Annotated in this window: 73 protein-coding genes and 2 pseudogenes (2 of these 75 running past the window's edge); 74 read left to right on the plus strand and 1 reads right to left on the minus strand. The window is 32.0% G+C overall.

Annotated features, from left to right (window positions below; genetic code table 11):
• The 60 genes and pseudogenes from rhaT to MKD41_RS01530 form a co-directional block, all read left to right on the plus strand.
• Positions 1-870: the 3' portion of an L-rhamnose/proton symporter RhaT gene (gene rhaT, locus MKD41_RS01230; protein ID WP_240243632.1), read on the plus strand. The gene continues 183 nt to the left of window position 1, outside the view; the window shows 870 of its 1,053 coding nt (coding positions 184-1,053); its start codon lies off the left edge, out of view; its stop codon occupies positions 868-870.
• Positions 871-1,059: 189 nt separating this feature from the next.
• Positions 1,060-2,703 carry a GH39 family glycosyl hydrolase gene (locus MKD41_RS01235; protein WP_240243633.1) on the plus strand — a complete coding sequence of 548 codons (1,644 nt, stop codon included), beginning with the start codon at positions 1,060-1,062 and terminating at the stop codon, positions 2,701-2,703.
• Between the two features lie 19 nt (positions 2,704-2,722).
• The gene (locus MKD41_RS01240) at positions 2,723-5,599 is read left to right on the plus strand and encodes an alpha-L-rhamnosidase (protein ID WP_240243634.1); all 2,877 of its coding nucleotides are present in this window, start codon (positions 2,723-2,725) and stop codon (positions 5,597-5,599) included.
• A gap of 4 nt (positions 5,600-5,603) precedes the next feature.
• Positions 5,604-7,013: a cellulase family glycosylhydrolase gene (locus MKD41_RS01245; RefSeq protein WP_240243635.1), complete on the plus strand. Its 1,410-nt coding sequence runs from the start codon at positions 5,604-5,606 to the stop codon at positions 7,011-7,013.
• 14 nt (positions 7,014-7,027) lie between these two features.
• Positions 7,028-9,202, plus strand: coding sequence for a beta-xylosidase (locus tag MKD41_RS01250; protein ID WP_240243636.1), 2,175 nt, complete (start codon positions 7,028-7,030; stop codon positions 9,200-9,202).
• A 32-nt stretch (positions 9,203-9,234) separates the two neighbouring features.
• Complete coding sequence (locus MKD41_RS01255) at positions 9,235-11,010, plus strand: sulfatase family protein (RefSeq protein WP_240243637.1); 1,776 nt, start codon at positions 9,235-9,237, stop codon at positions 11,008-11,010.
• A 211-nt stretch (positions 11,011-11,221) separates the two neighbouring features.
• On the plus strand, positions 11,222-12,412 hold the full coding sequence (locus MKD41_RS01260) for a hypothetical protein (protein ID WP_240243638.1): 1,191 nt from the start codon (positions 11,222-11,224) through the stop codon (positions 12,410-12,412).
• Positions 12,413-12,457: 45 nt separating this feature from the next.
• The gene (locus MKD41_RS01265; RefSeq protein ID WP_240243639.1) at positions 12,458-13,312 is read left to right on the plus strand and encodes a hypothetical protein; all 855 of its coding nucleotides are present in this window, start codon (positions 12,458-12,460) and stop codon (positions 13,310-13,312) included.
• 161 nt (positions 13,313-13,473) lie between these two features.
• The gene (gene rhaM / locus MKD41_RS01270; RefSeq protein WP_240243640.1) at positions 13,474-13,788 is read left to right on the plus strand and encodes an L-rhamnose mutarotase; all 315 of its coding nucleotides are present in this window, start codon (positions 13,474-13,476) and stop codon (positions 13,786-13,788) included.
• A 144-nt stretch (positions 13,789-13,932) separates the two neighbouring features.
• Positions 13,933-15,852: a hypothetical protein gene (locus tag MKD41_RS01275; protein WP_240243641.1), complete on the plus strand. Its 1,920-nt coding sequence runs from the start codon at positions 13,933-13,935 to the stop codon at positions 15,850-15,852.
• Between the two features lie 35 nt (positions 15,853-15,887).
• Positions 15,888-18,671, plus strand: coding sequence for an alpha-L-rhamnosidase (locus tag MKD41_RS01280; protein ID WP_240243642.1), 2,784 nt, complete (start codon positions 15,888-15,890; stop codon positions 18,669-18,671).
• 4 nt (positions 18,672-18,675) lie between these two features.
• A complete protein-coding gene (locus tag MKD41_RS01285; RefSeq protein ID WP_240243643.1) occupies positions 18,676-21,450 on the plus strand; it encodes an alpha-L-rhamnosidase in 2,775 nt (924 codons plus the stop codon).
• Positions 21,451-21,454: 4 nt separating this feature from the next.
• A complete protein-coding gene (locus MKD41_RS01290; protein WP_240243644.1) occupies positions 21,455-22,423 on the plus strand; it encodes a family 43 glycosylhydrolase in 969 nt (322 codons plus the stop codon).
• Positions 22,424-22,442: 19 nt separating this feature from the next.
• Positions 22,443-23,930: a sulfatase family protein gene (locus tag MKD41_RS01295; protein WP_240243645.1), complete on the plus strand. Its 1,488-nt coding sequence runs from the start codon at positions 22,443-22,445 to the stop codon at positions 23,928-23,930.
• 21 nt (positions 23,931-23,951) lie between these two features.
• The gene (locus MKD41_RS01300) at positions 23,952-25,394 is read left to right on the plus strand and encodes a sulfatase (protein WP_240243646.1); all 1,443 of its coding nucleotides are present in this window, start codon (positions 23,952-23,954) and stop codon (positions 25,392-25,394) included.
• Between the two features lie 135 nt (positions 25,395-25,529).
• A pseudogene (locus MKD41_RS01305) lies at positions 25,530-27,017 on the plus strand (sulfatase).
• A 298-nt stretch (positions 27,018-27,315) separates the two neighbouring features.
• Positions 27,316-30,453 carry a SusC/RagA family TonB-linked outer membrane protein gene (locus tag MKD41_RS01315; RefSeq protein ID WP_240243647.1) on the plus strand — a complete coding sequence of 1,046 codons (3,138 nt, stop codon included), beginning with the start codon at positions 27,316-27,318 and terminating at the stop codon, positions 30,451-30,453.
• 10 nt (positions 30,454-30,463) lie between these two features.
• Complete coding sequence (locus tag MKD41_RS01320) at positions 30,464-32,332, plus strand: RagB/SusD family nutrient uptake outer membrane protein (protein ID WP_240243648.1); 1,869 nt, start codon at positions 30,464-30,466, stop codon at positions 32,330-32,332.
• A gap of 38 nt (positions 32,333-32,370) precedes the next feature.
• Complete coding sequence (locus MKD41_RS01325) at positions 32,371-35,412, plus strand: SusC/RagA family TonB-linked outer membrane protein (protein ID WP_240243649.1); 3,042 nt, start codon at positions 32,371-32,373, stop codon at positions 35,410-35,412.
• Between the two features lie 27 nt (positions 35,413-35,439).
• The gene (locus tag MKD41_RS01330; protein WP_240243650.1) at positions 35,440-37,146 is read left to right on the plus strand and encodes a RagB/SusD family nutrient uptake outer membrane protein; all 1,707 of its coding nucleotides are present in this window, start codon (positions 35,440-35,442) and stop codon (positions 37,144-37,146) included.
• Positions 37,147-37,185: 39 nt separating this feature from the next.
• A complete protein-coding gene (locus tag MKD41_RS01335; protein ID WP_240243651.1) occupies positions 37,186-38,250 on the plus strand; it encodes a DUF5627 domain-containing protein in 1,065 nt (354 codons plus the stop codon).
• Between the two features lie 364 nt (positions 38,251-38,614).
• Positions 38,615-39,529, plus strand: coding sequence for a hypothetical protein (locus MKD41_RS01340; RefSeq protein ID WP_240243652.1), 915 nt, complete (start codon positions 38,615-38,617; stop codon positions 39,527-39,529).
• 303 nt (positions 39,530-39,832) lie between these two features.
• Positions 39,833-42,886, plus strand: coding sequence for a sugar-binding domain-containing protein (locus MKD41_RS01345; protein WP_240243653.1), 3,054 nt, complete (start codon positions 39,833-39,835; stop codon positions 42,884-42,886).
• A gap of 12 nt (positions 42,887-42,898) precedes the next feature.
• Complete coding sequence (locus tag MKD41_RS01350) at positions 42,899-44,131, plus strand: FG-GAP repeat domain-containing protein (protein ID WP_240243654.1); 1,233 nt, start codon at positions 42,899-42,901, stop codon at positions 44,129-44,131.
• Positions 44,076-45,335, plus strand: coding sequence for an alginate lyase family protein (locus MKD41_RS01355; RefSeq protein ID WP_240243655.1), 1,260 nt, complete (start codon positions 44,076-44,078; stop codon positions 45,333-45,335). Before MKD41_RS01350 ends, MKD41_RS01355 begins: the two co-directional genes overlap by 56 nt.
• Positions 45,336-45,348: 13 nt before the next feature.
• Positions 45,349-48,735 carry a glycosyl hydrolase gene (locus MKD41_RS01360; protein WP_240243656.1) on the plus strand — a complete coding sequence of 1,129 codons (3,387 nt, stop codon included), beginning with the start codon at positions 45,349-45,351 and terminating at the stop codon, positions 48,733-48,735.
• Between the two features lie 3 nt (positions 48,736-48,738).
• On the plus strand, positions 48,739-52,224 hold the full coding sequence (locus tag MKD41_RS01365) for a glycosyl hydrolase (RefSeq protein ID WP_240243657.1): 3,486 nt from the start codon (positions 48,739-48,741) through the stop codon (positions 52,222-52,224).
• A complete protein-coding gene (locus MKD41_RS01370) occupies positions 52,224-53,663 on the plus strand; it encodes a BNR-4 repeat-containing protein (RefSeq protein ID WP_240243658.1) in 1,440 nt (479 codons plus the stop codon). The genes MKD41_RS01365 and MKD41_RS01370 overlap by 1 nt, the downstream gene beginning before the upstream one ends.
• A 15-nt stretch (positions 53,664-53,678) precedes the next feature.
• The gene (locus MKD41_RS01375; protein ID WP_240243659.1) at positions 53,679-55,022 is read left to right on the plus strand and encodes a sulfatase-like hydrolase/transferase; all 1,344 of its coding nucleotides are present in this window, start codon (positions 53,679-53,681) and stop codon (positions 55,020-55,022) included.
• Between the two features lie 22 nt (positions 55,023-55,044).
• On the plus strand, positions 55,045-56,571 hold the full coding sequence (locus MKD41_RS01380; protein ID WP_240243660.1) for a sulfatase: 1,527 nt from the start codon (positions 55,045-55,047) through the stop codon (positions 56,569-56,571).
• A 43-nt stretch (positions 56,572-56,614) separates the two neighbouring features.
• Positions 56,615-57,925, plus strand: a complete 1,311-nt coding sequence (locus tag MKD41_RS01385) for a family 43 glycosylhydrolase (protein WP_240243661.1) — start codon at positions 56,615-56,617, stop codon at positions 57,923-57,925.
• 4 nt (positions 57,926-57,929) lie between these two features.
• On the plus strand, positions 57,930-59,612 hold the full coding sequence (locus MKD41_RS01390; RefSeq protein WP_240243662.1) for a sulfatase-like hydrolase/transferase: 1,683 nt from the start codon (positions 57,930-57,932) through the stop codon (positions 59,610-59,612).
• Positions 59,613-59,625: 13 nt separating this feature from the next.
• The gene (locus MKD41_RS01395; protein ID WP_240243663.1) at positions 59,626-61,104 is read left to right on the plus strand and encodes a sulfatase family protein; all 1,479 of its coding nucleotides are present in this window, start codon (positions 59,626-59,628) and stop codon (positions 61,102-61,104) included.
• A gap of 109 nt (positions 61,105-61,213) precedes the next feature.
• Positions 61,214-62,521: a sulfatase gene (locus MKD41_RS01400; RefSeq protein WP_240243664.1), complete on the plus strand. Its 1,308-nt coding sequence runs from the start codon at positions 61,214-61,216 to the stop codon at positions 62,519-62,521.
• A gap of 221 nt (positions 62,522-62,742) precedes the next feature.
• A complete protein-coding gene (locus tag MKD41_RS01405) occupies positions 62,743-64,167 on the plus strand; it encodes a BNR repeat-containing protein (protein ID WP_240243665.1) in 1,425 nt (474 codons plus the stop codon).
• Positions 64,168-64,386: 219 nt separating this feature from the next.
• A complete protein-coding gene (locus MKD41_RS01410; protein ID WP_240243666.1) occupies positions 64,387-65,061 on the plus strand; it encodes an alkaline phosphatase family protein in 675 nt (224 codons plus the stop codon).
• 10 nt (positions 65,062-65,071) lie between these two features.
• Positions 65,072-65,323 carry a hypothetical protein gene (locus tag MKD41_RS01415; RefSeq protein ID WP_240243667.1) on the plus strand — a complete coding sequence of 84 codons (252 nt, stop codon included), beginning with the start codon at positions 65,072-65,074 and terminating at the stop codon, positions 65,321-65,323.
• 359 nt (positions 65,324-65,682) lie between these two features.
• Positions 65,683-69,750: a hybrid sensor histidine kinase/response regulator transcription factor gene (locus MKD41_RS01420; RefSeq protein ID WP_240243668.1), complete on the plus strand. Its 4,068-nt coding sequence runs from the start codon at positions 65,683-65,685 to the stop codon at positions 69,748-69,750.
• A gap of 254 nt (positions 69,751-70,004) precedes the next feature.
• On the plus strand, positions 70,005-73,088 hold the full coding sequence (locus MKD41_RS01425) for a SusC/RagA family TonB-linked outer membrane protein (protein WP_240243669.1): 3,084 nt from the start codon (positions 70,005-70,007) through the stop codon (positions 73,086-73,088).
• 19 nt (positions 73,089-73,107) lie between these two features.
• Positions 73,108-74,628, plus strand: a complete 1,521-nt coding sequence (locus MKD41_RS01430; RefSeq protein WP_240243670.1) for a RagB/SusD family nutrient uptake outer membrane protein — start codon at positions 73,108-73,110, stop codon at positions 74,626-74,628.
• A 14-nt stretch (positions 74,629-74,642) separates the two neighbouring features.
• Entirely contained in the window at positions 74,643-76,253 is a 1,611-nt protein-coding gene (locus MKD41_RS01435) for a carbohydrate binding domain-containing protein (protein ID WP_240243671.1), read from the plus strand.
• Between the two features lie 71 nt (positions 76,254-76,324).
• Positions 76,325-77,704 (plus strand): endo-1,4-beta-xylanase, encoded by a 1,380-nt coding sequence (locus tag MKD41_RS01440; RefSeq protein ID WP_240243672.1) that lies wholly within the window; start codon positions 76,325-76,327, stop codon positions 77,702-77,704.
• Between the two features lie 29 nt (positions 77,705-77,733).
• Positions 77,734-80,370: a glycoside hydrolase family 3 protein gene (locus MKD41_RS01445; protein ID WP_240243673.1), complete on the plus strand. Its 2,637-nt coding sequence runs from the start codon at positions 77,734-77,736 to the stop codon at positions 80,368-80,370.
• 242 nt (positions 80,371-80,612) lie between these two features.
• Entirely contained in the window at positions 80,613-81,746 is a 1,134-nt protein-coding gene (locus MKD41_RS01450; RefSeq protein WP_240243674.1) for a lactonase family protein, read from the plus strand.
• 268 nt (positions 81,747-82,014) lie between these two features.
• Positions 82,015-82,185 carry a hypothetical protein gene (locus MKD41_RS01455; RefSeq protein ID WP_240243675.1) on the plus strand — a complete coding sequence of 57 codons (171 nt, stop codon included), beginning with the start codon at positions 82,015-82,017 and terminating at the stop codon, positions 82,183-82,185.
• Positions 82,143-84,443 carry a glycoside hydrolase family 2 protein gene (locus MKD41_RS01460; protein WP_240243676.1) on the plus strand — a complete coding sequence of 767 codons (2,301 nt, stop codon included), beginning with the start codon at positions 82,143-82,145 and terminating at the stop codon, positions 84,441-84,443. The genes MKD41_RS01455 and MKD41_RS01460 overlap by 43 nt, the downstream gene beginning before the upstream one ends.
• Before the next feature lie 361 nt (positions 84,444-84,804).
• Positions 84,805-85,620, plus strand: coding sequence for an SDR family oxidoreductase (locus tag MKD41_RS01465; RefSeq protein WP_240243677.1), 816 nt, complete (start codon positions 84,805-84,807; stop codon positions 85,618-85,620).
• A 19-nt stretch (positions 85,621-85,639) separates the two neighbouring features.
• The gene (uxuA, locus tag MKD41_RS01470; protein WP_240243678.1) at positions 85,640-86,824 is read left to right on the plus strand and encodes a mannonate dehydratase; all 1,185 of its coding nucleotides are present in this window, start codon (positions 85,640-85,642) and stop codon (positions 86,822-86,824) included.
• Between the two features lie 11 nt (positions 86,825-86,835).
• Positions 86,836-87,675 (plus strand): 5-dehydro-4-deoxy-D-glucuronate isomerase, encoded by an 840-nt coding sequence (gene kduI / locus MKD41_RS01475; RefSeq protein ID WP_240243679.1) that lies wholly within the window; start codon positions 86,836-86,838, stop codon positions 87,673-87,675.
• An 11-nt stretch (positions 87,676-87,686) separates the two neighbouring features.
• A complete protein-coding gene (locus tag MKD41_RS01480) occupies positions 87,687-88,472 on the plus strand; it encodes a gluconate 5-dehydrogenase (RefSeq protein ID WP_240243680.1) in 786 nt (261 codons plus the stop codon).
• A gap of 80 nt (positions 88,473-88,552) precedes the next feature.
• Entirely contained in the window at positions 88,553-89,734 is a 1,182-nt protein-coding gene (locus MKD41_RS01485; RefSeq protein WP_240243681.1) for a DUF4861 family protein, read from the plus strand.
• 9 nt (positions 89,735-89,743) lie between these two features.
• On the plus strand, positions 89,744-91,144 hold the full coding sequence (uxaC, locus tag MKD41_RS01490; protein ID WP_240243682.1) for a glucuronate isomerase: 1,401 nt from the start codon (positions 89,744-89,746) through the stop codon (positions 91,142-91,144).
• 24 nt (positions 91,145-91,168) lie between these two features.
• A complete protein-coding gene (locus tag MKD41_RS01495; protein ID WP_240243683.1) occupies positions 91,169-92,209 on the plus strand; it encodes a sugar kinase in 1,041 nt (346 codons plus the stop codon).
• 105 nt (positions 92,210-92,314) lie between these two features.
• Positions 92,315-92,983 (plus strand): bifunctional 4-hydroxy-2-oxoglutarate aldolase/2-dehydro-3-deoxy-phosphogluconate aldolase, encoded by a 669-nt coding sequence (locus tag MKD41_RS01500; protein WP_240243684.1) that lies wholly within the window; start codon positions 92,315-92,317, stop codon positions 92,981-92,983.
• A 2-nt stretch (positions 92,984-92,985) separates the two neighbouring features.
• Positions 92,986-93,969, plus strand: a complete 984-nt coding sequence (locus MKD41_RS01505) for a TRAP transporter substrate-binding protein (RefSeq protein ID WP_240243685.1) — start codon at positions 92,986-92,988, stop codon at positions 93,967-93,969.
• On the plus strand, positions 93,962-94,453 hold the full coding sequence (locus MKD41_RS01510; protein ID WP_240243686.1) for a TRAP transporter small permease: 492 nt from the start codon (positions 93,962-93,964) through the stop codon (positions 94,451-94,453). Before MKD41_RS01505 ends, MKD41_RS01510 begins: the two co-directional genes overlap by 8 nt.
• A gap of 2 nt (positions 94,454-94,455) precedes the next feature.
• Positions 94,456-95,760: a TRAP transporter large permease gene (locus MKD41_RS01515; protein WP_240243687.1), complete on the plus strand. Its 1,305-nt coding sequence runs from the start codon at positions 94,456-94,458 to the stop codon at positions 95,758-95,760.
• Between the two features lie 122 nt (positions 95,761-95,882).
• On the plus strand, positions 95,883-96,620 hold the full coding sequence (locus MKD41_RS01520; protein WP_240243688.1) for a (Fe-S)-binding protein: 738 nt from the start codon (positions 95,883-95,885) through the stop codon (positions 96,618-96,620).
• Between the two features lie 2 nt (positions 96,621-96,622).
• The gene (locus MKD41_RS01525; protein ID WP_240243689.1) at positions 96,623-97,993 is read left to right on the plus strand and encodes a LutB/LldF family L-lactate oxidation iron-sulfur protein; all 1,371 of its coding nucleotides are present in this window, start codon (positions 96,623-96,625) and stop codon (positions 97,991-97,993) included.
• Positions 97,993-98,574 (plus strand): LutC/YkgG family protein, encoded by a 582-nt coding sequence (locus MKD41_RS01530; RefSeq protein ID WP_240243690.1) that lies wholly within the window; start codon positions 97,993-97,995, stop codon positions 98,572-98,574. Before MKD41_RS01525 ends, MKD41_RS01530 begins: the two co-directional genes overlap by 1 nt.
• A 29-nt stretch (positions 98,575-98,603) precedes the next feature.
• On the opposite strand, the pseudogene MKD41_RS16445 reads toward MKD41_RS01530, so the two are convergent.
• Positions 98,604-99,512 (minus strand): annotated as a pseudogene (locus MKD41_RS16445) (IS982 family transposase).
• A 276-nt stretch (positions 99,513-99,788) separates the two neighbouring features.
• On the opposite strand from MKD41_RS16445, the gene MKD41_RS01540 reads away from it, so the two are divergent.
• The 14 genes from MKD41_RS01540 to MKD41_RS01605 all read left to right on the plus strand — a co-directional run.
• Positions 99,789-100,784 (plus strand): GntR family transcriptional regulator, encoded by a 996-nt coding sequence (locus tag MKD41_RS01540; RefSeq protein WP_240243691.1) that lies wholly within the window; start codon positions 99,789-99,791, stop codon positions 100,782-100,784.
• A 3-nt stretch (positions 100,785-100,787) separates the two neighbouring features.
• Positions 100,788-102,275: a xylulokinase gene (locus MKD41_RS01545; RefSeq protein ID WP_240243692.1), complete on the plus strand. Its 1,488-nt coding sequence runs from the start codon at positions 100,788-100,790 to the stop codon at positions 102,273-102,275.
• Positions 102,276-102,298: 23 nt separating this feature from the next.
• Positions 102,299-103,624, plus strand: a complete 1,326-nt coding sequence (gene xylA, locus MKD41_RS01550) for a xylose isomerase (protein WP_240243693.1) — start codon at positions 102,299-102,301, stop codon at positions 103,622-103,624.
• An 11-nt stretch (positions 103,625-103,635) separates the two neighbouring features.
• Complete coding sequence (gene xylE, locus MKD41_RS01555) at positions 103,636-105,048, plus strand: D-xylose transporter XylE (protein WP_240243694.1); 1,413 nt, start codon at positions 103,636-103,638, stop codon at positions 105,046-105,048.
• 40 nt (positions 105,049-105,088) lie between these two features.
• The gene (locus tag MKD41_RS01560) at positions 105,089-107,125 is read left to right on the plus strand and encodes a transketolase family protein (protein ID WP_240243695.1); all 2,037 of its coding nucleotides are present in this window, start codon (positions 105,089-105,091) and stop codon (positions 107,123-107,125) included.
• A 10-nt stretch (positions 107,126-107,135) separates the two neighbouring features.
• A complete protein-coding gene (gene fsa, locus MKD41_RS01565; protein ID WP_240243696.1) occupies positions 107,136-107,789 on the plus strand; it encodes a fructose-6-phosphate aldolase in 654 nt (217 codons plus the stop codon).
• A 425-nt stretch (positions 107,790-108,214) separates the two neighbouring features.
• Positions 108,215-110,536 carry a tetratricopeptide repeat protein gene (locus MKD41_RS01570; protein WP_240243697.1) on the plus strand — a complete coding sequence of 774 codons (2,322 nt, stop codon included), beginning with the start codon at positions 108,215-108,217 and terminating at the stop codon, positions 110,534-110,536.
• A 190-nt stretch (positions 110,537-110,726) separates the two neighbouring features.
• Positions 110,727-110,885 carry a hypothetical protein gene (locus tag MKD41_RS01575; RefSeq protein WP_240243698.1) on the plus strand — a complete coding sequence of 53 codons (159 nt, stop codon included), beginning with the start codon at positions 110,727-110,729 and terminating at the stop codon, positions 110,883-110,885.
• 975 nt (positions 110,886-111,860) lie between these two features.
• On the plus strand, positions 111,861-112,217 hold the full coding sequence (locus MKD41_RS01580; protein ID WP_240243699.1) for a single-stranded DNA-binding protein: 357 nt from the start codon (positions 111,861-111,863) through the stop codon (positions 112,215-112,217).
• A gap of 79 nt (positions 112,218-112,296) precedes the next feature.
• Entirely contained in the window at positions 112,297-112,677 is a 381-nt protein-coding gene (locus tag MKD41_RS01585; RefSeq protein WP_240243700.1) for a DUF6876 family protein, read from the plus strand.
• An 11-nt stretch (positions 112,678-112,688) separates the two neighbouring features.
• The gene (locus tag MKD41_RS01590; protein ID WP_240243701.1) at positions 112,689-112,886 is read left to right on the plus strand and encodes a hypothetical protein; all 198 of its coding nucleotides are present in this window, start codon (positions 112,689-112,691) and stop codon (positions 112,884-112,886) included.
• A gap of 457 nt (positions 112,887-113,343) precedes the next feature.
• Positions 113,344-113,895 carry a BfmA/BtgA family mobilization protein gene (locus tag MKD41_RS01595; RefSeq protein WP_240243702.1) on the plus strand — a complete coding sequence of 184 codons (552 nt, stop codon included), beginning with the start codon at positions 113,344-113,346 and terminating at the stop codon, positions 113,893-113,895.
• Positions 113,858-114,883, plus strand: a complete 1,026-nt coding sequence (mobB, locus tag MKD41_RS01600; RefSeq protein WP_240243703.1) for a MobB family relaxase — start codon at positions 113,858-113,860, stop codon at positions 114,881-114,883. The genes MKD41_RS01595 and mobB overlap by 38 nt, the downstream gene beginning before the upstream one ends.
• On the plus strand, positions 114,880-115,343 hold the 5' portion of the coding sequence (locus tag MKD41_RS01605; RefSeq protein WP_240243704.1) for a type IV secretory system conjugative DNA transfer family protein. 976 nt of this gene lie beyond the right edge of the window; only the first 464 of its 1,440 coding nucleotides appear in the window; its start codon is at positions 114,880-114,882; the stop codon falls past the right edge of the window. The genes mobB and MKD41_RS01605 overlap by 4 nt, the downstream gene beginning before the upstream one ends.

Here is a 115,343-nt window from a genome sequence, read left to right on the forward strand (position 1 = left end):
GTTTTAGCAAATAGTTCTAGTGATATTATAAGTGTAACATTTATAATGGGCTTACTTTGGGGAGTTGGAGGTTTAACTTATGGTCTTGGAGTACGATATTTAGGAATGTCTTTAGGTAATTCTGTTGTTCTTGGTTTTTCAGCTGCTTTTGGAGCATTAGTTCCATCAATCTATTATAACTTTTTTCCTGAATATGGAAGAACTTCTTTTACAGATATGTTGGGGAATACAGGAGGGCAATTAGTTCTTTTTGGTGTTTTTGTATGTTTGGCAGGTATTGCGCTTTCTGGTAAGGCTGGGATGATGAAAGAGAGTGAACTATCTGATGAAGATAAGAAAAAAACGATTGCAGAGTTTGATTTAGTAAAAGGATTAGTGGTAGCAATACTTTCAGGTATTTTAAGTTCTTTTTTCAATTTTGGTATTGAATTAGGGAAGCCTTTAGCAGATGCAGCAATTGAAGGAGGTTCTAATCCGTTATATGCAAATAACATTACATTTGTGGTGATTCTTTGGGGAGGTCTTTTAACAAACTTTGTTTGGACTACAATTTTAAGCATTAAAAATAAATCTTATAAGGATTTTACAAATAAAGCAACACCAATTAAAAACAATCTTTTATTCTCAGCTTTAGCTGGTTCTATATGGTTTTTACAGTTTTTCTTTTATGGTATGGGAGAGAGTAAATTAGGTAGTGGTGCTAGTTCTTGGATTTTACATATGTCAACCATTATTTTAACAGCAAATTTTTGGGGTATTTACAGAAAAGAATGGAATGGAGTTGCAACAAAAACAAAATGGACTATTACAGCTGGTATTGCAGTAATTCTTTTGTCTGTGGTTTTAGTTGGTATTGGAAATTCGATCTAAAAAGTAAATTAAAATATAAGTTTTATCAAAACCACTAAAAGTTAGTTAATCTACTTTTAGTGGTTTTTAGATATAATATTGGGGCTATTTTATTTATAAAGAATAAAAATTTAAGCGAAGCGTAACAGTGCAGGACGGTCTTATTTGAGATTTAATTTAAATTTATAAAAATTTTAAATTCATAAAATAATGATTAAAAATGAAACGGTTTTGTTAGCACTTATAGCGATGTTCTCATTTTTTGTGAGTTGTTCTGATGATGCAAATGAAATTGACGAACCTATAATAGAAGAACCGGAACCAGAAGAACCTATTGATCCTAATAAAATTGTAACCATTAATACGGGTGCTGTAGAAGGGGTTATGTATAATTTTTGGTCAACAAGACCCATGATTAACCAAACACGTTTTAATAGTAGTGGATTTACAGATGGGTTAGAAAGCATAAAGCCGTATGTGAAAAGCTATAATCTGGTGAGAATGATGGGAGGTAGATTAGACAATAAAAATACTTTTTACAAGGGTGTTGATGCTTCAGGTAATATTATTACAGATTTTAGCGGTCTAATAACAAGTATGCGTAATTTTATGCAAACAGGTTTTAAACCCCGAATTGTTTTAGACAACGTGCCTTGGGAAATGAATGCGGTACAGGAAATTAACAAATACGGGAATACAAACCCTCCAGATGATTATGATATTTGGAGACAATACGTAAATGCATATGTACAAGTACTTGTAGATGAATTTGGTATGAATGAAGTTAAAACATGGCGTTTTAGAATTGCTACTGAACCTAATTATGCACCAGAACATTGGAATGGTACAAAAGAAGATTTCTTTAAGCATTATGATATTACGGTTGATGAAGTATTAAAAGTGATTCCTGAAGCAATTGTTGGTCCAGGTAATTTGCTTTCAGAAGGAGTTGCAACATTTACAACTGAACTTATTGACCATTGTGCAACAGGTACAAACTATGCCACAGGAGAAATAGGGACTAAAATGGATTTTTTCTGTATTTCTTATTATGAAAAAATCGATCAAAACACAATTAAATTACCCGAGACAATTGAGCCATATAGAACTAAATTGAATAGTTATTCTCAATTCAGTGATATACCTTTAGATATTCAAGAATTTGGGGTATTAAGAGATGAAAATGGAAATAGAGGCCTTAGTTTAAGTGATGGAACAGAGTTTGGAGCAAGTTGGTATGCAACAATTGCAGCTATGGCTTATGAATATGGAATAACTGAGATATATGATTGGGGTCAAGAAGTTGAAGGGAGTGATTTGCCTGCTGGTCGAAGACATGTTACTTCTATGTTTCTAATGATGGAAGGAGGTAATAGATTGCAAAGTCTAAAAAATACTTCAGGTCATAATGGAGTTATTCCTGTTAGTAAAAATGGTAAAATATATTTGTTAGTGTACAATCACAATACAAGTAGAAACGGTGGTTCCAATAGAACTATATACCCACAAATTGAAGGAGGGTTACTTTCAGGGACTAATAAATGGAAAATGAACGAGTGGACAGTAGATAAAAACAACGGTATATTTATGCATGAATTGTATAAAGATTGTAATGCCGCTGGTATAGCAAAAATTTCCAACGGACGTATCTATGGGAATAGACCTTCAGATTATTTTGAAGCTGGATGGAAAGATGTGTTTAATGCGAACAAGTCTAAATACGAAACATTATCAAAACTGCCACAAACAGTTAAGGATTCTATTGTTGAAACAAAAGAAAGTAAAATTACGTTAAAAGTAGATTTAGAACGTCATAGTGTTAAATTGATAGAATTAATCCCTAATAATAAATAAAATAATTTCAATGGTTAAAATGAAAAAAACTGGAAGGTTAAAGGTTAAAATAGGATTCTCAATTATAGCTCTTTTATTACTGAATATTTCTTGTGCTATAAATAGCTCAAAAGATCAAACAGATCTTTCGTTTGAAGCATTAACATGTAATTCTCAAAAAAATCCAATAGCCATAGAAAGTGAACAGCCTCTTTTGTCTTGGGTTGTAAAAGCTGAAGGATATAACCGTGAACAAACAGCTTATCAAGTTTTAGTGGCATCAAACCTCGAAAATTTAAATGAAGATGATGCTGATATGTGGAACTCAAACAAGGTGAGTAGTTCACAATCTATTCATAATAAATACTTAGGTAGTAAATTACTTTCTACTCAAATTTATTATTGGAAAGTGAGAATTTGGGATGAAAAAGGAGTGGTTTCTTCTTGGTCTACCGTGAATACTTTTGAAATGGGGTTGTTAGAGGAGGCCAATTGGAATAACGCAAAATGGATTACGTTAAATAAAGACACTAGAACTTCTGAACACCGTTTTCGTGAATATAAAACAGGTAAAATGGATGAACCTTTAATGGTTGAGAGTTTTGCTGCAAGTTATTTTAGAAATTCAATGAATGTTGAAAAAGAGGTTGTAAATGCGCAAGCTTATATATGTGGATTAGGTTATTACGAGTTGTATTTGAATGGTAAAAAAGTAGGTGATCACGTGTTAGATCCTGCACCATCGAATTATGATAAACAAGCGTATTATGTAAAATATGACATTACAAAACAACTAAAGTCAGGTGAAAATGCGGTTGGAATTATTTTAGGAAATGGTTTTTACGGGCAAGATGTTTCATGGAAAAGAGATCCAGAATCCGAAAGAGATTTAGCTTACGGAGCACCCTCTGTTCGTCTTTTGGTGAAGGTCAAATATTCAGACGGATCTGAGAGTGATTTTTATACTAATGATACTTGGAGAGAAACTACAGGCCCAATTGTGTTTAATAATATATATGGTGGTGATACTTATGATGCACGTTATGAAATAAATGGATGGAACACCGTTGGTTATAATGATGAAAAATGGGGGCAAGCTAAGGAAGTATCTCCAAAATTGAAGAAGGTAAGCGCGCAGCAAATTCCAGCTATAAAAAAGTTGAAAATTTTAGAGCCTCAAAACGTATTTAAAGGAACAACAGGAAATTGGATTGTAGATTTTGGTCAAAACATTGCAGGATGGGTGCAAATTCAGGTAGAAGAAAAAGAAGGACAATTGATTGAAATTACCACTACTGAAGCTTTAACTCAAGATGGGAAAAACATTTATGCGGGTTCAACAGGTGGAGGAGCTAATGGTATGCGTCAAGTTTACAAATATATTTGTAAGGGTGAAGGAGTGGAAGCTTGGGAACCAAAATTTAGTTACCACGGATTTAGATATGCCGAAATAAAAGGGGTTTCATCTAAACCTGATGCAGCTATGATAAAAGCAGTTTTAGTCGCTACTGATATTCAGGAAAAAGGAAGCTTTACTTCTTCAGATGCGTTGTTAAATAAAATGCACAGTATAAGTAAATGGACTATTGTTGATAATGTACATGGTATTCCTGAAGATTGTCCACATCGTGAAAAATGTGGGTGGTTAGGTGATGCGCATGCATTTTGTGAATATGCGCAGTATAATTATGATATGAAAAACTTCTATAAAAAATTTATGGAAGATATTCGTACGCAAATGCGACCAACAGCAGGTCATAATAATCCTAAAGTTAAATTTCAAGTTCCTACTATGATTGCACCAGGAAAGCGAACTTCAACCTATGCTAAATTAGATTGGGGTGTAGCAACTATGTACTTACCTTGGTATAATTATTTGTATTATGGTGATGCGGCTATTGTAAAAGAATATTACCAAGATATGAAAGGCTTAACAGATTTTTATCTTTCTTTCAAGGGTGAAAATGGAATTATACAAGATGGTATGGGAGATTGGTGTCCGCCAAATTGGGATAGAAGAAGAAATCCAAGTGCCATGGAATGTGACCCAATTATTTCTGCAAATGCCTATTTCTACGATATTTTAGGTATTATGGAGAAATTTGCAAAAATGAATAATGATACAGCTTATGAAATGCAACTAAAAAAAGAGAAGCAGTCTTTAAAAGATGCTTTTAATAAAGAGTTTTTAACAACTATCTCAACAACAAATCACAAATGGTATGGCAGTCAAACAGCAACTGTTATGGCATTGCAGTTTGGAATGGTTCAAGAAGCTGAAAAAGAATCTGTTGTAAATGGTTTAGCTCATGATATAGTTGAAGTAAAAGGAGGGCATCATGCTACAGGAATACACGGGAACAGATACATTTATACCATTCTTACGAAGTATGGAAAGGGAGATTTAGCATATGAAATTTTAACAACACCCGATTTTCCAAGTCAAACCTATGTCATGAATTACGGATTTACAACTTGGCCAGAACGCCAGTTTGAATGGGAGAAAATGGACGGATTAAGCAACTCTTTAAACCATCCAATGCACAGTGGTTTTGCTGCTTATTTTTTCGAGTCTTTAGGTGGAATTAAAGCTACTTTTAGCGGTGCTGGTTTTAAAGAATTTATGGTGAATCCTAAATTTCCAAAACAAATTACAAAAACATCAGTTGATGTTCCAACACCTTATGGAATTATTCATAATAGTTGGGAACAGGAAGATTCCAATTTTTCAATGAATTTAGAAGTACCTTTTAATACAAAAGCACGACTTTATTTAACTCAAAGTGAATTTAAATCTCTAAAAATAAATGGTGAAGCGTTTAGTGCTTTTCAAAAAGAAAATAAAAAAGAATGGGATGGTGATAGCTCGGTTATTTTAGGTTCCGGTAGTTATAGTATTAAATACATTAAGTTGTAAATTTATGAATACATCAAATATGAAAATAAAAGTTGTTTTAGGTATATTTTTATTCACATCTTGTGTTGTTTTTTCTCAAATTAAACATGGGTTAAGAGACGACCAAGGCCGTCATATCATACCAAGAGGTTTTGTAGTAAATTCAAACGATGGTAGAGGTGAAGTTTTTTTTAATAGTGATGATTATGCCCGAATGGTTAGAATGGGTGCCAATACGCAAGTGGTGCGTTTGGAATTAGGGAAGTTAAGCAATTTTCCTGGTGGTAAATTAGAGCCCAACTATCTGTTGAAATTAGATACTTTAGTCAATTTAGGTAAAAACTCAGGTATGAAAACTGTTTTTAAAATGACAGTTTATGGAGTTGATAAATTTATTTGGGAAGATTTTTGGTTGAATAAAAAGCAAGAACATAAAACCTACTTAGAAGCTTGGAGTGTAATTTGGAAAAGATATGCTGAAGATGCCTCCGTATTGGGTTACGATGTAGTTAATGAGCCAAGAAAATTAACCATGGACATTTCTTATAATGAATTAACAGAAAAATATTTAATACCGTTATATCAAGAAATTATAGATAGAAGTCAACAGATTAATCCTAATAAAATGATTCTCTTTCAGTCTATATTTATGAATAAAGGAGAAGGAATTGATAATAACCAATATGCAGAAATAACAGCACCTATTAATAGAAAAAATATCATTTTCGCACCGCATATTTATCAAAATAAAAAGGATTTGGTAAAACCTGTTATGGATCGTTTTGATCGAGAGTCTGTAATGTTAAACGCTCCAATTTTAATTGGAGAATGGGGATTTCCAACATTTGCAAAAACAGATACTTTAATAAATGGTAAGTTAGGACAGCTAAAATATAGAGAACTATATATTAAAACTGCTGAAATTTTTGATAAAATGGGAGTAGGTTCCATTAAAGCTTGGTTTTTAGGAAATAGAAGTATGCAAAATTTTCTACCAGGAGGACCTTCAACTTGGGCAATTTTTAGCGATAAAAAAGATGCAGGAACTGTTGAACGAAAATATATTACAGATGTTATTGCGAGACCATTTCCTCAAACTATTGCGGGAGATATTCAGTCTTTTTTATTCAATCATGCTACGCGAACTTTAGATGTAATTATAAAGCCAGATAATTTAAAAGGTGCCTCAAAAATATTTATTGGAGCAAATAGACATTATCCAGATGGGTTTTCAATTTTAATAGAAGATGATTTTGTAATGTATTACAATCCTTTAAAAAATGTGGGTCTTGAAACGTATAAATGTCCAAAAAATGTTGATCCGTCAAATTATATTTGGGATACAAAAAGTCAAAAATTAATCATTTTAAAGTGGCCAGAAAATAAAGAAAATTTAACTATAAAAATTGTTCCAGGAATTAGGGATTTTAATTAAATACAAAGAAAAAAATGAAGAACTTACTAATCGCTGTTTTTTCACTAGCAATAATTTACGCTTGTGATTCAGGAAAAAAACCGACAAAAAGTAACAATCTAGCAGATGTAGAAATTGCTGAAAAAGTTGATGCATTAATTGGCCAAATGAACTTAGAGGAAAAGATAACAGAAATGATTCAGGATGCACCTGCCAATGAAAGGTTAGGTATTCCTGTTATGAAATATGGAGAAGCCTTACATGGATTATGGCTTGTACTGGATTATTATGGTAATACAACCGTTTATCCGCAAGCGGTCGCCTGTGCTTCAACTTGGGAACCTGAACTAATAAAAAAAATGGCTTCCCAAACAGCACTTGAAGCACGTGCTTTAGGTGTTACACATTGTTATTCTCCTAATTTAGATGTTTATGCTGGAGATGCTCGCTATGGTCGTGTTGAAGAATCTTATGGTGAAGACCCATATTTAGTTTCACGAATGGGAGTTGCATTTATTCAAGGTTTACAGGGTGAAGGTGATGAGCAGTTTGATGAAAATCATGTGATTGCCACCGCCAAACATTTTGTTGGTTATCCTGAAAACCGTCGTGGTATTAATGGTGGATTTAGTGATATGTCTGAACGCCGTTTACGTGAGGTTTACCTTCCACCGTTTGAAGCAGCAGTAAAAGAAGCACAGGTAGGAAGTGTGATGCCAGGTCATCAAGATTTTAATGGTATTCCATGTCATATGAATACCTGGTTGTTAAAAGATATTTTACGAGATGAACTAGGTTTTGATGGTTTTATTGTTTCTGATAATAATGATGTTGGTAGATTAGAGACCATGCACTTTATTCCTGAAACCAGAACTAAGGCCGCTATCTTAGGATTAAAAGCGGGTGTTGATATGGACTTAGTAATTGGGAAGAATATTGATTTAGCTACGTATCACACAAGTATATTGAAGGATACGATAACGCAGAATCCTTCATTAATGAAGTATATTGACAAAGCCACATCACGTATTTTAACCGCAAAATACAAATTAGGCTTATTTGATACAGAACCAAAAGAGATTGACGAAGAAACTGTAGAAGCTGGTAATGATGAGCATCGTGAGTTTGCATTGGAAATGGCAGAAAAATCGATTATCATGCTGAAAAATGATAACAACCTTTTACCGCTTGATGTATCTAAAATCAAATCTTTAGCTGTTATTGGACCTAACGCTCACGAAGAAAGACCTAAAAAGGGAACGTATAAACTATTGGGTGGGTATTCAGGATTACCACCATACTATGTTTCAGTGTTAGATGGTTTAAAGAAAAAAGTAGGTGAAAACGTAAAAATAAACTACGCTAAAGGGTGCGATATTGATAGTTTTTCAAAAGAAGGATTTGCTGCGGCTGAAGCTGCTGCAAAAAAATCGGATGCTGTTGTTTTAGTTGTAGGTAGTTCTCATAAAACTTGTGGCGAAGGTGGAGACCGTTCAGATCTTGATTTGTATGGCGTTCAAAACGAATTAGTAGAGTTAATTCATAAAACAGGAAAACCAGTAATTGTTGTGTTAATTAATGGTCGACCACTATCTATAAATTATATTGCTGAAAATATTCCTTCAGTTCTTGAAACGTGGTATGGTGGAATGAGAGCGGGTGATGCTGTTGCCAATGTTCTTTTTGGGGATGTAAATCCAGGCGGTAAACTAACAATGTCTTTTCCTCGCTCAGTAGGGCAGGTTCCTGTAACATATTTAGAACGTCCTGACTTTATTGGATCTGGAAAAGGAAAGTATAGATTTAGTGATAAGTCACCATTATTTCCATTTGGTTATGGTTTAAGTTATACAACATTTAAATACGGCACACCAAAATTTGAAAAAGAGACTATTGCAGCTAATGAATCAACTACTGTTTCAGTAGAAATAACAAATACAGGTAAAGTAGTTGGAGATGAAGTAGTACAAATGTATGTGCGAGACGATTATGCATCTGTTGGTCGTTACTTAAAACTGTTAAAAGGATTTGAACGAATTACTTTAAAGCCAGGAGAAACTAAAACAGTTACTTTTGAATTAGGATTTAATGAATTAAATGTGCTAAATCAGGAAATGAAAAAGGTTGTAGAACCAGGTACGTTTACAGTATCAATTGGAGCTTCTTCATTAGAAAAAGATTTGCAAAAAGTAAAATTAAGAGTTCAATAATTTAGTAAGTATTAATTATGTTTTTTCATAAAATGAAATCCATTTTTAACAGCAGTATTCCATTAATAGTTTGTCTGTTGATTATTGGTTGTCAAACTAAAAAAGAAGATAAAATTGAAGTAGTAGAGAATTCATCCTCTATGCAATTACCTGAAAGACCAAATATTTTATGGTTAGTAACTGAAGATATGGGGGCTTATATTCCGCCTTTTGGAGATTTAACAGTAGCAACGCCTAATTTGAGTAGGTTAGCTAATGAAGGTGTTATTTATCCAAATTTGTATTCTACGTCAGGAGTTTGTTCGCCAAGTAGAGCAGCCATTGCAACAGGTATGTACCCATCAAGTATTGGTGCAAATCATATGAGAACGAGTTCTAATACAAAGCAAACTGGTTTAAAAAAGTATGAAGCTGTACCTCCTTCACAAGTGAAAATGGTGAGTGAATTATTGCGCAAAGAAGGATATTACTGTACAAATAATTATAAAGAAGATTACCAGTTTAAGGCTCCAAAAACAGCCTGGGATGAAAGTAGTGCGTATGCGCATTGGAGAAATAGAGAAGAAAATCAACCATTTTTTGCTGTTTTTAATTTTACAGAAACACATGAGTCGGGGTTATTTGAACCGTATGGTTTTAGACAAATAGAGACAAGACACTATCATTCCGGAGATACCAATTATACATGGAAACAAAACGGATTGCCAGAAGCTAAAAATAGAATGAGTGAGGCAGAGACGCCTAAACATTTATCAAAAGATACAAAATTCAATATTCCTCCATATCTTCCAGATACCGATGTTGTACGAAATGATTTATGGAAAATGTACAATAATATTGCTGAAATGGACAAGCAGTTAGGAAGTGTTTTAAAGCAATTAGAAGATGATGGCTTGTTAGATAATACAATTATTGTTTTTTATGGAGATCACGGAGGTCCTTTACCAAGAGGAAAACGATTGATTTATGATTCAGGTTTAAATACACCTATGATTATTCGTTTTCCTGAGAAGATGCGTGCAGGAACAAAAGATGATCAGTTGGTGAGTTTTGTAGATTTTGCTCCAACGTTATTGTCACTAGTAGGAGTTGATCCACCTGAATATATGCAAGGACAATCTTTTTTAGGAGAATATACCGCTAAAAATAAGCGTACATATATTCACGCAGCAGCAGATCGTTTTGATGAGGTAACTGATGCAATTAGAGCAGTAAGAGATAAGCAGTTTAAGTATATTAGAAATTACAGACCAGAGCAGGGCTATTATTTACCACTTGCGTACAGAGAAAAAATACCAACAATGCAAGAGTTGTTAAGACTTAGAGATGAAGGAAAACTAAATGATGTTCAAATGCAATGGTTTAGAGGTCACAAACCAAAAGAAGAATTGTTTGACTGTATAGCCGACCCACATGAGATTCATAATTTAGCGAACGATCCAGCTTATAAAGATAAATTGGAGGAGTTAAGCACAGAAATGGATCGATGGATTGCTACAATTGGAGACCAGCCAAATTTACCTGAAGATCAATTAATAACACAGCTGTGGAAAAGAGCAGAAAATCAACCAATCACATCACAGCCAACTGTTGAGGTTTCCAACGGAAAAGTAACAATTGTTTGCTCAACAGAAGGTGCTTCAATAGGTTATAAAGTTAAAAATAAAGATGGTATAGTATCCAAGAGTTGGGATATTTATAAAAAACCTTTTATGTTGCCTAACAAAGCTGAGCTAATAGTGCTAGCTCACAGAATTGGTTTTAAACCAAGTAAAATAATTGAAGTAAAAGAAAACCATTTAAAATAAAATTTAGAATTGCTTTTTGTAATGAAATAGAAAAAATGTACCCTTCAATTTGTTGTTGGGTACATTTTTGTATTTACAAAATACCGAAGTTTACGTAATAAAATTATCTAGATTTACATGTGATTTACTTCAAGTAGATACTGATACTACAGGATAGTTGATGCGTTTTAAATAAATATATTTCAGAAATAATTAATTAAATAGAAATTGCGTGAATACAAAATCATTTTTAGTATTAATACTGTTGCTAATAGTATTTAGTTCTATAACTAGCGGCCAAACAAAAAAATTAAACAATCCAATTATAAACGCTAATGTTATTTTTGAAGAGCATAATGGACTGGTAGCTGTTGAAGCCGAACATTTTTATAAACAAACCAATGCTGAAGTTAGAGCTTGGTACAGAACTTTAAAAAATGAAGTGCCAAACGTTGGAAGAAATGAAGATGGTCAACATAGTGTAGAAGCTAGTAACAAATCGTATATTGAAATATTGCCAGATACTCGAGTAACACACTCAGATACGCTTATTCGTGAAGAAAATTTTACAAATAAAGCGGGTAAAATGGGTGTTGTGCACTATAAGGTAAAAATAAATATGCCAGGACGCTATTATGTTTGGGTACGTGCTTTTTCATCAGGTTCCGAAGATAATGGACTTCATGTTGGGTTGAACAATACTTGGCCTGAACATGGAAAACGCATGCAATGGTGCAATGGGAAAAATCAATGGACTTGGGAAAGTAAACAACGTATAAAAGAAGTTCACTGTGGTATTGCTAAAGAAATTTATTTAGATATTGAAGAAGCAGGAATTCATGACATTCAGTTTAGTATGCGTGAAGACGGTTTTGAGTTTGATAAATTTATTTTAACAACAGACAGTAATTTTATTCCTAAAAATACAGGCCCAAAAGTAAAATTAGCTCAAGGAAAACTTCCTGAAATAGCTTCAAAATCGTATTTCAAGACCATTTCAAAAGCACTTCCTGAGAATAAAATAATAGCTTCTCAAGAATTCCCTATAGAAGGAACAGGCTATTATAAAAACGGAAAAAATTGGTTAGCTATAAATTCAAATAAATATAAGGAAGCAACAACAAGCACAACGTTTAATTTTGAAAGTGGACAGTATGATGTAATTTTTGTTGGAGTAGGAGAAAATGATGGGAACTCAACTTTTAGTATATTTATTAATAGTAAAGAGTTAGGAACTTACGCTCCTCCATTGGCAAAAACAATGTGGGAAGAAAGAAAAGCATTCAATGCTTTTTGGGAAAATATAAAAGTAAACAAAGGTGATACAATTACAGTAAAAGGTCAAATGGGTACCGATGGAAAAGAGTTTATCCGTGGAAGATGGGCTGGTATTGTTTTTACACCAGTAGGAAAAGGGAAATAAGTACAAGAATCACAAACAACATATACATTTATTAAATAATTAAACATGAATAAATTAATAGTATTATTTATAGCAGCATTTCTATCAGTAAATTGTGTAGTTGCACAAAAAATGAACACTCCAGCAGGGCGTATAGCCGTTGTTGCAGATGGAAATTCACCGGATCCTGATGATTTAGGAGGTACGGCAGTTTCTTTAGCACTGCTTCGAGCAGCAGGATTAGAAGATCGTTTGGTACATTACTCACATAGTTGTGATTTGGTTGTTTTAAAAAGAATTTCTGAAGCAGCCGAATTTGAAAGACATGCGATGATGCAAATTACCTGCGATGGAACAGCACGTCGTTGGGGAGGTTTTGAACACATTACTTTTTTGGATGCTAAATGGCAATTAGATAAAACAATAAAAGATTTACGCGACGCCATAAATGCTTCATCTGAAAATGACCCTCTTTGGATTGTTGAAGCTGGAGAACCAGATATTATTGGGTTTGCGCTACAGGCTGCTAAAAAAGAAAAACATAAATATGTAAAAGTTATAACGCACCATCCTGCAAATGATAATGCTGGAGATTTTTTTAAGTGGCAAGAGATTTTAGATTTTGGAGTTGAAGAAGTACGTATTCCAGATCAAAACATAAATCTTAAAGTTAAAGAATCTGAATGGGATTGGGCAATGAATCATGCTGATGATCGTATTCAGTTTGTTTGGTTAATGGGTAAAATGGCCGAAGTAGATGATGTAGTTAAATTTCAAAAAGGAAAATGGGATTGTTCAGATGCTGGAATGGTACTTTATTGGATTACAGGAGCTACACAAGGCGGATTAGAAGCAGGTTCAGTTGAAAATGTAAAAAGTATGTTGTTAGATTATATAAATAACAATCCTGTAAAAAAATAAGTGTTTCGTCTAATATGTGGCTTAAGTTCTGTAACCAATCAGTTTAAGATATTTTATCTGTATAGGATTATAAAAAACTGAATTATGTATAAAAGTAGTTCAATGTTTCATGTTTTTTTCTGTCTATATAGATTGTAAAACTAAAATAAACAACTAAAATTATGCAAAGATTAGCGTTTAAAATGAAATTAAATAAAGGCCAAAAGGAGGCTTATACTAAGCGTCATAATGAATTATGGCCAGAATTAAGGCAGCTATTGAAAGACAATGGTGTAAGCGAGTATTCTATTTTTTTAGATGAAGAAACAAGTACGTTATTTGCTTTTCAAAAAGTCTCTGGCAATGGTGGTTCTCAAGATTTAGTAAACAATGAAATTGTAAAAAAATGGTGGAAGTTTATGGCTGATATTATGGAGGTAAATCCAGATAATTCACCAATCTCTATTCCGTTAGAAGAAGTTTTTTATATGCCATAATATACAACGAACTTACGATTAAATTTGTTTAAGAAATTACAATTTTTAACTCAAAATATTAAGCACGAAACCATAATAGTGCAGGATAGATTCTTTTTTTTATTCAATTAATTTTATTTTTATTAATTAATATTGAATTTTAGTATGAAAAGACGCTCTTTTGTGCATTTATCAGCAATAGGAAGTTTAGGTTTAATGTTACCGTATGGGTGCATATTAGATAGCAGTAAACATAAGGTGATGAACAGTAAAGATATGACTGCGTTTCAAAAACAGTCGTTTAATTTATTGAAAACATGGTGTGATGCCATGATAAGAGCTCAAGTAAATAATCCCAGTAATCCTGTTTTAGACGGTACACTTTATTGTCATGCCTGTGATACGGTTCATGGTCGAGCGAATGATGCTATCTATCCATTAATGTATATGGCCGACGCTACTGGAGATCAGAAGTATTTAGATGCAGCTATAAAATTGATGGATTGGTCTAAAAATGTAGATAAACCAGATGGTAGTGGAAGTTGGACAAACGATTTAAATCCTAAATCTTGGAATGGAATTACGGTGTTTACAGCCATTGCTTTAGGTGAAGCTTTACACCACCATGGACATTTGCTAACAAAGGAAATGAAAGAAAAATGGGAAGCGCGTCTCAAAGCAGGTATAGACTTTGTGTATCGTAAATTTGATATGCATTTCAGTCATATTAATTACAGATTTACGGCCATTTATGCACTTCGCTTTTTAGGCGATTATTTTAATGAAGAAAAGTATATTGCAAGAAGCAAAGAGTTTGCAGCCTTAATTCCCAAATACTTAACTGAACCGAATAAGCTAATTTTTGGTGAAGACAAGCCAGATAATGAAAAAAGTGCTAAAGGTTTGTATCCAGTAGATATTGGCTATAATGTAGAAGAAACTTTAAACGGTTTAGTACAATATGCAATTATAGAACAAGATGAGGAGTTACTAAAACTTCTCACTGAATCTATGAACGGGCATTTAGAATTTATGTTACCAGATGGCGCTTGGGATAATAGTTTTGGAACACGTCAAAATAAATGGACGTATTGGGGTAGTAGGACTACAGATGGTTGTCAACCTGCATTTGCTTTAATGGCTAATAGAAATCCAGCTTTTGGTACAGCTGCTGTTTTAAATACAGAACTGTTAGAGCGTTGTACTGTAAATGGGTTGTTAGCTGGAGGGGTGCATTATAAATCATATGGCGTTAAGCCGTGTATGCATCACACATTTTCTCATGCAAAAAATTTAGCATTTGTTTTAGATAATACAGATAAGTTACAGAACGTAGATAAAGAAAAACCAATTCCTAGAGCTGTAAAAGATGGTGTAAAACACTTTCCTGAATTAGACGTTTGGTTAGGAGCAAGAGGGCCATGGAAAAGTACAGTGTCTTCTTATGATCAAATTTGGAAGAAAAAATATTCAGTGGCAGCTACCGGCGGATCATTAGCTGTTTTGTGGCATAAAAAAGTAGGGCCTTTATTTACAGCTAGTATGGCAGAATATATGTTGGTAGAACCAAACAATCAACAACAGCAACCGGAAGAAGATTTTTGTTTAACACCTCGTGTTGAGCGATTTGTAAATGATGTTTGGTATACAAATATTCACGATTTAAAAGCGATAGTTAAAAATACTGATGAAAATGGAATTATAAATTTTGAAGTATTAGCAACACTCACAAATAGAGAAAAAGAAACACTTGGCACAAGTGGAGGTTTTAAATTGAATTACTTATTTGATAAAGAAATAACAACAATTAAAGCGTTAAGAACAACAAGTGAAGAAAATGGTGATACATTAGTATTGCCAATTATATCTTCAACAGGTGAAAAAGTAGTTCAAACTTCAGAAAATAGTATCGAAATTCATAAAGATGGTGGCGTAGTTGTAATGGAGTCAAACGTGCCAATAACACTCAAAGTATCTGAAAAGGAACGTATTTTTAATCAAGTGCCAGGTATGGAGGTGCTGCCAATACTATTAGGTTTTCCTAAAGGAGTAATCAACGTGAATTGTACAATAACAATAATTTAAAAAAAATCTAGCTTAAAAATTAAAATAATTTTCTAATGCATCTAAAAACTATTATTTATCAAGTTCTCTTTTTTTTCTCTTTTTTAGGGATTACGTCTTGTGCTCAAAATTATATTCAAAAGCCAAATAAATTAAAACTATCAGAAGGTTTTATAAATCCAGTAGGGTTCTATAATCCAAAACCTACTTTTTCTTGGCAAATACCTCTTTCAGATACTAATAAAAGTCAAACAGCATACCAAATTGTAGTAGCAAGTTCACCTGATTTGTTGCCTAATAGCGCAGATTTATGGGATTCTAAAAAACAACAATCAGAGCAATCAACTTGGATACAATACAAAGGAAAAACATTAAGTTCTCGTCAAAAAGTATATTGGAAAGTAAAATACTGGAATCAAAACGGACAAGCTTCAACTTGGAGTGACATAAATACGTTTGAATTAGGTTTATTAAATAACAGCGATTGGAAAGCAAAATGGACAGGATTAGATACTGCAAAAGATAGTATAAAGGGCGTTAGAAAATTTTTAATGCACAGACCTCAATATTTAAGAAAAAGTTTTGATTTACCTTCTAACATTGAATCGGCTAGATTATACATTACTTCAAAAGGAATTTTTGATGTTCATTTAAATGGAGAAGATGTAAGTGATGATGTGTTAGCACCTGGCTGGACACCCTACAACAAACGTATTGAAACATTAACCTACAATGTTACAGATTTGTTGTCTTCGGGTAAAAATGCAATAGCTGTTGAATTGGCTTCAGGTTGGCATTCAGGAAGAATTAGTAGAGGAAAAGCAGTATACGAAAATTTTGCTTCACCAAAAATTTTATGTCAGTTAGAAGTAACCTTAAAAGATGGTTCTAAAGAAATAATTGTTTCTGACGCATCTTGGAGAGGAACTACAAATGGACCAATAAGATTAGCAGGCCTTTATGATGGTGAAGTATACAATGCCAATTTAGAAATGCCAAATTGGACAACAAATACGTTTGACGATGCATCTTGGAAAGATACAGAGGTAGAGGCCATAGCTGATAGTGTAAAACTGGCACCAAAACGTCATGAAACTGTTAAAACAACGGCGGTTTTAGAAAATGTAGAAATTGTATCAACTACAAAATCTTCTGTAATATTCAATATGAAACAAAATATGTTGGGTGTGCCAAAAGTAACCGTACCTATGAAAAAAGGGGATACACTTACAATTCGTTTTTCTGAAATGTTACTGTCTGATGGTACGTTTTATACAAAAAACTATCGTTCGGCAAAATCAACCGATTATTACATTGCTGCCAAAGATGGTGTTATTGAATATACACCAAAATTCACATTTCATGGGTTTCAATATATTGAGTTATCAGGGTATGACAACTCAGTAAAACCAACTACAAATTGGGTGAAAGGTTTGGTGCAACATTCTAATTTTCAAAAAAATGGAACATTTACTTCATCACATGAAAAATTAAATCAATTACAAAGCAATATTACTTGGGGGTTACGAGACAACCTTTTAGATATTCCTACAGATTGTCCGCAACGTGATGAACGTTTAGGTTGGACAGGAGATGCGCAAGTAATTTCGCCAACGGCAATGTACAATTATAAAATGCACGCGTTTTGGACAGCTTGGTTACAAAGTATGCGCGAAACACAATCTGAACATGATAATGGTTTGGTACCTTTTATTATACCAGATGTACTTCAAAATAATAGAGCTAGTTCTGGTTGGGGAGACGCCTGTGTAATTATTCCTTGGGATATTTACAACACTACAGGAGATAAAACCGTTTTGGAAGAAAATTACGAAATGGGAAAAAAATGGGTTGGGTACTACCAATCTAAATCAAATAATTATATACCAACTATACATTCTTTTAGAGATTGGTTGCAACCATACCCAGAAAAAGGCGGAAAAATGGGAAATAGAGGTGATACACCAGGAAGCTTTGTAAACGCGGCTTATTTTGCGCATTCAGCTCATTTGGTGTCTAAAATTGCAGGAGTTTTAGGCAATATTGATGATGAAAAAAAATACAAAAATTTGTATAAAGAAATAGCTTTAGCTTTTGAAAACAAGTTTTTTGATAAGAACGGGAAATATCAAAATAAAAAACAAACGCAAACCGCATATTTACTTGCCATTTATTTTGATTTATTACAACCAGAAACCAAAATAAAAGCGCAAAAACACTTGTTAGAAACTATTAAAAATGCTGATAACCATTTAGGAACCGGATTTTTAGGAACGCCAATTTTACCAAAAGTTTTAGATGATATGGGAGAGATTGAGTTGATGTATAAAATTTTGTTTAAAGAAACCTATCCTTCTTGGTTTTATTCTATCAATCAAGGCGCAACTACAATGTGGGAACGTTGGAATAGTTTCAGCAAAGCAAATGGTTACAATCCGCAAAGTATGAATAGTTTAAACCATTATGCGTATGGTGCTGTTGGGCAATGGATGTATGAACGTATTGCTGGACTTTCGGCGATAGAACCTGGTTATAAAAAACTAAGAATTGCACCAATACCAAATACTGAATTTTTGAATGCAGCAGCTGCTAGTTTAAATACATCTTACGGAAAAGCATCTTCTTCTTGGAAAATAGAAAACAATACATTTAATTTAGATGTAGTTATTCCGCCAAATACCACTGCAGAAATAAATATTCCGTATAATACTTTAGATAGTTTATTGGTAAACGGAAATATTTTCAAAGAAAATTCAAATATAAAATTGATAGATTCAGAAAAAATGTCAATCAAAATTTTGGCACAACCAGGAACATATAATTTTCAAACTAAATTTTAATCAAATGCATCACAAATTAACATTCAAGTATTTTTTTCAAACATTAGTTTGTTTGGTTTTAATCAGTCAAACATCTTGTGCTGAAAAACAACCATTAGCAGCAGCTAAAAATCTAACAGTTTCAGAAGGTTTTACAAATCCAATTGGTTTTTATGACTCAGAACCTACATTTTCTTGGGAATTACCAGTTTTAGAAAATAATAAAAGTCAATCTGCTTATCAAATTGTAGTAGCAAGTAGTTTAGATTTATTATCTAACAATGCAGATTTATGGGATTCTAAAAAACAAAAATCTGAGCAATCTACTTGGATAAAATATGAAGGAAAATCATTACAATCTCGTCAAAAAGTATATTGGAAAGTTAAATACTGGAATCAAGATGGACAAGCTTCAACTTGGAGTGCTATAAATACGTTTGAATTAGGTTTATTAAATAATAGCGATTGGAAAGCGCAATGGATTGGTTTAGATACTAAAAAAGAAAAGTTGATGGGGAGCCAAGATAATCTTATTCATAGACCTCAATATTTAAGAAAAGGATTTGAATTGTCTAACGATGTGACTTCTGCAAGATTATATATAACGGCAAAAGGTGTTTTTGATGTGAAAATAAATGGTAAAGACGTTAGTGATGATGTAATGCCTCCTGGGTATACACCATATAAAGAACGTATTGAAACTATTACCTATGATGTTACCAATTTAATTAAATCAGGACAAAATGCCATTGGTGTTGAACTAGCTGCAGGTTGGCATTCTGGAAGATTGGGTTGGATGAAATCATATTGGAGTGATACCGAAACACCTAAAATTATATGCCAATTAGAATTAACAATGAAAGACGGTTCTAAAAAAGTTATTGTTACGGATGCTGGTTGGAAAGGAACTACTAACGGACCTATTAGACTTTCAGAAATTTATGATGGTGAAACCTATGATGCTAATTTGGAAATGCCAAAGTGGACTACAACTAATTTTAGCGATAAAAACTGGAAAGCAGTAAATGTGTTTCCTGTTGAAGATAAGATTCGTTTAGAACCAAAAAGGCACACTACTGTAAAAGGAAAAATAGAGTTGCCTACAAAAGAAGTAATTGAAAAAGATGGTGCGGTTATTTTTGATTTACAACAAAATATGGTAGGAGTTCCAGTATTAAAAGTTCCAATGAAAAAAGGCGAAACCTTAAAAATTAGATTTGCTGAAATGTTATCACCAGATGGTTCTTTTTATACAGATAATTATAGAACAGCGCAGTCTACCAATTATTATACAGCTTCAAAAGATGGAGTTATAGAATGGTCGCCAAAGTTTACATTTCACGGGTTTAGATATGTGGAGTTAAGTGGTTATAATACAGCCGTAAAACCAACAAAAGATTGGGTAACTGGTCTAGTTCAATATTCAGATTTTGAAGAAAACGGAACATTTACATCATCTAGTGCTAAGCTAAATCAATTACAAAGCAATATTGTTTGGGGCTTACGTGGTAACTTTTTTGATATTCCAACAGATTGTCCACAACGTGATGAACGTATGGGGTGGACTGCTGATGCACAAGTATTTGGGCCAACATCTATGTTTAATGCCGATGTGTATGGTTTTTGGGCAAGTTGGTTACAGAGTGTAAGAGAATCGCAATACGATAACGGAGGAATACCATGGGTTGTGCCAGATGTATTATATAACAATAAAGTAAGTGCTGGTTGGGGAGATGCTTGTACAATTATTCCGTGGAAAATTTACTACAGAACTGGTGATACAAGAATTCTTGAAGAAAACTACGAAATGATGAAAGGTTGGGTTGCATATCATAAATCGGTATCTAAAGGTTATATTTCGTCTATGGGAGGTTTTGCTGATTGGTTACAACCGCTTCCTGCAAATGGAAATAATAAAGGAGATACATCACATAGTTTAATTGGTACAGCATTTTTTGCACATTCAGCTAAATTAACTGCACAAGCAGCGAAAGTATTAGGAAAAACAGAAGAGTATAATAAATATACTAAATTATACAAATCAATAGCTAAAGCATTTGATGCAGCGTTTTTTAATGAAAACGGAAAGATAAAAGGTGTTGCAGAAACACAAACTTCTTATTTAATGGCATTGGCATTTGATTTGCTGCCTGAAAGTAAACAGAAAAATGCACAAACTAATTTATTACGTAAGTTGAGTGATGCCGATAATCATTTACGTACAGGGTTTTTAGGAACTCCCTTATTGTCTGAAGTTTTGGACGAAACAGGGGGAATTGACTTAATGTATAAATTATTGTTTAATGAAACCTACCCATCTTGGTTTTATTCTATAAATCAAGGCGCAACTACTATTTGGGAACGTTGGAATAGTTATAGTAAAGAAGAAGGATTTAATTCTCAAAAAATGAATAGTTTAAATCATTATGCTTATGGTGCTATTGGTGAATGGATGTACGAGCGTATTGCTGGAATTGCTCCATTAGAAGCAGGTTATAAAGTTATTGAAATAGCACCGCAAGCACGGCAACCATTAACAAGTGCATCTGCAAGTTTAAATACGCCTTATGGTAAAGTATCTTCTTCATGGGAAATTAAAAATAATGAATTTCAATTAAACATTGTGATTCCTCCAAATACTTCGGCGAAAGTTATAATACCAGCAAATTCAAACGAAGAATTACTTTTAAATGCCAATATTTTTAAAAACAATAAAAATGTGAAACTGATAAATAAGAGTTCAAGTTCATTTGAATTATTAGTTCAACCAGGGAATTATAAGTTTATATCTAAAATTTAATTAAATGAAATTTAAAATAATAATTATTTCTTTAACTGTTGCTTTAGTAAGTTGTAACACTAAAATAAAAAAAGAAGAAAGTAACCTTATACAATCGGAAGAAGTATCAGTTGAAAATGAAAATAACAATCCGGTAATTCGTCACATTCGTACAGCTGATCCTTCTGCGCATGTTTGGAAAGATGGAAAAGTTTGGATGTACACATCTGGAAATCCTGAAGATGCAGTAAATTATGATACTATGGATGGATATCGCGCTTTTTCATCAACAGATATGGTGAATTGGACAGACCATGGTGTAGTATTGCATTCAAAAGATATTTCTTGGGGAGCAAAAGGATGGATGTGGGCACCAACAGCCATTTTTAAAAATGGTAAATATTATTTATTATATCCGCACTCTGTTAATGGTTCAAAAGATGATATGAGATGTGGTGTAGCAGTAAGCGATGTTCCTGAAGGTCCTTTTAAAGATATTGGTTGGATAGAAGGTGTTGAAGGGCAATGGTTAGATCCTTGTGTTTTTACTGATGATGACGGAAAAACCTATTTGTATTGGGGTGTTAGAGAACCAAAAGTAGCTTTGTTAAAGGACAACCTTTTAGAATTGGCTGAAAAACCAAGAGTTATTGAATATGGCTATAAAAATTTCTTTGAAGCCAGTTATATGCATAAGCGAAATGGAATATATTATTTTTCTTACAATGCAGGTTTAGGAGGTTTTTATGCAATGGGAGACAATCCTTATGGACCATTTGAGTACAAAGGATCGATTAATCCAAAACAGCAACAAGATCATCATTCTATAATAGAATACAAAGATCAAGACTACTTCTTTTATCATATTCGAGATTGGAATGGAGGAACAAAATTTAGAAGAAATACCTGTATAGAGTATTTGTATTATAATGAAGACGGAACAATAAAAGAAATTTACGCTACTAAAAAAGGTGTTCAAAAAATTAACAAATAAAATAGAAATGAATCAAATAATGAGAATCAAATTTTTTTCCACTGTAATTTTAGTAGTTCTATTTACTTTATCTAGTTGTAAAACAGGAAATAAATTAGAAAAGAATACTAAAAACACCAACACTAAAAAGCCAAATATTGTATATGTACTTACAGATCAATGGAGAGGTTCTGCTTTAGGGTATGCTGGCGACCCAAATGTGAAAACACCTAATTTAGATAAATTTTCAGATGAATCTGTGAATTTTTCAAACGCAGTTTCTGTAACGCCTGTTTGTACACCACATCGTGCGGCTTTGTTAACCGGTAGGTTTCCAACTTCAACAGGAATGTTTGTAAACGATATTTATTTGCCAAGTGAAGAAGTATGCATGGCTGAAATTTTTAAAGAAGAAGGGTACAACACCGCTTATATAGGAAAATGGCATTTAGATGGGCATGGTAGGTTAAATAATGTTGAACCAGAAAGGCGTCAAGGGTTTGATTATTGGAAAGCATTAGAATGTTCACATAACTACACTAAAATGCCGTATTATGATAATAATGATCCTGAATTGAAATACTGGAAAGGATACTCTCCATTCGCATTAACTAAAGATGCAAACCAATACTTAAGTATTCATGCCAAAGATGAAAATCCTTTTTTATTAGTGATTTCTATAGGAACACCACACTATCCTCACGGAAGCGCATCTAAAAAGTATAAAGAAATGTATCCGCTTGAAGATTTAATAATAGCTCCTAATGTACCTGAAGCATTTGAAGAAAGAACCCGTAAAGAATTACAAGGTTATTATGCACATTGTACCGCTACAGATGAAGCAATTGGTACTGTATTAGAAAAAATTAAAGATTTGAATTTATCAGAGAATACAATTATTGTTTTTTCATCAGACCATGGGGAGATGATGGGAGCACACGGTGTTAAGCCTTTTGTAAAACAATTGGCTTGGGATGAAGCTATTAAAGTACCTTTTTTAATAAGTTACCCTTCAATAGGAGAAAATAAAGGAGCCGTTGTAAATGCACCTATTAATACACCAGATATATTACCATCATTATTAGGCTTAGCTAATATAGGTATTCCTAAAACAATTGAAGGTGAAGATTTATCAAGCTTAATAAGAAACCCTGATCCAAAAGCTGATAGAGCCGCTTTAGTAATGGGAGTTGCTCCTTTTGGCGCTAATTTTAAAGACGCACCTTACCGTGCTATTAGAACCAAACAATATACTTATGCGCGAACTCCAGAAGGTGCAAGTGTACTTTTTGATAACTTAAGTGATCCTTATCAAATGAATAATTTATTGAATAAACCTGAGGTTAAAGAGTTGCAACAAGATTTAGATGTTAAATTAAATGCCGCTTTACAAGGCATAGGAGACGATTTTAAAACAAGAGATTACTATCTAAAAAAGTGGGGTTATACGTTTGATAAAAAAAAGAATGCGATTGACTATTGGGGGTTTAAAGAAGGAAAAGGAGTTGTTCAGTCACCTAAATTATAATGTGATTTTAAATATTAAATTATGAAGAAAATAATTGTTTTATGCTGCGTTTTATTTAGTTACCTACATTTAAGTTCACAAGAAACACAACCAAATGTATTGGTTTTTTATGTAGACGATTTAAGAGCAGAATTGGGTTGTTATGGAAGTAAAACAGCCATTACACCAAATATTGATAAATTAGCTGATGAAGGCGTTATGTTTAATAAAGCATATGTGCAGCAAGCTATTTGTGGGCCATCTAGAATGAGTACACTTACGGGCTTACGCCCTGAAACATTAGGTATTTATAGTATATTTACTCCACTTAGAAAAGTGCATAAAGAGTTGGTTTCCTTACCTCAATTGTTTAATAAAAATGGATATAAAACTGTTGGTATTGGTAAGGTGTATCACCATGGTAGAGATGACCAAGATGTATGGTCTATCTATTTTGAAAAAGAAAAAAATGCATATTTAAAACCAGAAAATATTGCGTTAATGAAACGCTTAAAGGAAGAGGGCGTTAAACCTTTAAAAGGACCAGCTTTTGAAAATGCAGATGTTGAAGATGAAGCTTATAAAGATGGACGAGTAGCAAAACACGCTATAGAAACCTTACATAAAGTTAAGGATGATAAATTTATTATGTTTGTGGGCTTAAGTAAACCTCATTTACCATTTAATTCTCCAAAAAAATATTGGGACCTTTACAATAAAAACGATTTTAAAATACCTTCTCGAAAAAAACCTGAAGGTGTTTATAGATTGGCATTAAGTCCTTGGGGAGAATTAAAAGGGTATTCTAATATTCCGAAGGAAGGTGATTTAGATGATAATTTAACGAGAGATTTAATTCACGGTTACCATGCTTCTGTAAGTTATATTGATGCGCAAGTTGGTAAAGTTATGCAAACTTTAGAAGATTTAGACTTACGTAAAAACACCATGATTATTTTTATGAGCGATCACGGTTATAAAATTGGAGATTACGCATCTTGGTGTAAACAATCTAATATGGAAATTGATGTAAAAGTACCTTTAATTATTAGTAGAGAAACAAATTATACTAAAAGAGTTACAGGAAAAACATCTGATGCTTTAGTAGAAAATGTTGATATTTTTTCGACTTTAGTAGATATTTGTAATTTAGAGTCTGCACCAGTCTCAGAAGGAAAAAGTATACTTCCTGTATTAAACAACCCAAAAATAACATGGGATGAAGCTGCATATAGTGTGTATGCTAGAGGTAAAGACATTATGGGTGTAACAACCACAGATGGAGATTGGAGATACACCGAATGGAGAAATTCTAAAACACAAGAGGTTTTAGGAGCAGAATTATATGAGCATAAAAAAAGTATAGTTTCTTATATAAATTTAGTTGGACATAAAAAATACACTAAAGTAGAAGAAAGAATGAAGAAATTGTTAGAAGTACAGTTTCCAAGAGATGCTGGTCCGTTTTTACAGAATGGAAAATAAAAGTGTTTTGTTAAAACAGAATAAGTGAAATAGAAACTAAAAACAATGAAAAAAGTAGCATATTTACTATTGTTAGTAGTATTAATTTCGTGTCACTCAAAAATAGAAGAAGTACAAGTTTAAAAGCCAAACATCCTGTTTATTTTGGCCGATGATTTAGGATATTCTGATTTGAGTGTTATGGGGAGTACGTATTATGAAACTCCTAATATTGATGGAATTGCTGAGAATGGAATGCTATTTACAAATGGGTATGCAGGTTGCCAAGTTTGCAGCCCGTCTCGTGCTACAATAATGACAGGGCAATTTACTGCTAGGCACGGTATTACTGATTGGATTGGCGCACCTGAAGGTGAAAAATGGAGAGCAAAAAACGTTATACAAAAGTACTTCCTGCAGCATACAAACATAATATGGATACAAGTATCGTAACACTGCCAATGGCTCTAAAAAAAAGCAGGTTATACCACTTTTTTCGAAGGAAAATGGCATTTAGGAGCTAAAGGGTATTACCCTGAAGATTATGGTTTTGATATAAATAAAGGTGGTTTTCATAGAGGAAGTCCTGACGGAGGGTATTTTGACCCGTATAAGAATCCTAAGTTGAAAAATCAGCAACCAGGAGAAAACCTTTCTATGCGTTTGGCAAAAGAGACCGTTAATTTTATAAATGCTTCAAAAGACACACCTTTTTTAGCATATTTATCATTTTACGCAGTTCATGGGTCTATTCAAACTAGTAAAGAGAAGTGGGTGAAATATCGTGAAAAAGCAGTAGTAAAAGGAGTCACAGAAAAAGGCTTTGAAGAAGGTGATTTATTGCCTATGCGAAAATGTCAAGACAATCCGGTTTATGCAGGTTTAATAGAAACAATGGATGACGCCGTAGGAATGGTTTTAAATGCATTGAAAGAGAGTGGTATGGATAAAAACACCATTGTTATTTTTACTTCAGACAATGGAGGAGTAACTTCTGGAGATAATTATTCAACCAGTAATTTACCTTTAAAAGGAGGTAAGGGCTACCAGTGGGAAGGTGGTATTAGAATTCCATACATTGTAAGTGTACCGCGGATTAATAATAAAGGGACGCAAAGTGATGTTCCTGTTGCTGGAAGTGATTTTTTTCCCACATTATTAGATTTAGCTAACTTACCTTTACTCTTTGAAGCTCATAAAGATGGTAAAAGTATTTTACCTGTATTAAAAGGGGGAACTATAAAAGAGCGTCCGTTGTATTGGCATTATCCACATTATGGAAATCAAGGAGGAAGACCAGTCTTTATCATACGAAAAGGAAATTGGAAACTGATTCATTTTTGGGAAGATGGGCGAAATGAGTTATACAATTTAGTTGAAGACATTCATGAAGATACCAATTTAGCAAAATCAGAGCCAGAAAGAACATTAGAAATGTCTAAAACACTGCTTAATTGGTTAAATCAAGTTGGCGCTAAATACCCTCAACACGATTTACTTTACAATGCAACTAAAGAGCAGGAAGCTATTTCAAAAAAGAAAATAAACATGTTTAAGAAGCATGAAGCACTTCGAAAAAAAATGCTAAATAAAGATTGGCAACCCAATAAAACATGGTGGGGAAGTATTACAACAGTTGATTAGTAAATTCATGTATAATTAAAAAATATTTACTAATAATCTATTTTTTGTTTAAAAAGAAATAGTTGTAAATTTCTATAAAAAAATAAGAATAATACTTAAATTTCAGAAAAGCTATAACGTTATAGTGATATTATTCATAAAAAATTATGAAACATAGTTTTGCAGTATAGTACAGGATGGAGATGCTTGATACTCTTTGTAATATTGTTACATATTATTAAGCTTTGGCTTTTAAAGTTTTAAAGAATAATAATTAAAATTAACTCAAACATAATTTATATTAAAATTTAAACTAAACATGAAACAAAATTCAAAAAAACAATTTTCAGTTTCTAAATTAACGCTAATACTGGCGATAGTTTTTTCCAGTTTTACAGCAATTAATTTAGAGGCTCAAAATATGATTTCTGGGGTTGTTACAGATGATGGTGGTATGCCATTGCCTGGAGTAACTGTGTTGCAAAAAGGAACTACTAGAGGAGCTTCAACAGATTTTGAAGGAAACTATTCTATTGAATTAACTTCAGGTGAAAAAACTTTAGTGTTTTCTTATCTAGGTTTTAAAACCGTGGAGATTGCAGTTAATAATAGAACAACTATCAATGTATCTTTGGTAGGAGATGTAGAAAGCTTAGAAGAAGTAGTTCTTGTTGGTTACGGTACTCAAAAGAAAGAGAGTGTTGTAGGGGCTATTACACAGGTAAAAGGAGCCGAATTAATGGAAAAGGCAGCAGGTATAGCTAACGTTGAAGAAGCACTGCAAGGTAATTTACCTGGTGTAACAGCTATACAAGGAAGTGGTATTCCTGGTCAATCCGATATGCAAATTTTTATTCGTGGTCAAAGTTCATGGAACGGTTCTGGAGGACCACTAATTCTTGTTGATGGAGTTAAAAGGTCTATGACTGATGTTGATATGAATGACATTGAAAAACTTTCTGTGCTTAAAGATGCTTCTGCCACAGCTGTTTTTGGTGTAGAAGGTGCTAATGGTGTAATATTAATTACTACTAAGCGTGGTCAAGAAGGTAAGGCTCAGTTATCTTTAGCTGTTAATTCTACTATTAAATTTGTTTCAAAATTACCAGAAAAACTGGATTCGTATGATGCAATTATGCAGGCTAATAGTTCCATTCTTAGAGAATTATCAGTTTCACCAATAGGATGGGGTGATTTTACACCAATGGATATTGCTGATAGATATCGCAACCCTGGATCTGTAGAAGAAAGCTACAGATATCCTAATATTAATTATGAAGATGAATTGTTGAAAGATTTTGCTCAAGATTATAGAGTTAATTTGTCTGTACGTGGAGGTAATAAATCAGCAAAGTATTTTGGAAGTTTAGCCTTCCAAACTGTAAATGATATTTTTGATGGTAGTAAATACGACAGCGGAAAAGGATATTTAGGTGAATATAAATACGAACGTTTTAATTACCGAAGTAATGTTGATTTTAAAGTTACAAGTACTACAGAACTTTCGGTAAACCTTTCGGGTTACCTAGGAACAAGAGAATCACCTAGTAACTTAAATACGGTAGTAAATGGTATTTATGAAATTGCACCTGACTTATATACACCCGTATATCCTGATGGTTATTATGGACAATATATAGATGATGGTTTTGGTATATCTAATCCTATTGTAAGTTTAACCAATACAGGGTATGATACTTACACTAACTTTCAGGTAAATACAGATTTTATACTAAAGCAAAAACTGGATTTTATAACAGAAGGTTTGTCACTTCAAGGAAGATTTTCTCTTGATAATAATATGAGAAGTAAACAATCTTTAGTTGATAGAGGTGCAGATGGTGTTGAAAACTTAATATATAGAATTTATGAAGGAGAAAATGAAACTTTTTTATCTCCAAATGGTGTAAACGATTTTGATTTTGCTGTAACACCTTGGACTGTGGGTGCTTCAGATGTGGAGGATAATCAAAGAGATCGAAGAATGGTTTATGATGTATCAATGAATTATAACCAAACGTTTGCAAACAAACATAATGTTACAGGGTTGTTTTTATTTAGAAGACAAGAAACAGCTATAGGAAGTGTGTTCCCTACGTTTCGTGAAAATTGGGTAGCTAGAGCTACTTATGATTATGACAACAGATACTTTTTAGATATAAATGGAGCTTATAATGGTTCAGAAAAATTTGGACCAGGATTTCGTTTTGACTTGTTCCCTTCTGCAGCAGCAGGTTGGACTGTAACAAACGAAACGTTTATGGAGGATGTAGATTGGATGAATAAACTTAAAGTTAGAGGTTCTTACGGACTTATTGGTGATGATAATTTTAGTGGTAGATGGAAATATATTACCCAATGGTCAAATGGTGGAGCAGCATTTTTGGTGCCAAGTAACTATAAAGGAAGATCACCATACATTTACTATACAGAGAAACAAGTTGGTAACCCTAATCTTCAATGGGAAACAGCTATCAAGTATAATATTGGTGCTGAAATAGGATTATTTAACAATTCAATAACTGCGGAATTTGATTATTTTGCAGAAAACAGAGATAATATTCTTATAACTGGTTCGCAAAGAGCTGTACCAGACTGGTTTGGAGCAATACCTCCAGATTTTAATAAAGGAAAAGTAGAGGTTAGAGGATATGAAATTGTACTGGGTGCAAAACATACGTTTGAAAATGGAGTAAATCTTTTTGGTAATTTCAATTTTACGCAAGCAAAAGATGAAGTTATAGAAAGAGAAGATCCTGTATTTAAACCTTTTTACCAAAAGGCAGCGGGGTATGCTATAGGTCAAATAAGAACAGCTATTCCTGGAGAAATTATGACAAACTGGGATGATATTTATATGTCTACACCACAAGTAACAAACCAAAACCTAACACGAGTTGGGTATTATGATGTTGTTGATTTTGATGGAGATGGTATATACAATAGTTCTTTTGATAACGCACCATATGGTTATCCAGTGCGACCACAAAGAAACTGGAGTGCTACTTTAGGAGCAAAATACAAAGGTTTTACTGTTTCGGCTCAGTTGTATGGAACACAAAATGCTTTAAGATCTTATGGAAATAGAACATTCAGCAATCAAACTAATTTGATTTTTACACAAGATTTAGATTACTGGACTGTTAATACGCCAAATAATACTGACACGCAGCCTGCTTGGAGAGCACAAGGTGCAACCAATCCTAGAGATAACTATTATGATGCATCATTAACTAGGCTTAAAGCGGTTTCCCTATCTTATAATATTCCAGCCGAAACTTGTGAAAAACTTGGAGTTAAGTCACTTCAAATTTTTGTGAATGGTAATAATTTGATTTTATGGACTGACCTACCTGATGACAGAGAATTTAATGGTACAACAACCGCAGACTCTAGTTTTAGAGGAGATTATCCAACCTTAAAAAGGTTTAACTTCGGTTTTAATATGAATTTTTAAAAAGAACGTGATGAAAAATTATACAATAAAATTATTATTATTTTTTGGGCTTATAGTATCGTTCTCTTGTGAGGATTACTTAGATATAGCACCTGAATCAGAATTGGATCAAACCGATGTTTTTTCAAACTTCGATAGCGCACAAGGGTTTGTTGAGGAAATGTACGCTTTAGTTGTAGATTATGGAACATCAGGGCATACCTTCCAAGATTATTTATATGGAGATGACGCTCATGGAAATAGAACTTGGAAAGCAAGTTATTTAATAGATAACGGAAATTTAAATGGTTTAAGAACTGCTAATTATAGCTATTTAACATCTTGGAAAAACGCTACCTATGGTACTAATAATGCAAGCACTAATCAAAGTAATGCTTCTAGGAGACCTGGTTTATGGGATGGTAGTTTAAAGGGTATACGAAATGCCAATATTGTTATTGAGAGTCAAGATTTAATGATCGGTTTATCACAAGCCGAAAAAGATGTTATTTTAGGGCAAGCCTATTTTTTCAGAGCATTTTTTCATAATGAGATTATGAAATTTTGGGGACGTTTTCCTTACATAGATAAAGTGCTTGTTGGTGATTTTGCATTACCACGCCCTGCAACTTATAAAGAGAGCGCTTTAGCAGCCAATGAAGATTACAAAAAGGCTATTGAATTATTGCCTGTAGATTGGGACAATATGCCTTACGGGCAAAAAACATTAGGTGATAATAAACTTAGACTTACTAAGGGAGCTGCCTATGCTTTTCAAGGTAAAAACCTGTTACTTGCAGCTAGTCCGTTAATGTACGGTAATAATGGTGCTATGAATACTTATCAATATGATGTAGAATTAGCTAATATGGCTGTAGATGCTTTTGCAGGAGTACTTAATTTAACGGATCAAGGACGTTATAGATTAGCTTCAAATTTAGATGAATATAAAGAGGTATTTTGGAAAACACCTACAGCAAATGTTTATCCGGGTAGTACAGAGCTAATTTTTTGTGCACCTGGTGGTGATGCCACAACTGCTCAAAGGTTTATGACATCAGGTATGGATAGAGATATTCATGGGCAGAGTGGGTCTGAAATTTCTAGTCCTACTCATAATTTCATCAATAATAATTTTGGAATGGCAAACGGACTATCCATTGAAGATGATATGAGTGGTGTTTATGGACCTACTTTATACAATCCTAATAAACCATTCGAAAATCGCGATCCACGTTTTTATCAATGGATTGTTGTAGATGGAGATGTTTTTGGAACAAAAGCAAGTATTCCAGCTAAACATAAAAAAGCACAGCTTTTTACAGGTGGAGAACACCGTAGTAATGGTAGTGATAATCAACCTTCTACAACAGGATATATGCGTAAGAAATTTTACCCGGTAGTAGATGGAGAGTTTCATAGTAAATGGAATAGAATTATTGATAAATATATGGGTGCGCTTCTTCATATGAGACTTACCGATGTGTATTTAATGTATGCCGAAGCTTTACATGTTGCGAAAGGTTCAACTACAGCGCCTGCATCTTATAACTTAACAGCAGTAGATGCTATTAACTTATTACGAACTAGAGCAGGTATCCCTAATGTTCACCCATCAATTGTCTCTGATAACAATAAGTTTATGGATGAATTAAGGCGAGAAAGAAGTGTTGAATTGAGTTTTGAAGCGCATAGGTGGGTAGACATTCGCCGTTGGGGATTAGCACATTTAGATAAATATAAAAGAAAATTGGCTTTAGAATTTCCGCAAGACCATTCGTCATTTACGGAAAGACTGCTTGTAGAAAGAGTTTGTGAATATCCAAAGCATTATTGGATACCATTTGAGGCTAAACAAACGCAGATTTACGAGGGATTCCCTCAAAATCCTGGATGGTAGTTTTATACAATTCGTTTTAAATTAAAATAAAGAAAAAAATGAAGATAAATAAATTTTATAAATTGCTTACCCTTGTGTGCTTAGCCATGTTTTGCTTTAGTAATTTTACAATAGCACAAACAAATGGTACAGAGGTAAAAGCAACCATAGTTGATGAACAGGGTAACCCTATAAACAACGTAAATGTTTTTGGCCCTAAAGGAATTCAAACAAGTACAGATAACAACGGACAGTTTCAAATTAAATTACTTAGTAGTGAATCTGTTGTAATACAAAAAAAAGGATATGAATCGGAACTCATAAATAAATCTGATTTGACAGATGTTATTACTTTAGAGAAATCTCCTTTTTTAGCATCAGAAGATGATCAAATTAAGATGGGAGTTACTACTAAAAACCGACGTGAAATTGTTGGAGCTGTATCGTCAATTAATACAGAAGATCGATTAACATACGATAATACGCAATGGGTTAGAGACTACATTAGTGGTTTAATGTTGGGTGTTAAAGGTTCCTCTAATATTAGAGGTTTAGGAAATGCCATTTTTGTTATTGATGGGGTAGTTGGTCGTGATCCAAATATTTTAAATATGGAAGAGGTTGACCAGATAACTATTCTAAAAGATGCTAATTCTGTTGCTTTATATGGTAGTCAAGGAAGAAATGGTGTTATTGTAATTAATACTAAACGTGGTAAAATAAATAAAAAAGAAACGAATATTAACGTTCGTTCGGGGTTTAAAACTCCAATTGCTTTACCAAATTATCTGGGTTCAGCGGAATTCATGCAACTATTTAATGAGGCAAGAATTAATGATGGACAAGAAATTACTTTTTTACCTGAGGATATTGATCCATACTTAAATAATTCAAATGAATATCGTTATCCAGATGTTGATTTTTATTCAAATGATTATATTGAACCATTTGTGCTTTCAACAAGTGTTATTACAGAGTTTTCTGGTGGAAATGATAAATCGCAATATTACGTTAATGCAGGCTGGAACCATAACCAATCATGGGTAAGTGTCAATCCAGATGCAAATGCTGGTGATAATCGATTTAATTTAAGAGGTAATATAGATTTTCAAGTAAACGATTGGATTAAAAGTAGTATTGATGGAGTAGCAATTATTAGCACAAGTAAAAGCTCTTTTTCTAATTTGTTGAAGGAGGGTACTAGTTTTAAACCAAATTCTTATGTGCCTCTAATACCTGTAAGCATGATAGATACAATTGGTAACCCAGTACTTGCTGCTCAAGTAGAAGCCGCTAGAATATACGACGGAATGTTATTAGGAGGAGCGCAACAGTTTCAAGATAATACTCCTGTTGCAAATGCAATAGCCGGAGGTTATCAAAATAATGTGATACGTTCTACACAGTTTAATAATTCAATCGATTTTGATCTCGATAGAATTACTGAAGGTTTATCTGCAAGAACGTATTTAAGTTTTGATTTTTATGATTCGTATAAATTATCAATTAAAAACCAATACAAAGTTTACGAAGCAGTATGGACGGATGATAAAATTACTGGTTTAACACCTTATGGAACTGACTTAAAAGATTTAACAGAAAATGTTAGTACTAATGATTTTGTATCTCGATTAGGTTTTTATGGACTTGTAAATTATCAAAAAACTATTGCTGAGAATCACTCAATAAATAGTACCTTATTAGGGTATTATAATTCAATGAATAAAAACAATGTGTTACAAACTGATAAAGATACTCACCTTGGATTTCAATTAGCTTATAATTATAAGAAAAAAATGTTTGCTGATTTTAGTGGAACCTACACTAGTTCAATTAAATTACCCGAAGGTAACAGAGGTGGTCTATCGCCTACACTTGGATTAGGGTATATACTTAGTGAAGAGCCTTTCTTAAAAAATAATACAATTATTGACTATTTGAAGATAAAAGCATCAGGAGGTATTATAAAGTCTGATATTGGAATTGATGGTTACTATTTGTATAATGAAACCTATTCTAATGGAGGAACCTTTAATTGGGCTGATGGGCAAAGTTCTAACCGTAAACAAACTATCTCTCAAGGAGCCAATCCTAATATGGGGTATGAAGAACGTATAGACTTAAATATTGGTTTTGAAAGTTATTTAATGAAATCACTTTGGTTTGAATTTAATTATTTTAAAACAGAACTAGATAAACAATTAACTTTTTTAAGTGATAAATATCCTTCTTATTATAATACATTTAGACCTTATGATAATTTTAATAAAAATGAATATAAAGGATTTGAAATTGGATTAAATTACAATAAAACTATGAATGATTTTACTGTAAGTGTAGGTGCAAATATTTTGTATAGCGAATCTATAGCTGTAAAACGATCTGAAGTTAATGAGTTTGATTACCAAAATAGAGTTGGAAAAGAAACATCATCAATTTTTGGATTAGTTGATCAAGGTTTTTATGCTATAAATGATTTTGATATTGATGGAGAGGGTAATTACATTTTAAAAGATGGTTTAGCAGTGCCTAGTTTTGGTTCAGTTCAACCTGGAGATGTAAAGTATATGGATCAAAACGGAGACAATACTATTGATAATGATGATATGGTAGCTATTGGGCAATCTAGTAGTCCTTGGACCTATGGTGTAAATCTTAACTTTAAATATAAAGCGTTTAATTTATTTATTTTAGGTACAGGTCAATTCGGTGGCGATGGCAATAAATTAAGTAATAGTTTTAATAATTATTATGCACCAAATGGTACTAATAAATATTCAGAAGTTGTTTTAGATCGTTGGACACCTGAAACAGCTAGTACAGCAACATTTCCAAGATTGTCGTCTGGAAACAATCAAAACAATTTTAGAACATCAACTTTTTGGATATACGACAATAGTTTCTTTAAAATTAACCGTGCTCAGTTAACATATGAATTTACGGATAACTTATGTGATAAACTTGGTATGGATGATTTTAGTATGAATATTTCAGGAACAAACCTTTTTGAAGTAGCTAAAAATAAAGATATTCGTCAATTAACAATTGGTGGAACACCGCAATCAAGAGCTTATATGCTTGGCTTGAGAATGTCATTTTAATACAAATAGAAAATTTAGATAAATAAAATGAAAAATTTAATAAAATATATATTAATTATGTTGGTTTTTACCGGCATAATTGCCTGTGATCCTATCGATGAAAACAGGTTAGACTTTGATTTTGTAAATTCTGATCCTGCAACAGCAGAAGGACTATTATTGCAAGGATATTCTGGCTTAATTGATCAATTTGTATTTTCTGAAGGAGCAACAGATGACGCTGTTAATAATCAATTAAGTAACGGGTATAAACGAATGGCTCTTGGCGAACTGTCAGCTCAGTACAATCCTGCTTCGCGTTGGAATAGTTTTGAAAGGGTTTTTTACATAAATAGATTTTTAGAAATAATTAATGCAGGTGAGATTCAATGGAGTAGAGATGAAGAAACAAATGAGCTGTTTAATATGAGAATGAAGGGAGAAGCATTAGCACTTAGAGCATTACATCACTTTTATGTGCTGCAAGCTCACGCTGGAGAATCAACTTCGGGCGAATTGTTAGGAATTCCATATTTTACTGAATTTATTGAAGCTAATGGAAATTTTAATGTACCACGTTTGTCGTTTGAAGAATCTGTACAGAAAATTATAGCAGATTTTGATGAAGCCTTAACCTTATTACCTACAGATTATGGGAACAATGCTTCTGATCCATGGTATGCTAATGTTGATATAGGAAAGTTTAATGTTGTTAATGGTACTGCATATGAATTACGAATATCTGGTAGAATAGTGAGAGCACTAAAAGCTCGTTTGGCTTTATTTGCTGCTAGCCCATCATATTTAAATGGTCAAAAAGGATATTATAATGTAGCAGCAGAAAATGCAAGTGACGTGTTAACTACTATTGGAGGAGTTTCTGGTTTAGCTGCAGATGGTGTTGAATTTTACACTTCTGATGAAGATATTTACAGTGGTGAAATGCTATGGCGTGGTTCTATTGGAGGTAATAGTTCAGCTTACGAAGAAAGAATGTTTCCTCCTTCTGTAAATGGTAAAGGAGAGATTAATCCAACGCAAAATTTAGTAATGGCATTTCCAATGAAAAATGGATTTCCTGCAACTGTAGCTAACGGCTACGATCCTCAAAATCCATATGAAAACAGAGATCCAAGATTAAAAAAGTATATTGTAGTTAACGGATCTTCTTTTGGAGGTGGTACTATTAATACTGGTGTAGGTGGTGGAATTGACAGGTTAGATTCAATTCCTCAATTTTCAACAACTACAGGATATTACTTAAAAAAATTATTGCAACCAGGTGTTAGAATCAATAATGATGGAACAACAACTGGCCAAAAGCACTTTGACGTTTACTTTAGATACACTGAGTTGTTTTTAATATTGGCAGAGGCAGCTAACGAAATTGGAGGTCCAGACAATAAAATTGATGGTATGAGTGCTCGTGATATTATTGCGGCAATTCGTGAAAGAGCAGGTATAACACAACCAGATAATTATTTGGCATCTATTTCATCAAAAGAAGCAATGCGTGATCTTATTAGAAATGAACGTCGCTTAGAATTGAGCTTTGAAGGGCATAGATTTTGGGATCTTAGAAGGTGGGGATTAGCACTTAATGAAACTGCTGAAGGTTACTTTTATGATGGAAATAATTATGTCGAATTACCTTCTGTTGAAGTTAGAAATTATCAACCGTTTGCTACCTATATGCCAATTCCAAATAGTGAAACTTTGAAATTTTCTGAACTTGAGCAAAATAAAGGCTGGTAAACTAAATATGTATTTTAAACAATTAAAAACGCATTAAATATGAAATTAAAAAATTTAATAATATTAGCAGCCGTCTCATTTAGTTTGATGGCATGTGAGAACCAGACCAATGAATTTGATGACTTTGGTTCAACTTCGGTATATTTCCCTTATCAAACACCTGTAAGAACACTAATTTTAGGGGAATATGATTTAGGATTTAATGAAAACGACAATAATGGGCGTTTTGAAATAGGTGTAGTTATGTCTGGAGTTTATGAAAATACAACAGATCGAAAAGTGTATTTTGAACAAGCTCCAGAATTGATTAATCCAGCTACACTAGTTGATATAGATTCGGTAAATGTAAAGGTGCTGCCATCGTCATATTATACTATTGAACAAGAAAGTCCGGTAACAATTCCGTCAGGATCTACAAAAGGACGTATTCCTGTCCAACTTGAAGACGCATTTTTTAATGACCCACAATCATTTGCAGATTTTGGAGAAGTGCATTATGTAATTCCTTTAAAAATAACTGATTTTGAGCAATTAGATTCACTTTTAACCGGAGTACCTGCAGAAGATATAGTAAACCCTATTAAGATAAAAAGTGATGATTGGGATACACTGCCAAAGGATTATACCCTTTTTGGTATTAAATTTATGAATAAATATCAAGGTATATATTTACGTCGAGGTGAAGATAAAATGACAGATGCTTCAGGTGAAACTGTAAGTACTGTTTATCAAGCTGAATATGTGGTACAAGACGAGTTGGTGCCATTAAATACAAGCGGTAGATATAAAGTTGAACTATCAAATATTATTCGTAGAGGAGGGCTTCCTAGTCCTGGAAATGTAAACATAGAATTAGCATTTAATGAAAATGGAGATTGTACGATTAGCAGTTTTGGAGATGATATTTATAACGTTTCAGGTTCAGGAAAGTTTGAAACAGATGGAGATGAATGGGGTGGAGAAAAACGTGATGTTATATATTTAGATTATTCTTATACAGACGCAGCTAATAACGAAACGCACGTAGTTAAAGATACTCTAGTAATTAGAGATAGAAATGTTAAATTTGAGGAATTTGACATTGAATTAAAGGTGTCACAATAATGCTTTCAATTAGACAATAGTTAAATAAACTATATAAATTAATAAAAATAGCGGAGGATAAACCTTCGCTATTTTTTTACCCATAGTTGTGTGATTAATATTAAATTTAAGTTGTTTATATTTTATTCAAATTAAATTGTATCTTCTTTTTTAATTAAGTATACTAGTGATTACTTTTATAAAGTAATATTTTTTTTAAAATCGATAAAGAAATTTAGTAATATTTAAAGTTTATCTTTTGATATGAATGTGCTGTATTTCTTTTAATTTGTAAAATATACTATGGTTGAAATTCAATCAGGATAGTTCAGGATTGTTATAACATTTTTAAACTTTAATTTTAAAGAAAATATATTTATAAGTAATGAAAATTTTTAAATTTATATACAAATTCATATCAATAGCTGTATTACTTTTATTTGTGGTTTTTTTTTCTTGTCAATCGGATAATGAGTCTGAAGAAATAATAGAAATTATTGAGGAGGAACCCGATCCAATAATAAAAGAAAGTGATGAAGATATAGGAGCATATACTACTTGCAATCCAGATGGAGAAAATGCGACTAGAACGTCATATGATTTGCCAAACCCTGTAAATATTGGTACTATTGATGATAGAACTTGCTACGCAAATTATAAAGAAAGTCGTATTTATAATAAAGTTTGGGGTGTGTATAATATTACACATAATTCTAATAAATTTGACGCTACGCTGCAACCTAGGATGGAACGCTCATTACCCATTGCAAATAAAACGGGTGTAGGAACTTATGTTAAATTTAATGGAACCGTTAGAATTCTTGAAGTAGGTGATACTACAGGAGACAACAGTGATGGTACCTATATAGCACAAGCAAAAGGAAAACATACAGGTGGTGGTGGTTCTCCAGACCCAGCTATATGTTTGTATTTAGCTAAGCCTGTTTATGGAAAAGGCTGCAATGTAAACAAGCAAGTGGCCTTCGATATCTATGCGGAGCGTATTCTAGAACGTGGTGGAGAAGGAAGTGGTAGAGAAGTGGTTTTACTAAAGCGAGTAGATAAAAATGAGCAAATTGACTTTGAGCTAAAGGTAGGTTTTAAACAAGATCCAAACGATGCAACAAAAAAAATACACTATTGTAATGCTGTAATTGGAGGTAAAGCCTTTAATTGGAACATTCCCGAGTCAGAAAGAGGAACACAATCTAAAATTAGATATGGTGCATACCGCGTTAAAGGTGGTAGAGCACAGATTAGATGGGCAAATACTACACACGAAAAAGTAGAGAAAGATTAAATAATTATTTGAGTTATATTGGAAAAAAATGGTTTAAAGAAATTTCAACCATTTTTTTCCAATATAAATTATAATAGAAGCTTTTTTAAATATGATTCTTACTAATATTTAAGATTCAGATTATATTAATTCTGATAAATCTGAAATTTCACAATACATTTTACTATTTTTTTTATTCAAAAAGCATAACACTGCAGGATGGTGAATACTGTTTTTACACTTAAATTTATTTAATTATTGATGTTTCATCAAAAATGGATAAAATAATAAATTAAAACTGTAAATATTAGTATGAGAAATAAAATGAAAAGAAAAGTACCAATGTTTTTAAAACTTAAGTTTTTAGTAGTAATTTTTGTATTTATTGCCATAAAAAATTATTCGCAACGAATTGAAACAAATTTTAATAACAATTGGAACTTCATTTTAGAAGATAATCCTTCATTTTCAAAAGAAAATTTTAATGATGCTGCTTGGAAAAGCTTAAACGTTCCTCACGATTGGTCTTTTGAAAAAGGCGTTCGTAAAGGTGGCGATCAGGGTCAAGGTGGTGGATACCACGATGGAGGTATTGGTTGGTATCGTAAATCTTTTAATGTTGAAAATAAAAGTTTATCAAACATAACATATATCAATTTTGATGGCGTGTATATGAATAGCGAAGTTTGGGTTAATGGAAATTATTTAGCCAAAAGGCCGTATGGGTATATTAGTTTTAGATATGATATTTCAAAATATTTAAAAGAGGGTGAAAATACAATTGCAGTTAGAGTAGATAATAGCTTAGAACCTTCAGCTCGTTGGTATCATCCTTGTGGAATTTATGCAGCCGTAACGTTAATAGAGGTAAATCCAACTCATATCAAACCAAATGGCATATTTGTAACCACCCCAAAAATTGAGAGTGATAAAGCGTTAGTGTTTATTGAAACTGAATTTGAAGGGGATTCAAACAATTTAAAGTATGCTGTTCAACTCTATTCTGCTTCTGGCGATTTGTTAACATCGGCACATAAAAAAATTAAATTATCTAAGGAGAAGGTTGGTTTGATAGTTGATGCGCCAAGTTTATGGAGTCCTGATACACCAGAGTTATATACTGCAATTACACAGATTTTAGATGGAAAAAAAGTTGTAGATGAGTTAAAAACCACTTTTGGATTTAAAACGGTAAAATGGGAAACCAAAACAGGGTTTTGGTTAAATGGAGAAAACGTAAAACTAAAAGGAGTTTGTGAACATTGGGAAGGAGGCCCTGTAGGAGGCGCTTGGACAAAACCAATGTTACGTTGGAAATTACAGTCCTTAAAAGATATGGGTATCAATGCCATTCGCCCATCACACAATCCAACACCACCAATGTTTTATGATATTTGTGACGAGATAGGTTTATTGGTGATGGATGAAATTTTCGATGGTTGGCACAAAAAAGCACCACAAGATTACGGTAAACAAGCATTTGATGCGTGGTGGCAGCGAGATGTTACAGAGTGGATTACCAGAGATAGAAATCATGCAAGTATTTTTGTATGGAGTTTAGGAAATGAAACACATAGTCCAATTGGACCAGAGTTGGTTAAATTTGGAAAAAGTTTAGACCCAACACGATTATTTACTTCAGGTGCAGGTAACCCTGAAGATATGGATATAACAGGTGTAAACGGAGGTTCTGAAACGCAATCATTTATAGAAGGTAGAACATTTGATAAACCGTTTATTTCTACTGAAGCACCACATACGTGGCAAACACGTGGTTATTATAGAACGCAAACTTGGTGGAGAGATAATGAATTACCAGGAACCTACCCATTACCAAATTTAACCGAAAAAGAAATTTTCTTTTACGAAGGCATCAATCCTAAAAATTGGAGAAATAGAAAACAGAGTTTCAATTCTTCTTATGACAATGCAACAGTAAGGGTTTCAGCAAGAAAATATTGGGAAGTTATGCGTGACAATCCTTGGCATAGTGGTTATTTCCGTTGGACAGGTTTTGATTACTATGGTGAAGCCGGTTTAGTACACGGAGGTTTGCCTTTCAACTTATTTATGGGAGGAGCGTTGGATGTTGCAGGATTTAAAAAAGATTTGTTTTATTTCTACCAAAGTCAGTGGACAACAGCACCAATGGTTCATATGTTGCCAAGTTGGACACATCCAAGAATGAAAAAAGGAACTGTGATTCCGGTTTGGGTATATTCCAATGCAGATGAAGTAGAATTATTTTTAAACGGAAAATCTTTAGGGAGGGACAAACCAGGAACGGTTTGGAATGAAATGCAATGTGAGTGGATGGTACCTTATGAAGAAGGAACGATAGAAGCTATTGCTTATATAGATGGTAAAGAAGTAAAAAGAACTTCTTTTAGTACAAGTAAACAGCCTTCAAAATTAAAAACAAGTATCCAGAAATTAGAAGCGGAAGACAGTTTTACCACAAGTTATATCATTACTTCAGAAGGATTAGACGAAGAAAATAACTTGTATCCGTACGGTGAAAACAAAGTCTATTATAATATTCAGGGTGATGTAAAGACCATTTCTATGGAAAACGGAAATCCGATTGATCCTACAAGTAGAACTAAATCAGACTTTAGAGCTTTGTTTTTTGGGAAAACAAGATTGTTTTTACGAGAATTACCAAACGCTAAAAATGCCTCTATAATAACGGCTGCTATTTTGGGAGATAAAGCATTATACACATCAAGTAAAATTACTATTGATGTGCAACAAATTGAAGTTCTAGGGAAGTCTGAAGTTGCCGATTTAGAGGTTTTATATACCACCAATGGTGACAACCCCGAAACCAATGGAAGGATTTACAAAGGTGCCTTTGAAATTTCAGATAATACAACCGTAAAAGCTATCATTAAACAACACGGAAAAGTGGTTTTAACAATGAGTGAAACATTTGGTAAAAACGAAGGACTTTTTTGGGGAGATGAACACTCTAAAGACATGTGGATTGGTAGAGGTGTTAATATTTCTGCGGAAGATGGAATTTTAGAAGGTGACGCTACAGTAAGTAAAGATGCTCATCGTTATAAAGGAAGTGGTTTTGTTCGATTTGATGGTAAAGAAGGAGCAATTACATTCTATCAAGAAAACGATGGAGAAGAAGGGGACTACAGTATACGATTTAGGTATATGCACAATAATGAAGAAGAATTGCATACCATGAAATTATATTTAAATGATGAATTTGTAAGAACGTTAGAATTTAAGTCAACTGGTGGTTGGGAAAAGGAATGGAAATTTATGCCTGCTATTTTAAGACTTAAAGCAGGTGCAAATAATATTAGAATTGAAACAACTGGTAAAAGTGGACCCTTTATAGATGAATTGTTTATTGATTAAAAAAATATAAAAATGAGAATACATTTTATTATTAGTTTTTTTTTAACTCTTATCATAAACCATTTTATAGTGGCGCAAGATGCTATTTGGCAAAGGCACATCATAGATAATTCTTTAGGTGGCGCAGATGGTGTTCGTTTAATGGATGTAAATAATGATGGCTTATTAGATATTACTACAGGGTGGGAAGAAGACGGATATACAAAAGTATATATAAATCCAGGTTATGAAAAAGTTAAAGAAAATTGGTCTTCAGTTATTGTTGGAAAAACGCCACATGTAGAAGATGCTTTTTTTGCAGATTTGGATAATGATGGCGCCATAGATGTGATTAGTAGTACAGAGTGGAAACATCAAAAAATGTACATCAATTGGGCACCTGCTAATAAAGAAGATTATTTAGACGCTAATAAATGGAGATCAGAAGTAATTCCTGTTTCAGAAAAAATGACACAGTGGATGTTTGCCGTTCCCATGCAAATAGATGCTAAGAATGGATTAGATATTGTAGTAGGCTCTAAAAATAAAAAGGGACAAATAGGTTGGTTTCAAGCACCAAAGAACCCTAGAAATATGGATGATTGGAAATACTATCCTATAAGCAATGCTACTTGGGTAATGTCTATCATATTAAGAGATATGGATGATGACGGGGATTTGGATATTGTAGTTTCCGATAGAAATAAAGGAGCAACAAATGGTGTACGCTGGTTAGAAAACCCTGGAAAAAGAAGGAAACAAAAAAAGTTCTGGAAAAACCATTTTATGGGGGCTAAAGACGTTAGAGTGATGTTTATGGATTTAGCAGATTTGGATGGAGACGGATTAGAAGATGCTATTGCTACAGAGTATACCAACCAAAAAATTGTTTTTATGAAACGATTGGACCATACAGGTTTAAAATGGAAAACTTTTAATATTGATATTCCTAAAACCTCAGGTAGAGCAAAGGCGGTAAAAATTGGAGATATTAATAATGACGGAAAATTAGATATAGTACATACGTCTAACACTTTTAAAAAAGAAGGACAATCCGGAATTTACTGGTTGTCTTACAATAAGAATCCAACAGAATCTCAATGGGAATGGCATCATATAAGCGGATTAGAAGGCATAAAATATGATAGAATAGAACTCATAGATTTAGATGGAGATGGCGATTTGGATGTGCTTACTTGTGAAGAGAATTATGGAGAAAATGAAGATGGATTGGGGGTTATATGGTATGAAAACCCAACAAATTAAAAATATGAAAGTAAAAAATATTGTTTTTAGAATGTGTGTTCTTTTGTGTATAGTTGGGTGTAAAGGATATGCTCAAAAAAACTATAAAGGCATCATTCGTGTAATCGATTATCAAGAATTAGAAGCAGAGCAATTGCATCTAAAAAAAGGTGATAAAAAAGCTGTTGAAAATTACAAAGAGCTATTAAACAATGCAGATCAATTATTAGATGTTAAAGCGTATTCTGTCGTAAATAAAACGGGGCTACCACCCAGTAAAAACAAACACGATTATATGAGTATTGGGCCTTATTGGTGGCCAAACCCAAATACAGATGATGGACTACCGTATATTAGAAAAGATGGGGAAATAAACCCAGAAACTCGAAATGATTTTACAGATTTTGTAGAGAAGAATAACTTTATTTCTGCTGTAACTACTTTAAGTGAAGCCTATTTTTTTAGTGATAAAAAGCAATATGCAACTAAAAGTTTAGCACTTATTAATACTTGGTTTTTAAACGAAGAAACCAGAATGAACCCAAATGTTAATTTCGGGCAATATGTTCCAGGTAAATCAGAAGGACGTTGTTTTGGTATTATTGAATTTGATGGAATTACAACTGTTATACAATTTTTAGAATTAGCTAAAGACAGAAATATCCTCGATAAAAAAACAGAAGACGGAATGTTGATTTGGTTTACCGAATATAGTGACTGGCTAAAAAACAGCAAGCTAGGAAAAGAAGAAGCAACTAGAAAAAACAACCACGGTACACATTACGATGTACAACTACTAAATATTTTAGTGTATTTAAATAAGATAGAAGAGGTGAAAAAATATCTTTCTACGGTTACAAAAAATAGAATTTTTAGCCAAATAGAGCCCGATGGAAGTCAACCCTTAGAATTAGCAAGAACTAAATCATTTTCATATTCAGTTATGAATTTACACGGATTCTTGGAATTGGCAAAAATGGGTCAAAAAGTTGGTATAGACCTATGGAATGTAACCTCGCAAGATGGCAGAAGTATAAAAAAAGGCTATCAATATATGATACCTTATGTAACAGGTCAAAAAGAATGGAAACACCAACAAATTATAAATGCAAAATCTTCCGAAGAAAAACTAATTAGAGATTTAAAATTCATAAGTAAGAACTTAAAAGATACTTCTTTTGATAAAGTTTTGCATCAATTAAACCAAAAAAATAAAAAGCATTAATCATTCAGAAAAAATGAAAAAAATAATACTCTCTCAAATTCTGATTCTTTCGATTTTAGTATCCTGTAAAGGTTCTAAAGAGACCAATATTGCTTCGCAAAATAAAGTTAGTCTAGAAGCAGGTTTTCAAAATCCACCGCAAGAAACAAAACCAAGAACTTGGTATCACGTAAATAGTGGTAATATGTCTAAAGCTGGTTTCACCAAAGATTTAAAAGCCATAAAAGAAGCTGGTATAGGAGGTGTATTGGTATTTAATGTATCCATGGGCTTGCCAGAAGGCGATGTACAATACAATTCTCAAGAACATAGAGATATTTTAACACACGCAGCCAAAGAGTGCGAAAAACTCGGCTTGAGTTTTGGTGTCCATAATTGTGATGGCTGGACCTCTAGTGGTGGGCCTTGGGTAACTCCAGAAAACGCAATGAAAGTTGTGGTGAATAGTGAAGTGATAACTGAAGGTGGAAAAGCAATCAATATAAAATTGCCACAACCATCAGCAAAACATAATTTTTATAAAGATATTGCTGTTGTTGCTTATCCAACTTTAGAAAGCGAATTAGTAGATGAAAGTGTAAATCCAATAATCACATCATCAGATAAAAACTTTAATGTTGCTTTAGCCACAGATCAACAAACCAATACACACGCAGATTTAGGAGCAAAAAATTGGGTGCAATATGATTATGGAAAACCACATACCATTCAATCCATAAACGTTTTTATCAATAAACGTAAAGGAAGATTGACCTTATTAAAGTCAAACGATGGCGTTAATTTCACATTAGCACACAAACCTAATGAAGAACGTATAGGTAAAGACGAATGTTACTTTTACGAAAGTTTTAAGCCAATAACCGCGCGTTATTTCAGAATAGAATCTGAAATGGATGCAGGTATCTATGAAATGGAACTTTCTACAAGTCCTGTTTTAGGGAATTTATTGGAGTATACATCCTATAGAAAAAACAGACGTCCAATTAAAAATTTAGCAACTACAGCCTATATTAAAAAAGAAAATATTCTTATTTTAAGTGATAAAATGGATGCAGATGGAAATTTAAAAGCAAAATTACCCAAAGGAAATTGGACAATTATGCGTTTTGGATTCACAGCTTCTGGCGCTACAAACGAACCAGCATCCGATGAAGGAACAGGATTGGAAGTTGATAAATTTAGTAAAAAAGCATTAAAAATTCATTATGATGCTTTTGTTGGAAAACTCGTAAAACAAGCTAAAATTGATGCGCCAAATGCTTTGCAATATGCAGAAATTGATAGTTATGAAGTAGGGCCGCAAAACTGGACGGATGATTTAGAACAATTATTTCAAGAAAGATTTGGGTATGATTTTACACCATTCTTATTAATGTATGCTGGAAAATCTATAGAAAATAACGAGACAATTGAAGCTGTCTTTTGGGATATGAAACAATTGATTAGTGATTTAATGGTAACCAATTATTTTGATTATTTTACAGAATTATGTCACGAAGATGGCTTAATTTCTTATGTAGAACCTTATGGATTTGTTGGCCCATTTAACAGTTTAGATGCTGGTAGAAGAGCAGATATTCCAATGGGCGAATTCTGGTTAGGAAAACCGAATAAACACAAACGTGCAGCAGTTTCTGCAGGTCATATTTATGGTAAAAACGTAATTTCTGCGGAAGCGTTTACAAGCACCAAACTCAATTGGGGTTTTCATCCTGCGTTAGCAAAACAAAAAGGAGATTACGAATGGACAAACGGAATTAACGAATATATGTTTCATCGTTTTGCACATCAGTCTAACACACACGTAAAACCTGGTATGAGTATGAGCTTTGTGGGATCTCATATTGATAGAACACAAACTTGGTGGGACAATGCAGGTCCTGAGTGGTTCAACTATTTAGCAAGAGGCTCTTATCTATTACGTCAAGGAAACCCTGTATTAGATGTCTTGGTTTTTGTGGGTGATAGAGCACCAAGTCACGTTATTCACGCTAATCAAATGCGACCTAAATTACCAGCTGCTTATAAATACGATTGTGTAAATGCTGATGTGATTATCAACCGTTTAAAAGTTGAAAACGGAAAAATAAAATTACCAAATGGAATTACCTATAACGCTTTGTCTTTGCAGAGACACGATATTATCAACCTAGAAACTTTAAAAGGGATTTACAAATTATCTAAACAAGGGGCATTAATTGTTGGTGAAAAACCTAAAAAACTGGGAGGATATTTGGTAACCAAAGAAATGCAAGCTGAATTTGATGCATTAGTAAAAGATATTTGGTCTAGAAAAAAAACATATAGCACTGGCGAATGGGAAGAAATTTTTGAAGCGAATAACATTCAGAAAGATTTAATTGTTGAAGGACAACCAGATTTTAATTTCTACCACAGACGTACTGAAAAAGAAGACATTTATTTTGTATACAATCATAATCAAACAGAGGCCGAAACACTAAAGTGTAGCTTTTTAGTGAAAGGAAAAGTACCCGAATTATGGAATGCTGAAACTGGAGAGATTACAAAATTAGTGGAGTACACTACTAAAAATGGAAGAACTGATATTGTTATTGAAATGCAGCCTCAAGAATCGGTTTTTGTAGTTTTTAAAGAAGTAAAAACAGCACAACCTAAAGTTGCTTTTACGCTAGCTGAAAATTTACCAAAACCTACCTTTAGTCTAGATGCTAATAAAAAAATGCAAGTTGAAGTGTATAAAAACGGAAACTACACAGCACTTGTAAACGATTTAGAAAACTGGAATATTAATGTAAACGATATTCCTAATCCTGTTAAAATTGAAGGCAATTGGACAATGAATTTTAGAGAACAAGACTTTTACAAAGCTACCCTAAAAACAGACCAATTATTCGATTGGACAACTCACGAGACTGAACAAATAAAACATTATTCAGGTACAGCAATTTATGAGACAACTTTCAACATAGAAAAAGGTTTGTTGAAGTCAGACCGACAATTTCAAATCAATTTAGGCAAAGTAAATGTAATTGCCAAAGTATTGATTAACGGAAAAAATGTTGGTGTAAGTTGGATAGCACCACATCAACTAAATGTTACAAGTGCCTTAAAAGAAGGCGAAAATTCTTTAGAAATTCAGGTAACCAATCAATGGACAAACCGTTTAATTGGTGATGCAAAATTACCCAACCAAACAGGATATAATGTAAAAAGAGGAAGTCCTGGGTTTGGCAATTCTGAATTTAGAGGAAAGTTTAAAAAAATGCCAGATTGGTATAGAAATAATCAGCCACTTCCAAAAGGACCACGTTCCACGTTTAGTGCCTACTCTTTTCAAAAGCCAACAGATGAATTATTACCTTCTGGTTTGTTAGGACCTGTAACAATTTCGTCATCAAAAATTATAAAGAAAAAATAACCAATGAAAAATATAGTCATTTTAATTTTACTTTTTCTGTTTCTAGGATGCAATAATCAATCTTCTGAAAAAGAAACCCAATCTTTAACTTTAGAAGAAGGGTTCCAAAACCCACCAAACCAAGCCAGACCCAGAACGTGGTGGCATTGGATTAGTGGTAATGTTTCCAAATCTGGAATTACAAAAGATTTAGAAGCAATGAAACAAGTAGGAATTCAAGAAGCACAATTATTCAATGTGCATTTGGGTTTTCCAAAAGGTCCTGTAAAATATTTAAGCGAAGAATGGTTAGATTTATTTAAATTTTCTGCGGAAGAAGCCAAACGTTTGGATTTAGAATTGGCGTTTCACAATAGTGCAGGTTGGTCATCTTCTGGAGGTCCTTGGGTTACCGAAGAAAACGCGATGCAAACCGTTGTTTTTAGTGAAATTACTGTTCAAGGAAATCAAGATTACAAAGCGCAATTGCCAAAACCTAAAACAAAATATAATTATTATAAAGATATTGCTGTTTTAGCATTTCCAAAACCAAAAGCAACTCAAAAAATAGAAGGATTAGATTATAAAATATTATCAGAACGTATTCGAAATCATTTATTACCAGAAACCCAAGAAATTCCAAAAAATGCAACCATTTCGAAAGAAACGGTTATCAATTTAACTTCTAAAATATCTAATGATGGATTTTTAGATTGGAATGTTCCCAAAGGTGAGTGGATTGTGTTAAGGTTTGGACATACACCAATTGGTACTCAAAATCGTCCTGCGCCACCTGAAGCGAAAGGTTTAGAGGTAGATAAAATGAGTAAAACAGCGGTTGATGCCTATTGGAAAGTTGGCGTGCAACCTATAATTGACAAACTAGGTGATTTAATAGGAACAACTGTAAATAATTGTTTAATTGATAGTTATGAAGTAGAAACCACCAATTGGACAACAGGTTTTGATGCTCAATTTGAAAATTTAAGAGGCTACGATTTAACCTCGTATTTACCAACATTAGCAGGTTATTATATAGAAAGTGGTGAAGTTTCAGAACGTTTTTTGTGGGATTTTAGAAGAACTATTGGCGATTTAATTGCTGAAAACTACTATGCTCATTTTAGAGATTTATGTCATAAAAACGGTATGAAATTCTCTGTAGAACCGTATTGGGGACCTTTTGATAATATGCAAGTGGGCGCCACAGGAGATATTGTAATGTGTGAATTTTGGAGTGGTGGTTATCCGTTTTTCGATTCAGCGAAATTTGTGTCTTCTATTGCACATTTAAACGGAAGTTCTATTGTTGGAGCAGAGTCTTTTACTGGGATAGGTGGTTGGGACAAACACCCAGCGGATATAAAATCAATTGGAGATCAAGCTTGGGCGCAAGGGATTACACGCTTTATTTTTCATACCTACGTACATCAACCTTGGGATGTTGGACCTGGTTTAGCCCTGAGTTATCACGGTTTTGATTTTAACCGTTTAAATACTTGGTGGTCGCAAAGTAAAGGATATATGGATTATCTAGCCCGTTCTCAATATTTACTGCAACAAGGTAAAAATGTAGCCGATGTTTTAGTGTTTACAGGAGAATCCTCGCCAAATATTGGATTTATAAAACCCGAAATTAAAGCGATGGGTTTCGATTATGATTTGATTGGTGCGAATAAGTTGAAAGATTTAACCGTTAAAAACGGAACGATATATTCATCTGTTGGAAATACCTATAAAATATTGTCTTTACCAGAATGTGATTTTATAAAACCAGAAACACTAAAAAAAGTAAAAGAATTGGTAGATGGTGGTGCGACAGTAATTGGTAAAAAACCATCGCAATCGCCAAGTTTAAAAGATTACCCAAATTGTGATGATGAAGTTAAAAGGTATGTTGATGAATTGTGGTCTTCTGGTTTAGTGATAGATATTTCACTCGAAACTGTTTTAAACGAAAAAATACCAGATTTTAAAGTTGAAAATAGCGATAACACAGACCTCAGTTTTATCCACAGAAAAACGGAAGACGCAGACATTTACTTTATAGCCAACGCTAGAAAAGAAGCTAGAGAAATTGTAGCACGTTTTAGAGTAACTGGGAAACAACCAGAATTATGGAATTCAGAAAAAGGAACTATTGAAGACTTGGTGGTTTTTGAAGAAAATGAAGATGGTACAACCACTTTACCTTTGCAGTTGGGTTCAGAAGAATCTGTATTTGTTGTATTTAAAAAACTCGCAAACCCAACACATTTGGTTACTGCCAAAATGGAATTAGATGTACCAAATGATGAACCACTTTCAAACTTAAATATCATAAAAGCGGAATATGGTACTTTTTTGCAAGAAGGTTTAATTGATATTACAGACAAAGTAAATAATTCAATTAAAAACGGAACATTAGATTTTAAAATGTCGCGAGCTTTTTGCGATTGCGACCCTGCAATGGGTTACAAAAAAGAGTTTAGAATGGAATATCAAATTGGTGATACTAAAAAGCAATTGTATGCAGAAGAACGCGAACATATTAAAATTGATGCTGGAAATCAAAAATTAAAGGTGTTAAAAGCGGTATTCGGAAAATTTAAAGGAGAAACTACTGGTATCCCTCAACATTATAACACCTATGATGTTACCCGAGAGATACAAAAACAAGTGGCTTCCGGGAAATATAACATTCCAGTTACCGATAAATTAATAGGTAGTAAAATTCCTGAAGGAGACAAAACAACGCTAAAAATTATGTTTATCACAGAAGGAGAAGAACGAACAATGTTTATTCCTAAAGGTCAAATTTTAAAGCTATCAAAAGATAAGCCAAAACCGAAATTGGTTTATAATGATGATAAAATCAATTGGATAACACCTTATTCCGGAAAAATAACCCATACCAATCCATCAGGAGAATCAAAAACTGCTGAAGTAAAAGATGTACCTAAACCGATTGATTTATCGAGTGCTTGGGAAGTTGCCTTTCCTTTAGAAACAGGCGAAAGTTTAAACGAGAAGTTTAATGATTTAATCTCTTGGTCAAATCATAAGAACGAAAATATTCAGCATTTTTCAGGAACAGCAACATATAAAAAGGAGTTTATAATATCTAATGATTTACTTCAACCTGATAATAGTTTAGAATTAGATTTAGGTAGTGTTGCAGTAATTGCTGAAGTTAGTATTAACGAAAAAAAGATAACAACTTTATGGAAAGCGCCTTTTAGAACAAATATTAGTGATTTTGTTGTAAAAGGTAAGAATCTATTAGAAGTAAAGATAACCAATCTTTGGCCAAACAGATTAATTGGAGATGAGCAATTGCCATTAGATTATGAACGTAAAGGGAATAAAATAAAAAGTTTACCAGATTGGTTGGTAAATAGCACAACACGACCAACCGAGCGACAAACATTTTCTTCTTGGAAGCATTGGAATAAGGGTTCTGAGTTGTTGACTTCTGGATTGTTGGGACCTGTAAAAATTAGAATTAATAAAATAATAGAAATAGAATAATGATTAAAAAACAATGTACACTTATAATATGTTTATGCTTTTTGTTATTAAACTGTAATTCTAAAAAAACAGTTTCAACAAAAAAGATAGAAACAAATACTACCGTTGATTATTTTGCCGATAATGGTTTTGGTAATGCAGTGGCTATTGTGCAACATCCATCAGGAGTCTATCATAAAGGTGTTACATATATTGCTTATCAAGGGGCTTTAGAAGATCCTTATGTAGCTTCCTATAATCACGAAACGAAAGAATGGAAAGGTCCATACAAGGCGGGTGTAAGTGAGCAGGGAAAAGACCCTAACCGTAAAAAGAAAATAGACAATCATGGAAAACCAGCTCTTCTAATAGATGATGCTGGATATATTCACATTGCTTTTGGAGGACATGGTGGTAGGCCATCAGATGGTAAGAATCCCTTAGGAAATCATCATTATGGGAAAAACATACATGCAGTTTCTAAAAAACCATTAGATATTTCTGCTTGGGAAACACTAGATAATGTGTCGTTATTTGGTACCTATAGTCAGTTTGTAAAAATGGATAATGGAGATATCTATCTTTTTTATCGTCATGGAGCACATAGAAGCAATTGGGTATATCAAAAATCCATCGATAACGGTGTAACGTTTAGTGAACCCGTTTCGTTTTTAAAACATAAAAGAAAGAAAGATGAAGAAGCAGAAGATTCTTGGTATCCGTGGGTGAGTAAAGGAAATGGAAACGATATTATTGTAGCATTCGATTATCATATATGTAGAGATAATAAAAATAGTCAAGATGCAAGAGGTCATATTCCTGAAAGACACAATTTGTATTATATGGTTTTTGATACAAAAAATAACGAATGGAAAAATGTTAAAAACGAGCTTCTAAAAATGCCACTCACAAAAGAAATGGCAGATAAAAAAACTTTGATAACAAATACCGGTACAGATTGGACTTTTCAGGGTGTAGCAGATGTAGATTCAAGCGGAAATCCACAGGTTATTGTGTTGGTTGGCTCAGATATAGGAGAAAAAAGAAGTGGACCAAAACGTTTACAACATTTTAGATGGGATGGAACAGAATGGGTGCAAAGTAAAGACTCTGGACTTCCAATTGGTAATGGTGATTTAGAAGTGAAATCTAACAGAGAAGTAAGTGTTTATCTAGAAAGTAAAACCAATGATAATATTGGAGAAATAAGCAGATGGGATAGTTTTGATGGTGGAACGTCGTTTAAAAAAAGTAAAGTATTTTTAAGTAGAGAAAAATCTGGATTTATAATATCTGCTCTTATTGATAATGCGCATCCAGATGCTAGAATGATTGTGGCAGAAAAAGAACCTGGAACCGATTTTAGAAAAATGTATCTTATTGGAGATAATGGCCCTATTACACGAAATAAAGACGAAACTTTACTTGAAAAAACTACAATGAATCAAAAAAATAATTAATAAATTTAACCTGAAATGAAAACAATGAAAATTATTCAAAGAACATTACTAGTTTCTTTAATGTTTTGTTTTACAATGTCTTGTGCAAATAAAACAAAAAAAGAAGCTGTTAAAGCAGAACAGAATGCAACACAACCTCCAAATGTTGTTTTCATTCTATCCGACGATCAATCTTGGACAGATTATAGTTTTATGGGAGATGGAAACATAGAAACTCCACGCATAGATCAATTTACAGAAGAGAGTTTAACATTTACAAGAGGCTATGTGCCAACACCTTTATGTTCTCCTTCTTTAGCTACAATCATTACAGGTTTATATCCAAAAAATCATGGTATTATAGGAAATGATAAGGTTTATGAACGAGGAGCAGATAGAAAAGAAAGTAGAAATAATAGAAATGAAGCTTACAAACCTATAATCGCAGCATTTGAAAAGCAAACAACCCTTCCAGATATGCTTAAGGAAAAAGGGTATTTATCATTTCAAACTGGAAAATGGTGGCATGGAAACCACAAAATTGGTGGTTTTGATTATGGGATGACACATGGTGATCCTGAGCGTGGCGGAAGACATGGAGATTATGGTTTAGAAATAGGACGAAAAGGTTTAGATACAATTAATAGTTATGTTGACTTGGCTTTAAAAGAGAAGAAGCCGTTCTTTTTATGGTATGCACCATTTTTACCGCACAGACCTCATAATCCACCACAACGATTACTAGATAAGTACTTAAAAAAAACAGATTCGGAGCACATGGCTAAATACTGGGCAATGTGCGAATGGTTTGATGAAACTTGCGGACAGTTATTCGATTTAATAGATGATAAAGGATTAACAGAAAATACATTATTTGTTTATGTATGCGATAATGGATGGAAACAAGATCCTGAAAAAAGTGGTTATATAAAAACATCTAAACGCGCACCTTATGATTTAGGAATTCGTACACCAATTATGTACAAATGGGCAGGTAAAATAACACCTAAAATAGATGCTGAAACTATTGTAAGTAGTATAGATATGGTGCCTACAGTGCTTGATATTCTAGGAATTAAAAAACCTAAAAATTTGCCAGGAGTTAATGTTTTAGATAAAAAAGCATTAACTGAACGTAAAGGTGTTTTTGGAGAAGTATATGCGCATGATTTTGATACAATTGAAAATAGCATGTACTATAATATGGCAATTTTTCCTCCATATAAAATCATTGTACCAGATCCAGTAAGAAAAAAAGAAGAAATAGTGCAGCTATTTAATATAGATGACGACCCTTATGAAAAGAATAATATTGCTGAAAGTAATCCAGAGATTGTTGAAGATTTAAAAGAAAAAATTAAGAAATTTAGAAATAATTAATACATAAAAAATTAAATATAATATGAAAAAATTAAGTTATTTATTTGTATTAATGTTGGTTGTATCCGCATGTGGAAATAAAGAAGAAGCTAATATAGAAGAAACTGCAACTAATAAACCAAATGTATTGTTTATTGCTGTAGACGATTTAAATACTTGGTTAGGGTGTTTAAATAATTATTCAAATACCAAAACACCAAATATAGATAAACTGGCAGCATCAGGTGTATTATTTTCAAATGCGCACTGTCAAGCGCCATTATGTGGTCCTTCAAGAGCTTCAATAATGACAGGTTTACGTCCGTCAACAACAGGTATTTATGGAATGACACCTGATGAAAAAGTACGTTCAGAAAATCCAGCTACAAAAGACATTACTTTTCTTCCAGAATATTTTGAAAATAATGGTTACCACACCATGGGAATTGGAAAGTTGTTTCATATAAATGCACCAAAAGGTGTTTTTAATGAAAATGGTGGACGTGTAAAAGGGTTTGGACCTTTGCCTGAAAAACGATTTGTATGGGATGGTTTTGGAACTTCAAAAGAAAAAAAGAGAAAATATGGGCGTACAAGTACAGATTGGGGCGCTTTTCCTGAATCAGATACTTTAATGCCAGATCACCAATCGGTTGATTGGACCATTGAACGTTTAAATAAAAAATACGATAAGCCATTTTTTATGGCCCTAGGTTTTCTACGTCCTCATGTACCTTTATATGTACCACAAAAATGGTTTGATATGCATCCGTTAGAAGGAATTGAAGTAGCACCATATCAATCAGATGATTTAAATGATATTCCTAATGTAGGGCTTCAAATTAACGATTTACCAATGATGCCTTCAACAGAATGGGCAAAAGAAACAGGAGAATGGAAAAAAATTATTCAAGCTTATTTGGCCTGTGTAAGTTTTGTGGATTATGAAATAGGACGTGTTATGGAAGCGCTTGAAAATAGTGAATATGCTGATAATACAGTAATTGTTTTATGGTCTGATCACGGATATCGTTTAGGTGAAAAAGGAACCTTTGCTAAACATGCATTATGGGAAACTGCCACAAAAGCACCATTAATGTTTGCAGGTCCAAATGTACCTAAAGGAAAAAAAATTGATGCTCCTGTTGAAATGCTTTCAATTTACCCAACCCTATTAGAATTAAGTGGCTTACCTGCATATGGTAGAAATGAAGGAATTAGTTTAGTGCCAATAATGAGGGGTGGAAAGAATGAAGAAGGCGTATATGCATTAACCACTTTTGGTAAAGATAACCACTCAATAAAAGCAAACGGATATCGGTATATTCAATATGAAGATGGAACGGAAGAGTTTTACGATCATAAAAAAGATCCGAACGAATGGAAAAATGAAGCGAAGAATCCTGATTACAAAGATGAAATTGAAGCATTTAAAAAGTACTTGCCAACAATTAATGCTAAATGGGATCCAAATTCATCGTATACTTTTCAGCCTTATTTTGTGGATCAAAAAACCCGAGTAAACGGTTCAGATGGAAAACCAGTTAAGGTTATAGGAGCAGCTCATTAAATAACGAATCTTTATATTTAATTGTAATTTAAAATTATTTATGATGAAAGAATATAAGTACTTTATTTTAGTGTTAATTACGCTAAATTCAAGTTTCATTTTTGCACAAAACCCAATTCTTAAGGGCTTGGGAGTGTCAGATCCACACATCCGTGTTTTTAATGATACCATTTATTTATATTCTGGGCACGATGCCACTCCTGATGATAAAATTTGGACGATGAGAGATTGGCGTGTATTTTCTTCAACCGATTTAACTGACTGGAAGTTACGTTATAAAATCAGTCCGAAAGAGAATTATATGGACGATAATAGTACCGATTGCTGGGCGAGTGATGCAGCGAGCAGAAACGGAAAGTACTATTTCTATTTTTCAGATAGAAAACGAGGTGTTGGAGTAATGACTTCAGATGCTCCAACAGGTCAGTTTATAGATCCCTTAAATAAGCCATTAGTTGCTCCAATGCACGATCCAACAATTTTAATTGATGATGATGCAAATAAAACACCGTACTTAATTTATGGAGATAAAGAAGGAGGTGGATTTCATATAACAAAGTTAAATGAAGATATGATTTCTGTCGCAGAAACCCCAAAACCCATAAAAATTAATGGGCAAGAGTGGAAGAATGCGCCTCATTGGATGGATAAAAATTACATATTCAAACATAAAGACACCTACTATTTAAGTTGGGGTAGAGATTATGCAACATCTAAAAATGTTTATGGACCTTATGAAAGTGTTGGGCCTTTAGGTGAAGGTCATCATCTAAGCGAGTATGCACACGGTAGCTTTTTTAAATGGAAAGGTCAATTTTACCATATTTGGTGTTACTACCTCAAAAAAGGCTTCAAGTTTAGAGAATCTATTATTACCTATTGCCATATGGATGATGATGGGGAAATTGTAACAGATACTAATTTTTTAGATCAACATTTCAGCAATGGAGTTGGACAGTATAATGCTTCTTGGGAAAAAATTGAAGCAGAATGGTTTTACGAAAAATCATCAGAAGAAATCCTAAAAACTGGCAGTAAAGAAAAAGGTTTTACACTTGTTAACATCAAAAATGGTGATTGGATACAATTTGCGAATGTAACATTCAATAAAAAATATCAAAAAATAATTGCAAATATTTCTTTTGACGGTAAAAAAGGAACGTTAGAAATAAGAACAAAAAGTCCAAAAGGCAAGTGTATTGGAAAGATAAAATTATCACCTGAAAATCAATTGAAAACTTTTCAGAAAATAGAATCCAAAATAAATAATAGTATAGAAGTAACGGATATTTATTTAGTTTTTAAAACAGAAAAAGGTAGTTTATTAAAATTAGATTGGGTAAAATTTGAATAAAATTATGAGTAAGAATTTAAGTATAGTAATTTTTAAAATCCTAAAAGGAGCCATTTCGTTTTTAGCTTTTTTAAGCATTGTTTTTATGTTTTCTTGTAGTTCTAATAAAACAAAAAAAGCAGAAACAAAAAAAAAGAAACCAAACATCGTATTCATATTTGCAGATGATTTAGGTTGGACAGATATAAGCACAGGAAATACAAATGGAAATAACGGTTCTAAAATATATGAGACTCCTGTAATCGATAAATTAGCATCTCAAGGGATGTCTTTTACAAATGCCTATACCAACCAAAATTGTGCACCATCAAGAGCAGCTTTAATTAGTGGGCAATATGCAACAGGAGTAGATAATCAGGTATATAATGTGGGCTCTTTAAAAAGACAAGACAAAAGAACCAAAGGATTTCCAAATGTACTTATTGAGCCTTTCAAGCAAAAAAAAGTAATTGCAGAAGATGGTATCAATATGTTTGATGTTTTAAAAACAAAAGGCTATCAAACAGCATTAGTGGGTAAAAGTCACGGAACTCCACATCCTTTAAAAGGTGATTATGGTATAGATTTACCAGCAGATATTCATCACATTATAGCGGCTCCTATTAAAGGGAAAAGAACAAAATCTTTCTATTTAGCACTAAATTCCGATAAAAAAGGATGGACGTTTAATTCAGAGTTTGTAGATAAATATGCAAACCCTTATGATGATGAATACCTTAATACGATTTTAAAACCTTATGCATCTCAAGGAGATATAACTCTTTTAAAAGGAACTCCAAAACACCTTACAGATGCAATTGGAGATTTCTCTGTAGATTATATCAAAGAAAAAGCAAATGACGAAAATCCGTTCTTTTTATACATTCCTTTTCACGCAGTTCATTCTGATGTTACTGGCAGAAAAGATTTAACCGAAAAGTATTTGAAACGCGGATTAAAACCAAGAGTTGCAGAATATGCTTCTATGATTGAATTGTTAGACCAAAATGTGGGGAAAATAAATAATGCTTTAAAAGATCCAAATGGAGATGGAAATTATGAAGATGACATTACAGAAAACACCATTTTTATATTTTATTCTGATAATGGAGGATTATTTAAAAATACACCATTGAAAGGTGAAAAAGGAAATTTAACAGAAGGTGGTCTTAGAGTTCCATTAATTTTCAGATATCCAAATGTGATACAAGAAAATTCGGTAACCAATCAAGCAGTACATTGTATAGATTTTCTACCCACTTTTGCAGATTTAGTTGGGGTTGATTTAGCTACATTAAAAAAGAAAGATGGAAACAAACCTAAATATGATGGAGCTTCTTTTGCAAAAGTTTTAACAGGAAATGCAAAAAGAATCTCAAGAAATAATTTGTTTTGGCATCTTCCAGGATATATGGATGAACGTTTTTCACCATCAACACTTATTCAATCAAGAATAGGAGATACGTATTATAAACTATTTTATTTTTATGAAACTGAAGCATTTGAAATGTATAATATCACCAAAGATATTTCTGAAGAAAGAAATATTTTAGAAAACCCTTCATCTAAAGAAATGGAAATTGCATTGCAAATGAATGCAGATATGTTAGCTTGGTTAAAAACCAATAATGCTCCAACAGGAACTTGGGTTAAAAACAAACAAAAAGTACCTTATCCTAAAGTAGAAGGTGTAAAAAAATATCAATAATAGAATTTAAGAAATGAGTAAAAAGTTTTCAATTTTACCTTTTTTGGTAGTGATGAGTGTAGCATTTACAGGATGTTTGACTAATAATAAATCTAACAATGTTGCTAAAGTTGATGCAAATCAGAAAGAAAAACCCAACATCATATTTTATTTAGCAGACGACCAAGATGTTTACGATTATGGTTGTTATGGTAATGAAAAAGTAAATACTTCTGCTGTAGATAGGTTAGCAAAAGAAGGAATGTTATTTACCAATGCATTTACTGCTCAAGCCATTTGTGCACCAAGTAGATCTCAAGTTTTTACAGGAAAATATCCTGTTAAAAATGGATGTTTTGCAAATCATACAGCAACAAGACCCCATATAGAAAGTGTAACTTCTAGAATGAAAAAGTTGGGTTATCAAGTTGTTTTGGCAGGGAAAAGCCACGTAAAACCAGCAAGTGTTTACCAGTGGGACAAAGAATGGGAACCAGTTCCTAAAATAGATGTACCAAGAGATTATATTCCTCTAGACAGTATTGAGAGTTATTTAAAAACTGCCAAAAAACCATTTTGTATGTTCATCACCTCAAAATATCCTCATGGAAAATATTTTGATGTTAAAAACCCAGATGTAAATAACCTAAAGTTTTATCCTTTTAATGAAGATAAAAAGAATAATGAAGCATACATAAAAAGTAGATCAGGTTATTACAGAAGTATTGAAGAAGATAATACTCAGATAGAAAAAGTTTTAGCATTAGTAGATACATATTTAAATGAAAATACTTTATTTATTTATAGTGCAGACCATGGAGTTTCAGGTAAATTTACAGTAAAAGACATTGGTTTAAAAGTACCTTTTGTAGTACGTTGGCCAAAAGTGATTAAAGCAGGAACAACATCAAATCAGTTGATACATTATACAGATGTGTTACCAACTTTTATGGAACTTGCAGGAGGTAAACCAGTACAAGATATTGATGGTAAGAGTTTTTTACCAATCTTAAAAGGAAAAGATGTGGCTGTTCATAAATATGTGTATGGAGTAAGAACCAATCAGAACATTCTAAATTCAGAGATTTTCCCATCAAGAATGATTCGTGATAAACGTTATAAATACATCAGAAATTTTAATTCATTAGAAGTTGTTGAACAAAATTTAACAGGAAAACCAAATGTAGATTATTTTATAAAAAGAGGAGCAAACAAATTTAAAAACGAACCTTTTGAAGAATTGTACGATTTAGAAAATGATCCTTTTGAACAAAACAACTTAGCAAATAACCCTGAATTTAAGTTGATGAAAAAGCAATTAGTAACAGATATGTTTACTTGGATGAAAGCTCAAGGCGATATTTTGGATGAAACAATTGGGAATATGCCAATTATTACGCCCAAAGGTAAAAAAGGATTCAAGTTAGACCAAGATACACCTCGAAGAAAAATTCCAGATTCTATAAAAAATTCACTCACAAAAGACGATTATATCGTTATAAAACATTGGTAATATTATGATGATAAAAAAACTTTTTACTTACATATTTGCTTTATCCATTCTTTTAGTTTCCTGTAAATCCTCAAAAGAGAAAACTGAAGCTACTCAAAATCAAAAACCAATGAATGTTTTGTTCATTGCTATAGATGATTTACGTCCAGAGTTAAATATTTATGGGGCAAAACATATAAAATCTCCAAATTTAGATAAACTAGCTAGTGAAAGTTTGGTCTTTAATAGAGCCTATTGCAATGTACCTGTTTGTGGTGCTTCAAGAGCCAGTTTACTAACCAGTATTCTACCAACAAAAACACGTTTTATAGATTATAGAGCAAAAGCAGAAGAAGATGTTCCAAATGCAAAAACATTACCAGGTCTTTTTAAAGAAGCTGGTTATACAAGTATTTCTAATGGAAAAATTTTTCATTATAATAAAGATGTTCAAGAAGCAAGTTGGAGCGAAAACCCTTGGATGCCAAAAGGAGGACATAGAGTAAGTTATGACCCTAAAACTAACGGCGTGATTATGAAATCTGGAAATGGACGTGTTTATGAAGCTCCAGAAGTTGATGATAGTGCTTATCCAGATTATAAAATCGCACAAAAAACGATCAAAGATTTACGCCGTTTTAAAGAATCAGGAGAATCATTTTTTATGGCTTGCGGATTTTTTAGACCTCATATGCCTTTTTATGCACCTAAAAAATACTGGGATTTATATGAACGAGATTCAATAGAGATTGCAGATAATCGTCATTTGCCTGAAAATGCTCCAAAATCTTTAAGAGGTAGTGGAGAATTTAAGAGCTATAGCTTTGGTGATTATAAACCCAATACTGTAGAATTTCACAAAATGATGCGCCATGGATATTATGCTTGCGTTAGTTATGTAGATCAGTTAGTTGGTGAAGTTTTAAATGAGCTTGAAACACTTGGATTGGCAAAAAATACAATTGTAGTAGTTTGGGGAGATCATGGTTGGCATTTGGGAGAGCATGAGTTTTGGGGAAAACACAATACTTTACATAACGCTTTACAGGTACCTTTAGTGGTAAAAGTTCCAGGAAAATCAACAGGAAAACATACTGAAGCATTGGTAGAAAGTGTAGATATTTATCCAACTCTCTGCGATTTGGCAAACATACCTGTACCAAATTATATTATGGGAAAAAGTTTTAAAGCTACTTTAGATAATCCTGAGAAGTCTTTTAGAGCATATACTTATGCTCGTTTTAAAAAAGCAGATGCTATAGTAACCGATGATTTTACTTATTCTCTGTTTGAAAATGGAGAAGAGATGTTATATAATCGTAAACATGATCCAGCAGAAAATAAGAATATGGTTGCAGATGTTAAATATAAAGAGGTGCTTAAAGAAATGCGAAATGCATTAAAAAGAAAACAAGAAAAGGCAAATAAATACAAATAAAAGAACTTGCTGTTGAATTGAGAGCAAAGTGGGGGAAAGATTTTCTTGTTGATACTAGATCTTCAAAATCCAAACATTAGTGATTGAGATGGTTTTCTAATATGAGTTTTGTTTTAGATGGAAATAATTGTTTTAAATGAAGTAAAATAATTCAATAATTTTTTCACACCAAATTCACCAGTATTATTAAAAAAGAAGAATTAAATTGTAAAACCATAATCATGAAGTTAACATTACATACTATAATTTTTACAACCCTATTAGGCGTATTTATAATGTTTAATACCTTAGCACAAGTCAAAGTAATTAACGAAAGCATTAGTAATGTTGATGAAAGTGCACTTAATTTTGACGGAAAGTATTCTAGTGCTATAAATGGAAGAACATTTCAAAAAGATGCATTAATTTCCCATAAAGGGTATCAGTACGTTGTTTATTACAATAGTGAACGTCGTGTTTGTATTAGTCGTAGGTCACTGCCAAATGGTGAATGGAAAACCATTCGTTTTATGGACTATCATTTTAAAAGTAGCGATTCGCATAATGCAATATCAATGGGGATTTGCCCAAATGATGGTACCATACATGTAGCATTTGACCATCATGTAGATACGCTTCATTATAGAGTGTCTATAAAAGGCTTAGCAAATAATCCTAAAACTATGAAATGGGATGCGAGTTCATTTGGTCCAATTTTACCTGAGCTAGAGAAAGGAAAACCTTTTAAATTAACGTATCCAAAATTTTGGCAAACACCAGAAGGGAATCTTCAATTCAACTATCGTGTTCGCGGTTCAGGAAATGGAGATAGAATGTTGGTAGATTATAATGCTGCTATTGGAAAATGGGAAAACACACGCCAAATTGATAGTGCTGAGGGTATTTTTAAAGACGCTTTAGGTGTAAGTGATTCAAGATGTTCTTATCCCAATGGTTACGATTATGACAACGAAGGAACATTGCATGCAACTTGGGTTTGGAGAGAGAATAGTCAAGGTGCAAATCACGATTTAGTGTATGTATATAGTAAAGATAAAGGAAATACATGGAAAAATAATGTAGGAAAATCTTTAAAGGAAATTCCTCAGGTTAATTCAGAAGGAATTGTTGTAGCTCCTATTCGTAGAGAGTTGGGGTTAATGAATGATCACGGGCAAGCAATTGATTCTAAAAATCGTATACATGTTGTAATGTACCATAGTACTGAGAAAACTATTAAAGACTCAGGTAGTGTTTTAGGTGCATCACGCTGGGGGCCAGGAGAGGCAAGGCGTTATCACCACTACTGGAGAGACGTTAATGGACAGTGGCAACATTTTGAAATGGATCTTAAGGTAGGAAACCGACCAAAAGTATTTGTTGATAACCAAGATAATTTAATTATGATTTATGCAGGTAGTAATAATTTAGTTATTGAAAATAATGATCAAGATAATAGAGATTTAATAATTGCAGTGGCTACAGCTAAAAATAATTGGAAAGATTGGCATATTCAACATACAGTAAAAGGACCTTATATGAATGATATGTTAGGTGATTTTTATCGTTGGAAAGAGGAAAGTGTTTTATCTGTTATACTTCAAGATGTTCCAAATGGGAACAAAGAATCGAGTACTTTAAAAGTAGTAGATTTAATTTTCAAATAAATATAAAATTAGAATATAGTTAAGAGAAAAATGGCTAAAAAATCTCTTTTCAAAAGTTAAAAAATTAAACAAATGAGAAGTCTATTCATTTTAATCTTAGTAGTGTTTTTATTTTCAAACTGTTATTAATCAAAGCAATCTAAATAATTAAAAGCGGTCCAGGGAAAAATAAATAAAGTTGAGCAACCTTTAGTTATTCAGTTTATTATAGATGGTTTAATGAAAGATGCTGCTGAGACGGCTATTGCGGAGGGAGCTGAGAACTTAAAATATTTTGCTGAAAATGGAGTTTTGGTACAAGACGCCTATTCTAATAGTCCGGTAGGTAGAGTAAAATTACCAGATGGAAGTGAGCCTTGGGGAGGTGCATCTCTACCCAATATTGGCATGCACACAGGAACGCATGTTTTTGAAACACAAGATTTAGATGATATTTTTTTATCAGCAAAACTAAAAGGAATTAAATCGGTTTATGTTGGAGGGCATACCTTGTATGATGTTTTTATAACTGCAAATTTTCATTATGCAGAGATAATGCCCGACACTAAAGTAGTTGACTTAGCCATAAAACAAATCAAGGAAGATGGTGCAAGATTAGTGCGTTTGCATTTACAAGAAATTAGAAGTTCTTGGAAAGGTTCACAAGGAAAAACAAATCCAGATTCTAAATATATTAAAGCAATTTTAAATGCTGATGCTGAATTAGGAAAGCTTGTTACATTTTTGAAAAATGAAGGTTTATGGGAAACCTCATTTTTTATTATATCAGCAGATCACGGTATGGGAACTTTAAAAAAGAGTAATCACCTTTCAGAACAATTATCTTCTTGGCAGATTTATATGAATTTTTATGGACCAAGTGTAAAAAAAAGGAGCAAAAATCCCTTATGCTGAATCTCCCGATGTGGCTTTAATGACTAATTATTTTATGGGCTCACCGCCATTAAAAGGTTATACTTCAAAAGTAAACTATCTAAAAAAATCAACTACTACGGGTGTTTTTTTTAAAAATATACTCAATGGTAATTTGGAAGATTTAGATCATCCTTGGTGGATAAAAACTTATTTAGATGCTAATGCAGGTCCGCCTCCAAATGATTATCTTCATTACAGGCAAGCAATGATTAATTTTATTAATAATCATGAAATTAAATAGTATTTTGCTATTTTATAATTTGTAACCATATGTACTTGTTTTTGAAACTTAGATAAGTTTTTTAAAACAGGTTTAACAATTAAAATAAACTTATGAATTAGTACTCATCTTAAAAAAGATGGCAATTCTTTTAAAAACAATAAGGTTATCAATGCTGTTAAAATAAAACGGTAATAAGCACTATTTTTAAGAATGAAATTCATCAATTTAAAATTATAGGTGAGTTAATTAATTTATACTTTAACAGAAGTTTTATATATTCGTTATGGTTAAATTAACTTTTAAATTTATAATACCTAATTCTACAAATATACATGTATAAAAAATTTTTATTTTTTTTTGTTGGATATTTTATTTTCATGCTTTTTGGTTATTCTCAAGAAATTAATAATTTCAAATTTATTGATATAAAAGAAGGTATTACAAAACGTGCCGTTTCAGCAATAAAACAAGATTCAGAAGGTTTTATTTGGTTTGGAACAAATGGTGCAGGGTTATACAGGTATGACGGAATTAATTATAAATTATACGAGTACCAATGGGATCAGTTAAATTCTTTAAATAGTAGTTTAATAAATTCAATATTTGAAGATAGTACAGGGAAATTATGGATATGTACAGATGAAGGCTTGAATTTGTATAACAAAGAGTTTGATAATTTTGTACGAATAAATTTAAATAGTAGTTTACCTGCAGCAGAGAATTATACAATTCAGATTAAAACAGTTGAAGAGTTAAATGAAGATGAACTTATAGTTGGCACCTATGGTTATGGCTCTTTATTTAAAGTAAATAAATCTACTTTTAGATCAGAGATTATTCCTTTTAATGAAGAATTATCCGATAGTTTTTTGATCAATTCAATATTAAAAGTTTCCAAAAATAAATTTTACATAGGATCATCAAACGGATTGTATCTTTTTGATTTTGAAAACAAGGAAAAAATTATTCACAACAAAATTATTTCAGAGGTTTCAATTGAGACACTTTTTAAAGATTCAACAAATAATTTATGGATTGGAACAAGAAATGAAGGTCTATACAAAATATCGTTAAGTTCATCAAAAAAGGAAGTTTTCAATTATAAATTTACAAACAAAAGAATATTATCGATTATAGAGTATGATAACCATATAATTTGTGGAATAGAAAATGAAGGACTTGTTATTGTAAATAAGCAAGGAGAAGTTATTTATCAATACTTGCATAATAATATGGATAAGAATAGTTTAAAATCAAATTCAGTATGGTCTTTATTAGTTGATAATGAGCAGAGGATTTGGATTGGTTTTTATAATAGAGGTGTTGCTGTTGTTGATAATTTATATAATAAGTTTAATTCAATTCAAAATATAACAAACGATCCAAACTCATTACAAGGAATTTCAGTTACAGGAATTCAAGAAGATAAAAAAAATAGACTTTGGATAGCAACAGATGGAGGAGGGGTTGATATATATGACAAAGAAAGAAATACGTTTTTTCATATAAATAGCAAAGAGAATTCTGGATTTGGGAAAATTTTGAGTAATGATGTAACAGCAATTTATATAGATAAAAAAGAACGAATTTGGTTAGGGAGTTGGACTAGTGGATTAACCAAATTTAATTTTAAAACCAAAGAGTTTTCAAATTTTTCTGTTAAAAATAGTAACATAAAATCGAATAGGGTTTTAAGTATAGATGAAGATTCTAAAGGGGTTATATGGATTGGTACATTTTTAAAAGGGCTTCATTTTCTTAAAGTAAAAAATAATGAAATTATTCATTGTAATACAAAAGAATTTTTAAAATATGATATTAACAATGCAGATATAAGAAAAGTATTTGTAGACAACGAGGACATTGTTTGGTTAGGAACAACAAATGGATTATTTCAAGTAAAACAAGTTAACAACAATAAACTAAAAGTTATTTCATTTAGAGATAAAATGTCTGTTAAATTAAGAAACCATTCAAGTACACACAGAATACTCTCAATAACGCAATCTAAAGATGGGTTAATTTGGATAGGAACTGATGGAGGAGGATTGTTTAGTTATAATAAAGATTCTAAAGAATTTATTTGGTATAATGAAATTGAGGGTTTTAAGGAAATGTACGTAAGCTCTATTGTTGAAAGTAATAATGGTATTATTTGGGTTGCAGGAACAGGAGGAATTACAAAATTAGATAGAGCAAACAATACAGCATTTAATTATACCAAAGATGATGGGTTGTTGGTAAATGATTTTAATTACAATGCTGTTTTAAAAAGTAGAACTGGCGAATTATTTTTTGGAGGTTATTTAGGCGTAAATTATTTTCATCCTGATAAAATGAAAAAGAATAAGATAGAACCAAAATTGTTTTTTACGGATTTCAAATTGTTTAACAAATCTGTTAGTCCTTCTAAAAAAGGTTCGTTACTTTCAAAATCAATTTCTAGCACAAAAAATATCACATTAAAATATAGTCAGTCAGTTTTTACTATTGATTATATAGGTTTGAATTATACAAGACCAGAAAAGCACCAATACGCCTATTTTATGGAGGGTGTTGATCCAGAATGGAATTATGTTGGAAACAATAAAAGTGCAACATATACTAATTTATCAGCAGGAGAGTATGTGTTTAATGTAAAGGCAAGAAATAATGATGGAGTTTGGACAAAAAAACCATTAAAACTAAATATTAAAGTGTTGCCACCTTGGTATTTAACTAATTGGGCGTATGTTGTATATTTAGTATTATTTGTTGGGTTAATTTTTGCCATAAATTGGATTTTACAACAAAGATTTAAAGAGAAACAAGCCGTAAAATTTGAACGAGATAAACGTATTCAAGAAGAAAAACTAAACAATAAAAAGTTACAATTTTTTACTAATATTTCACATGAATTTAGAACACCATTAACGTTAATATTAAATCCATTACAGGATTTGTTAAAAGATAAAAAAATAGAATTTTCAGAGGAAGCAAATGAAAAGTTAAACATCATTCAGAAAAATGCAGAAAGATTAAACAGATTAATTAATGAGTTAATGGATTTTAGAAAATTAAAATCGAATAAAATTCAGTTAAAACCCGAAAAAGTAAATATTATTTCTTTTGTAAATGAAGTAGTTAGTTGCTTTAAAGAAGAGGCAGCTCATAGAAAAATTGAGTTGGTTTTTGAATCTAAAAGTGAAAACTTTCAATCATATATAGATAAACAAATGATTGAAAAAGTATTATTCAATATTATATCAAATGCTTTTAAAGTAACACCTGATAAAGGTAAAATTATAGTTTTAACCAAAAAAATAGAAAAACCTAAGTATTTAGAATTAGTGAATCCTAATAAAAATGTAGAAGCATTTGAAATTATTGTTAAAGACACAGGAAAGGGACTTTCAAAAAAAGAGTTAACAAAAATTTTCGAGCGTTTTTATCAAGTAAATAAATTAAATAAAGGCTATTATGGGAGCACAGGAATAGGGTTAGAAGTTGTAAAAGATTTTATAGAATTACACAAAGGTGAAATTGAAGTAAATAGTAAGGTAAATAAAGGCACACAGTTTAGAGTAATACTTCCAATAATTAATAAAAATCCAAAATTTATAGATGAAGAAGCAGAAATTGACGAAAAACTATCAGATGTTATTCTAAACTTTGACACCACTTTACACCCTGAAATTCAGCAGCCAGAGAGTATTGATAAAAAAACATACACTTTATTAATTATAGAAGACAATACCGAATTAAGAAATTATTTAAGGTCTGTATTAGAAAAATCATACAAAGTTGTTACTGCATCAAATGGAAAAATAGGGTTGGAAAAAGCTTTAAAAAAATTACCAGATGTTATTTTAACAGATGTAGTAATGCCAGAAATGGATGGTGTTGAGTTATGTAAAGCCATAAAAACCAATTTAAAAACAAGCCATATTCCATTATTAATGTTGTCGGCAAAATCTATGGTTGAAGATAAGGTAAAAGGATTAGATTCTGGTGCCGATGCATATATCAGCAAGCCTTTTAGTATGGAGATTCTAAAATCTACTTTATCACAATTAATATCTAGTAGACAAATTATTTTTAATAAGTTTTATACGGGAGTTTCAAACAAAACAAAAGAAAACACTACAACTTTAGATAATCAATTTATACAAAAAGCATTAAAGTATATAGAATTACATTTAGCAGACCCTAATTTAACAGCAGAATCATTAGCCGAAGAAATGTTCTTAAGTAGAAGTCAATTATATAGAAAACTAAAAACATTAACAGGTACATCAGTAAATGAATTTATTAGAAATGTTAGATTAGAAAAAGCAAAACAATTAATACAAAGCAAACAATTTACAGTTAGTGATATTGTATATAAAGTTGGTTTTGCTTCACCATCATACTTCACTAAATGTTTTAAAAAACGTTTTGGAAAATTACCTACAGAAGTTAAATAAAATATTATTGAATAATATAAATTTATTTAACGTATCTAAAGTTCTTAAAATTATTTAGTTATATTGTTCTGAGACAATAATACAATTGAATGCAACAAATATGTTATTACTTAATTAAAGTTAAATGTAATTTTAATTAGAATTTTTTGAAAACGTTTTAGTAATGCTAGATAAAAATTCAAAACACAAATTTATTTAACCAAATAGTAAAATTAATTATGAACAACAAATTTGTAAAAAAGTTATTTTTTCTGTTGATATTATTATCCGGAAGCGTAATTTTTAGTCAAACTGTTACAGGAACAGTCTCCAGTGGAGACGTACCATTACCTGGAGCAAGTATTTTAGTTAAAGGTACCGACAATGGTACTATATCTGATTTTGATGGGAATTTTATTTTAGAACAAGTTCCATTAAATGCCACATTAATTGTTAGTTATGTTGGGTTTCAAACTCAAAATGTAGCACTTAATGGTAAAACAACCATCAATATTACTTTGAACGAAGATGCTCAATCTTTAGATGAAGTTGTAATTATTGGATATGGAGCTGTTAAAAAAAGTGATTTAACAGGAGCTATTGCAACAGTAAAAGCTGATGCTTTAGAAGATCAACCATTTACAGGAGTTGATCAAGCCTTACAAGGTAAAGTTTCAGGAGTAACTGTAATGCAAAATTCTGGAGCACCAGGAGGAGGCGTTTCTGTTAGAGTACGAGGAATAACTTCATTAACGGGTAATAATGAACCATTGTATGTAATAGATGGAGTTCCAGTTGAAGCAGATTCTAATAATGATTCGTTTTCTTTTTCATCATTAGGAGGTGGAAATGGGCAAACAAAAGTTAGTGCACTATCTAGCATAAACCCTTCAGATATAGAATCTATGCAGGTATTAAAAGATGCATCAGCAACGGCTATTTATGGTTCAAGAGCATCTAATGGGGTAGTTTTAATAACAACTAAAAAGGGAAAGAATGGTAAATCAACTATTTCCTATGAATCTTATTTAGGTTATCAAAGCACACCAACATATATAGATTTAATGAATCTACAAGAATATGCAGAATTCTATAAAGAAATAGCAGCAGTTAGAGGGCAATCAGTTCCCTTAGAGTTACAAAATACAGCTTTATTAGGAAGTGGAACTAATTGGCAAAAAGAAATATTTCAAGTGGCTCCAATTATGAATCATCAAGTTTCTGTAAAAGGAGGAACAGAAAAAACAAAATTTTATACATCAATAAACTATTTTGATCAAGAAGGTATAGTTATTAATTCAGATTTTAACAGAGTCGCTATCCGATTAAATTTAGACCACAAAGTAAATGATTGGTTCAAAGTTGGAAATAATATTACTGTAAGTAAATCACGCGAACATATAACTTTTAATGATGATGAAAGTGGTGTAATTAGTAGTGCTGTTAGACAGTCGCCTGGTGTTCCAGTAAAATATTCAGATGGAAGTTGGGGAGGACCAACAGATAACACAGGAGTTAGTAATGGTAGAAACCCAGTTGCTTGGGCAGAAATTAGAAATAACCAATTAGATCGTTTTAAAATAAACGGAAACTTTTTTGGAGAATTTTCAATTTTAAAAGATTTTACATTTAGAACTGAATTAGGTTATGATTATAATACCACTAAAGTAGCAGTATTTAATCCAACTTATGAAATGGGAATAGAGTCCAATAGTGTTGCAACTTCAGCTAAACAAAATACAGATAGCTTTTACTGGATTTATAAAAACTATTTAAACTACAACAAAACAATAGGCAAACATTCTATTAACGCAATGGTCGGTCAGGAATCTCAAGAATCTAAATGGGAAGGAGTTAGTTTAAGCAGAAGAGATTTCTTAACCAATGATATTAGCACAATTAATTTAGGAGATGAAGATACGGCTAGAAATAATAACTGGAAAGGTACTTGGAGTTTAATGTCATACTTTGGGCGAGTAAATTATTCATTTGATAGTAAGTATTTGTTAACAGCAACTATGCGTGCCGATGCTTCGTCAAACTTTGGAGACAATAACAAATGGGGATATTTTCCATCATTTTCTGCTGCTTGGGTATTAAGTAATGAAAACTTTATGGAAAGTACTGAAGATATCATCAGTTTAGCAAAGGTAAGAATTGGATATGGTGAAGTAGGAAATCAAAACATTGGTGGTTATAAATATGGAGCAGCGTTAAGAAATGTTGCAACTGCATACGGTACGGGGTTTACACAGCAAAACATTGCAAATCCAGATGTTAAATGGGAATCTACCAAGTCTACAAACTTAGGTATAGAGTTAGGTTTTATTGATAATAAAATAAAGTTAGATTTAGATTTGTATAAGAAAACTTCAGCAGATTTCTTATTTCAAGAGCCATTGCCAAGTTATTTAGGAGCTTATAATGTAGCCTCTTATTTAGGGTTACAACCTCCATTTGTAAATTTAGGTGAAATGGAAAATAAGGGTATTGATGTAATGTTAACAACACGTAACATTTCAAACGATAATTTTAATTGGACAAGTTCTTTTGTTTTTTCAAAATACAAGAATAAGTTAGTCTCTTTAGCTGATGATAATTCTGCTATATTCCAAACAATTGAATTTAATAACACCATTACCAAAACGGCTGTTGGACAACCAGTAGGGTTGTATTATGGTCTTATTTCTGATGGTTTATTTTCAAGCGAAGAAGAATTGTACAATAGTCCATCTCAAGGCGATATTAATGAAGATACAGGTATTTGGATAGGAGATATTAAATGGAAAGATATAAATGGAGATAATGTAATTGACGATAAAGATAAAACGTATATAGGTAATCCACATCCAGATTTTACATTTAGCATTTCAAATAACTTAAACTATAAAAACTGGGATTTAGCATTAGCAATGAATGGTTCTTATGGGAATGACGTTTATAATTGGACACGTAAGTTAACAGAAGGTATGTTAGAGTTAAACGGTAACCAATCTGTAGTTATAAATAACAGATTTATTAAAGGTGTAAATGAAAATACAGGTATACCTAGATTTGTTTTTGGTGATCCAAATGGAAATGCAGGTGTATCAGATAGATTTGTTGAAGATGGTTCTTATTTAAGAATTCAAAATATAACACTAGGTTATACATTACCATCAGCTATTCTAGATAAACAAAGTTTAATAAGTAAAGTTAGATTTTACACTACTATCCAAAACTTGTACACATTTACTAATTATTCTGGTTACGACCCTGAAATAGGAGCATTTAACCAAAATTCAATGATGATGGGTATTGATAACGGTAGGTATCCTGTGCCGAGAACGTATATGGTAGGAGTAAATGTAGAATTTTAATTGACTAAAACATTTTATTATGAAAATATATAAATTATTAATAGTATTTGTGTTGATATTTGCAGCATCTTGTTCAGAAGATTTTGTAAATAATCCACCGGAAGATGCTTTAACCGTTGATAATTTCTTCAACACAGATCAACAGGTATTAAGTTCGGGAAGCCCAATGTATGGTTACCCTTGGTTTTATTTTAATGAAAAATTTCTAATTAGTATTGGAGATTTATACAGTGGAAATGCAATTGGAAGTTATTCAGACCTTGCGCAATTTGAGAATTTTTCTGTAAACGGAGCAAATCAATTTGCTAATGAAGGATGGGATTCTTTATATAACGTTGTTGCAAATGCAAACGTTCTAATGCATAATTTAGAAACAAAAGTAGGTGCAGACGTTTCAAAAGAGGTTATAGACCAAGTAATGGGAGAAGCTTATTTTATGAGAGCTTCTGCATATTTTTATTTGGTTAGAATATGGGGTGCAATACCTATTATACATTCTGTAGATCAAATAAATTCAAAAGAGCCAGTTTATAGAAATAGAGTTGAAGATATTTATGCCTTTATCATAAAAGATTATGAAAAAGCATACAGTTTACTTCCTTCTCAATGGGATGCTAACAATCAAGGTCGAGCTACAAAATCAGCTTGTGATGGTATGTTAGCAAAAGTATATTTAGCTCAAGGTGATTATACAAACACTAATATTTATACTACTAAAGTAATTAATAGTGGACTATATAGTTTAATGACTAATTACCAAGATTTATTTAATCCAGTTTACAATAATAACATTGAATCTATTTTTGCTTTACAATGGGTTGCCTGTGGAGATTGGGGATTTCAAAACGTTAATCAAGCATATTTAGCTGCTTCACCAAAATTAACGCAAGTAGGTGATGGTTGGGGAACATTTCAACCAAGTATAGATTTAATGAATGCTTATGAAGATGGAGATTTAAGACGTTATAGAACTATTATGGAACCTGGAAGTTTTTATCCAGAATTAGTAACAGCAGAAGGAGGTTATACAGTACCAGAAGATGGTTTAACAAGTACTATTGCAGGGTTTAGAAAATATATTGTTGGCTCTCCAGATGAAGGTAACGTGTGTTTTATGTCAACTGATGTAAACACAAATATATTACGTTATGCAGATATTTTATTAATGCACGCTGAAAGTATTTTAGCTAATAATACATCTACTACAGATCAAAATGCACTTGACGCATATAACGCAGTTAGAACTAGAGCAGGATTAGATGCAAAAGATGAAATTACAGCTGAAGATATTTTTAATGAACGAAGAATTGAATTTGTTGTCGAAGGTGATTATTGGTTCGATTTAGTTCGTAGAGATAGAGTTGAAGCTTTAGAAATTATAGCAAATCAAGAAAGAGGTGTTTATCAAGATAGAGATATAAATATTATTGCATCTAAAAAGGTTACACCTTCAGAAAGTGATTTTTTATTACCAATTCCAAGTGCTGAAACGGCAAAGAATCCTTTGTTATTAGAAGAACCTGTAGCATTTGAATTTTAAAAACTTATAAAATTATGAATACAAATAAAATAAAATATATAAAGTATTTATTCATTTTTCTTGCAAGTACATTTGTATTTACTGCTTGTGATGATAATGATGATATGCTAGAACCTGTAATTTCGGGAATATATTCATCGGATACAGGTTTGGGTGTAAATAAAGCATATCCAGGAGACGTTGTAATGGCGGAAGGCGAAGACCTTCAAAATGTAAAAACTATATTTTTTGATGATAAGGTTGAAGTTTTATTCAATCCAGTATTTAATTCAAATTTAGCAATATCATTTACAGTACCTTTTGATGAAGCAAAAGGAAGTAGGTTTGGAAATCAGACAATTACATTTACAAAAGAAGATGGAACGTTATTTCAATCAAATTTTAAAATTTTACAACCAACACCTTTTATAGCAAATTTTAACCCAGAAAGACCAACTGTTGGAAATCAAGTAGAAGTGAATGGAGAGTGGTTTTACAATGTGTTGGATGTTATTTATCAAGGAGAATCAATGGAATTTAATGTAGTTTCTTCAGAACAAATTACGTTTACAATTCCTGCAGATTTAACTCAAGGAGGTGAATTAGAAATTATAACCGAAGGTGGCTCTATAACAAAAGAATTAGATATTTATTTAGGGTTTGAAGAGTTGTTAGTCACTGATTTTGATGGTGGAGGTTTACGACCAAATAATAACTGGGTTACTTATGGAGATTTTAATACGTTTGAATATAAAAACGCAGGTGGAATTTCAGGAAATTATGCTGAACTTACTTGGGCAGGTGCAACAGCAAATGGTTACAATGGTTGTCAGTCAGATGCAGGAGCATTAATGATGGAAGAATCAAATCCAGAAAAAGTTGTGTTTTTAATGGATGTAAATGCAAATGGAGCTATTGGAACAAGTGTAGATGTTTTTATTGTTGATACTGATGGTGTAAACTGGGCATTTAATTACGTAATATCTTCTGATGGATGGCAAACAATTGAAGGTTTAGTTTCAGATTTTGGTAAAAACTATGATCCTTCTAATCAAAGTAATGGTGATGCAAATCCAGCTGCTTTAAATCAAGTTAAAGTTAGTATTAATCAAAACGCTGCAACACCAAATCCATCTATAGTTCAATTTGATAATATAAGATGGCAAGTATACGAAACAGTTCAACCATCAAAATTACCTCCTACAGGACCACAAAATATTTTGTTAAATAGTGATTTAGAATTAGGCGATGGCGATAATTTTGAAAACTGGGGAATGTGGAATGGAGCAGATAGAATGTTTGCTGAAACTACAGAAATATACAGTGGAGCAAGAGCATTAAAAGTTGTAAATCCTGCAGCAGGAAATTCTTGGGATGCACAATTTGTAAGTGACCCAGTAGAGATTGAGGTTGATAAAGAGTACACTGCTTCAATGTGGATTAAAGGTGAAGCTGTAACTGTTCGTTTTTCAACAAATGCTGCAACAGGAGCTTTATACGGTCCCGATTTTACAGTAACATCAGATTGGCAACAAGTTACTTGGGATTTTGTAGCAAATGATGCTTCAACAAGGTTAGTATTAGATATGGGAGTTTCTCAAGGTACATTTTATGTAGATGGTATTGAACTTAAAGAAAAAATATAATTCAGTAATAAAATAATTGAGTTAAACTAGGGTTGCTTATTCCATTAGAGCAACCCTTAAAATAGAAAATAATGAAAATAAAATTTATACATACATTCTATATTTTTATCATTGGAAGCTTGTTTACACTTATTAATTGTGCAAATGCAGGAGATGATAGCGATATTGCAAAGACTACAGAATTAGGTAGTCCAATAATTAATTCAGCAACTAATGTAACCTCAAATGGATTTACTGTAAGTTGGACACGAGTTTATAATGCAGATGGTTACGAATTGGATATTTCAACAAATGAAAAATTTGAATCTTTTGTAGTCGGCTATGAAGCAAAACCAACAACTATGTTTAGTGAAGATGTTTATGGTTTAGATGAAGGAACTAATTATTTTTATAGAGTAAGAGCTGTATCTAGTTCTGAAAAATCGAAAAATTCAGGAATATTACAAGTAACAACTTTAGAAGCAAATGGACCAGAACTTACAACTTATTTAAAAGATGCTGCAACCACCTTTTATGTTGGAATGGCTGTAAAAGCTGATCAACTTACAGATGGATCTATATATGATGAAATTTTAAAAAATGAATTTTCAAGTATCTCGGGAGAATATGAAATGAAAATGAATATAATTCAACCAACAAAAGGTAATTATGATTGGTCAAAATCAGATGCCCTAGTTGATTATGCAACAGCAAATGGAATTAATGTTCACGGTCACGCACTAGTTTGGCACGAATCAACTCCAGATTGGTTAGAAAATTATACAGGAACAGATGCAGAGTTTGAAAAAGAAGTTAAAGATTATATAACAGCTGTATTAACAAGATATAAAGGTAAAGTAACTTCTTGGGATGTAGTAAACGAAGCCATTAATAATACGGATGGATCTTTAAGAAGCACTGTGTTTAGCCAAAAAATGGGAAATGATTATATAGCAAAATGTTTTCAATTTGCACGTGATGCAGATCCAGATGTATTGTTATTTTATAACGATTATTCTGTAACTACAGATGTTGCAAAACAAATTGCAATATTTAATTTAATTGATGATATGAAAGCTAACAATGTGCCAATTGATGGTGTTGGGTTTCAAATGCATATTCAATACAATAGTCCATCGGTAGCTCAAATGCAAACAGCTGTTGATAAAGCTGTAGCTAAAGGATTAAAACTTCATTTTTCTGAATTAGATGTACGCGTAAATCCTGATAAGGATATTACATCATTTACTCCAGAAAGACAAGTTGCACAAAAAAATAAAATAAGAGAAGTAGTAGAAATTTACAATGCAATACCGGCAGAAAATAAATACGCAATTACTATTTGGGGAATGAAAGATGATGAATCGTGGCTATTATCATTTCATAATAATTACAATGAATGGCCTTTGTTGTTTGATGCTAATTTTGAAATTAAAAAAGCACATACAGGATTTTTAGAAGGGTTAAAATAGTCTATTAAAATAATAAAAAGAATTTTAGAATGAAATTAAAATTAACAATTATCATATTTTTCACACTTATTATAGCTTCTTGTTCAGATAAAACACCGGCTCATAAAAATGATTCTTTATCATTTGAAAAACGTGCAGAACACTTGGTTTCTTTAATGACATTAGAAGAAAAAGTATCACAAATGAGCTATCAATCTCCATCAATTGATCGTTTAGAGATTCCAGCTCATAATTGGTGGAATGAATGCTTGCATGGAGTTGCCAGAGCAGGTGTTGCTACAGTTTTTCCTCAAGCTATAGGAATGGGAGCAATGTGGGATAAAGAGCAAATGTTTAATGTTGCTACAGCTATTTCTGACGAAGCTAGAGCAAAACATCATGAATTTGTATCAAGAGGAAAACGAGGTATTTATCAAGGCTTAACATTTTGGACACCAAATATTAATATTTTTAGAGACCCACGCTGGGGAAGAGGAATGGAAACTTATGGTGAAGATCCTTATTTAACTGGCGAACTAGGTATTCAGTTTATCAAAGGTTTACAAGGTGATGATCCAAAATATTTAAAATTAGTTGCTACAGCAAAGCATTTTGCCGTACATAGTGGGCCTGAGGCTGATAGACATCGTTTTAATGCAGAACCTACAGTGTTTGATATGCTAAACACGTACACACCTCAATTTGAAAAGGTTATAAAAGAAGCAAATGTTTATTCGGTTATGTGTGCTTACAATAGTTACAATGGCTTACCTTGTTGTGGAAATACAGAGTTAAGTGATTTATTACGTAAAGATTGGGGATTTAAAGGGTATATAGTTTCTGATTGTTGGGCAATTATAGATTTTTATGACAAAGATGCTCATGCAATAACAGAAACACAGCAAGAAGCTGCTGCAATGGCTGTAAAAGCTGGAACAGATTTAAATTGTGGCGATTCTTATCCTGCATTAGTAGAAGCTGTTAAAAACGGACATATAACAGAAAGTGAATTGGCTGTTTCAGTTGAAAGATTAATGATAGCACGAATGAAAGTAGGTTTATTTGCACCTGAAGGAGCCGTTAAATACGAAAAAATACCGTTTGATATTGTAGATTCAGAGCAGCATAGGTTATTAGCACTTCAAACCGCAAGAAAATCAATTGTTTTATTAAAAAACGAAAACAATATATTACCATTAAATAAAAACGTTAAAAAGGTTGCTGTAATTGGTCCAAATGCCAATGATTTAGAAACATTGTTAGCTAATTACAATGGGTACCCTTCAAACCCAATTACGCCATTAAAAGGTATTCAAGAAAAATTACCTAATGCCAAAGTTAGGTATGCTGTTGGAACACCGTTAGCAGAAGGATTGCCAATTTTTGATATTATTCCATCGGAAGTATTATTTACTTCAAAAGATTTGAAATCTAATGGGTTAAATGCTGAATACTTTAATAGTATAGATTTAACGGGAGAACCTATTCATAAAAAAGTAGATAATACTATTGATTTTGTTTGGGGAACAACTGCACCTTTTGAAGATATGAGTTATGATAAATTCTCAGTACGTTGGACGGGTTATTTATCAGTTAAAGAAACTGGTAGCTATGCTATTGGAGGAGAGGCTTTTTCAGGGATGAAATTGTATGTAAACAACAAATTGTTAGTTGCTAGAGAAGATGTTCACCACCCTAGAAAAGAGTACGAATACATGCAATTAGAGGCAGGTAAGGCATATGAAATTAAATTAGAGTATAAGCAAGATAATACAGAGCATGCAATGATGCAGTTGCTTTGGCAAGTTCCAAATTCTAATTTAGAAAATGAAGCAATTCAATTAGTAAAAGAATCAGACGTGGTAATTTTATGTATGGGCTTAAGTCCGTTGTTAGAAGGTGAAGAAATGAAAGTGAAAGTAGATGGTTTTGCACATGGAGACAGATTAGATGTTAAGCTGCCTAAAGCTCAAACAAATTTAATGAAAAAACTAAATAAGTTAGGGAAACCAATGGTTTTAGTACTGTTAAACGGTAGCGCAGTAGCTGTTAATTGGGAGCAAGAAAATATTCCAGCAATAGTTGAAGCTTGGTATCCTGGTCAATCTGGTGGAACTGCCATTGCTGATGTATTGTTTGGAGACTATAACCCGGCAGGAAGATTACCCTTAACTTTTTATAAGGATATTAATGATATTCCAGCTTTTGATGATTATAATATGAAAGGTAAAACCTATCGTTATTTTGAAGGTGATGCATTGTATGATTTTGGTTTTGGATTAAGTTATTCAACTTTTGAATACAATAATTTAAATATAGTTTCTGGATTTAAAACTTCTGAAGAAGTGAATATAAAAGTTGATGTTAAAAACACGAGTAGTATTGATGGAGATGAAGTAGTTCAAGTTTATATAACTAGAGAAACGGATGGTTTTAATCCAACAAATTCTTTGGTAGGTTTTAATCGAATTCACTTAAAAGCAGGAGAATCTAAAACAGTGTCTTTTAAAATTACGCCAAAGCAATTAGCAACAGTTAACTTAACAAGCCACAAAATGGAGGTAACTTCAGGTACTGTTGAAATTTCAGTTGGAGGTGCTCAAAATACCCAAAAAAGACAGGGACAAAAAACGGTGATTTCTAAAAGTATTCAATTAAAAGGAGAGCCTTATATAATATTAAAATAATAGTTGAGTGAAGTTTTAAGAGACTGCCTTTTTAGACAGCCTCTTTTTGTTATTATTTAATAATAATAATTTTTGATGGTTTGTTAAATGAATAAATTAAAAATTTAATTATTCAATATGTACTAATAACTTAAAAGTAACCGAGTATAATTATTAAAAAACTAGATTTAACTTCAGAAATAAAATCTTTTTATGGAAATACGAAAATTAGAAATGAGATTTATCAAATAAAATAGAAAAATATGTTAAAAAAGTTAGTAGTTGTTATAGTACTGTTTATAATGTTTGGGTGCCAGAATAAAAGAGATCGTACATTGTTATTTGTTGGTAGTTTTACAGATAAAGAACTAGGGAAAGGTATAAAAATTTATGAGTTTGACAATAAAACTGGCGAAGCTATATTAACGTTCGAATTAGATAGTGTTATCAATTCTTCTTTTTTACGATTATCTCCCAACGGTAAAAACCTTTATTCAGTTTTAGAAAGCCAAATGGAACATCATGGCAAAGTTGCTGCATTTAGTGTTGACTCTATTAAAGGTACTATATCATTGTTAAATATACAAGATTGTGGAGGTGTAAATCCAGTACATATAGAAATTGATAAAATGGTAAGTTATTTGGTGAATTCAAATTATTCTGATGGTAGTTTAAGTCTTTTTAAAATAAGAAAAGATGGTAGTTTAAATAAAGTTAAACAAGTTCTTCAATTTAAAGATAGTAGTATCAATAAAAGTAGTCAGCGTTCTTCTCACATACATTCTTCTAATTTTTCTCCTGATAATAAATATCTGTTTGCACACGATTTAGGCGCAGATAAAATTAGAAAATTTACATTTGATAACTTAAATGATTGTTTAAAAAATCAACAAGAAATTAAATCAAAATTAGGTAGTGGCCCACGGCATTTTACGTTTCATCCAATTGGATTATATGGATATGGAATTAATGAATTAAGTGGAACAATAGCTGCTTATGATTATAAAAACGGTAGACTTTCTTTTAGTGAAGATTATCAAACGTATCAACAAAAACAAGACATTTATAGAGCAGCGGATATTCATGTTTCACCAGATGGCAAATTTTTATATGCTTCAAATCGAGGTCCAGAAGAGGATAGTATTGTTGTTTTTTCAATAGACATTTCTACGGGGAAATTAACATTTGTAGAACGTGTGTCAACATACGGAGAGCATCCAAGAAACTTTGTAATAGACCCTTCAGGAGAATTCTTATTAGTAGCAAATCAATTTTCAGATACTATTGTAATTTTTCGACGTACTATTAAAACAGGAAAACTAGTTAAACTACCTAATACAATAACAGTAGACAATCCTTCAAGTTTACAAATGAGAACATATGAAATGGATTTATAAAATATTTAATGACTATTTGTTGTTTTGAATAATTATAAAATAATATAATTCTTTATTCTTAAAAAGAACAACTACTTTTTTTGTTACATTTAAAAAGATAGTGCAGGATGGTTTTTGAGGCGATAGGTTTTAAGTTTGTTTGAAATACTCTGTTACTAAAAGGTTAAAATGTTTTAGCCTTAATTTTAAATATTTCATATTAAAAAGCAACACGCTTTTTTAATATTCATAAAAGAGTAAAAAATATAGAAATTATAAATTAAAAAAAATGAAGATTACAAACCATAGTTTTTTAAAAATAATTTATTTATTAACTGTTTTTATTTGTGATTTAGCTATAAATTCTTGTACTTCAAATAGTACAGTTCAACGTAGTAAAACAAACATCAATAAAGATTGGAGATATTTAGAAAACGATTCAGAAAAATACCTGCTTTAAAGATTAGTGAATGGGAGGTTTTAAATCTACCACACTCATGGAATAGCACAGATGCTACAGATGTAGAACCAGGATACCGACGAAATGCTAGTTGGTATGCAAAAAAAATAAAAATAAATGAAGTAGTTCTAGATCAGAATTACATATTGTATTTTGAAGGAGCAAATATTAATTCAAAAGTTTTTGTAAACGGAACACTTGCAGGAAGTCATATTGGTGGTTATATTGGTTTTGAAATAGATATTACAACTTTAATTCACACAGGTGAAAATGAAGTATTAGTTCGTGTTGATAATGCGTATGACCCTGAAGTAATTCCTTCTCAAAAAAGTGACTTCTTTATTTTTGGAGGTATTACACGTGATGTTTGGTTGGTAACTAAGCCAAAAACAAATATTGGAGATTTAAAAATTACAACACCAGCGGTTTCAAATGAAAAAGCAACCTTAAACATTGAAGCAACGCTTAATAATGTAGAAAATAATTCAAATTTAAGCTTAACGGCTAGTTTAAAAAATCCAAAAGGTGTTGAAGTAGCAACACAAAGTATTCCTGTTTCTCAATCAAATACAACTATTTTATTTGAAAATATTAAAGACCCTGAATTATGGGATACCCAAACACCTAATTTATATACTGTTAATGTTTCTTTAGTTGAAAATAATGAAGTTAAAGATGAAGTTGAAGAAAGAATTGGTTTTCGTTGGTTTGAATTTGTACAGAATGGTCCATTTTATTTAAATGGAAAACGATTATTATTACGTGGTACACATAGGCACGAAGAACATGCAGGTGTTGGTGCTGCAATGAGCAATAAACAGCATCGTGCTGATATGGAGTTAATGAAAGAAATGGGTGTTAATTTTGTGCGTTTGGCACATTACCCTCAAGATCCTGAAGTTTATAAAGCTTGTGATGAACTAGGTTTATTGGTTTGGGATGAATTACCATGGTGTCGTGGAGGTGTTGGAAATGAAACATGGAAAACCAACACTAAAAATATGTTAACCGAAATAATTTCTCAGAATTTTAATCACCCAAGTATTATTATTTGGTCATTAGGAAATGAAATTTACTGGTTGCCAGATTTTGAAAATGGTGATGATAGAACTGAAATTAATTCATTTTTAACAGAATTAAATAATCTTTCGCACACATTAGATCCTTCTCGTAAAACAGCAATTAGAAAATATTATGAAGGCTCAGATATTGTAGATGTTTTTTCTCCTTCAATTTGGTCAGGTTGGTATTCAGGAAGTTATAAAAGCTATCAAAAAGCAATTGATAAGTACAAAAAAGAATACAATCATTTTTTACATGCCGAATATGGAGGCTCAAGCCACGTTGGTCGTCATACTGAAAATCCAATTACTGGTGAAGGTTTAATAAAAGCTGATGAATGGGAAGAAGCCATAGTGCAAACTAAAGTATCTAACATTGCTCAAATTGGTGATTGGAGTGAAAATTATATTGTTGATTTATTTGATTGGCATTTACGTATCTCAGAAACCGATTCAACTTTTGTAGGAAATATTCAATGGGCTTTTAAAGATTTTGGTACTCCTTTACGACCTGAAAATGACATTCCTTATATGAATCAAAAAGGGTTAGTTGATCGTAATGGAAATCCAAAAGATGCTTTTTATGTATTTAAAAGTTATTGGAGTGAAGTTCCTTTTACATATATAGAATCTCATACTTGGACCGAGCGCCAAGGACCAAAAGATTTAACCAGAACTATTAGTGTTTATAGTAATTGCGATAAAGTAGCTTTTTATCATAACAATGTACTTTTAGGTGAAAAAGAACGTGATATCTCAAAGTTTCCAGCATCTGGTTATACTTGGGATGTAAACTTTACAGAAGGTGAAAATAAATTGGTAGCAGTAGGGATACCTACCAATGGTACTCAAGTTTCTGATACATTGGCTGTAAACTACCGTTTTCAAAAGAATGACACTGCTAAAGAATTGACGTTGTCGTATAAATTATTAGAAAACGGAAATTATTTAGTAACCGCAACAGCTATTGATAAAAATGGATTGCATTGTTTTGATTATGAAAAAAGAATCTATTTTCAGTGTTTAAGTGGTGGAGAGTTGTTAAAAAGTCAGGGAACACCAACCGGAAGTGAATCTATAGGTATGGCAAATGGAAAAGCAAGTATTGAAGTTATTCCTTCAGAAAAAAATATGAATATTGAAGTAATGGTTTTAAACCAAAGTTTTAAAGGTACATATTTAACAATTTATAAATGATGACTTTTAATAAATAAAAGTAAATCAATTATGTAATTAAAATTTAGTGAAGAAAAGACAGTTTGAAAAGGTATCTTTTTTCTTTTAAGAAATAAAGCTAATTTATACTTATTCAAAAAAAAGGACAGTACAGGACGGTTTTTTAATAAGAAGCATATAAGTTTGTTCTAGAAATTTGAAAGTAAATTAGTATAAAACTACCTAGTGATTATACCAATTTAAAAAGCAATGAGTATTTAAGGTGTTTAGATTAATGGAAAGCCATCTTTGAAGTTTTCCACTTTTGACACTTTTTTAATTTTGTGAGAAAGCAGTGAACAATTGTATTAAAAGTAAATAAACATAATAAAATATCTTATAAATGAATTTATTTAATGTAGAAAATAAAGTTGTACTTATTACTGGTGGGGGTGGAGTTTTAGGTGGTAATATGGCAGAATACCTACTTGGACAAGGAGCTATTGTAGTTATTTTAGATTATAAAGATGAAATAGTAGATGCAGCCATTAACAATCTTAAAAAAATTAATGCGAATGTTGCTGGTTTTGTTTGTAACGCTATGGATGAATCTAGTTTAAAAGAAACATCAGATAAAATAATTGATAAATTTGGGAAAATTGATGTATTAATTAATGCAGCAGGCGGTAATATGCCAGGAGCTACTATTGCCGAAAATCAAACAATTTTTGATGTGAATATAGATCATTTTAAAAAGGTAGTAGATTTAAATTTATTTGGAAGTATTTTACCTTCCTTGATTTTTGGAAAAGAAATGGTTAAAAGCAAACAAGGTGTAATTATTAATATTTCATCAATGACTGCACAAAGTGCAATAACTAGAGTTGTTGGTTATTCAGCTTCAAAAGCAGCGATAGATAATTATACAAAATGGTTAGCTGTTGAATTGGCTTTAAAATTTGGTGAAGGTTTACGAGTAAATGCTATTGCCCCAGGATTCTTTATAGGAAATCAGAATAGAGATTTATTAATTGATAAAGAAACCGGAAACTATACAGACAGAGGTGATACAATAATTAGAAATACACCAATGAAACGATTTGGAGAAACTGACGAATTAAATGGTTCTATTCATTATTTAATTTCAGATGCTTCAAAATTTGTAACAGGAATTGTTGTTCCTATTGATGGAGGATTTAGTGCTTTTAGTGGAGTTTAATTAAAGTAGAAAGGAAATTATGGAACAAACTTGGAGATGGTACGGGCCAAAAGATCCTGTACAATTAACAGATATAAAACAAGCAGGAGCTACAGGTGTTGTTACTGCTTTGCATCATATACCAAACGGAGAAGTTTGGACGGTTGAAGAAATAAAAAAGAGAAAATCTATAATTGAACAAGCAGGTTTAACTTGGAGTGTTGTAGAAAGTATTCCAGTACACGAAAATATTAAAACACATTCAGATAATTTTCAACAATATATTGAAAGTTATAAAAAGAGTATTGAAAATTTAGCTAGTTGCGGAATTAGCATTGTGTGCTATAATTTTATGCCAGTGTTGGATTGGACAAGAACGTCTTTAGATTATGAAGTAGAAGACGGATCTAGAGCATTACGTTTTGACGTTGTGGCTTTTGCTGCATTTGAACTTTTCATTTTAAAAAGACCTGGAGCTGAAGAAATTTATACAAATGCTCAACAAAATAATGCTGAAATCTATTTTAATGATCTTTCTACAAGTGAAATAGAAAAACTAACAAATGATATTATTGCTGGTTTACCAGGTGCTGAAGAAGGTTATACTGTACAACAATTTCAAGAAGTTTTAAATACTTATAATGAGATTGATAGTACAATTCTTAAACAAAATTTAGTTTTATTTTTAAAAGAAATTATACCTATTGCTGCTCAAAATGAGGTGTTAATGTGTATTCATCCAGATGATCCACCAATGCCAATTTTAGGATTACCAAGAGTTGTAAGTACGGAAGAAGATTACGCCTATTTGTTTGAACAAGTACCAAATAGATCAAACGGAATTACATTTTGCACAGGTTCTTTAGGTGTTAGAGCAGATAATAATTTAGTGCAAATTTTTAAACGATTTGCAGATAGAGTTCATTTTTTACATTTACGAAGTACACAAAGAGATGCTGCAGGAAATTTTTATGAAGCCAATCATTTAGAAGGAAATGTGGATATGTATAGCATAGTAAAAGAAGTACTTATAGAGCAAAAAAGAAGAATTGATTTAGGAATGAAGGATGCGCTTATCCCCATGCGTCCAGATCACGGACATCAAATGCTAGATGATTTACATAAAAAAACAAATCCAGGATATTCGGGTATCGGAAGGTTACGTGGATTAGCAGAGTTGCGAGGATTAGAATTGGGAATAAACAGAAGTTTAAATATAAATTAAAAATAATTATTATGTCAACACACTATGAGTCACGTTATGCATCAAGCCCCGATGCAGTAAAAAAATACGATACACAACAATTAAGAGACGAATTTTTAATTGATAATTTAATGGAATTAGGTAAAATAAATCTTACCTATTCACATTACGACAGATATATTGCGGGTTCTGCTGTGCCAATTGAACCGCTTACCCTAGAATCAATTGATCCTTTGAAAGCAGATTATTTTTTAGAAAGAAGAGAAATTGGAATTATTAATGTTGGAGGAAATGGAACAGTTGAAGTAGATGGTGCTATTTACGAATTAGGTTTAAAAGATGCTTTATACATTGGTAGTGGTAATAAAGAAGTTATTTTTAAAAGTGATGATGTTAATACCCCTGCTAAGTATTATTTAAATGCAGCGCCAGCCCATAAAAGTTATCCAATAAAAAAAGTAAGCAAGGCAGAAGCTAATAAGATTGAATTAGGGTCTTTAGAAACTGCAAATCATAGAACAGTAAATCAAATGATTATTGGAGGTATTGTAACCACTTGTCAATTACAAATGGGTATGACTGAATTGAAAACTGGAAGTGTTTGGAATACAATGCCTGCACATGTACATGATAGAAGAATGGAAGTTTATTTTTACATAGATATTCCACAAGATCAAGCAGTGTGTCATTTTATGGGGCAACCTCAAGAAACGCGTCATATTTGGATGCAAAATTTTGAAGCTGTTATATCTCCACCATGGTCAATTCATTCAGGAGCAGGAACTTCAAACTATACATTTATTTGGGGAATGGCAGGTGAAAATTTAGATTATAATGATATGGATGTGGCTAAAATAACTGAATTAAGGTAACTAATAGAATTATGGATTTATTTAATGTAAAAGGAAAAATTGCCTTAATCACTGGGAGTACTCATGGACTAGGAATGGCAATGGCTAGAGGCTTAGGATTAGCAGGAGCGACAATAGTTGTTAATGGTAATTCTTCTCAAGAAAAAATTGATGCAGCGGTTGCAGGTTATGAAAAAGAAGGAATTAAAGCTGTAGGTTATAAGTTTAATGTATCTGTTGAGGCTGAAGTAATTGCAGCAATAGCTAAAATTGAAGTAGAAGTTGGAAACATAGATATTTTAATCAATAACGCAGGGATCATAAAACGTACGTTATTATTAGAAATGGAGGTTTCAGATTTTAAAGAGGTAATTGATATAGATTTGGTGAGTCCTTTTATAGTATCTAAGCATGTTGTGAAAGGAATGGTTTCTCGTAAACAAGGTAAAGTGATTAATATTTGCTCTATGATGAGTGAGTTTGGCCGAAACAGTGTAGGTGCGTATGCTGCGGCTAAAGGAGGTCTTAAAATGTTAACACAGAATATGGCTACAGAATGGGCAAAGTATAATATTCAAGTGAATGGAATTGGGCCTGGATATTTTGCCACTTCACAAACAGAACCAATAAGAGTTGAAGGACATCCATTTAATGATTTTATTATCAATAGAACACCGGCAGCAAAGTGGGGAGATCCAAATGATTTAGCTGGAGCAGCTATATTTTTAGCATCTAAAGCTAGTGATTTTGTAAATGGACACGTAGTTTATGTAGATGGAGGAATTTTAGCAACAATAGGAAAGCCTTCAAATGAATAAAAATTGAGTAAATAAAGCAATGTTTTAATCAATTATTTATACTAGTAATTTAATTGAGCAACTCACAAAACCCATAAATAATGAATATTATTAATAAATTTTTGTTTTTAGTAGTTTTATCAATGTTATTTTCATATTGTGGAACTGAAAAACATACAATTGTAATAGTAAAAAATACACTTGATACACCTCGTATTTATGAAACTGTAGAAATTAATAAAACTGATTTGAAATTTCAAGATAGGAAAAGTTTTGAAAGTATAGGTGTACAAGAATTACAGACGAAAACCGTATTAATTTCTCAATTTATAGATAAAGATCAAGATGGAAATATGGATGTTCTATTATTTCAACCTGAAATTGATGCAAATTCAGAAAAGCTATTTGAGCTTGTTGTTCTTGATAAAAATGCTAAGCCAGAGAGAACTGAATATTGTTATTCTAGATTCGTACCAGAAAGAACCGATGATTATGCTTGGGAAAATAATAAAGTAGGTTTTAGAACTTTTGGACCAACCGCTCAAAAAATGATTGAAGATGGTGTAAAAGGGGGAACGCTATCTAGTGGAATAGATGCTTGGTTAAAAAAAGTAGAGTATCCAATTATAAATAAATGGTATAAAAAAGCAGAGAAAGAGAAAGGAGCATATCATAAAGATTCTGGAGAAGGACTAGACAATTTTCATGTAGGTATTAGTAGAGGAGTTGGAGGTATTGCAGTTAAGGTTGATTCTACATTTTATATATCTAAGAATTTTACAAATTGGAAAACCATTAGTAACGGTCCTATAAGAACAAGTTTTGTGTTAGAATATGCTAACTGGGATGCAAATGGTAAAATTATTTCAGAAAAGAAACATATATCTTTAGATTATGGTAGTAATTTATCTCGATTTGAAATAGAAGTATCTGGAACAGAAAATGTGTTTGCAGGTTTAACACTTCACGAAAAAGATGGTGAATCGACACAAATAAAAAACGCTGGTTGGATTTCTTATTGGCAACCACATGGAGATTCAGAACTGGGTACAGCAATTGTAGTTCCAGATGGTAATATGTTATCAAGTGAATTATTTGACACCCCAATAAAAGATTGGAGTAATTTATATGCAGAAATAAAAGTGAATAATGGAAGAGCAATTTATTATGCTGGTTTTGGGTGGAAAGAAGCAAAAGAGTTTTCTTCGAAGGAAATTTGGGAAGGTTATTTAGAAGAATTCACTTTAAAAATCAACAACCCATTAGAGGTTAGTATAAAATAATTTTTATTAATGAAAACAACTAATTTTATTACGGATAATTTTGTTTTACAATCTAAAGTTGCTGAAACCTTATACCATAAATATGCAAAAGATTTACCCATAATAGATTATCATAATCATTTGTCGGCAAAACAAATTGCAGAAAATAAACCTGTTAAAAATATAACTAAAGTTTGGTTAGAAGGAGATCATTATAAATGGCGTGCAATGCGTGCCAATGGTATTGATGAAAAATACATAACAGGTTTAGAAACATCAAACAAAGATAAGTTTTTAAAATGGGCAGAGACGGTACCTTATACTTTACGCAATCCATTGTTTCATTGGACTCATTTAGAGTTGAAGCGTTATTTTAATATAGATGAGCTACTTCAACGGAGTACAGCAGAAGATATTTATAAAAAAGTTAATGTAATTTTAGAAAATAAAACTCCAGCACAACTATTAGAAGATTTAAAAGTAGAAGTGGTTTGCACTACGGATGATCCAACAGATGATTTACGCTACCATAAAGAAATTTCATTAAAAAATTTTTATACTAAAGTTTATCCTACTTTTAGACCGGATGCTTTGCTTTTAATAGAAAAAAAGACGTTTTCAAATTACATAAAAAAAATAGAAGATTCTGTAGGGTTTTTAGTAAATAACTCTGAAAGTTTGATAAAAGCTATTCAAAGCAGAGTAGATTTTTTTGCTGAAAATGGTTGTCGTTTGTCTGATTACGGTATGGAAGAAATTTTTATATCAAATTTTACAGAAAATGAGGCTGATACTATATTTAAAAAGCGAATTAAAGGAGAAGAGATTTCAAAAGATGAAGCTAATATTTATGCTTCATTTGTTTTGAGTGAATTATGTAAAATGTATCATGCTAAAGGCTGGGTTCAACAATTTCATTTAGGTGCTATTAGAGATAATAATAGTAACTTATTAGAAAGACTAGGGTTAGATGCTGGAGTTGATTCTATTGGAGAATTTCCTGCGTCAAAAGCTATGTCCAAATTGTTTAATAAGCTTAATTTAACCAATCAACTAGCAAAAACCATAACTTATAATTTGAATCCATCGCAAAACGAGGTATTTGCAACAATGATGGGGAATTTTCAAAATTCAGATCATCCAGGTAAAATGCAATGGGGATCTGGCTGGTGGTTTTTAGATCAAAAAGATGGAATGGAAAAGCAACTAAATACACTTTCGAATATGGGATTGTTGAGTAGATTTGTTGGAATGCTTACAGATAGTCGTAGTTTTTTGTCTTTTCCAAGACACGAATATTTTAGAAGAATACTTTGTAATTTAATTGCGGAAGATGTACACCAAGGATTAGTTCCAAACGATATAGATTTTTTAGGCAAAATGATTCAAAATATTTCTTATAAGAACGCAAAAGAATATTTCAAATTTTAAACAAATAATTATTTAATTCATATAATGAAAAAAGTAGTAACATTTGGAGAAATCATGTTAAGATTAGCTCCACACGGATTTTTAAGATTTTCGCAAGCCAATTCATTTGATGTGATTTATGGAGGAGGAGAATCCAACGTAGCAGTATCCTTAGCTAATTATGGTGTTCCAGTAGATTTTATAACACGTTTGCCAAAAAATGATATTGGAGAATGTGCTATGATGGAAATGCGAAAAAGAGGCGTAAACTGTGATAATATTATTTGGGGTGGTGATCGATTAGGAATTTATTTCTTAGAAACTGGAGCCGTAAATAGAGGAAGTAAAGTAGTTTACGATAGACAACATTCAGCAGTTGCAGAAATAGAACCAGGAATGGTAGATTGGGAATCTGTATTTGAAGGAGCAGGATGGTTTCATTGGACAGGTATTACCCCAGCCATATCTCAAGGAGCGGCAGATGCATGTTTAGAAGCTGTAAAAGTAGCTAGTAAATTAGGTTTAACAATTTCAACGGATTTAAATTACCGTCAGAAATTATGGAAATATGGAGGAGATAGAGAAGCAATAATGACCGAATTAACTTCGTACTGTGATATTATTTTAGGAAATGAAGAAGATGCAGAGAAACACTTCAATATTAAACCAGAAGGATTAGATATTACAACTCAAGGAGAAGATGTAAAAGGAGAAGCATTTTTATCCGTTTGTGATCAAATGTTGAAAAAATTCCCAAGAGCTAAAAAAGTAATAACCACATTAAGAGGATCCATTTCAGCATCACACAATACCTGGGCAGGAGTTTTATATGATGGTAAAACATTATTTGAATCACCACAATACCAAATTACAGATATTGTAGACCGAGTTGGAGGAGGAGATTCATTTATGGGAGGTTTAATTTATGGTTTGTTAGAATATGAAGGAGATGACCAAAAAGCATTAAACTTTGCAGTAGCAGCATCTTGTTTAAAACACACCATAAAAGGAGATGCAAACTTATCTACAATAGATGAAGTTAAAAAATTAATGAGTGGAGATGCTTCAGGTAGAGTTGCAAGATAATACTATATAGTAATATTTATGTTTGGTAATAGGAAAGTTGGTTTATATCCATCAAATCAGCTTTCCTTAACTTATTGATTAAATTAAAATCCATAAAAATAAACAATGGCACAATTTACAAGAATAGAAGTAGCAACAGCAATGAAAGAAACCGGGATGATTCCTTTGTTTTTTAATAGTGATATAGAATTAAGCAAAAAAGTATTAAAAGCCTGTTATGATGGTGGAGCTCGCTTAATGGAATTTACAGCTCGTGGAGATTATGCACACGAAGTTTTTGGGGAATTAACAAAATACGCAATTGCAGAATTACCAGGCATGATAATGGGGGTTGGTTCTGTAACAGATGGAGCAGCAGCTTCATTATATATGGCATTAGGAGCAAACTTTATAGTTACTCCAGTATTACGAGAAGATATTGCTATTGCTTGTAACAGACGTAAAGTTTTATGGTCTCCAGGCTGTGGAACATTAACAGAAATAGCCAGAGCCGAAGAATTAGGTTGCGAAATAGTTAAATTATTCCCTGGGGATATTTACGGACCTCAATTTGTTAAAGGAATTAAAGGACCTCAACCTTGGACAAGCATAATGCCAACAGGGGGTGTTTCACCAACAAAAGAGAATTTAACAGGTTGGTTTAATGCTGGGGTAACTTGTGTTGGAATGGGATCTCAACTAATTTCAAAAGAAATAATTGCAAATAAAGATTATGCTAAATTAGAGCAAGATGTAGCAAATGCAATAAATATCATTAAACACATAAAGAATTAATAATGAGGTTTCAAACTATACTCATATTGATTATTTTTACAAGTATTATATCTTGTAAAAAAGTAGATGATTCAAAGGTTCTTTATTTAGGACATACATTACCTCAAACACACCCAGTACATAAAGGTATGTTGGAATTTCAAAAGGTATTGGAAAAGAAGTCTAAAGGTACTTTAAAGGTTAAAATATTTCCTGATGGTCAATTGGGGTCAGAAAGGGAATTATTAGAATTATTACAAATTGGAAGTGTTGCAGCAACTAAAGTTAGTGCGGCTACATTATCAAATTTTGTGCCTGAATATCATATTTTTGGCATACCATATTTGTTTAGAAATAAAGAGCATCAATTTGATGTGTTGGAAGGTGAAATTGGAAAATCAATTTTAGAAAAAGGATCTAAGTTTTGGTTGCGTGGCCTTTGTTACTATGATGCTGGTAATAGAAGTTTTTACACTAGTAATAAAGCAATAAGAACTCCAGACGATTTAAAAGGGTTAAAGATTAGAGTAATGAATAATCAAATGGCTATTAATATGGTAAATTCAATGGGTGGTTCAGCAACACCTCTTTCCTATGGAGAGCTTTATACAGCCATTCAACAAGGAGTTGTAGATGGGGCGGAAAATAATCCACCGTCATTTGTGTCTTCAAACCATTATGAAATTAGTAAATATTATACTTTAGACGAGCACTCCTCTGTACCAGATGTATTGTTGATAGGTACTAAATATTGGGATAAACTATCTGTTGAAGAAAGAGCTTGGGTTCAGGAAGCAGCAGATTACTCTGCTCAAGCACAAAAAGAATTTTGGAGTGAATCGGTTAATGAGTCGATGAAAGTGATTAAAGATTGGGGTGTAGAAATTATAACTCCTAATAAACTGTTATTCGCAGAAAAATCAAAATCTGTAGTGGAAGAATTTATAATAGAATATCCAAAGTTGGCACCTATTGTGAATAAAATTAAAAATAATTCATATGAATAAATCAGAATTTATCTTTAATAAGATTAATAAAGCACTTGAGTGGTTTGTGATTATCATTTTTGCATTATTAGTTTTGGATGTATTATTCCAAGTGTTTTCTAGATATATTATAGGTACATCTTTTACTTGGACAGAAGAGTTTGCACGATTTTCTTTAATTTGGATGACCATTTTAGGAGCTGCCTACCTTAATGGAAAAAGAGAACATTTATCAATGGATTTCCTGTATCAAAAACTATCCTCTTCCAATAAAAGAAAAGCATCAATACTTATCGAAGTATTTATATTTCTTTTTGCACTTATAGTTATGGTAATAGGAGGATTAAACTTGGTGTATACAACACTGCATTTAGAACAATTATCGGGTACTCTGCGTATACCACTTGGCTACGTATATGCAGTTTTGCCATTTAGTGGTTTCCTAATTATGTGTTTTTCAGTTTATCACATATCACATATTTATTCTAATAAAAACATAAATTAATTATGAGTATAGAAATTATTAGTATTATCGTTTTATTTGTAAGTTTCTTTGCACTTTTGTTAATGAAAGTGCCCGTGGCTTATAGTATTGGAATTTCTACAACTATAAGTTTACTGTTGAATATAGATAGAATGCCAGGATTAACAACTATTGCACAGCGAATGACAACTGGTATTGATAGTTTTGCGCTGTTAGCAATACCATTTTTTGTGTTAGCTGGGGAGATTATGAAACAAGGAGGTATTGCAAATAGACTTATTAATTTTGCAAAATCTTTAGTAGCAAGTCTTCCTGGAGGATTGGCTTATGTAAATGTATTAGCATCTATGCTATTTGGAGCTATTTCAGGTTCAGCGGTTGCTGCAGCTTCTGCGATTGGTTCAATAATGACAGATAGAATGGAAGAAGAAGGTTATCCTAGATCCTTAAGTGCATCAGTGAACATAACATCTTCAACAACAGGCTTGTTAATTCCCCCAAGTAACATTTTAATAGTATATGCATTAGCAAGTGGAGGAACAGCATCGGTAGCTGCCTTATTTATTGCAGGTTATTTACCTGGAATATTATTAGGTTTTGCTATAATGGGATATGTGGCTTTTATTGCGATTAATAAAGGATATGCGAGAGGTAGAAGGTCAACACTTTTGGAAGTTTGGACCTATTTTAGAAAAGCTTTCTTCAGCTTATCATTATTAGTTATTGTCGTAGGAGGAATAGTAGCAGGAATATTTACAGCAACTGAAGCTTCAGTAATAGCGGTATTATATGCAGCAGTATTATCTTTAGTATATGGAGATATGAAAGTAAAAGAATTCCCTAAAGTATTGTTATCTAGTGGTAAAACTACGGCAGTTGTAATGTTTTTAATTTGTACCTCAATGGCTATGTCTTGGTTGTTTTCTTTTGAAGGAATCCCAGAAATGATAAGCACATTTTTATTAGAATCTTTAAATAATAAGTTTGCCATCTTTTTAGCAATAAATATTATTTTACTAATTGTTGGAACGTTTATGGATATGACACCAGCGGTATTAATATTTACACCAATATTTCTACCAGTTGTAACTACTCTAGGAATGGATCCAGTTCATTTTGGAATAGTAATAGTGCTAAATTTATGTATAGGAATTTGTACACCTCCTGTTGGTACATTGTTATTTGTGGGTAGTGGAGTTGCTAATGTTTCAGTTACAAAGGTCATTAAATCTTTGTTGCCGTTTTTAGCCATTATGGTAGCTGTGTTAATGCTTATAAGTTTTATTCCTGAAATATCATTGCTTTTACCAAGATTATTTAATTTATAAATGAAATAAGTTAAATTATTGTAGCAGAGAACTAATTTGAAATGAAAACAACAAAAATTTACGTTGTTATAAGTAGCTTTACACTAATAGTTTAAATAGTAAGGCAAAAATAATATAAATATATGAGAGTAGGCTTATTTATACCTTGTTATATCAATCAATTGTATCCACAAGTTGCTATTGCAACGTTGGAATTGTTAGAAAAATTAAATGTGGATGTATATTATCCATCTACACAAACTTGTTGTGGGCAACCTCTGGGAAACTCCGGATATGAAGAAGATTCAAAAGGAGCTTGTCAATTATTTGTTGAAAATTTTAAAGAATATGACTGTATAGTTGGGCCATCTGGAAGTTGCATTTATCACGTAAAAAAACATTTCGATATTTTAGAACAAACACCCGATGTTGTTAAAGTTAGAAATAATGCTTACGAGTTATGTGAATTCATAGTAAAAGTATTAGGAAAAACAGATTTAGGTGCTTCATTTCCACATAAAGTAGGTTTACATAAAAGTTGTCACGGTTTACGCGGATTGCATTTAGGATCTTGTTCCGAAAGAATGGATCCACATTTTTCTACAGAAGAAGATTTGTTGAATAATGTAAAAGGCTTAGAACTAATGAAACTGAACAGAGAAGATGAATGTTGTGGTTTTGGTGGAACATTTTCTGTATTTGAAGAAGCTATTTCAGTAAAAATGGGAAAAGATAAAATTCAAGATCATTTAAATAGTGGTGTTGAGGTTATTACGGGAGCAGATCATTCTTGTTTAATGCATTTAGAAGGTTTAATTAATAGAGATAATAAACCATTAAGAGTGATGCATATTGCAGAAATTTTAAATAGTACTATTTAATTATGAGCCATTCAGAAAAAGCAGCAATATTTAATAAAAATGAAGCCAAAGTAAATTGGCACGATAAAGCCTTATGGTATGTTCGTGAAAAAAGAGATAATGCAGCACACGGAGTAAAAGGCTGGGAATATTTACGCGATACTGCTTCAAAAATAAAAGGAAATGTACTTTCTAATTTAGATAATTATTTAGAAGAATTTGAAGCGAATGCCTTAAAAAATGGTATTAAAGTACATTGGGCATCCGATGCAGAAGAACATAACTCAATTGTTCATAAAATATTAGAAGCGCATAATGCTAAAAAAGTGGTAAAAAGTAAGTCTATGTTGACCGAAGAATGCCATTTGAATCCCTATTTAAATGATAGAGGGATAGAAGTTGTTGATACCGATTTGGGAGAATATATTGTTCAAATTGCAAAGGAAACTCCAAGTCATATTGTATTGCCAGCTATTCATAAAACAAAAGAAGAGGTTGATGAATTGTTTCAAGAACATTTAGGTACAAAACCCAGCAATGGAAATCCAGAGTACTTAACTAATGAAGCAAGAAAACACCTTAGAAATAAATTTTTACAAGCCGATGTTGCTATTACTGGTGTAAATTTTGCGATTGCTGATACGGGAGGGTTTGTAGTTGTTACCAACGAAGGAAACGCTGATATGGGAGCACATTTAGCTCCAGTACATATTGCGTGTATGGGAATTGAAAAAATTATTCCGAAGGAAGAACATTTAGGTGTTTTTTTAAGATTGTTGGCAAGAAGCGCTACAGGACAACCAATTACAACCTATTCATCACATTTTAACAAGCCTGCTGAAGGAAAAGAATTGCATATTGTAATTGTTGACAATGGAAGAACAGAACAATTAAGTCGTGAAGATTTTAGATCTTCATTGCATTGTATTCGTTGTGGCGCTTGTATGAATACGTGTCCAATTTATAGAAGAAGTGGTGGACATAGTTACGATGCTACAATTCCAGGTCCAATTGGTTCTATTTTATCACCAGGAAAAGATTTAACAAAACACAGTTCACTACCATTTGCATCTACGCTTTGTGGTTCGTGTTCTAATGTTTGTCCGGTAAAAATTAATATTCATGAGCAATTGTATAAATGGCGTCAAATAATTGTAAAAGAGGAGCCGCAACCATTTGTGAAAAAATCTATTTTAAAAATTGCGGGTAAAGTTTTAGAAAATAGAAGACTATATAATTTTGCAGGAAAATCAGCTAGATTTATGCTAAAATATGCTCCAAAATTTATGATTTATTCCAAATTAAACGCTTGGGGAAATGCAAGAGATCTTCCTGAAGTTAAGAATACAAATTTTGATGATTGGTACAAAGCAAAGAGAAAAAATAAAAAATAATGGGTAGAGAAGCAATACTAAAATCGGTTCAAAAAAACAAACCAACGTTATTACCATTGCCTGAAATAGATTTTAGTTTATTTGAGGAAGAACTTAATTTATTGGAAACTTTTAAAGAAAAAGTTGCTCTAGTTGGTGCTAGTATTGTTGAATTAAATGCTACAACAGAAATTGATGCTGAAATTAAAAAAAGGTATCCAAATGCTAAGGACATTGCTACTTGTACCCAAAAATCTTCTTTAGAAACGGTTTCAATTTCAAAAAAAACAGACCCACATACTATAGCATCCATTGATTTGGTGGTTATAGAAGGGGAGTTTGGAGTTGCAGAAAATGGCGCTATTTGGATTACGGAGAACGAGTTTCCAATTAGAGTTTTACCATTTATTACAAACGATTTAGTAATTGTTTTAGATAAACAAAAACTGTGTGCTAATCTGCACGAAGCTTATAAGTTAATTGCAAATAGAGATCATAATTTTGGTCTCTTTATCGCTGGACCTTCAAAAACAGCAGATATAGAACAATGTTTGGTTATTGGAGCTCAAGGCGCAATGAGTTTAACTGTGTTACTAGTATAATATCATATTTAATAACTTGAGTTGGGTTATTAAAACAAATAAATTTGATTAGTATTTTCAGTTGCGAACTTGATTGACGGTTTTTTATGTAAAAAACTATAAGCGATAATTCCACAAATTAGATTAGTTAAAAAGTTACAAAAGATTCTATATCTAGAATGTTCTACTTGGCAAATATTCTTAAGTTCATCGTTAACAGTTTCAATAACAGAACGTTTTCTAAGTTAAATTTTGTCACTCATAGTCATAAACAATTCTACATGCTGTTTTTAACTTGTGTAATTATTTGAACACCATCAACAAAAAGAAGTTGAGCTAATTCTTTACCCATATAGCCTTTGTCTGCAAATAATTTACCAAATATTTTATGTGAAAAGTGCTCTATTTCTAAAGTTGTTCTATCGTATGTATTGGCTTGAGTAATGGTGAAAGTGAGTATATCACTTTTATGGTTTATAATAATATGGAGTTTAAAACCATAAAACCACCCCATAGTAGATTTTCCTGTTGTAGCAATACCTTTGAATACTTTATTTTGGTTTAATCGTTTGTTTTTGCACACTCTAATGGGTGTAGAACCAATAAATAAATACCTGTACATTTACCTAAATTACCTAAATTACCTAAACAACATCTTTTTGAGAATAAAGTAAGTGCACAAGGTTTTGTTTCATAGGCTCTGTAAAGCGATTGTAAGTAACTGTTTTTGGAAATTATTTTTGCATATGTTTTTGAAGATAATACAAATAGAAATGTTTAAATGTTCTAAATCCATCTATTAAAAAATTAATCATAATGGTAATTATTTTGCTTTTACACATTACTGAAGAAGGCTTTGCAGGGCTGCCTAAGAGATGTTTATCGATAAGTTGGTTATATTCTTTACAAAAATCGTCAACAATACAAAATAATTTAGTGTTTATAGAGTAGGTTGTCATGGATGTGGTTTTTGGTTAATAAGTTGATATTTAGAACTTTCAATTATTTAAGGTCTATCTTTTTTATTAATAAAATCTACTTGAATATTAATCGAATTCATGTTAATTGATTGCAGTAAAGTGCAGGATAGGTTTTACTTTTTTTTAAAGTACATTTGGTAATACTATTAAAGGTCATTTTAAACTAAATAAATTAAAACATACATTTTGTCAGTTAAATAGTAAAAATTTATTTACATTTACATACCAGAACAGAATAGTTTAATTTTAAAAAAGATGAAGGAAATAAACTTTACGATTAACCATAATAGTGATATCCCAAAATATCAGCAAATTGTAAATAGCATTAATAATGCTATAGGTAAAAACGTGATAACTACTGGATATTTATTGCCCTCTGTAAATGTTTTTTGTAAAAAATATAATGTTTCACGAGATACAGTTTTTAAGGCGTATTCTATTTTAAAAGAAAATGGCGTTATAGAATCTGTTCCAAATAAAGGGTATTATGTGGCTAGTGAAACAAGAAAAGTGTTGTTGCTGTTAGATACATTTAAAGCTTATAAAGAAGTTTTATACCATTCATTTATAAATAATTTACCAGATAATATAATAACTGATGTTCAATTTCATCATTATAATATTGAAAATTTTAAAACTATTATAAACAATAGTCTTGGTAAATATTATAAGTATATAGTAATGAACTTTGATCATAAAGAGGTTCCAAAAGTTGTTTCAAAAATAAATGAGGAGAAGTTATTATTAATTGATTGGAATATATATTCAAAATCAACTAATAATTATGTTTTTCAAGATTTTGGAAAAGCCTTTTATGAGTCACTTCAAGAAGCTAATCATTTGTTTAGAAAGTATGAAGAGATAATTTTTTTATATCCAGAATACACAAATCATCCTATAGAAACAATAGAATATTTTAAGAAATTTTGTAGTGATTTCGATTTCAAATATCAAATTTTAACCAATTCAAAAACATATAATATTCAAAAAAATAAGGCGTATATAAGTGTAAGTGATCGGGTTTTGGGCTTGTTTTTAGAGCAATGTAGAAGTAAAAAATATGAGCCAGGAACCGATGTAGGGCTTTTATCATATAACGATACACCTATGAAAAAGTTTATATACAAAGGAATATCTGTGGTTTCAACAGATTTTAAACAATTGGGAACAAAAGCAGCAGCATTTATTACAGAAGATAAACCAATGCAAAAATATATTACAACAAAACTAACAATTAGAGATTCATTATAAACTATGTATTATATAGGATTTGATTTAGGAAGCTCATCAGTTAAAGCAGCTTTAATTGACGCAAAAACAGGAAAATCAGTCGGGATAACGCATTATCCGGAAACCGAAATGGCAATAGTTGCCGAGCAAATAGGTTGGGCAGAGCAAGACCCTAATTTATGGTGGAAAAATATATGTAAAGTCACTAAAAAACTGCTTGCAGAAACAAGTATTTCTTCAAATAAAATAAAAGGTATTGGTATTGCTTATCAAATGCACGGAATGGTGGTGGTTGATAAAAACAATGAAGTTTTAAGACCTTCGATTATTTGGTGCGATAGTAGAGCTGTTGAAATAGGAAATATGGCTTTTAAAGAAGCTGGAGAAGGTAAATGTGTAGCTAATTTATTAAACTCACCAGGAAATTTTACACTTTCAAAATTAAAATGGGTAAAAGAAAATGAACCAGAAATTTTTGAAAAAGTAGTTAAATTGTTATTACCAGGCGATTTTATCGCTTTAAAATTAACTGGAGAAGCAACTACCACAATTTCTGGACTTTCAGAAGGAATTATGTGGGATTTTAAACAAAACAAATTAGCAGATTGGTTGTTTGATTATATGGGAATTGCTACTGATGTAATTCCAACCATAGTTCCAACATTTTCAAATCAAGGAATAGTAACTAAAAAAGCTTCAGAAGAAATAGGGTTGCCAGAAGGAATTCCGGTTTTATACAGAGCTGGCGATCAGCCCAACAATGCAATGTCTTTAAATGTTTTTGAGCCAGGAGAAATTGCTGCAACCGGAGGAACATCGGGAGTTGTTTATGCGATTACAGACAGTTCAAAAACAAAGGAAAATACGCGTATTAATAATTTTGCACACGTAAATTATAAGAAAGAACAACCAAGAATTGGAAAACTGCTAAATATTAATGGAGCAGGAATTCAATATAGTTGGATGAAAAATAATATTGTAGCTGCAACAGACTCTTATAATGACATGAATAATTTGGCAGCATCTATTCCAGTAGGTTCAGATGGTTTACGAATTTTACCATTTGGAAATGGAGCAGAGCGTATGTTAAATAATGAAAATATTGGTGCAAGCTTTTTAAACTTAAACTTTAATAGACATGGCAAGCCGCATTTGTTAAGAGCCGCTTTAGAAAGCATTGCTTTTAGTTTTGTCTATGGCATTGATATTTTAAAAAATGATGGAGTTGATGTATCTGCAATTAAAGCAGGAAACGATAATTTATTTCGTTCAGAAATATTTTCAAATACAATTGCAACATTGGTAGGTGCAGATATTAGAATAATTGATACAACTGGAGCAGTTGGAGCAGCGCGAGCAGCTGGGGTAAGTTTAGGAGATTTTAAAACTTTGAATGATGCATTTTCAGACAGTGAACACGTAATGACATACCATCCTTTAAATGATAAAAAAATATATATGGATGCTTACCAACTTTGGAAGCAAGATTTAGAAAAAATGTATAAAAAATAATAACAAAATAAAATTATATAGAAATGGCACTATTAGGAAACAAAGAATACTACAAAGGCATTGATAAAATTAAGTTTGAAGGAAAAGAATCAGACAATCCTTTAGCATTTAAATATTACAATCCAGATCAGGTTGTAGCAGGAAAAACAATGCGTGAGCATTTTAAATTTGCAATTGCTTATTGGCATTCATTCTGTGGTCAAGGAGGAGATCCATTTGGACCAGGAACTCAGAGTTTTGAATGGGATAAATCCTCAGATCCAATTCAGGCAGCAAAAGATAAAGCAGATGCGGCTTTTGAATTTATTACAAAAATGGGCTTCGATTATTTTTGTTTTCACGATTATGATTTAGTGCAAGAAGCGGCAACTTTTTCAGAATCTGAAGAAAGATTATGTACAATTACCGATTATATAAAAGAAAAACAAGCAGCAAGTGGAGTTAAATTATTATGGGGAACAGCCAATTGTTTTTCAAACCCACGTTATATGAATGGAGCTGCAACAAATCCAGAATTTGATGTACTTGCAAGAGCTGGTGGACAAATTAAATTAGCTCTAGATGCAACCATTAAATTAGGTGGTGAAAACTACGTTTTTTGGGGAGGTAGAGAAGGTTATATGTCCTTGTTAAATACAGATATGGGACGTGAATTAGACCATATGGGACGCTTTTTAGGAATGGCAAGAGATTATGCAAGAGCACAAGGGTTTAAAGGCAATTTCTTTATTGAGCCAAAACCAATGGAGCCAATGAAACATCAATATGATTTTGATACAGCTACGGCTATTGGATTTTTAAAAGAATATGGTTTAGACAAAGATTTTAAAATAAATATTGAAGTAAATCACGCTACGTTAGCGCAACATACATTCCAACACGAATTAGAAGTAGCAGCTAAAGCAGGAATGTTAGGTAGTTTAGATGCCAACCGTGGAGATTATCAAAACGGATGGGATACAGACCAATTCCCTAACAATATTCAAGAAACTACAGAGGCAATGTTGGTATTCTTAAAAGCTGGTGGTTTACAAGGTGGAGGTGTTAATTTTGATGCTAAAATTAGAAGAAATTCAACAGATTTAGAAGATATATTTCACGCACATATTGGTGGAGCAGATACCTTTGCAAGAGCCTTATTAATTGCAGATAAAATTATAACTTCATCTCCTTATGAAAAATTAAGAGCTGAACGTTATGCTTCTTTTAATGCAGGAAACGGAAAAGCTTTTGAAGAAGGAAAATTATCTATGGAAGATTTGTACAAAATAGCACAAGAAAACGGAGAATTACCGCTAAAAAGTGGTAAACAAGAATTATTTGAAAATATTATTAATCAATACATTTAATTTTTAGTAGTATGGAAGCAGCAAATTCTAAATATTTATTGAAACTTACTTTAGTCGCTACATTAGGCGGACTGTTATTTGGATACGATACCGCAGTTATTTCTGGAACTGTAAGTTCGTTAGAAAGTTTTTTTGTTCTGCCTTTTGGCTTGGATGAGTTGGGAGCAAATGCCCGTTTAGGATTTGTTGTTTCCAGTGCCTTAATCGGATGCGTTATTGGTGGTGTTTTTGGTGGAGTTATTAGTAAAAAACTAGGACGTAAAAATGGTTTAATTTTAGCCGCAGTGTTGTTTTTATTTTCAGCCATTGGATCATCAATGCCAGAAATGTTGATAAAACCTGTTGGAGAAGGAGATCATACTTTTATTTACATATTTATTGTTTATAGAATTATTGGAGGTATTGGAGTAGGGTTAGCATCAATGCTATCACCTTTATATATTGCTGAAATTGCACCTGCAAAAATACGAGGTAAATTGGTTTCAATGAACCAATTCGCCATTATTTTTGGAATGTTAGTGGTGTATTTTGTAAATTATTTTATTGCAAAACAGGGAGATGATACCTGGTTGAATATTGTTGGATGGCGTTGGATGTTTGCTTCAGAAATTATTCCTGCAACCTTATTTTTAATAATGTTATTTATGGTTCCTGATACTCCAAGGTCTTTGGTGTTAAAATCTCAGCCAGAAAAAGCATTGGATGTTTTAGTTAAAGTAAATGGGCTTGAAGAGGGTAAAAAGATTCTTGCAGAAATTCAGAATACAGTAGTTAGTAATTCAGGAAAGTTATTTTCTTTTGGTATTGCGGTAATTGTAATTGGTGTATTGCTATCTGTTTTTCAACAATTTGTAGGGATAAATGTTGTGTTGTATTATGCTCCTGAAATTTTTAAAAGTATGGGGTCTGGTACTAATGCTGCATTATTACAAACTATTATTGTTGGAATTGTTAATTTATTATTTACAGTGTTAGCAATTATGACAGTTGATAAATATGGTAGAAAACCATTAATGATTATTGGTGCAATAGGAATGGCATTTGCAATGTTTGCTTTGGGAACTACATTTTTTATGGAATCTGTTGGTATAGGAGCTTTAATATTTATGTTAATTTATGTAGCTAGTTTTGCTATGAGCTGGGGACCTGTTTGTTGGGTGCTATTGTCAGAAATGTTTCCAAATAAAATTAGAGGTAGAGCTTTAGCAGTTGCTGTTGCAGCACAATGGATTTCTAATTATTTAGTCTCTTGGACGTTTCCAATGTTAGATAAAAACACCTATTTACTAGAAACATTTAACCATGGTTTTGCTTACTGGATTTATGGAGTAATGGGTGTATTAGCAGCATTGCTTGTTTGGAAATTTGTTCCTGAAACAAAAGGGAAAACTTTAGAGGAAATAGAGAAAATCTGGGAGAAATAGAATAGGTTCTTTTTAAAAATTATTATAAAATAAATAAATAATGAACATAAAGATAGATCAGGCGTCAGCAGATAATATTAGAGCTTTGGCAGTGGCAATGGTAGAGAAGGCAGATTCAGGACATCCTGGAGGTCCAATGGGAGGTGCAGATTTTATGCATATTTTATATTCAGAATTTTTTAATTACGATCCATCGGATATGACGTGGTCTTTTAGAGATCGTTTTTTTATGGATGCTGGTCATTTATCAACTTTATTATATGCTCAATATTATTTATTAGGGAATTATTCAAAAGAAGATCTGAAATCCTTCAGACAATGGGGGTCGATAACTCCAGGACATCCAGAAGTTGATGTAGCAAGAGGTATAGAAAATACTTCAGGTCCTTTAGGTCAAGGTCATACAATGGGTGTTGGAGCTGCGATTGCAACTAAATTCTTACAAGCTAGATTTGGAGATTGGATGAATCATAAAGTGTATGGTTTTATTTCTGATGGTGGTGTTCAAGAAGAAATTTCTCAAGGAGCTGGTAGAATTGCAGGTCATTTAGGATTGAACAATTTTATTATGTTTTATGATGCGAATGATATTCAGTTATCAACTTCAACTGATGAAGTTACTAGCGAAGATACAGCAATGAAATATGAAGCATGGGGATGGAAAGTTGTAACTATCGATGGTCATAATCATGATGAAATTAGAAAAGCATTAAAAGACGCTAATAACGAAACTGAAAAACCAACACTTATTATAGGTAAAACTATTATGGGGAAAGGTTGTGTTGCTGCAGATGGAAGTATGTTTGAAGGGCATTGTGAATTACACGGACAGCCAATTGGACATACAGGAGCAGATTACACAAAAACTTTGGTAAACTTAGGAGCAGATCCTGAAAACCCATTTGATATTTACGAAGATGTAAGTGCGTTTTATAAGAATTTACTAGCAACAAAAATAGCAAATGCTGCTGAAAAGAAAGCTGAAATTTTAGCTTGGAAAAGTGACAACAAAGCTTTAGCAGATAAATTAGATTTCTTCTTGTCTGGAGAATTACCAGAGTTGGATTTTGAATCAATTGAGCATAAAGCTGGATTGGCATCAAGAGTTGCATCATCAGGTGTTTTAGGATATTTAGCTGAAAATGTAGAAAATATGATTGTGTCTTCTGCAGATTTATCAAATAGTGATAAAACAGATAGTTTCTTAAAGAAAACTCATGCGCTTAAAAAAGGTGACTTTAGTGGTTCGTTTTTACAAGCAGGTGTTGCAGAATTAACAATGGCTTGTATTGCAAATGGAATTGCATTGCACGGAGGAATAATTCCTGTAGTAGCAACTTTCTTTGTGTTTTCAGATTATATGAAACCAGCTATGCGTATTAGCGCAATTCAAGAATTACCAATTAAATATGTTTGGACACATGATGCATTTAGAGTAGGAGAAGATGGTCCTACGCATCAACCAGTTGAGCAAGAAGCCCAGTTACGTTTAATGGAAAAATTAAAAAACCATAGTGGAAAACCAAGTTTATTAGCATTAAGACCAGCAGATTCTGTAGAAACTAGTGTTGCTTGGAAAATGGCGTTGGAAAATAAAGATACTCCAACAGGAATGATTCTTTCTAGACAAGGAATTAAAGATCTTCCAGCTAAAGGAACATCAAGATATAAGGATGCTTTAGAAGCTGAAAAAGGTGGTTATTTAGTAAAAGAAGTTGAAAATCCAGATGTTGTGTTAATTGCAAATGGATCTGAAGTAGCAACGTTGGTCGCTGCAGCTGAATTATTAGAAGCAAACGAAGGATTAAAAGTAAGTATTGCATCAATTATTTCTGAAGGTAGATTTAGATTACAGTCTAAGTCATATCAAGAGAGTGTAATTCCAAAAGGAAAACCATTATTTGGTTTAACAGCAGGATTACCAGTAAATTTAGAAGGATTGGTTGGAGATAGTGGTAAAGTCTTTGGATTAGACCATTTCGGGTATTCTGCTCCAGCAAATGTACTTGATGAAAAGTTTGGTTTTACTGGTGAAAAAGTAAGCCAACAAGTATTAGATTATTTAAAAACAGTTTAAAACAAAGAAAATGAAATTTTTTATAGATACAGCAAATTTAGAGCAAATTAAGGAAGCTCAAGAATTAGGAATTTTAGACGGTGTTACAACAAACCCATCTTTAATGGCTAAAGAAGGAATTACAGGTGCAGAGAATATTTTAAAGCATTATTTGAATATTTGTAATCTTGTTGATGGTGATGTTTCTGCAGAAGTTATTGCAACAGATTATGAAGGAATGATTAAGCAAGGTGAAGAATTAGCTGCATTACATCCGAAAATTGTAGTTAAAATACCTATGATTGCTGATGGTGTAAAAGCTTGTAAGTATTTTTCGGATAAAGAAATTAGAACAAACGTTACATTGGTGTTCTCAGCTGGACAAGCATTATTAGCAGCCAAAGCAGGAGCAACATATATGTCTCCATTTATCGGTCGTTTAGATGATATTTCAACAGATGGTTTAGGATTAATTGCAGATATAAGACACATCTATGATAATTATGGTTTTGAAACTCAAATTTTAGCAGCTTCTGTACGTCATACAATGCATATTATGGATTGTGCAAAAATAGGAGCTGATGTAATGACAGGCCCGTTGAGTGCTATTAAAGGATTATTAAAACATCCTTTAACAGATAGTGGTTTAGCGCAGTTTTTAGCAGATTACGCAAAAGGAAATTAATGATAATGATAAATACTTAAGTATATTATTTTTTACAAAAGTAGAGAACTATTGCTCGTATAAAATATTTAATGTTTAGCGTACTATAGACAGAAATGGTAGGTTTTCGTAGCTGATTTTATATTTGAAGATGGCAATCAGTTTTGTTTAAAGAAAAAGTAATACATTACCAATGTTATGTTTCTTCAATTTTTGATAGAAATGCAAAAGATCTTTTGGATATATAGTTGTTTTAAAATTAAACTTGTTTTCTCAATATTAATTTTAAATCTAAAGAATGGAGATAAAATTGTATTGACAAAATTTCATTAAAATAGGCATTGGTTTATTTATTTAAATTGCATTCATTTCATTTCTTTTTTGCTTAAATTAGCTCTTTAAAACGTAAATATTACATTTAATATTTTATTAAAATGAATATAAAAGTGAATACATCCAAAATTGGCTACTTGGTAATTAAATTTTCAATTTTAATTCTTAGTTTTATTTTTATTTCTTGTAACTCAAAAAAAGAAAGTGAATACTCACCTCTTCAAATTGCATTAAATAATCATAAACACGATGAAGGTTTTATAGGTTCTAAAAATTGTATTGAGTGCCACCAAACAGAATACAATGAGTGGATGGGATCAGACCATCAACTAGCTATGCAATTACCAACAGATAGTACTGTTTTGGGTGATTTTAACAATACTAAATATACAATTTACGGTGTAACTAGTACTTTCTTTAAAAAAGACAGCTTGTTTATGGTAAATACACAAGGACCTGACGGAAAATATGCCGATTTTGAAGTAAAATACACCTTTGGAGTTTACCCTTTACAACAATACTTAGTTATATTCCCTAAGGGTAGTCTACAAGTACTTACTCCTTTTTGGGATTCACGTTTAAAAGAAGATGGAGGTCAAAAATGGCAGCACTTATATCCTGATGAGTTTATTGCTGCACACGACGAATTAAATTGGGGTAGAGCTTTACAAAATTGGAATTATATGTGTGCCGAATGCCACTCAACCAATGTTAAAAAAAATTACAACCCAGATACACAAGCTTATAATACTACTTTTGATGAAATAAATGTTTCTTGTGAGGCATGCCACGGACCAGGTGACCTACACGAAAAATGGGCAAAAGACACACTTCAAAATGTAGAAAATATGGGATTTGTCTTCGATATAATGGATAGAGATCCTAGTAGGTGGATTATAGATCCTGAAACTGCAAAAGTTACGCGTTCAAAACCTAGAACTTCAAATATGCAAGTAGAATGGTGTGGTCGTTGTCATTCAAGAAGAGCCCAACTAACAGATGAATATACCTTTGGAAAAGTACTTGAACATACTCATCAGGTAGCTTATTTAGATTATCCTTTATATAATGATGATGGTACTAATAATGACGAAGATTATGTGTATGGCTCTTTCCTACAAAGTAAAATGTACGCAAAAGGTGTCACTTGTAAAGATTGCCATAATGTACATAGTGGAGAATTAAAAGGTGGTAAAGAAAATGTTTGTTTTCAATGTCATATGCCTACTAAATACAAAACCAGAGAACATCATAAACATGACGAAAACGGAACTGGAGCAAGCTGTATAAGCTGCCATTTACCAAAAATTACTATAATGGTAGTTGACCCGCGTTCAGACCACAGTATGCGAATTCCAAGACCTGATATTAGTGTAAAAACAGGAGCTGTAAATGCCTGCAATAATTGTCATACAGATAAATCTAACGAGTGGGCTGCTAAAGAATTTAAAAATTGGTATGGTAATAAATATGATACAATACCGCATTATGGTTTTGCTTTTCACAATATAAGAACAAATAAACCAGACGCACAATCAGACTTAAATAAAGTTATTAATGATAAAGACATGGCTAATATTGTAGTTGGTACTGCAATTAGATTTCAAGATTATAACAACAACCCTTTAGCTTTTGAAAATTTAAAAATGGCACTAGCATCTACAAGTCCTTTAGTTAGACGAGCTGGATTAGAATCTTTAAGAAGTCTATCTAAGCAACAACAATACAAATATGCTTTACCTTTAGCTAATGATACCGTTTATGGCGTTAGACATATGGCCAACAGCTTAATTTATGACGTACCTACAACAAATTTACCTACAGAGCAAAAACAAGTAGTTGATAAAGCAAGGAAAGAATACATCAATCAATTATTATATTGGCAAGATCGCTCTTTAGGATTATCATCTATAGGTGTTGCTGCTATAGGCTTAGGTAAATTAGATCAGGCTGAAGATTATTTTAAAAAAGCAGTGGCATTAGACACTTTAAATTTAATTGTAAAAATTAACTACGCTGACTTAAAAAGAATGCAAGGCAAAAATGAAGAGTGCATTTCGTTATTAAAAGAAGTTATAGAAATAGATAAAACCTTTTCAATGGCATATCAAGCGTTGGCTTTTGCTTATATTAGAATAGGTGATAAAACAAAGGCTTTTAAAACATTAGAAACCGCTAAATCTGTAGTTAAAAATGATGCTCAAAATCACTACTATTATGCTGTAATGCAAAATGATTCAGGTAACAGCGAAGAAGCTATTAAAACCATTACAAAAGCTTTAAAAGAATATCCGAACAATGAACAGCTATTAACTTTAGCTTATTCTATTTATAAAAATAAAGGAGATTCTACTAAAGCTGAAAATGTTTTAAATACATTAATAAAAGTATTTCCACATAGTAATCAGTACCAACAAGTTAAAAATTCAAATTAACTCTATTGAAAATTCATGAAAGTTGAAGGTATAGATATAATATAATGAAAATTATCATCAAAAGTGGATAAAAACTTGTAATCTTAAAAAAAATATTTTTTAAAACACATATTAGAAAAAAAAATTGTTTCGGTATGAATGTAGTGACAAAAACGAGAGCCCTTCAAAGAAATCTAGAGAATTATTGGATATGATAACCAAAGAAGGACAAAATTTCGATACAACTTCTACATTATGGGATGGTTATAATGCCTTTAATGCGATGCTACATAATAACTTTAAAAAGACCTTTTCAAAACAGGAAAAATTAGACAAGCTATTGTTTGATGAAATTTATGCTATGGTATAAGAAATGTATAAAAGGTTTCTCCAGTACCTATAAAAACTGGAGTTTTAAATATAACTAAACTAAAATTCCGTTTAGCACATTTTCATCCATTTCGTTACCCTACATTTCTGGAAAAGAGCTACACTAAAAAAAGTCTTGGACATAACTGAAAAGATTCCGATTTCATTTCACTTGTCCACTCATTCCCGAGAAAGTAGGGAAGTGGTCAAACTCCATTTCAATCTCCATTGTTACAGTTAAGCCCGCTTTAAATACTACTTCAAAAGAATAATCCATTTTTACAAGCCGTTCAGCACTTTACCGCTACATTTCGCAAAAAGCTGCATTTCGGGTAAAGAACTTCTCTACAAAAGGTCTTGAACCTAATCCCCATTTTTGGCTTTCCATTCCACTAATCCTTTCCGCTACGCTGGAAAGGAACACTGCATTCCCTAGCCAAAAACGTGAATCAAGTTCGCTTTTAATTGGAAAGTCAAAGACTTGATTTTCTTAACAGAATTTACGGCAAATCCTTCTTTAGTTTTTGCTCGAAAATTCTTAAAAACCAATCCTTTGACTTATACATTTTAAGGGGTTTATAATGAATGAAGCCTTTGCTGTTTTTCGGGACTACGAAAAACAGGCATGACATAAGCACTTCTAATTTAAATATACGTATTGCAATCGCTTAACTTTCTGTACGCTCATTTCATACGTATATTTAAAAGAACCTGCTAATGCCATTATGGAACTTGCCAAGACTATACAAGTTTTAGCTAAAAATAAGGTTTCTACTTCCTTGAAAACCTAAAGATTTTACTACGTTGTAGACACTCCTGATTTATTTTCTAAAAGTCTTGACAAAACCCACTACATCCATTGTGCAACGCACGAAAGAAATCATACAAACACCCCTTAAAATTTAATTCAGTTTAAATCTAAAAGGGAAATTATTAATCCTGTCTGCCGACAAGGCAGGCTTTAAAACCTTATATTATGAGTACTATTAAAAATCACGTACAGTTAATTGGAAATGTTGGACAGGTACCAACCATTACAAATCTTGAAAGTGGTAAAAAAGTAGCGAGATTATCATTAGCTACCAATGAAAACTACAAAAATGCTAAAGGCGAAAAACAAACGGACACCAATTGGCATACCGTTGTCGCTTGGGGAAAAACAGCAGAAATTATTGAAGGGTATGTCGAGAAAGGCAACGAAATTGGAGTAGTAGGGAAGCTAAAAACACGTACATACACTACGGATGATGGAAACCAACGCTATGTAACAGAAATAGTAGCCAATGAAATTCTATTAATGGGTAGTAAAAACGGAAATACATCCGATAAGTAACATCAAAACAAAGAGGGTGTTCCAGTCGAAAAGTTACACCCTCTTATGTATCATTAATTCTAAAAAAAAATATAAAATAATGAAATCACGAGTTAACGAAATAAAAGAGGGATTACAACAATTTCAGGGTTCTGAAATATTTTATCAAATACCATTGATACGCACACGATTTACAACCGGATTGAAATATTTAGCTAAGGCAGCAGAATGTTTTTGGTTGATTACAGATGTTTCTATAATTGCAAAAAGTTTAATGAATAGAAGTCAATTTATCACAATAGATTTTAAAAGACTACCAAAAGGAAAACAAGATTTTTTAGGCTATGAAGCTGAAATAATTTACAGCGATGGAAATGATAATATATTGGAAACACATCGCTATAATTTTACCGATTTTCCTTTAGATGAACTGCGTTTATTTTTTGTGGATAATACGTTGATGCTCCCAAATGAATACTAAAAAGCAAAACTATGATTTATTTAAATTATGCTAATTTAGATTTAGAAACCCAAGGGCGGTTACTTGCAACTTCAAAAAAAGATATTGAACATGAATTTGGAAAAAGTATAAAAGCGTATGCTAAAAAGCATTTTATCAATTATGAGCAACTATTAGAAGAGGAAGCATTACGAAATCTATACAATTATAAGTATGTATTTAATATTTAACAATAACATCAAAAAAGATGTGTTTTTTCAAAAGACTGTCTAAAAAGGCAGTCTTTTTTTGTAAAAATAATTGAGATTTTTAAAAATCTGACGTTCAAATTAACAACAACAGATCAAATTATATTTTATACGACCAAATGAATTCATTTGGATGTAATTCAAGTTTTAATTTTAAATCATAAAATCCTACATTTAATAGAGCCTGTAAAAGTTCAAAAAGCAACTGATTTTTTAATCAGGATGTTTGGAATTTTTTCACGCTAAAGCGTGAAGAAATGGAGAAGCAAGAGGGTAACACGCTAGCGCGATGTTACGTTAATCATTTACTGTTATCTATTTGATATACAGTTGTTTGTGAAGTTTAATAATTGGAGTAAACATATAGATTTGACGCAAATACTTTCTGAGCCCAATAAAACCGTCATTTTTTGCGTCAAAAACGAGATATTATTTAAAAATGGACACCTTTTCAACCATACGATTTAAAATAAAAGTAGCAAACAAATTCAGGAAATTTTCTATTCAAATTGCAAGGACTCATTCTGAAGCTATGGAAGCGATGCTTAATTTTTTTGATTTGAACGATCTCTCCCCAAACGATAATCTGGGTGTTAAAAATGAACGAACAAATAAGCGTATTAATGCGGTAATAGCGATTCTAAAAAATATTGAAAAACACCAAACAAAGCCGACAACAGCAATGCTCAAAAAACTTTTTGAAGAAGTTACGAATGAAGAAAATGAAGAAGAGGAGTATGATTTTGAAACTCCAAAATTGACTACTGAAACCGAAGAATTGACCTATTTTCGAAATGCATATTATACCAAGCAAGAAAATTACAATGTCTTAAAACAGGATATTGAAGACATTATTAGAAAGACAATATATATCAAAAGTAGTTTTGGTAAGGGATATTTTAAATTAAATATCACCAAAGAAGAATTAGAAAATTTAAAACTGAGATTGGAAAATGTATATCACAATAACAGCACAGAAATTGGGAGCTAATTTTGCACAAAGTGCTGCAGATTTTGTAGCCTATCTCGAAAAAGAAAATGAAGGTAAAGCCATCGATGAAATGGAATATTTTTTTAACCAGTATGGAGAAGAAATATCAGGTAAACAAGTTATTCATGAAATAGATAACAATACAGCAAAACTAAAAAAAACAGAACCAAAATTTTATTCCCTTACGGTCAATCCTAGCGCTGATGAATTAAAACGATTGCAAAACAGTAGTGAGCAGTTAAAGCGATATACCCGAGAAGTGATGAAAGATTATGCGAACTCTTTTCATCGTGAAGAGCCAGTTACTGTAAATGATATAAAATACTTTGCCAAAATTGAACATACAAGAACTTACAAAGGCACAGATAAGAAAATTATAGAAAATCAACCCTTTGCAACAAAAATATTACAACTCAAAAACGACATTCGGAAAATTGAAAGAGGTGAAATGGAGGGAAATATTAAAAATATGGAAACGCAAATCAGCAAGCTAGACAAAGAAGCTCCTCACAGGCAGAATGGAAAACGCATTGTAAGAGGAATGCCTAAAGAAGGTTCACAAAGTCATATTCATATTATTGTGAGTAGAAAAGATATGTCTAATAAATACAGCCTATCTCCAGGAAGTAAATACAAAGCATCCGAAACGGTTCTCAATGGTAAACCAGTAAAGCGTGGTTTTAATCGTGATGCATTTTTTAAAAACTCTGAAAAGACTTTTGACAACCTCTTTGGGGACAAACGAAATTATGTAGAAACCTATACAGCTAGAAAAACATTCATTAAAAACCCAGATAAATATTTTGCTAGTATTATGGGATTGCCAACCAATCAAAGAGCCATCGCATTTAAACTATTAAACAAAACAGGAATGAATACAGCAATGATGAATATTCCGACCAACAAAGTACAACTGGTGTTAAAGGCTATCAAGCAATTAAAACGAGTGCTTCACAAAGGTATTCAATCTAGCTCCATTGGTATATGAACACTTCAACAGCACATTTCATTTTATATATAGTAGTTCCACTATTGTTGATCCTAATAGTATTATATGTGTTCTTTTATGAAGAACAATCAATGACTGCCAATAAAAAGTATCGAGTTTCTTTTAAATTGAAACGAGGAAAATTTCAAATAGCAAATATTAAAAGAGGTGCATCCATAATAGGATCAGCTGGAAGTGGAAAAACAGAAAGTGTTATTTATAATTTTCTGCAACATTTTAGCAAGTATGAGTTTTGCGGAATCATTCACGATTATAAAGATTTTGAACTCACAGAAATAGCGTATCCACTTTTTAAGAATAAACCAACCAAATTTTATACAATTTCATTTGATGAAATCCATTATAAAGTAAACCCCATTGCGCCAAGATATTTACCCAACGAAGAAAGTGTGAACGAACTATCAAGAGTATTGATTGAAAATCTATTGGAACAGAACAT

Origin of the sequence: Lutibacter sp. A64, from assembly GCF_022429565.1 — a bacterium.
Taxonomy (GTDB): domain Bacteria; phylum Bacteroidota; class Bacteroidia; order Flavobacteriales; family Flavobacteriaceae; genus Lutibacter.

Coding starts and splice junctions, on each gene's coding strand:
- MKD41_RS01410 (WP_240243666.1), top strand. CDS start 64,387: ATGAAAGATGCTGCTGAGACGGCTATTGCGGAGGGAGCTGAGAACTTA.
- MKD41_RS01530 (WP_240243690.1), top strand. CDS start 97,993: ATGGGTAGAGAAGCAATACTAAAATCGGTTCAAAAAAACAAACCAACG.
- MKD41_RS01265 (WP_240243639.1), top strand. CDS start 12,458: ATGAATAAATTAATAGTATTATTTATAGCAGCATTTCTATCAGTAAAT.
- MKD41_RS01505 (WP_240243685.1), top strand. CDS start 92,986: ATGAGGTTTCAAACTATACTCATATTGATTATTTTTACAAGTATTATA.
- MKD41_RS01430 (WP_240243670.1), top strand. CDS start 73,108: ATGAAAATATATAAATTATTAATAGTATTTGTGTTGATATTTGCAGCA.
- mobB (WP_240243703.1), top strand. CDS start 113,858: ATGTATATCACAATAACAGCACAGAAATTGGGAGCTAATTTTGCACAA.
- MKD41_RS01445 (WP_240243673.1), top strand. CDS start 77,734: ATGAAATTAAAATTAACAATTATCATATTTTTCACACTTATTATAGCT.
- MKD41_RS01580 (WP_240243699.1), top strand. CDS start 111,861: ATGAGTACTATTAAAAATCACGTACAGTTAATTGGAAATGTTGGACAG.
- MKD41_RS01560 (WP_240243695.1), top strand. CDS start 105,089: ATGAACATAAAGATAGATCAGGCGTCAGCAGATAATATTAGAGCTTTG.
- MKD41_RS01340 (WP_240243652.1), top strand. CDS start 38,615: ATGAAAATTTTTAAATTTATATACAAATTCATATCAATAGCTGTATTA.
- MKD41_RS01585 (WP_240243700.1), top strand. CDS start 112,297: ATGAAATCACGAGTTAACGAAATAAAAGAGGGATTACAACAATTTCAG.
- MKD41_RS01495 (WP_240243683.1), top strand. CDS start 91,169: ATGAAAAAAGTAGTAACATTTGGAGAAATCATGTTAAGATTAGCTCCA.
- MKD41_RS01590 (WP_240243701.1), top strand. CDS start 112,689: ATGATTTATTTAAATTATGCTAATTTAGATTTAGAAACCCAAGGGCGG.
- kduI (WP_240243679.1), top strand. CDS start 86,836: ATGTCAACACACTATGAGTCACGTTATGCATCAAGCCCCGATGCAGTA.
- MKD41_RS01365 (WP_240243657.1), top strand. CDS start 48,739: ATGAAAAATATAGTCATTTTAATTTTACTTTTTCTGTTTCTAGGATGC.
- rhaM (WP_240243640.1), top strand. CDS start 13,474: ATGCAAAGATTAGCGTTTAAAATGAAATTAAATAAAGGCCAAAAGGAG.
- MKD41_RS01240 (WP_240243634.1), top strand. CDS start 2,723: ATGAAAAAAACTGGAAGGTTAAAGGTTAAAATAGGATTCTCAATTATA.
- MKD41_RS01360 (WP_240243656.1), top strand. CDS start 45,349: ATGAAAAAAATAATACTCTCTCAAATTCTGATTCTTTCGATTTTAGTA.
- MKD41_RS01275 (WP_240243641.1), top strand. CDS start 13,933: ATGAAAAGACGCTCTTTTGTGCATTTATCAGCAATAGGAAGTTTAGGT.
- MKD41_RS01290 (WP_240243644.1), top strand. CDS start 21,455: ATGAAATTTAAAATAATAATTATTTCTTTAACTGTTGCTTTAGTAAGT.
- uxaC (WP_240243682.1), top strand. CDS start 89,744: ATGAAAACAACTAATTTTATTACGGATAATTTTGTTTTACAATCTAAA.
- MKD41_RS01330 (WP_240243650.1), top strand. CDS start 35,440: ATGAAAAATTTAATAAAATATATATTAATTATGTTGGTTTTTACCGGC.
- MKD41_RS01390 (WP_240243662.1), top strand. CDS start 57,930: ATGAGTAAGAATTTAAGTATAGTAATTTTTAAAATCCTAAAAGGAGCC.
- MKD41_RS01245 (WP_240243635.1), top strand. CDS start 5,604: ATGAATACATCAAATATGAAAATAAAAGTTGTTTTAGGTATATTTTTA.
- MKD41_RS01450 (WP_240243674.1), top strand. CDS start 80,613: ATGTTAAAAAAGTTAGTAGTTGTTATAGTACTGTTTATAATGTTTGGG.
- MKD41_RS01510 (WP_240243686.1), top strand. CDS start 93,962: ATGAATAAATCAGAATTTATCTTTAATAAGATTAATAAAGCACTTGAG.
- xylA (WP_240243693.1), top strand. CDS start 102,299: ATGGCACTATTAGGAAACAAAGAATACTACAAAGGCATTGATAAAATT.
- MKD41_RS01320 (WP_240243648.1), top strand. CDS start 30,464: ATGAAAAATTATACAATAAAATTATTATTATTTTTTGGGCTTATAGTA.
- MKD41_RS01595 (WP_240243702.1), top strand. CDS start 113,344: ATGGACACCTTTTCAACCATACGATTTAAAATAAAAGTAGCAAACAAA.
- MKD41_RS01325 (WP_240243649.1), top strand. CDS start 32,371: ATGAAGATAAATAAATTTTATAAATTGCTTACCCTTGTGTGCTTAGCC.
- MKD41_RS01285 (WP_240243643.1), top strand. CDS start 18,676: ATGCATCACAAATTAACATTCAAGTATTTTTTTCAAACATTAGTTTGT.
- MKD41_RS01520 (WP_240243688.1), top strand. CDS start 95,883: ATGAGAGTAGGCTTATTTATACCTTGTTATATCAATCAATTGTATCCA.
- fsa (WP_240243696.1), top strand. CDS start 107,136: ATGAAATTTTTTATAGATACAGCAAATTTAGAGCAAATTAAGGAAGCT.
- MKD41_RS01355 (WP_240243655.1), top strand. CDS start 44,076: ATGGAGAAAATGAAGATGGATTGGGGGTTATATGGTATGAAAACCCAA.
- MKD41_RS01440 (WP_240243672.1), top strand. CDS start 76,325: ATGAAAATAAAATTTATACATACATTCTATATTTTTATCATTGGAAGC.
- MKD41_RS01375 (WP_240243659.1), top strand. CDS start 53,679: ATGAAAACAATGAAAATTATTCAAAGAACATTACTAGTTTCTTTAATG.
- MKD41_RS01345 (WP_240243653.1), top strand. CDS start 39,833: ATGAAAAGAAAAGTACCAATGTTTTTAAAACTTAAGTTTTTAGTAGTA.
- MKD41_RS01395 (WP_240243663.1), top strand. CDS start 59,626: ATGAGTAAAAAGTTTTCAATTTTACCTTTTTTGGTAGTGATGAGTGTA.
- MKD41_RS01405 (WP_240243665.1), top strand. CDS start 62,743: ATGAAGTTAACATTACATACTATAATTTTTACAACCCTATTAGGCGTA.
- MKD41_RS01235 (WP_240243633.1), top strand. CDS start 1,060: ATGATTAAAAATGAAACGGTTTTGTTAGCACTTATAGCGATGTTCTCA.
- uxuA (WP_240243678.1), top strand. CDS start 85,640: ATGGAACAAACTTGGAGATGGTACGGGCCAAAAGATCCTGTACAATTA.
- MKD41_RS01500 (WP_240243684.1), top strand. CDS start 92,315: ATGGCACAATTTACAAGAATAGAAGTAGCAACAGCAATGAAAGAAACC.
- MKD41_RS01380 (WP_240243660.1), top strand. CDS start 55,045: ATGAAAAAATTAAGTTATTTATTTGTATTAATGTTGGTTGTATCCGCA.
- MKD41_RS01370 (WP_240243658.1), top strand. CDS start 52,224: ATGATTAAAAAACAATGTACACTTATAATATGTTTATGCTTTTTGTTA.
- MKD41_RS01545 (WP_240243692.1), top strand. CDS start 100,788: ATGTATTATATAGGATTTGATTTAGGAAGCTCATCAGTTAAAGCAGCT.
- MKD41_RS01280 (WP_240243642.1), top strand. CDS start 15,888: ATGCATCTAAAAACTATTATTTATCAAGTTCTCTTTTTTTTCTCTTTT.
- MKD41_RS01435 (WP_240243671.1), top strand. CDS start 74,643: ATGAATACAAATAAAATAAAATATATAAAGTATTTATTCATTTTTCTT.
- MKD41_RS01335 (WP_240243651.1), top strand. CDS start 37,186: ATGAAATTAAAAAATTTAATAATATTAGCAGCCGTCTCATTTAGTTTG.
- MKD41_RS01255 (WP_240243637.1), top strand. CDS start 9,235: ATGAAATCCATTTTTAACAGCAGTATTCCATTAATAGTTTGTCTGTTG.
- MKD41_RS01515 (WP_240243687.1), top strand. CDS start 94,456: ATGAGTATAGAAATTATTAGTATTATCGTTTTATTTGTAAGTTTCTTT.
- MKD41_RS01385 (WP_240243661.1), top strand. CDS start 56,615: ATGAAAGAATATAAGTACTTTATTTTAGTGTTAATTACGCTAAATTCA.
- MKD41_RS01540 (WP_240243691.1), top strand. CDS start 99,789: ATGAAGGAAATAAACTTTACGATTAACCATAATAGTGATATCCCAAAA.
- xylE (WP_240243694.1), top strand. CDS start 103,636: ATGGAAGCAGCAAATTCTAAATATTTATTGAAACTTACTTTAGTCGCT.
- MKD41_RS01250 (WP_240243636.1), top strand. CDS start 7,028: ATGAAGAACTTACTAATCGCTGTTTTTTCACTAGCAATAATTTACGCT.
- MKD41_RS01300 (WP_240243646.1), top strand. CDS start 23,952: ATGAAGAAAATAATTGTTTTATGCTGCGTTTTATTTAGTTACCTACAT.
- MKD41_RS01455 (WP_240243675.1), top strand. CDS start 82,015: ATGAAGATTACAAACCATAGTTTTTTAAAAATAATTTATTTATTAACT.
- MKD41_RS01465 (WP_240243677.1), top strand. CDS start 84,805: ATGAATTTATTTAATGTAGAAAATAAAGTTGTACTTATTACTGGTGGG.
- MKD41_RS01480 (WP_240243680.1), top strand. CDS start 87,687: ATGGATTTATTTAATGTAAAAGGAAAAATTGCCTTAATCACTGGGAGT.
- MKD41_RS01575 (WP_240243698.1), top strand. CDS start 110,727: ATGATAACCAAAGAAGGACAAAATTTCGATACAACTTCTACATTATGG.
- MKD41_RS01400 (WP_240243664.1), top strand. CDS start 61,214: ATGAATGTTTTGTTCATTGCTATAGATGATTTACGTCCAGAGTTAAAT.
- MKD41_RS01315 (WP_240243647.1), top strand. CDS start 27,316: ATGAAACAAAATTCAAAAAAACAATTTTCAGTTTCTAAATTAACGCTA.
- MKD41_RS01485 (WP_240243681.1), top strand. CDS start 88,553: ATGAATATTATTAATAAATTTTTGTTTTTAGTAGTTTTATCAATGTTA.
- MKD41_RS01350 (WP_240243654.1), top strand. CDS start 42,899: ATGAGAATACATTTTATTATTAGTTTTTTTTTAACTCTTATCATAAAC.
- MKD41_RS01525 (WP_240243689.1), top strand. CDS start 96,623: ATGAGCCATTCAGAAAAAGCAGCAATATTTAATAAAAATGAAGCCAAA.
- MKD41_RS01295 (WP_240243645.1), top strand. CDS start 22,443: ATGAGAATCAAATTTTTTTCCACTGTAATTTTAGTAGTTCTATTTACT.
- MKD41_RS01420 (WP_240243668.1), top strand. CDS start 65,683: ATGCTTTTTGGTTATTCTCAAGAAATTAATAATTTCAAATTTATTGAT.